Source organism: Bradyrhizobium sp. AUGA SZCCT0177, assembly GCF_018130125.1.
In the GTDB taxonomy this organism is placed as follows: domain Bacteria; phylum Pseudomonadota; class Alphaproteobacteria; order Rhizobiales; family Xanthobacteraceae; genus Bradyrhizobium.
The window spans coordinates 172,516-284,844 of the sequence record NZ_JAFCMA010000004.1; the positions used below are offsets into that span (position 1 = coordinate 172,516).

The following is a 112,329-nucleotide window of genomic DNA, read 5'->3' on the forward strand; positions in this document are numbered from 1 at the left end:
GCCTTGCTCGTTGCGCTCCACGGCGATGATCGGGTGGGCGACCAGGGTGACCTCGATGCCCCGCTCGGCGAGCTCCGCCATGGTGGAATCGAACAGGAAGGGCATGTTGTCGTTGAGAACTTCGAGCACGGAAATCTCGCGCCCGTCGGGCATCATCGGATTGACGACACGGATGTCGGCACGGCCCGTCGTGCGTTGCTGCACATGCTCCCAGGCCTGTTCCGCCAGGAAGGCCAGGGAGGCCGCATCGTAGTTGGCGAGGTCCTCAAGGTTGGTATGGCCGAACAGATGCTCGGCAAAGGATCGGGGCGCCTTGCCCGTCTGCACGTTGCCCGCGGCTTCGCGGATCAGGGTCGCCCGGGCCTTGTCGTCACGCCACGACGCCATAAGGTCCTCCATTTCTCTCGCCGTCTGACCGCAGCCGCGATCGTTCGCTGGATTCTGGAGTGCATCTCTTTGGGCGCATCGCTTTGGCCGGGATTGATCGCGTACGCGCAATCCTCGGACTCGGAGCCTCAGCAGCCCTTGATGATTATGCCATCAAATCTCGAGAAATGCATCTTCAGTATGCGTTTCAGCCGACTTCGAGAGGGCTTGACTTGCTGGCAGGTAGGTTATCGGAGGTCGAGAGAGGACACCCGCCACGGCGCACTCGCGCAGCCTCGCTGGCACAGCTTACGAACGAGGAATTCATGCAGCAGGGGGTGTGGCGCTCCCCCGCTACCAAAAGCCTGCGATTTCCTGAGCCAAACTACGGTCTTCGGCGAGGCCGAATCTTGCGCGGCGGATCGCGGCTCCGCCGGTGGCAGTAAGCTCACCGGCGGTCGCGGACGATTGCAGGGTCAGGCCGCTTTTTTCGATTTCGCTACGTGGGTAGCGATCGCATCCATCAGCGGGGGAGACAGGCAATCATAGGGCTCGAGCCCGAGCTCTGTGAGGCGCGATCTGATCCCCGCCATATCGGACGGAGCGACACCGGCTTCGATCACGGACGAAACGAATGCGGCAAACCCTGGCGCCGCCGAACCGGCTTCCTGGAATAGTTCGGGGTGGATGAAGTCGAGGCCGTAGAACGGATGTCCCTTGTTCTCGATCCGGCCGTACATATGCGTGCCGCAGGCCTTGCAGGCGTGGCGTTGGATCGCCGCCGACGCATCGACGATTTGCAGCTTGTCGCCGTTTTCCAGCACCGACACGTTTTCGCGTGGCACGACCGCGACCACCGAGAAGGTTGCCCCGGCCGGTTTCCAGCATTTGGTGCAGCCGCAGGCGTGGTTGTGGGCGACATCACCCTTGATGCCGACCTTGACCGCCTTGTCCGCGCATTTGCAGGCAAGGGTGCCGCCGGCAAAGCTGCCCGATCCTTTCTTGACGCCGCTGTCGACCGATGGGTGGATGTGAACAGTCATGGGCCTATCCTCCTTATGTTTGACGTTCTTTGGCTTTAGAAAACGACGACCGAACGGATCGACTTGCCCTCGTGCATCAGATCGAAGCCCTTGTTGATCTCCTCCAGCGTGAGGACGTGGGTGATCATCGGGTCGATCTCGATCTTTCCGTTCATGTACCAGTCAACGATCTTAGGGACATCGGTACGGCCGCGCGCGCCGCCGAACGCAGTTCCTTTCCACACCCGGCCGGTCACCAGCTGGAATGGCCGGGTCGCGATTTCCTTGCCGGATTCCGCCACCCCGATCACGACAGAGACACCCCAGCCGCGATGGCACGCCTCGAGCGCCTGGCGCATCACGGTGGTGTTGCCGGTGCAGTCGAAGGTGTAGTCGGCGCCGCCGTCGGTGAGCGTGACCAAATGCGCAACGATGTCGCCGCCGACCTTGGTCGGGTTGACGAAATGAGTCATGCCGAAGCGGCGGCCCCATGCTTCCTTGCTGTCGTTGATGTCGACCCCGATGATCTTGTCGGCGCCGACCATTTTGGCGCCCTGAATCACGTTGAGTCCGATTCCGCCAAGTCCGAACACCACCACATTGGCGCCCGGCGTGACCTTGGCGGTGTTGACCACCGCGCCGACCCCGGTCGTCACGCCGCAGCCGATGTAGCAACTCTTGTCGAACGGGGCGTCTTCGCGGATCTTCGCCAGCGCAATTTCCGGCAGCACGGTAAAGTTCGAGAACGTCGAGCAGCCCATGTAGTGGAAGACGGGCTTGCCCTTGTAGCTGAACCGCGAAGTGCCGTCGGGCATCACGCCCTTGCCCTGCGTGGCGCGAATTGCAGTGCAAAGGTTCGTCTTTTGACTGAGACAGCTTTTGCACTGGCGACATTCGGGTGTGTAAAGCGGGATCACATGGTCGCCCGGCTTCAGTGACGTGACGCCCGCGCCGACCTCGCGAACGATGCCGGCGCCCTCGTGGCCGAGGATCGAAGGAAAGATTCCCTCGCTGTCGAAACCGTCAAGCGTGTAGGCGTCGGTGTGGCAAATCCCGGTCGCCTTTATCTCGACAAGAACCTCACCAGCCTTCGGCCCGTCGAGGTCGACCTCGACGATTTCCAGCGGCTTTTTTGCTTCGAAAGCCACAGCAGCGCGCGTCTTCATTCTTAACTCCACTTTTCGTCTTGAGGGCGCTGCAAGGACACCTGTCCCCCGCGCTCACTCCGGATGATCATTTCTTGCCCATGCAGGAATTCTCCGCCTCGGTGTAGGCGTCAGGCTTGTCTTCCTTCTTGGCAGGACGCACGCGTCCGACCGCGTTATTGGCGCGGGCGCGCAGATAGATGTAGAGGTCGTCCATGTAGCAGGCGACGTTCGGATTATCGCCGAGCGCCGGCATCACGTTCTCCTGCGACGAACTCACGTTCTTGCGGCCGCTCGCGACAACGCCGACGAAGTCTCCGTAGCTCATGGTCTTGACCGAATCCGTGAGGGCGGGGGCGTAGGTCGATCCCATCCCGTCGGGGCCATGGCAGACATGGCATTCAGAGTGATAGCGGCGGTATCCGGAGTAGGTGTACCAATCCACCGTACCGTCAGGGGCGACCTTGAAGGTCGGGGTGCCTTCCTTGTCGAAGTACTTTCCGTCCTCGGACTTGACGGCAGTCGGATCGACCGCGTCTGCAGCGAGAGTAATTCCGCCAGATACCACGAAGATCATCGCGGCACCCACAAACCAGATTGTACGCAAGAGCTTGTCCTCGGGATTTGTTGGGAAGTGCTCCGGCGCATGGAGCCAGTCCATGCGCCGGAAGGGTAGATCGTTCAGTTTACTGCGGCAGGGCGAATACGGTCAGTGATCCGCCAAGCGCCGTGTAGTTGCTAAGCGCAGCGTAGCCGCCGACCGCGCCGAGACCATCGGTCGGATCGGTCAGACCGGCCGCAAGGCCGATGCCTGCCCAGCCACCGACGCCGGACAGAATTGCGACATACTGCCGGCCGCCCTGCTCATAGGTCGTGACGTTGCCGATGATGCCGGACGGGGTCCTGAACTTGTAGAGTTCCTTGCCCGTCTTGGCATCGACCGCCTTGAGGTAACCTTCGAGCGTTCCGTAGAACACCACGCCGCCGGCGGTGGCGAGCGCACCGGACCACACCGAGAACTGCTCCTTGTTCGACCACACGATCTTGCCGGTCTTGTTGTCCCAGGCAATGAAGTTGCCCATGTGGGATTCGCCGGGAGGCGGGTACATCGAGAGCGTCGCCCCGACATAGGGCTGGCCTGCGGTGTAGCTCACCTTGAACGGCTCATAGTCCATGCAGACGTGGTTGGTCGGCACATAGAACAGCTGGGTGTCCGGCGAGTAGGCTGCCGGCTGCTCGTCCTTGGTACCGAGCGCGGCCGGGCAGATGCCCTTGGTATTCTTGTCCTCGCCGGTCTGTTCTGTCGAATATTGACTGACGACCTTGGGACGGCCGTAGGTCGGCGAGCTCTTGTTCATGTCGACGCCGGTGGTCCAGTTGACCTTCGGATCGTACTTTTCGGCGACAAGCAATTCACCGTTGACGCGGTCGAGCGTATAAGCGAGCCCGTTGCGGTCGAAATGGGTGAGAAGCTTGCGCTCCGCGCCATTGAACTGCTGGTCGCTCAGGATCATTTCGTTGACGCCGTCATAGTCCCATTCATCATGGGGCGTCATCTGGTAGACCCAGCGGGCCAACCCGGTATCGGCATTGCGCGCAAAAATGGTCATTGACCACTTGTTGTCGCCCGGGCGCTGCTTCGGGTTCCAGGTCGAGGGATTTCCCGAGCCGTAATAGACCATGTTGAGCGCGGGGTCATAGGACAGCCAGCCCCATGTGCAGCCGCCGCCGATCTTCCACTGATCGCCTTGCCAGGTCTTGATGCTCGAGTCCTTGCCGATCGGCTTGCCGAGATCGGTCGTCTTCTCGGGGTCGACCAAGAGCTGATCATCCGGCCCTTCGGAGAAGGCCCGCCACACCTGCTTGCCTGACTTGAGATCGTAGGCGGTGACGTGACACTGCACGCCGAACTCGCCGCCGGAGATGCCAACCAGGACCTTGTCCTTGATGACGAGCGGTGCGGAAGTGCCGGTTGCGCCCTTGCCGGGATCGCCGTTCTTCACCGACCACTCAAGTTTACCGGTCTTGGCGTCGAGAGCGACCAGCGTGGTGTCGGCCTGGTGCAGGAAGATCTTGCCGTCGCCGTAGGCCACGCCACGGTTTACGGTGTCGCAGCACATCACCGGAATGACGTTCGGATCCTGCTTCGGCTCGTACTTCCAGACGATCTGTTGGTCCTTGGATAGGTCAAGGGCATAGACCTTGTTTGGGAACGGCGTGTGGACATACATCATGTTGCCGATGATGAGCGGTCCGCCTTCGTGGCCACGCAGCACGCCGGTCGAGAAGGTCCAGGCGACCTGGAGCTTGCCGACATTGGCTGCCGTGATCTGGTTGAGTTTCGAGTAGCGTGTATTGGCGTAGTCGCCTGCCGGCATCACCCAATCCTTCGGGTTCTGCGACATTTTGATCAATTCCTCGTTGGCTACGGCGCTGCCCACGGCGAACGCCGCCATGGAACCAAGACAAGTTGCAAATAGCAGTCTGCGCATTGCGTCCTCCCACTGATGAAGCCCAGGTACCGCCGAGGTGGCGGTCCACTTTTTCGATTTTGTCCCGTATCTTTATCCCGTTCGGGAATGGGAAACTTGCCCAAGAGGGAAGGGCATTTGCTCCAAAGCGAACCTCGGCGAGATTTCTGTTTTCCTGCCGATCGCCTGGGGCGTTGCCACACATAAGGCAGTGGTTTTGACCGCCGCTGTGCGGCGCACTACGACGGATGTCGCACGATCGAACTGAACCTTCCCCTTGACGGCGCAGAAACTAAGTCGGAGGATTGTCAAGTGGATGCCGGGACATACGTTGCTTAGGCAACAACGACCGTTCTAAATTGAGGTAAATCAAACTTCACCGTGACCGAGTCTCCCGCGGCAACAGTTACGTTTCTCGAATCGGTGGCTGGAAATGGTTGATACGCTCCACTCGCTTACCACTTCGGGATTGTCGCCGAAGAAGCAGATCCAGTGCTGGTCGGATGCATTGACGGATCTTTGCGGCCAATTTGACATAGATCCGTTGAAAGCTTCGTCGCTCGAAGCGCGTGTCAACTACACGACGGTCTCAAAGCTGAAGCTCTGTCAGATCGAGGTCAGCCAGCATCGCATCGCGCACACCGTGTCCCGTTCAAAAGCCAGCGAGCATCCCTACGTCAAGATATTGTTTCAGACGCATGGCGTTTCCTATTTCGAGCAGGAGGGCCGGCGCATCGATCTGATGCCCGGCGATTGTCTTGCCTACGATGTATCCTGTCCGCATACGATCATCAGCCCGGCGCTGACGCGGCACGAAGTCGTCATTGTGCCGAAGGCGCTGCTGCAGGAGCGCGGCTTCCATACGGCGCGGATGTCGGCGTGCAAGCTCTCGGCGCGCACAGGCACCGGCCGGATTGCCTTTGACTTCGTGCATGCGGCATTTGACCAGGCTGCGAGACTGTCGCCGAACAACGCGGTCGTCGTTGCCGATTCGCTGATCGATCTGTTGCTGTTGCCGCTGCGCGAGGCGGACGCGAGTTTCGATCGCGGTGGCCCCGAGGCGATGTATATTCGCGCTCAGGCCTTCATCCGCGAACATCTGCGCGATCCTGATCTGTGCATCGATCAGATTTCCGCGGCACTGGGCTGCACCAAGCGTTATCTGCACATGCTGTTCAGCGACCGGGGCATGACCGTCAGCGACTATATCTGGCAGGCGCGGTTGCAGAACTGCCGCCATGAACTGGAGACGCACGGTGGCAAGACCGTCACGGATGTCGCATTCTCATGGGGCTTTTCGAGTTCGTCCCATTTCAGCCGGGTCTTCCGCAGGTATTTCGGCATTGTTCCGTCTTCGATCCAGAAGGCGCAGCACAACAGCCCGGCTCCAGACGCTTCCTGAGTTCCTCAACTCGCAACAGCGTCCCTGATCTGAACCCGATCCGTAGATCGAAGCTCCGATGGCGCAGCGGCTCGTCGCCCAACGGGATCCTTGCCTAGCCTGGTTCCTTACGGGCTGTTGGCGGCACGAACATTGCTTTGATCATCCCGCCGGAGAACACAGGAGCGGGACGGATGAAGCAAATCATCCTTTTTCTCGGAATTTTCGGTTGTTCCGTTACAGGGCTCGGCGCGCGCGACCTTGGTCAATGGGAAAACGCGGATCCTGCGATCCGGCAGTGGTACCAATCGCTGATGCAGCCCGACGCTCCCAGCGCATCGTGCTGCGGCGAAGCTGACGCCTACTGGGCCGATGAAATCCACGTCCGGGATGGCAAGACCTACGTGCGCATCACCGATGACCGGCCGGATGAACCGCTCGGCCGGCCCCACGTCAAGAACGGAACGGAAATCGAAATCCCGCACTACAAGCTCAAATGGGACCAGTCGAATCCCACGGGTCACGGCATCGTTTTCATGAACCGCAACGGTCACGTGTTCTGTTACGTCCAGCCCGGCGGCGTATGAGAGCTTCATCAGCCCATAGGAACATGCGGACAGATGCTTGACCGCTTCTGGGACCCACGCTTGTCGATAGGCACATTGCAATCGTCGATCCGCTGCTCGTCCATCCATTTCCTGCCGAGCCGTTCCTTGCCGGTCAGCGTTGCAGGCGGGTTTGCCGAGCCCGGTGCCGGCTGCTTGAGTTGCGAGTTGTCCTGGGCGTCGACCGCTGGCACGAGGCAAATCGCGAGGAGGGCTCCGAGCGTTCCGCAGATCAATGGTCGCATGTGATTAGCCTCGCAAATTGTAGACACTGATATCGGAAACATGAGGTGTGCCCGATTAAACAACAGCGAGATTCGACCCGCCACCCGGAACCCGTGGCCTCCGAGCCGGTTGCTCCTCCGTCCTGACGTGCTGGGGCGCGCGGCAGGTCCAAGGAGGATTAGATGAACACGAAACGACTCATTCTCGCGGCTTGCTCGATCGCTGTTTTGAGCATCGGCACCGCATTGGCAGCCCCCTGCGACACCACCGGTCGCGCCGCAAATCTGAAGGACGCGGGTTCCGGACCCGCATCGGTTGGCACCGGCCAGACCACCGGCATGGCTTCCGATGCCAAGGAACACGCGCCAACCAGCACGATGAATCGTGCAGCCAGCGATGTCGCAGCGTCTTCGCAGGATACGCAAAAGCAGATGCAAGGTCAGCCGACGGCGGCGCAGCAGGCCCAAGGCGCCAAGTCTGATCAGCACAAGTCTGATCAGCAAATGGCTGAAAAGGCCTGCGATTAGGCCAGCTGGGATTAGGCCGGGACCGCCGATCGTGATCGGTTGCGGCTAGCCGCGGCAGAACAGAGGTATTCGGCGTGCTCATTGACTTGCACGTCGCCGCTTCGAACAGCGTCAGGGCCCGTCTTTGGGCGGAAGAATCGGAGCGGGTAGTGGCGCGAATTCGATGTTCCCGGCTTCACCGGTCAGGAACGATAGATCGAGCGGACCGCCGCTCATCGGATCGCCGCCCGGTGCAGCCGTCGGGCGAAGTGTCGAGACATCGGAGGGTCCCTCAGGCGCGGGTTGTCCATTGCCGGATCCGTAATCGGCCGCGCGTCCGCCCTGCGGATGGCCTTTCATGATCTCGTCGCGCGCCGCGGTCACTTTATGCGCGAGTGCCGCGGAATACGGCAAGCGATGGGCCCGCGGCTGACCGCTCGGAAGATTGGCGGCATCGAGTTCCTCGACCCAGATATGCACCGCGCCGGGATCGCGATCGAGCGGGTTCGGCTCGACGACCCGCGCCCACAACAACTGGAACTGCGACGGCAGCGGTGCGGGCGCCGACCAGCCGGCCAGGCCTTCGATGCGGAAGAACGCCACGCAGTAGTAGACGCTGGTGACAAGCACGGCCGCTGCCTTGAGCTGCCAGGATACGCGGGCGCGCAGCACAAATATCAGCAACAACGCCGCCAGCAGCGCGTAGGCGATCGACAGACCCAGGATTTCCTTCTGCAATTCCATGGTCAGCCACTCTTGCTGAGCCGGTTGCGCAGCGTCTGCAGCAGCGACTTTTCGTGATGGTTGACGTCGACGATGCCGCCGCTGGCGTCGATCGAAAAGCGGACGGCGGTGCGTTCAGTGCCCGCGCTTTGCATCACCATCTTGTCGTAGTGGACGACCTGAACCGTCGGATTGAGCTTCTCGACCTTCACCGAGACCGGCACGGGTTCGCGGCCCATCGCGATAAAATGGTAGATATTCACGGTGTATTCGCCGGCGACGATGCCGCGGATGCTGACCGTCTCCTGGCGGATCGGCGACAGGACCTTGCGGCCATTGACCAGAATGAAATCGTTGGCGCCACCACGATCGTCGCGGTCGAGCAGCATGAATCCAGCCTCGCGCCGCCGATACCAGACCATATTGCCAAGCGGGTCCTGGACGAACATGTCGAAGTCATCAGGATGCTGGTCGGGCCAGGCCATCGTGACGAGGAATTCCGCCTTGCTGTCGATCTTGCCATCCTTTGCCTCGGGCGCGATGGCCAGCAATGCGACGAAGAACAGGAATGCGAGGACCTGTAACGCCTTGAACAGCATGACCGCGAACGGATCGAACGGCTCCTCCTGCGGCATGAGGTCATATTCGTCGATCATTCCGCCGCCTCGGGTCGATTCTCCAGGATCGAAACCACGCGGACTTCCGTCAGCCCGACGGCGAAGGCAAACAGCTTCGCGGTCGCATCGTCGAGCATGTAGTACTGGATCCTGACGAGGATGGAACCGACGAGACCGGCGAGCGTCGTGTACATGGCAACCGCCATGCCGTCGCTCATCAGATTCATCGAAGACCTGACCGTGCTGCGGTCGCTGGGATCTAACCCTGCAATTGGCGCCAGCATCATGATGAAGCCGATGATCGTACCGAGCAGGCCCAGCTTCATCAGCGTGTCGCTGGCGAAGGCGCCAAACTGGTTGGAGCCGCGGAGCCGGCTGGCCAGCCCGCGCAGCAGCAGCGTCTGATCGAGCTTCCGGGATCCCTGCAGGCGTGCCTTGACGGCAAGGTCGCGAATGTGAGCCGCGACCAGACCGGTTGGAAGCTGGCCGGCGCCTTCGACGACGACGACGGCGTCGCCGTCAAGATCAAGGCGACCCGATCCAGACGCGATCAATGCGCCGGTGCGGCGCGCCGCATCGCCCTCGCGTGCGATCACGATCGTGCGCCACAGGCAGTGTAGCGACGTCGCAAAATAGAGCAGAGCGATGATCGGCGAAAGATAGGTACGATCGCCAGCGACCATCTGCCGAACGAGGCCGAAGCGCCACAAAAGAAAGAACGCAAAAATCCACAGCCCGGTGAAGACCAGCCATCGCAACAGAGGCCCGCGGTCACCAAAAGAATCAAGATCGCCACTCGCCGTTGGCATCCGGACACCTCGACCCAAGAACCTGGACCCAAGAACCTCGACCCAAGAGAACGCCAACCTTCCACATGTCGCATGGGCAGGCAAACCGAATTCGTCAAATGTCGATTCAAGCTTCCGTTGGGCACAAGGTCTTTCACGGCCCGTGCGCTATTGCGCTCATGCCGCGAGACGATCCGGTGTTCCGCATTTGCCCAAGAGGGAAGTAACTTTGTCCGAGAGAGAAATTTCGAGCGCAAGTGCGGCAATCCAGCGTTGTGCGGTCGATGTTCCGTACTTGCGCTGCGTCCGGGGCCGCCCTAGGTTCTGCCCCGGCGTGAACGTCGCGCCAAACTAGTTGGGAGGACCCCGAATGACTTGGAAGACTCCGAAAATCGTCGAAGTGTCGGTGGGCATGGAAATCAACATGTACGCCTGCGCATCGCGCAAATAGACTGCATCGAAACGTTCTGCCCGGCTCTGGCTGCACTCTGCTGCTACGAGCCGCGGCAGGCGTCCGGTTCAAGATCCAGTCCGACTCGAGATTTAGTCCGGCTCAATATTTCAGAACATCGCCTCGCGAAATCACGCAGCGTCCAACTCCCTTTGCATTGATCGGCGCCGTCAGGCTTCTTGCAGAAGAAGCTTGTCATTCCATTTTCCCTTATTGGCGTCCTCGCGCCGGCACCTTCTGCCATGGCCGGAATTCAGGGATTACGCCTTCCGATTCCTTGGCCGCCGCCATCTGCGCCATGCTAGGGTGCCGGCAGTGACGCCTCGTTCATTCCCGTCGTTTTCATTCCTGTGGCTCGTGGATGCCAATTCGTTCCAACACCTGCCGGGCGGCATTCGTCTGTCTCTCCGTGCTGCTTCCGGGTGCTGTTTGCGCGGAGGGGATTGATACCGAGCATCTGTTCGGCTTCATGATCGGCACGGATATCGGCAGTGTCGGCGAGCGCGAGCTGCAGAGCGAGACCACCGGGCGTTTTTCCAAAAATGGTGGAAAGTACCGCGCGATCGGGCAGGAATTCGAATTGGAGTTCGTGCCTGCCAGAAATGTTCGGGTGGAGTTGGGAACCAGCTTTGCGTCCCATTACATCCGCGGCGTTCCAGGTTTGGAGGATCGGCGCCAGTTGTCGTGGGAAGGCGTGTCCTTGGACCTGCGCTACCGGTTTCTCGATCGGGACGCGGCCCCATTTGGCTTTACCGTCGCGGTAGAGAGCCACGGCAACCGCATTGACGAGACTACGGCGGCGGCGGTGCGAAGCTACGGGGGCGGACTGACGCTGGCGTTCGACCGCGAGATAGTTCCGAACGTCGCCGTCGCTGCACTCAATCTGATCTACCAGCCGGAATGGACGCGCGTTGTCGGCACCGGAGCCGCAGACCAGGAATCAACCATCGGCGCTGCGCTCGCCTTGATGGTGCAAACGCGTCCGGGTTTCTTTCTCGGCGGTGAAGCACGCTACCTGCGGCAATATGAAGGGATCGGGTTGCAGGAACTCGCAGGCCAGGCACTGTTTGTCGGGCCCACGGCCTATTTTCAATTGTCGCCGCGCTCACGATTGACCGCGGCCTGGAGCGTTCAGGCATGGGGACGTCCGGCCGGATCGAATGCGGCGCTCGATCTCGTCAACTTCGAACGCCATCACGCGCGGCTGATTTTCGGCGTTAACTTTTGAGCCTGTGCGGCTAACACGAGGTCGCCGGGTACCGGGTTTTCGCGGTGTGGTGAAACTTTTCGCTGCCTGTTACGTAGCTGTTTGTGTTATCTATTCAACGCACTAGCTCTGGGATCTCGGGCATGAATGCGATCGATTTGGTACTGACAGTGTGTGCCGTGCTGTCGCCGGCCACCTGCGAGGAGAGGCACCTTGTGTTTTCCTCGGATGTTTCCCCGCGGCAATGCGTCATGGCTGCGCAGCCCTATATCGCGCAATGGGTCGGCGAGCATCCGAAATGGACCGCGGTGAAGTGGCGCTGCGAATATCCGCGCCCCAACGACCGGGCGGATAAGGGCGAAGCTGCGCCCGCAGGCTGAAGCCATCTTGTCAGGGCGTCGCAAGGTCTACTTGTTGCAGTCCTTTAAATCCTTGTCGGCAATCGAAAATACGGCATCCGCCTTGATTTCGATATCTCTCACCAGACATTGCCTTGCGTCGGGATAGCTCACCTTGGCATCGTAGCGTCCGGGCTCCACGCCCGTGATGCGCAGGCGTTCGTCGTGGTCGACCTCCTTGTCCTTGTCGGTCAGGGTCAGGTTAGGTCCCCAGGCGTCTTTGCCGGCCGGCGATAGCTGGAAGCCCGATATTGTCGAGGTGGTCAGGTTCCAGAGCCGGATGCCCTTGCCCTTGCTCTGCGCGGCGAGTTCGCCTGCGCCCGCCAACAACAGCACGACCAAGGCCAATATCCATCGCATTATCAGATCCTCCCGCGGCAAACCTCAAGCTCTTCCTACCTTATCAGACGTTTCCGGTTTTTCGCCGTCTCGAAATTTTCTGGTGCTTTCAAACTCGCTGAATCACATCAAGCAGTTATCAGGCATCCCGCTCGGTGAGACCGCCGTTGATCCGCCGCATGATGTCTGACTTGATCGCAGCGATCTCGGCGTCGCCCCGCGCACGACGCGGCGTGCGGATGGGCAGGTCGGCAACAACCCGAGCCGGTCGCGGCGACAGCAGGAACAGGCGGTCGCCGAGACGAGCCGCATCGTCCACGTCATGGGTCACCAGCAGCGTCATCACGGAACGGCCGTCGACCAGCATGGCAATCTGATCGCGCAGACGGACGGCGAGCGCGTCATCGAGCGAGGCCAGCGGTTCGTCGAGAATCAGGAAATCCGGCTCGATGGCGAATGCGCGGGCGAGCGCGACGCGCCGGGCAAGGCCGAGTGATAATTCGCCGGGAAAATGCTTGCGATGTGCGCCCAATTCCAGAATTTCGAACAGCGCTGAAAGCTTCGCCTCGTCGGCCAGAGGTGCGACAAGCCGCACGTTTTCTTCGACCGATCGCCATGGCAGCAGCCGGGGTTCCTGGAACACGACGCCGATTCGTGCGCCGGCGGGACGCACGACGCGCCCTTGAAAGTCGTGGTCAAGGCCGGCGAGAATCCTCAACATGGTGCTCTTGCCGCAGCCGGATGGACCGACGAACACGCCAACCTCTCCTGCATCGAGCGTAAAGGCCACGCCGGCGATCACGTCGTGCTGTTCGCCCGCCGCGTTCCTGAACTTCTTGCTGGCGATATCAACCTCAAGCCGCACGGGGGCGCCACCGGGATAGCCGGGCCTCAAATGGCTGCACCAACACGGTTTCGATGACGAGCACGACAGCCGCGAAGCTCAGTGAATAGGCCAGCAAAAGCGGGATGTCGAACAATTGGAACGCCACGCCAATCTCGAAGCCAACGCCGTTCGGCCGTCCAAGCAACTCCGCAACAAGGACGATCTTCCAGACCAGGGAAAGTCCCGATCGCGCAGCGGCTGCGATATAGGGCGCCAGTTGCGGCAAGATGACGTGCCGGAACGTCCTTCCGCGCGGCAACGCAAATACTGTCGCCATTTCGTCGAGCGCCGCGTCGAGCGCCCGCGCGCCCTCACGCAGCGTAACGACGGCGGTCGGCAGCTTGTTGATGGCAATTGCCGCAATTGCGGCGACTTCGGTCAATCCGGCCCAGATGTAGGCGAGCACGATGACCACGAGCGCCGGCAGATTGAGCAGCAGGATCAGCCAGGGGTCACCCAGCCGATCGGCAAGCCGCACCCGGCCCATCAGGTAGCCGATGGCGGCACCCAGCGTCATCGCCAGGGTGAAGGCGAGCGCCACGCGCGCCAATGTCACGCCGAGATTGAGGAACAAGGCGCCCGACTTCGCTTCCGCAAGCATAGCCGCGAGCACGGTGGGCGGAGGCGGCAGCTTCGCATCGCCGGCGAGCAGCGAGGCGATCCACCAGGTTGCGAAAAACACGGCGAATGAAAACAGACGCGGCACCTCAGTCTCCCGGGATCGCGTGATAGAATGTGCCGGAAGCGAGTTCCGGCGCCGCCCCGACAAGTTCGCGGCCACCGATCCCAGCCAGCACGCGGTAGAGGATGCGCGCGTCGGCTTCCTCGTCGGCGATCGGGCGACGTGGAATTCCCTCCCGGTAGCGATCGCGATAGACGCGGAGCGTTGCGGTGTCGGGGGCGCCGGTCAGCGGCGCAATTTTCTCCCACTCGGCATCCGAGGTCGACAGGATCTCTTTCGCCATGCGGGTCATGGCGATAAAGCGGGCCACCGTGTCCTGGTTGGCGTTCGCCCATGCTTCGTCGAAGACGTAGCCGATCATCGCGGTGCGGCCGGTGGCGCCAAGTTTCGGCAGCAGATCCTCAACGCCGGCGACGCGGCGGAAGCCTTTCGCTTCCAGCACGGCGCAGAAATTCCAGTAGTTCATGGTGGCATCCATTTCTCCGCTGAGCGTCTTTGCCGTCAGCAGCGGCGGCGCGCCGTAAGCGATGGTCGCCTCCGACTTCAGGTCGATGCCGCCCTGTTTCAGCCACGCTTGCAGCAGCAGCCAGTTCTTGTCGATCGGGCCGCCGGCAACGGCGAGCTTGCGGCCCTTGAGGTCGGCCAAGGTCTGGATCGGCGACGCGGCCGGTACCATGACGGCGCCGAGCGCGCTCGAATAGGGATAGAATGTCAGCTTGGCGCCAAGTGTGCGTTCGCGCGATACCCACAGCCAGTCGGAGACGATGATGTCGGCGTTGCCGGCGCGAAGCGCGATCTTGCCCGCCTCCGGGCTCGCGAGTTCGACAACCCCCACCGAGAGATTGGCCTGTTTGTCGAGACCATGGGCGCGGATCACAGCAAGTTCCCACGCGAAGGTTCCGGTTTTTTGCACCGCAACCCGCACGGTCTCGGCGCTGTGGCATGTACCGACCTGCGCAACGGCCAAAATAACCGCAGCCAGCAGCATCCGAATGCAAATTGTCATGGTGAGCCGTTTCCGCGCGCATCTTTTCTTGAGGACTGTCATAGCATAGCTTCCACGCTTCGTAGCGGGAGGAAGATCATGTCAGCTGTCGGATCGGTACGACGTATTGTCGCCGCGTTGTCAGCGTTGACGGCGATGGCAACGATGGCGCGGGCCGAAGTGATCAACGACTATCCGACGTCGGCGCGCGCCGAATACGTCTTTGGTTGTCTCAAGGCGAATGGCGAGACGCGGCAGGCGATCGAACAATGCTCCTGCTCGATCGATATCATCGCGTCGATCGTACCCTATGAGCGCTATGTCTCGGCTGAAACCGTCCTGAGCATGGCGCAGGTCAGGGGCAATCTGGGCGGGCAGTTCCGCACGTCAGAGCAGGCGGCGAACGCGCTCAATGATCTCAGGCGCGCACAGGCCGAAGCGGAAGTGCGATGTTTCTAGAAGTACGATGTTTCTAGACGTCGTCGCGATGTGCTGGCGGTATTGCCCCGCCGCGTTGCGTCAGATCCCGGAATCGTCGACCTTCCATTCCTTCTGGAATACGTGGCCTTTGGTATCCCTGGCTTCGGCACGGAAGCGCGTCGCGCCGTTCGAAACATAGGTAAAGCGGATGTTAGGATCTTCCGAGATCGAGATTCCGCCTTCCATCGCCAGCACCAGACTATCGTCCTGCCACAGCCGCAACTGGTCGACGAAGAAGGCCGGGATGTAGAGCTGGGTCACCTGATCCATCTGAAGGCCGGAATGGCTGGGATGACCGATCATGATCTGCGCCTCGCGGGTGCCGCTGGTGGGTCCCTGGCCAGATCCTTGACCAGCACGCGCGAATTGCCGGTATCGCATCTGCCCCAGGCGGCTCTTGGCTTCGTCGGCGACCTTGGTTGCCGGTGCGGAGCAGCCGCCGGAAGCCTTCACATAAGTCTTCGTCATATAGAGCTTGCCGTCGCTCAGTTCGGCCACGGCATGAACATCGGTGTAGTTGTTGACGCGCACGCGCGTCGAGATTTCCGTCACATTGGCGTCCGGACCCAGTTCGAACTTCGCCGCCATCGGCGCCGGATTCTGGTCGATCACCAGCGTGATTCTCAACACGCGGCGGCTGTCGCTAGGCGGGAGCTTGGTGCGCAGGGTGACGGGAACGATCGCCGCATCCTCGGCGCGGTACGGCATCTCGATGGCGATCACGTCTGCGCCGTCGTTCATCGGGCGGTTGTTGAAGATGTCCTGTACCAGTCCGGGCCACGGATCGTTGGCCTCGGGCGTTGCCGCAGGCGCAATGCGCGCGCCGACGAGCATGACGCTCAGGAGGCTGGCGATGCAGAGCAGGTGGAAACGACGTCCGGGCATGGCGGCACCCCTTCGCTGGGATGGAACGTAGCGTCGCCAGTATACGTCATCGGGCGGGCTATTCCCATTCAATTTCCGAAAATGCGGTTGTTGCATTGCGTGCATTGTAGTCGTCGAACAGTTGCCATCGCGGTCGCTCGCTGGCCGCGGCGGTGTCGGCGGCGACCGTGATCGGAGCGCCACGGGCGACCAGCTTGCGGACATCGGCCGCCAGCGTTTCGAGGTAACGGCGTTGGTCGGCGAGGGCGCCCGGCCATTCGCTCACAGGTCCGTGACCGGGAATCACGCGTTGCGCGGGAAGCGTGCCGAGTTCGTCGGTCACGGCGAGCCATCCGCGAATACTGCCGTCCAGCACCGGAATGTGGCCAAGGAACACCAGATCGCCCGCGAACAGGGTTTTGGTTTGCTCGTCGAACACGGTGAGGTCGTTGTCGCTGTGCGCGGCCGGCCACGACTTCAAGGTCATGATTCGCGAGCCGAGATCGAGCTTGACCGTGCCGTCGACAAGGAGAGTGGGCGGTAACATGCGCACCCCATCCAGGGACTTCTCACCCATGATCCGGCGAAATGCATCGAGATAGAATGGTCCGCGCGCCGCCAGCGCCCGCGGCAGGTTCCGATGACCGACGAACTCGGTTCCATCGCCAGCGAATGCGGCGCCGCCAAAGACATGGTCCGGATGGCCGTGGGTGTAGATGACGTAGCGGATCGGTCTGTCGGTTCGCGCACGGATCGCCGCAAGCAGCCGCTGGCCCTCGCGAACGCTTCCCCCGGTGTCGATCACTGCCACCGCGCTCTCGCCGATGATGAATCCTATGTTCGCGGTCGCGCCGTCGTTCTCGCCCGTCATCAGCGCGGTCAGGCCCTGGTGCGCGAATATTCCGGGGGCGACTTCGCTCACAGGCAATTCTTGCTGCTGGGCCTGCGCTAGGGTCGACGTCGCGAAAACCACGAGTAGGGCAAGAACCGAAGCGCCATGAGCCATGTTTCTGCCTCAGTCTCGTCCGGAAGCGATCTCGGGTTTCGTCGAGCTGGTTTGCGTCGCAGCATGCAACACAAATCCAGCACGGGGATATTCCTGTTGCACGCTCTGGCACGCTGAGCAATTGATGGATGGCGGGCGTTCGATCAAGAAGGGAATGCATGATGACAGATTGGGGACAACGCCGCCGCTTGCTGGTCTCGCTTCTCGCGATCACAGCAATATTCGCCGGTCGCGACATCGCCGGAGCCCAGACCAACGACAGCACCGACCTGTCCATCGAGCTCATCGATCCCAAGGTGCTGAGGGTTTGCGCTGACCCGCGCAATTTGCCGTTCTCGAACGACAAGGGCGAGGGAATCGAAAACAAGCTCGGTGAGCTGTTCGCCGAAAAGCTGCAGAAAAAGCTGGACTATGCGTACTATCCGCAAGCGGCCGGCTTTGTCCGGATGACGCTCGCCGCACATCGTTGCGACGTCATCATGGGCTACCCGCAAGGCGACGACCTGGTGCAAGGCACCAATCCCTACTACCGGACCGCTTACGCGCTGGTGGTCAGGCAGGGCAGCGGCCTTGACGAGGTCGCGACACTGGGTGACGCGCGCCTCAAGGGCAAGCATATCGGCATTGTTGCCGGCACGCCGCCCGCCACCAACATGACAGCAAATGGTTTGATGGCGGAAGCCAAGTCCTATCCACTGATGGTCGATACGCGGATCGATTCATCGGCAGAAGTCATGATCAAGGATCTGACGTCGGGAAAGATCGACGCCGCCATTCTGTGGGGACCGCTCGCCGGCTTTTACGCCGGGAAGGCAAATCCGCCGCTTCACGTCACGCCGCTCGTCAAGGAAACCACGGGGCCTCGGCTCGTCTATCGCATCGGCATGGGCGTCCGGCCGGCCGACCAGAACTGGAAGCGGATGCTCAACCGTCTGATCCAGGAGAACCAGCCGGCCATCAACAGGATACTGCTCGACTTCGGCGTTCCCTTGCTCGACGAGAATGACCGGCCGATCGGCGCAGAGACGGCGAAGAAGTCACCGTGATACGAACGCTGGCGTGCGCGGTCGTTGCGACCTTTGTCCTCGCAGCCAACGTTCTCGCGCAGCAGAATGTGCCGGAGCCGGACGGATATCGCACGGATAATTATCGCGCGGCTGTTCCTGCGACCCTCGCCGGCGTACGCGTCCTTACGACGGCAGAGGCCGAAGCGATCTGGCGCGCCGGCAGCGGTGTTTTTATCGACGTGCTGCCGCGTGCGCCGAAGCCGCCAAATCTTCCCGCCGGCACGGTCTGGCGTGACAAGCCGCGGCTCAACATCCCCGGCAGCATCTGGTTGCCCGATACGGGGCACGGCAAACTGGCAGAGCCAACCGAGGCCTATCTGCGGCGCGGGCTAGAGCGGGTGTCTCATGGCAACAAGGCCGCGTTGCTTGTGATCTACTGTCAGGAGAATTGCTGGATGTCGTGGAACGCGGCGAAGCGGGTCCTGTCCTACGGCTATCCCAATGTGGCCTGGTACCCGGACGGAACCGAAGGTTGGGAGCGCGCCAGCCTGCCGGTCGCCGAAGCGACGCCTGAGCCCAGAACCGATGAGGAAGGGGGCAGATGAAGGGCCTGACGCAAAATTGCGAAAACAACCCCATGCAAAGTAGAATGGGCGGCGCGTTCGTTACTCGATCTCCTGCTGAATCATGCGGCCGAGCGCGAACAACCGCTGGTCGATCGCGGTGGGCACCTCGCAGACGAATTTGACCACGCGCTGCCGGTCTTCAAAGATCCGGGTTTGCCAGACCATTTGATTGCTGAGTTCGTCGATCTTGGGCTGATCGGGCGGGGACGCACCCTGCAGGGCATGCAGGGCGGACACGTCGGACCGGATCTTGTCGGCGGCCTCGCGCTGCTTGCGGGTGATCCGTTCCAATCCGTTCATGACCGACGCGCGCTGCGCGTTGAGGCTGTCGAACAGTCCGGCGAACAGCAGCTTGCCTGTCGTGGCCTTGTCGGTCGCCGGGCTGCCAAGAAATTCCGTGATCAGTTTCTGGGCGTCGTCAAGGGAAGTCCGTCTTGCGGCCAGCCTCGACACCAGCGGGCTCACCTTGGCATCGTCCTTCCATTTGTCCTTGACGTCGTCGAGTGGCGGACCGGCCCACACCGCGGTGAGCGAGATTTCCGGGACCTTGGCCTGGGTGCACGGCCAGTCCGGATAGCGCGGATCGGCGGCCAAGCCGGCCTTGGTCGATGCTGCGACAAGGAAGAGCGTCCCGATTGCGATCTGCCATCTCATGTTTTGCCTCCGGCGGATCATGCTTCGCCTCCAGCGGGCCCGCGGCGAACCAGGCCGCGCGATGGGTCATAGGCGTATATCGCACCGATCATGAAAGCCGTCGTGCAGCAAACCACGACGGCCAGCGAAATCCAGTTCATCTGTCCGTACAGCGCAAAGCGTATCAGTTCGACGGCATGGGTAAATGGATTGAACAGGCAGACATAGTAGAGCAAGGGGCTTCCCTCCTGCACCCGCCACAGCGGGTAGAGCGCGGACGAAGCGAAAAACATCGGGAAGATCACGAAGTTCATCACACCGGCAAAGTTCTCGAGCTGCTTGATGCCGGAGGAGATCAGCATGCCGAGCGCGCCGAGCATCAAGCCCGAAACGATCAGCGCCGGCAGCACCGTGAGATAGCCGATCGGCGGCGGCGCGATATCCCAGAACCACGCGATCAACAGGAAGGCGTAGACCTGGAGCAATGACACTGCGGTTCCCGCAACCAATTTGCAGAACAAGAGATACCAGCGCGGCAACGGGCTCACCAGGAGAGTGCGCATATTGCCCATCTCGCGGTCGTAGACCATCGAGAGCGACGACTGCATGCCGTTGAACAGCTGGATCATCGCCATCAATCCCGGCGCGATATAGACCTCATAGAGAATGTAGGTTTCGTATGGCGGGATGATGGAGATGCCGAGGACCTGACGAAAGCCAGCGGCGAAGATGAACAGCCACACCAGCGGCCTGACCAGCGCCGAAACGAAACGTTCGCGCTGGTGCACGAAGCGCAGCGCCTCGCGCCACACGATGCCGTTCAGGCAGGTGACATATTGCGCGAGCGAGAAGCCGCTGTGGTGTCGGCTGACGGTCGTGGAGCTCATGACGCGGGGCTCCCGGAATCCACCGCAGCGCCGGTCAAGCGCATGAATGCGGAATTGATGTCACGGGCGCTGGCGTCGGCGATGATATTCTCGACCGGGCCATGCGCAAGGACCCGGCCTTGATGCAGGACCACGAGGTCGTCGCCGGGCACGATCTCGTCGAACAGATGGGTGGCCCATAGCACGCCGATATCCTGCTCGATAACGAGCTGCCGGACGTGGCCGAGAATGTCGGCGCGGGCCTTGACGTCGAGCCCGACGGTCGCCTCGTCAAGCAACAGCAAGCGCGGGCGATGCAGCAAGGCGCGTGCGATTTCCAGCCGTCGCATCTGGCCGCCCGAGAGGTCGCGAACCTTGCTGCCGGCACGGTCGGCAAGGGCGATGCGCGTCAGCACTTCGTCGCTGCGCAGCCGTGCCTCGCGCTTGGCGATGCCATGCAGGGCGGCGTGATAGAGCAGGTTTTGCGTCACCGAGAGGTTGAGGTCGAGCGTCCGTGACTGGAATACCACGCCGAGCAGCCGCAGCGCCTCGCCTGGCGCAAGGCTGATGTCATGGCCGAAAATGCCGATGCGTCCAGCCTGAGTTCCGAACAGCCGCGTGATCAGCGCGAACAACGTGCTCTTGCCGGCGCCATTGAGGCCAAGCAGCGCCGTGAAGCTTGCCGGTGCAACCGCGAAGCTGACGTCGATCAAAGCGCGCCTTGTGCCGTAGGAATGGCTGATGCCTTCGATCGACAATGCGGGAGTAGCCGCCGGATCGTCCCGGGGACGGGGGTCCGGCAAGACGGGTCCTGTGCTGTGTGCGTCGATTGCTGTCATGGCTGAGCAAACGTAATCCCCCAGGGCAGCTCGCCGACCTGGATTGTCTTGATCACTTTTTGCGCCGACACGTCGATGACAGAGACGTCGTTGGAAACGCCGTTGGTCACCAGCAGATATTTTTCGTCCGGTGTGAAGGCCATGTGCCAGACCCGTTGGCCGACCAGAAGATATTTCGTGACCTTGTGCGTGGTGGCGTCGACGACGGCAACGCGGTTGGCGGGGCCGAGCGCAATGAAGCCGGTCTTGCCGTCCTTGGTGATGGCGATGCCGACGGGCTGGATCGCTTCGCGCCGCAGGCCGGGAATGCTGAACTCGATCTTGCCGGTGATCGTACGCTTGGCGGGGTCGAGGATGGAAACGGTGCCGCCGATCTCCGACGACACCCACAGTTCGGAGCTGTCGCGCTTGAACTCGGCATAGCGCGGCCGCGCATCGACCAGCACGTTGGCGACGATCTCGCGCGTCGCGGTGTCGATGAAATGCGCCATGTTGGTGGTTTCTGAAGTATTGATCAGGATCTTGCCGTCCGGGCTGAGGGCCATGCCTTCCGGCTCGACGCCGACCTGGATGTCACCCAGGCGGACGCGCTTTTCGAGATCGATGATGGTCACCGTGTTGTCGTTCTCGTTGGCGACGTAGAGGAGTTTGCCGGCGGCATCCTGGGTGAACAGTTCCGGATCGGGACCGGAGGGCAGGCTGTCCACCACCTGATGGGTCGCGGTATCGATCACCTCGATCTTGTCGTCATCGCCGACCGCGACCATCACGAATTTGCCGTTCTTCGTGAATTCGATACCGCGCGGGCGCTGACCGACCTTGATGGTATGGGTGACGGCCCATTTGTCGGTATCGATCACCGATACGGTGTTGCTTTTCTCATTCGATACATAGGCGACGAAGGCCAAAGCGGGGCTGGTGGCCGCGAGCCACACTGCCATTCCGGAAAGCAGACACCGACGCCACATCCGCCATTCCTCCGTTTTCAGTTCAGTTTGCATTTGGTTTCGGGCCGGTCGACGCCGAGTGTGTCGAGTTCGGAGTACTGATGCAAGAAACCCTCCTGCGGCGAAACCGAGACGACCATGCGGCCGTCGACCAGCAGGATCGGCTGGCGTAGTTGCAGGTTCCAGTCCCGCAGCGTCAGCCGTTGTCCCTTGAACGCCGCAACCGAAAAATCCGGTCGCTTGAGAAAATCAAACACCGATTTCGGGTCGCCGGAGTTGGTGCGCGATGTCGCTTCGCCGATCATGCGCGCGGCGGTCCAGGCCTGCATGTCCCGCGCCGTCATGCGCCGCGAATTCAGTTTGATGAACCGGTTCTGGATCTGGATCGCGCCCCACTGGTCGTGCGCCGCGTCCCAGCTCGTCGGCACAAGGCCGGCCGAGCCGGCGATCGGACGCGGGTCCCAGGTCCGGTAGGGCAGATAGGATGCGAACACTTCGCTTTCGTCCGCCGCGACGAGGACGTCATAGGCCGGCGCAGCTTGCGTAAACACCGGCATTTGACGCTGGATCAGGGTTACACCGCTGTCGGTGCGGCGCGCGCCGCCGGTATCCTCGAAGACCCGCTCCTGAACGATCTTGGCGCCGAAGCGGGTCGCCGCGCGCCGCAGCGCATCGGCGTAAAGCTTGTCGGGCTCGTGTGAGCCCACCACCAGCAGCCAGCGCTTCCACTGCTTCCACACCAGATACTGCGCCAGTGCGTCAGCGAGCATCGAGCGGGTCGGGGCAACATGGATCACATTGGCACGGCAATCCTGCTCGCGCAGCCGGTCGTCGATCGCTCCGGCGTTCAATAGCACGGTTTTGCGATCGCGCAGTGCATCGGCCGCCTTTAACAGCGCGTCGGCGGGCAGATCGGCGATGATGATGCCATTGCGGTCGGCGAGGGCCATCGCCGCCTTGGCGACATCCTCGCCATCTTTCAGGCGAATTTCCTCGAGGAAGAAACGCTGATTGAGGAATTTGCCGGTGGTGTTGTTGTCCTCGATCGCCAGCCGCGCACCGGCGATGCCGTCATTTTCCGACGGTTGCTCGACAAGGGACAGTTTCGATTTGATGCCGGCCTGACCGAGATAGCCGACGCGGATGTCGATCGGGTCGGCCGCGAACGCGGAACTGGCCACGATGCTTAGTCCGATTGCGCCGATCAGCCATCGGATCATGGACGCTCCCTGAATTCTCCTCCTCGACTTGACGACGATGGAGGGATACTTGTCTCGCAAGCACACTCGACTTGAAACTTGACTGAATTGTTCTAGCTTGCAAGTCCGCATTTCGTCGTTGTTCGACCGTCGATGTGAGGGATCACGATCATGAGAGCGCACGTCGTCTTTGCCGCGCTGATGCTGCTGGTGTCGGTGCCGGCGCGTGCCGATCCGCCGAAGCTCGCGATTTTCGATTTCGAGCTGCTGGACACCAGCCTCGAAGGCGAAATGAGGGGGCCTCAGGCCGACGAGCATGATCGGCTGATCCGCATCAGCGATCTGGTGCGCCGGCAGTTGACGGAATCCAGCAAGTTCGAGCTTCTGGACATCTCGCCGGTGAAAGCTGCCGCTGAGGGCAGCAATCTGCAGGCATGCGGTGGTTGCGACGTCCAGTATGCGCAGCGCATCGGCGCGGATCTCGTCATCACAGGTGTCATGAAGAAGATCTCGACCCTTATTCTAAACCTGACCATCTTCGTGCGCGACGCCCACACCGGACAGCTCATCACCGCAATGAATGCCGATTTTCGCGGCAACACCGATGAATCCTGGACACGGGCGACGAGCTATCTCGTGCGCAACCGGCTGCTGGCGCCCAATTATGGCAGGCCCCAGCCATAATGGACTGCGCAAAATTTCAGGCTCTCAGGCGCGCGGCGTGCCAGCGCAGATGGTCGCCCATGAAGCTGGAGATGAAGAAATAGCTGTGGTCGTAACCACCCTGGCGGCGCAGCGTGAGCGGAATGTTAGCCTTCTCGCAGGCGCTTTTCAGCAACTCGGGACGAAGCTGTTCGGCAAGAAACGAATCGGCGTCGCCATAATCCACCAGTAGATCGGAGAATCTGGCGCCGTCCTCGATCAACGCAACCGCATCATGTTTGCGCCAGGCCTGTCTGTCGCCGCCGAGATAGCCTCCTAGCGCCTTGATGCCCCACGGTACCTGTGAGGGCGCGACGATCGGCGCAAAGGCGCTGGCGGCGCGGTACCGGTCGGGATGGCGCAGTGCGACGGTCAGTGCACCATGGCCGCCCATCGAATGACCGAGGATGGATTGCCGCCCGGCATCGACGGGGAAACTCGCGGCGACCAGTTTCGGCAGTTCTTCCGTGACATAACTCCACATCCGGTAGTTACGCGCGAACGGCGCCTGTGTTGCGTCGACATAAAAGCCGGCGCCGAGCCCGAAATCGTAGGCACCGGCGGGATCACCGGGCACCTTGTCGCCGCGCGGGCTGGTGTCCGGCGCGACGAAGACCAGTCCGAGTTCAGCGCAGGCGCTGCGGAACTCGCCTTTTTCCGTGACGTTGGCGTGGGTGCAGGTCAGTCCCGACAGATACCAGACCACCGGCAGCCTTGCGCCATCCTGATGGGGAGGAACATAGACCGAAAACGTCATATCGGTCCCGGTCTCGGCGCTGGCGTGCTTGTAAACGCCTTGCGTGCCGCCATGCGACTTGTTGAGCGAAACCGTTTGAATTGTCATGAACTCTCCATTGCCGTGCCGCGTCGCGCCGTCTTTAGGCCACGCCGTTGTCGATGGCCAACCGCACCAGTTCGGCAGATGTGCGCACGCCGAGTTTGTGGCGCATGATCGAGGATGTGTTGGCGACGGTCTTGTAGGAGGAATGGATCAGCCACGCGATTTCGGACAGGCATTTGCCTGCGCTGAGCAGGCGAAGTATCTCCATCTCGCGCGCCGTCAGTTTTGAAAGCGGGCTCCTTGCGTACGAGGGTCCGGCGAATGCAATGCTTTGCGCGATCGCCGGCGGCAAATAGACCCCGCCCTTTGCTACCTCGCGGATGGCGTCAACAAGATCCTGGGGATCTCCGGTCTTGGAGACAAAACCCTTGGCGCCGACGTCGATGGCGCGCACGGCGAATACCGGGTCATCGTTCATGCTGAACATGATGATACGCGCCGACGCATCGCGCCCGAGCAGGCGTCGCGCCAGTTCGAAGCCGGACACCGTCGGCAGGTTGATGTCGAGCACGCAGATATCGGGATGCAGTTCGCCGAACACGCGCTCGCCGCTCTCCGCGTCGGAGGCTTCCACGACATCGATCTCCGGCTCGTCCGCGAACAAGGCACGACAGCCCGAAGCGACGATGCGATGATCATCTACGATCAGAACGCGCATTGGCATTGGTCCCGAATAGCCGCGTCAATCCCGTTGTGCACCGCATCAGGTGAAACACCGGCGCAGACTTCGGGGCGATACCTGCCGTCGATGGTCATGCAACCCGGGCGATGTTGCTATACGCTTCGATTAGATAGACGCCGGTTTTATCTGTCAACGCTCTGCTCGATGATGAATTGAAGACGAGTTCGCTCTCAGGCAAAGGCGATTTCACTCCTGGACAAATGATATGTGGCAAAAGCTTTCGTTACGTGCCCGGATCAACCTGCTGCTCGCGCTCGTCCTCACGCTTGGTCTGGCCATCAATGTTGCGCGGTTGGTGCTCGAGGCCGGGCCCCGGGTTCAGGCTGAAGATCAAAGCGTCATACGATTGGCGCGCGAGTTCATCGATACGATCGTTGCAGGATTAAAGGAGGCGCCGGATCCCGAAGCGCGACTGAATCAGATTGTTCACGACCTCAACAAGCTGCGTCACGTCAGCATCACGCGACAGAGCGAATCCATCGCAAGATCCGGGATCGCGGACAAGCCGGACGACAATGCCGACGCACGCTCGCCGCCGGCATGGTTTGTCAGGCTTGTTCACCCCGAACAGACCACGGTGAACGTGCCGATTTCGATCAAGGGAAGACCGGACGCGCTGCTGATTACGTCGCATCCGAACGACGAGGTGGCCGAAATCTGGGACGGGATATTCACCCAGCTCCTGATCGGCGCCGCGATTGCGATCGTTCTTTTCCTCATTACCAGCAGGGTCGTTGGCCGGGCGCTCGCGCCGATCCAGACCCTTTCGGGTGCGATGGCGAAGATCGAGGCCGGCGGTTACGACACGCGCGTGAAACCGGACGGGCCGCCGGAACTTGTTGCCATTTGCGACAAGTTGAATCACCTTGCGGCCACTCTGGGCGATGCGGTTGAAGACAAGCGGCGCCTGGCCGAGCGCGTCGTCTCGCTGCAGGATGTCGAACGCAAGGAAATTGCCCGCGAACTGCATGATGAATTTGGACCCTATCTCTTCGCTTTGCGGGTGCACGCCAGCGCCCTGACGCGGATTGCGGATGCGGGAGATCCGAGCGCGGAGGCCACGCGAAGGCACGGCAGTGCCATATTGGAACAGCTGAATGCCTTGCAGCAGTCCAATCGCCGGGTTCTTGAAAAATTGCGTCCGGTGGGACTGACGGAACTCGGCCTTCGCGAGGCGCTCGGCGCGCTGCTGCGCCTGTGGGGCGAGTCTCACCCCGAAGTCGCTATCGAAACGGCGATCTCGCCCTCGTTGGGCGACACCGGCGAGACGGCTGATCTGACGATCTACCGCACCATCCAGGAAGCGCTGACCAATGTATTTCGCCACGCCGGCGCCACCAGCATCAAGGTAAGCGTTGAACCGGCCGAACTGCCTGTGGGCCTTGCGCGTACCGGCCGCGGCGGCGCGCTGGTGCGGGTTCGTGACAATGGCAACGGATTGGGGCCCGATCACAAGCTGGGCTTCGGGTTAACCGGCATGCGCGAGCGCATTTTGGCGCTGGGCGGCTCACTTACGATTGCATCGGGAGATAGTGGGGTAACGGTCGAGGCCTTGGTTCCCCGGGACGTGGGGCGCTAATTCGGGAATTTTTCCCGAACTCGTTCGGGACGTTTTGTATGGTGCGCAACTTTTTTTGACGCCCTAAGATCGCCGGCGGCGTACCGGCAGACATCAATGCAGCCGGATTGGGACGGGACGAAGTAAAATGGGCGCGCGATTCCTGTTTATCGGGACAATATCACTGTGTCTGGTTCCCGGGAGTGACTGTGCTCAAGCCCAGGACGCGCCCGGTGCGACCGAGGTCCTACCCGCGATCGAGGTGGTTTCGCCGGGGACAGCTGCCAGGCCCGCCCGCAGCAGAAATGCGCCCCGGGCGACCAGGAACGTCCGCAGAGTTTTCGTCTATCCGACCGCGCCCACGCCGACGGCGGGTTCCGGAATGGATGTCGACAAGGTGGCGGCAAGCGTCAATGCGGTGGGAGCCGGACAGATTACGCGCACCGGCTCGCTCAACATCGCGGACGCATTACAGCAACAGGTGCCGGGTATCATCATCAGTGATACGACCGGAAATCCGTTCATGCCCGACATTCAGTTTCGGGGTTTCGTCGCATCTCCGGTCGCCGGTACGCCTCAGGGACTGGCGGTTTACCAGAACGGCGTGCGCGTCAACGAAGCGTTCGGCGACACCGTCAATTGGGACTTGATCCCGACTGCCGCGATCAGGTCGGTCACCGTCGTCACCAACAATCCCGCCTTCGGTCTCAATGCGCTGGGCGGTGCCGTCAACGTCCAGATGAAGGATGGCTTCAACTATCGCGGCGCCGAAATCAACACGATGGGCGGTTCGTTCGGGCGCATCCAGAGTTCGGCGCAGTATGGCAAGCAGATCGACAATTTTTCCGTCTATGGCGCGCTCGAAGGCGTGCGTGACAACGGCTTTCGCAATTTTTCGGAGTCGGCCATTCGCCGGTTCTACGGCGATGTCGGCTACCGGACCGATAGCAGTGAATTTCACCTCAACGTGGGCTTAGCCAAAAACAATTTCGGCGCGGCTGCGACGGTGCCGGCTGAACTGCTGCAGAATTACTGGGGCGCCACCTACACCACGCCGCAGACGACATCCAACCAGGTTGCATATGCCAATCTGACCGGAAAGGTCGAGGCCACGCCGACCTGGACGATCGAAGGCTCGGCGCGCGTCCGCGCTTTCCGGCAAAAAACGGTGGATGGCAATCCGACCGAGACGGAGCGATGTGGCGCCGATCCGAGCCTGCTTTGCTTTAACGACGACGACGTCCCGGCGAATGGCCTGAACGGTGTCCAGCTTGCCAATCCCTTCCCTGACAACGCCGTGCTGGGACAGATCGACCGGACCACAACCCGTTCGGTCACGACGGGCGCAACCCTGCAGGCAACCAATACCGACCAGCTGTTCGGGCACAACAACCAGTTCATGGTCGGCGCCAGTATCGACTCCGGCGTCACCCGCTTCGGGGCCAGCGCGGAACTCGGCACCATCGGTTCAAACTACGTCGTCAACGGCAGCGGCATCTATCTCGGACCATCCGGCGAGCCGATCTCGATCGGTCCGGTTTCGCTTCGCGCCACCAACCGCTACACCGGGCTCTACGCGTCAGACACGTTCGACGTTACCGATAGATTTTCGATCACGGGCGGCGGCCGGTTCAACCATGCGCATATTAAGCTGGAGGATCAGATCGGCACGGCGCTCAATGGCGAGCATACGTTTACCCGCTTCAATCCGATGATCGGCGGCACCTACAAGATCACATCAGGCTTGACGGCCTATGCCGGGTATTCCGAGGCTAATCGTGCACCGACCCCGCTGGAGCTTGCGTGCGCCGACCCCTTGCGCCCCTGTCTCATCGCCGCATTCCTCATCGCCGACCCGCCGCTGAAGCAAGTCGTGTCCCGCACCATCGAGGCAGGTTTCCGCGGAACGTCGGAGCTCAATATCGGAACGTTGAGTTGGAAAGTTGGTGCGTTCCGCGCCACCAATGCCGATGATATCCTCGCGATTCCGAGCCCGGAGCTGCAGGGATTTGGTTACTTCCAGAACGTGGGTTCGACACGGCGCCAGGGCATCGAGGCCCAGGTCAATCTGACGTCGAAGACACTGCAACTTTATGCCAGCTATGCCCTCGTGGATGCGCGCTTCCTCGATGTGCTGCAGGTCGGTTCCAACAGCCCGTTCGCCGACGACAACGGCAATGTCCAGATCCTGCCGGGCAATCGAATTCCGGCGATCCCCCGCAACCGGATCAAGTTCGGCATCGACTATTCGGTCACAGACGCCTTCAAGGTCGGAGGCGATGCGCTGTTCGTCGGCAACCAGTACTTTGCGGGCGACGAATCCAATCAGGCGCAGCGACTGCCGTCCTATGCGGTTTTCAACCTGCACACCTCGTATCAGATCAACAAGACGTTCCAGATCTACGCCCGCGCGGACAACATCTTCGACAACCGCTATGCGACCTTCGGCACCTTCTTCGATACGGGCGACGTGCCCAACTTCGCCAATGGCGGTGCGCCCTTCACCGATGCGCGTTCGCTCAGCCCGGCGCGGCCGCGCGCCTTCTACGCAGGCCTGAAGGCGACGTTCTAAACGAACGGCGCGTCACGGGATGCCGATCAAAGCCGGCCTTCACGGCCGGTTCCACCAGGCATGGCCGATCCATCCCAACACCAATGCGCCTGCAATCCACAACAGGATGATAACAGCCATTCCGGCCCGGCTGGTCGGACGCTGCGCGGCTGCGTTCGCCTTGGCGCGATATTCGACCATGATCTCATCGGGAATCAGCGTCACCACGAGCCAGATGCCCAAAGGGAGCAGGATCAACTCGTCGAGGTAGCCGATGATGGGGATGAAGTCCGGAATGAGGTCAATCGGCGACAGCGCATATCCGGCAACGGCGATGGCGAGCGCCTTCGCGTACCACGGCACGCGCGGATCGCGGGACGCGAGATAGATCGCATGAGCGTCGCGTTTCAGGCCCTTGGCCCACGATTTGATACGAGAGAGCATTGCGCCTTCCAGAGTACCGGATTCCTTGGCCAAGGTAGCAGCGTGAGCAGAACTTGCGGCGCATTTCAGCCGCGCTTTTTGCGGGTTGATGGCCGGGTGAGACGCAGGCGGCCATAGGTGCGCGGCAGAAACTGCTTGCCCCTGGTGCTGAGGAAATCGAGCATCGCCTGCGCCGGCGGCAGCAAGACCTTGTCCTTGCGGGCGAGTACGAACCATTGCCGGACCACGGGAAGGCCGTCAACGTCGAGGACAGTCAATCGCCGTTCGTCGAGTTCGGTAGCGACCGTGTGCGCGGAAATGAATGCAATGCCCAAACCTGCGATCACGGCCTGCTTGATGGTCTCGTTGCTGGTCATGGCAAGGCCGATCTTGGGACGAATGCCGGCGGATTCGAACAGCTGCTCCATCAGGCCGCGCGTTCCGGATCCGGGTTCGCGCGTCAGGAAAGTCTCGCTCGCAAGCTCGCCCGGCGCGATGCGGGATTTTCGCGCCAGCCGATGTCCCGTCGGCGCGATGATGACGTGGGGGTGATCGCCGATCAGGTGAACGTTCATGTCGATGTCGGCCGGCGGGCGGCCCATGATCGCAAAGTCGAGATCGTAGCCGCGTAGCGCCGTGCCGATCTCCTGCCGGTTTCCGATCGAGAGCGTGACTTCGACGTCCGGATGCCGTTTCGAAAATCCTGAAATCATGAACGGCACGAAATATTTCGCGGTGCTGACGGCGCCGATCGAGATGCGGCCGGCCGTCTTCCCCGCCATCATCGCCATCGTGGTTTCGCAATCTGATATCGCCGCCTCGATCCGCTCAGTCAGCGCCAGCACTTCGCGCCCGGCATCCGTCAGCAGCATGCCGTCGCCGGTGCGCTGGATCAGCGGCAGCCCGGCGAGTGCCTGCAAATTGCGAAGCTGCAGCGTGACCGCGGGCTGGGTGAGATGGAGCTGTTTGGCCGCTGATGTGACCGATCGGCTTTTTTGAACAGCGGCCAGTGCACGCAACTGGCGGATCGTCACTTCTCGCAATAACCGGCCTGCCATCGCCGCACCCTTTATAACAAAAACTTTGCTCAGACCAAAGATAACAAAATTTTACTAATTCGGCAAACTGCGTTTCCTTTGACATCGCGGATTGCCAAACCGGCGAGACGCTTGAGAGCCCCCGAAAGAGGGCACAGGGGAGACGGCCATGGACGAGCGCGTGACGCTGCGTTCACATCTCGATCGGTCCGCGTTGCAGAAGCCGCTGCATGGCGCTGCGCTTGCCGACGTGATCAAGGCGATTGCCGCCGCTTCCATCGAACTTGCCGGGTTGATCGCGGATGGACCGTTCGCAGGCATCACCGGGCAGAACGGCGGCATCAATCCTGACGGCGATCAGCAAAAGGATATCGATGTCGCCGCCGATGAAATGATACGGCGCGCCTTGCGCGGCACCCCGGTGGCGGCGGTTCTTTCCGAGGAAGCGGCGCTGCCGGAAACCTTGCGTCCCTCGGCGCCGTTCTGTGTTGCGATCGATCCGCTCGATGGATCGGCCAACCTCGACAACAATATCTCGGTGGGCACCATCTTTTCGATCCGCCCCAGGGGCAACGACCTGCTTTCGACCTTCTTCGAGCCCGGCACGGCGCAGTGCGCCGCGGGTTTCATCGTCTACGGTCCGCAGACCACGCTCGTCCTCGCGCTCAATGCGCGCGTCGATGTCTTTATGCTCGACCGCCACGCGCAGGAGTTCGTGCGGACCCGGCAGGCCGTGCAGATCGCTCGCAATATGCCGGAGTTCGCCATCAACGCGTCCAATCACCGCCACTGGCACGGGCCGGTCCGCACCTATATCGACGAGTGCCTCTCCGGCACCAGCGGCGGAGGCGAGGCGGATTTCAACATGCGCTGGATCGGTTCGCTGGTGGCCGAAGCGCTTCGCATCCTGGTGCGTGGCGGCGTGTTCCTTTATCCGGCCGATGCCCGCCCGAGCTATCGGGAAGGGCGGCTTCGCCTGCTGTACGAAGCCCATCCAATGGCGCTGATCATGGAATGGGCGGGAGGCGCGGCGTCGACCGGGCGCCGGCGAATTCTGGAACTGGCTGCGAAAACCCCGCATCAGCGGGTGCCGCTGATCATGGGATCCGTGCACCACGTGCGCGACGTTACGGCCATTCACGACAGGATCGAACCGATGTTCGACAATAGCGACGCACCGCTGTTTGCGCGGCGCGGTCTGTTTCTCTGACGAGGCGATCGACATGTCGCGGGCTCATCCCATCATATCAATCACGGGTTCGTCGGGCGCCGGCACGACGTCGGTGAAGAAGACGTTCGAGCAGATCTTCCGCCGCGAAAAGGTGGTTGCGGCCTATATCGAAGGCGATGCCTTCCACCGCTACAATCGCTTCGAGATGCGCACGAAAATGCTGGAGGAAGCAGAGCGCGGCAACAAGCATTTCAGCCATTTCAGCCCGGAAACCAACCTGTTCGTCGAGCTGGAACGGGTGTTCCGGGACTACGGCGAGTCCGGCACCGGAACGACGCGTCACTACATCCACGACGACGAAGAGGCGAAACTGTACGGCGCCGAACCGGGCACGTTCACCGACTGGCGCCGATTGCCTGAGAATTCCGACCTGCTGTTCTACGAAGGACTGCACGGCGCTGTGGTCACCGACAAGGTCAACGTCGCACAGCATGCCGATCTCAAAATCGGCGTCGTGCCGGTCATCAACCTGGAATGGATCCAGAAGCTGCACCGCGACCGCAGCGCCCGCGGCTATACCGCGGAGGCGGTGACCGACACCATCCTGCGGCGCATGCCCGACTACGTGAACTACATCTGTCCGCAATTCGCCGAGACCGACATCAACTTCCAGCGCGTGCCGACCGTCGATACGTCGAACCCGTTCATCGCGCGTTGGATTCCAACGCCGGATGAATCGATGGTGGTGATCCGCCTGAGGAATCCGCGCGGCATCGATTTTCCGTACCTGCTGTCGATGATTCCGCACAGCTTCATGTCGCGCGCCAATTCGATCGTGATCCACGGCGCGAAACTCGATCTGGCGATGCAGCTCATTCTCACCCCGCTGATCCTGCAACTGATGGAACGCAAGAGGCGCACGACATGAACGCTCCCCTGTCCCGTATTGCCGGCTATCCGGATGTTTCGCACGCGGAGATGGCCAATGCGATCCGCTTTCTGGCGATCGATGCGGTCGAGCAGGCGAAATCCGGTCATCCGGGCATGCCGATGGGCATGGCTGACGTCGCCACCGTTCTGTTTTCGCGATTCCTCAAATTCGATCCGGCCGACCCGGCATGGCCTGACCGCGATCGCTTCGTGCTATCAGCCGGTCACGGCTCGATGCTGCTGTATGCGCTGCTGCACCTGACGGGCTATGAGGGCGTGACCTCGGACGAGCTCAGAGCCTTTCGGCAATGGGGATCGAAAACGCCGGGACATCCCGAGTATGGCCATACCCCCGGCGTCGAGACCACCACCGGGCCGCTCGGGCAGGGCATCGCCACGGCCGTGGGGATGGCGCTCGCCGAACGGCTGATGAACGCGCGCTTCGGCGACGACTACGTCGATCACTTCACCTATGTGATATCAGGCGATGGCTGCCTGATGGAGGGCCTCAGCCATGAGGCGATCTCGCTGGCGGGCCATCTCAGGCTCAATCGCCTGATCGTGCTGTTCGACGACAATGAGATTTCGATCGACGGCGCGACCTCGCTGTCGTGTTCGGATGACCAGCTCGCACGGTTCAAGGCCTCCGGATGGTCGGCCTGCCGGATCGACGGCCACGACCCCGAAGCCATCGCCGCTGCCATCGAACGGGCCCGCACCAGCGACCGGCCGTCGCTGATCGCCTGCCGCACGCTGATCGGCTTCGGGGCGCCGAACCGCCAGGGCAGCGAAAAAGCCCATGGCGCGCCGCTCGGCGCCGATGAAGTCGCAAAGACCCGCGATGCGCTGAACTGGCCGCATCCGCCGTTCCAGGTTCCGGAGCATATCGCGACGCAATGGCGCAACGCCGGCGCACGCGGGCATGCCGCCCGCCGCAGCTGGATCGAGCGGACCAAGCGCTGTGCCGTGGCGCGCTCGCCGTTTCACGATGCCCTCAATCGCAATCTGCCGTGCGGCTACGTCGACGCGATGGCGGGCCTGCGCGATCGCTTCGCCGCCGAGCGGCCTGATATCGCGACCCGGCAGGCCTCGCAGCTGGTGATCGACGGAATCGCCGAGGCGTTGCCGAACCTGCTCGGCGGCTCCGCCGATCTGACTCATTCCAACCTGACGCGCGCCAAGACACATCGGCCGGTGCAGGCCGATTGTCTCAACGGCAGCTACATTCACTACGGCGTCCGCGAGCACGCGATGGCGGCGGCGATGAACGGTATCGCGTTGCATGGCGGCTTCATTCCCTATGGCGGTACGTTTCTCAGCTTCGCCGACTACAGCCGCCCCGCGATCAGGCTGGCGGCGTTGATGGGTATCCGCGTCATCCATGTGATGACGCACGACTCGATCGGACTGGGCGAAGATGGCCCCACTCACCAGCCGGTCGAGCATCTGGCATCGCTGCGGGCGATCCCCAACCTGCTGGTGTTTCGCCCCGGCGATGCCGTTGAAACCGCGGAGGCCTGGGACTGCGCGTTGCGTGCCCAAAATAGCCCGTCGCTGCTGTGCCTGTCGCGGCAGGCGATGCCGACGTTCCGCGAAGCCGGCGAGCAGAATCTGGTCGCGTTCGGCGCTTACGTCGTGGTCGATCCGGAGGAAGGCCGTGACGTCACCCTGATCGCCACCGGCTCGGAAGTATCGATCGCCATGCACGCGGCCGAACTGCTGGCGAGCGTCAGCGTCCGCGCGGCCGTGGTCTCGGCGCCGTGCTTCGAATTGTTTCGCCAGCAATCGCGCGAATATCGGACCGCGGTGCTCGGACGCGTGCCGCGGGTCGGTGTCGAAGCCGCGGTCGAAGGCGACTGGGCGCGCTGGCTCGGCGATGACGGCGAATTCGTCGGCATGACCGGCTTTGGCGCCTCCGCACCGGCCGAAACCCTCTACCGCGAGTTCGGCATCACCGCTGACGGAGTAGCGAAGGCCGCCCTGCGCTGCATCGCGCGCGCGAGAATGGCGGTGAACGACACATGATCGCCTGCAAACAGACAACGACACGGAGGGGCCGATGGCCAGGATCACATTGAGGCAATTGCTGGATCATGCCGCCGAGCGCGGCTACGGCGTGCCGGCGTTCAACATCAACAATATGGAGCAGGGCCTTGCGATCATGGAGGCGGCGGCTGCCGTCGATGCGCCCGTCATCATCCAGGCCTCGCGCGGTGCGCGCTCCTACGCCAACGACATCATGCTCTCGAAGATGATTGACGCGCTGGAGGAGATGCATCCGCAGATTCCGCTCTGTCTGCATCAGGACCACGGCAACGAGGAAGCAACCTGTGCCACCGCGATCAAGCATGGCTTCACGTCCGTCATGATGGACGGCTCGCTCAAGGCCGACGCCAAGACTGCGGCGGATTACGACTACAACGTTAACATCACCCGCCGCGTGGTCGACATGGCGCACTGGATCGGCGCCTCGGTCGAGGGCGAACTGGGGGTGCTCGGTTCACTGGAGCATGGCGGCGGCGAACAGGAGGACGGTCACGGCGTCGAGGGTGAGGTCAGCCGCGATCAGCTGCTGACCGACCCCGACCAGGCGGTCGATTTCGTCCGCGCCACCAAAGTCGATGCGCTGGCGATCGCGATGGGCACTTCGCACGGGGCGTACAAGTTCTCGCGCAAGCCGGACGGGGATATCCTCGCGATGCGGGTGGTCGAGGAGATCCATCGCCGGCTGCCAAATACGCATCTGGTGATGCACGGTTCCTCCTCGGTGCCGCAGCCGCTGCAGGACATGTTCAACCAGTTCGGCGGCGAGATGCCGCAGACCTGGGGCGTGCCGGTCGAGGAGATCGTCCGCGGCATCAAGCATGGCGTCCGCAAGGTCAATATCGACACCGACTGCCGGCTGGCGATGGCCGCGGCGTTCCGCAAGGTCGCGACGCAAAGCCGAAGCGAATTCGACCCGCGCAAATTCCTCAAGCCCGCGATGGACGCGCTGCGCGACCTTTGCCGCGAGCGGTTCGAACAGTTTGGTACCGCCGGCCACGCCTCGAAGATCAAGGTCGTTCCCTTGGCCGAAATGGCGAGGCGCTATCGCTCCGGCGTACTCGACCCACGCATCGGGGAGATGACCAATGCCGCATGACCTTTTGATCCCCACGGTCCCGACCAGCCGCCGCACGCAACATGAGGAAACCAGTATGAACCAGCACTCGATGACCATTCGCGGCAAGGAACGCTACAAGTCAGGCGTCATGGAATACAAGAAGATGGGCTATTGGGAGCCCGACTATGTGCCAAAGGACACGGATATCATCGCGCTGTTCCGGGTCACGCCACAGGATGGTGTCGACCCGATCGAAGCCGCGGCGGCCGTGGCCGGCGAATCCTCGACCGCGACCTGGACCGTGGTGTGGACCGACCGGCTGACGGCGGCGGAGAAATACCGCGCAAAGTGCTACCGCGTCGATCCGGTGCCGAATTCACCGGGGCAATATTTTGCCTACATCGCCTACGATCTCGACCTGTTCGAGAACGGATCGATCGCCAACCTGTCGGCGTCGATCATCGGCAACGTGTTCGGCTTCAAGCCGCTGAAGGCCTTGCGGCTGGAGGACATGCGGCTGCCGGTGGCCTATGTCAAAACATTCCAGGGGCCCGCGACCGGCATCGTTGTCGAGCGCGAGCGCATGGACAAGTTCGGCCGCCCGCTGCTCGGGGCCACCGTGAAGCCGAAGCTCGGGCTCTCCGGCCGCAACTACGGACGCGTGGTCTATGAGGCGCTAAAGGGCGGGCTCGATTTCACCAAGGACGACGAGAACATCAACTCGCAGCCGTTCATGCATTGGCGCGAGCGCTTCCTCTATTGCATGGAGGCGGTCAACAAGGCGCAGGCGGCGTCCGGCGAGATCAAGGGCACCTATCTCAACGTCACCGCCGGAACCATGGAGGACATGTACGAACGCGCCGAATTCGCCAAGGAACTCGGCTCGGTCATCATCATGATCGATCTCGTCATCGGCTACACCGCGATCCAGTCGATGGCGAAATGGGCGCGCCGCAACGACATGATCCTGCATCTGCATCGGGCAGGGCATTCGACCTACACGCGGCAGCGCAGTCATGGCGTCTCGTTCCGCGTCATCGCGAAATGGATGCGGCTCGCGGGTGTCGATCATATCCATGCCGGCACCGTGGTCGGCAAGCTCGAAGGCGATCCGGCGACCACGCGCGGTTATTACGATATCTGCCGCGAGGACTACAATCCGGTGCGGCTCGAGCACGGCGTGTTCTTCGACCAGAACTGGGCCAGCCTCAACCGGATGATGCCGGTCGCATCCGGCGGCATTCACGCCGGGCAGATGCACCAGCTGCTCGATCATCTCGGCGAAGACGTGATCCTGCAGTTCGGCGGCGGCACCATCGGTCACCCGATGGGCATTCAGGCTGGCGCTACCGCCAACCGCGTGGCGCTGGAAGCGATGATCCTCGCGCGCAACGAGGGCCGCGACTATCTGCGCGAAGGGCCGGAAATTCTCGCCAAGGCGGCAGAGACCTGCACGCCGCTGAAATCGGCGCTCGAGGTCTGGAAGAACGTTACCTTCAATTATGAATCGACCGACATGCCGGACTACGTCCCCACACCCAGCGTCGCAATGTAAGGAGCTGATATTATGCGTGTCACCCAGGGCTGCTTCTCGTTCCTGCCTGACCTCACCGACGAGCAGATCACCCGCCAGGTCCAGTATTGCCTGGAGAAGGGCTGGGCGGTGAACATCGAATTCACCGACGACCCCCATCCCCGCAACAGTTTTTGGGAGATGTGGGGATTGCCGATGTTCGATCTCCGCGACGCTGCCGGCGTGATGATGGAGCTCGCTCAATGCCGCAAGGTATATGGCAACAGCTACATCCGAATGTCGGCGTTCGATAACAGCCACGGCTGGGAATCGGTGCGGCTGTCCTTCATCGTCAACCGGCCAAAGGACGAACCGGGCTTCCGCCTCGAACGGCACGAGATGGCCGGGCGCAACATCCGCTACACCACGAAATCCTATGCGGTCGATCGCCCCGAAGGCGGTCGTTACGGCTAGCTCACCTTTTACCCTGCCGGCCGGCGGTGCTCCCTCATCGACCCCAGCCGGAAGTACTGCTCCGTCGCCATAAGGGTGGCGACGGAGTTTTTTTCTCGAAAGGCGGTTCGCAGATGGATTTGGATGCCTCACCAATGACAGACCGGGTCAATCTCCGCGAAGAGCTCGAAGCCGTCGGCATCGAGGAGATCCTGACCCAGCTCGACCGCGAGCTGATTGGGCTGAAGCCGGTCAAGACCCGCATTCGCGAGATCGCGTCGCTGCTATTGATCGAACGTATACGCAAGCGCATGAATCTGACGACGGACACGCCGACGCTGCATATGTCGTTCACCGGCAATCCCGGCACCGGCAAGACCACGGTGGCGCTGCGGATCGCGGGCATTCTCCACCGGCTGGGTTTCGTCCGCCGCGGCCATGTCGTCTCGGTCACCCGCGACGAACTGGTGGGGCAATATATCGGCCACACCGCGCCCAAGACCAAGGAGGTGCTGAAGAAGGCGATGGGCGGCGTGCTGTTCATCGATGAGGCCTATTATCTCAATCGGCCGGACAATGAACGGGACTACGGCCAGGAATCGATCGAGATATTGCTGCAGGTGATGGAATCGCAGCGGGAAGATCTGGTGGTCATCCTCGCCGGCTATGGCGACCGCATGGAAAAATTCTTCGCCAGCAATCCGGGCTTCCGCTCCCGCATCGCTCATCACATCGATTTTCCGGATTATTCCAATGATGAGCTGCTCGCCATCGCCGAGCTGATGCTGCACGACATGAACTACAAGTTCAGCGACGAGGCGCGGGAGGCGTTCACCCGCTACATCGCGGCACGCGTGACCCAGCCGCTGTTCTCCAACGCGCGCTCGATCCGGAACGCGCTCGACCGCATGCGGTTGCGGCAGGCCAATCGTCTCGTCGCCGATCTCGACCGCATGCTGGACGCCGACGACGTGATGTCGCTGCAGGCGTCGGACGTGCTGGCCAGCCGGGTGTTTTTGAAAGACAAGTCCTAGACTGGGTTCCGGTGTTACGCTGTGTTTCGTTCGGAAGCCCGGCCGTTAGCCGCCTGACGCATTCGGTATCGTTCGCTCGATCTCTCGTGCAGCGGCGATGAGGACATCAGACACTTCGACGGCACGGCGCGGACTCAGCCTGTTTCTTACCGCGGAAAGGGTAATCGCCGCCGCGGGCTGACCATCGGGGCTCCTGATCCAGGCGGAGAGCGATTTCGTTCCTTGCACGAGTCCGACGTCGCGCAAATTGTAGCCCCGGCGCCGTGCAAGCCGGATCTGCCCCAGTACCGTCGACAGGTCGGTGCGATAGGCCATGAATCTCGCCTCGTTGGCGAGGACGATCCCACGCACCTCCGGTGCCGGCATCGCGGCCAGAATTGCCACGCCCGCGCTGGAGACCCCGAGTGGCCGCCGCGCGCCGACCTCGATCGACAGCACCTGGATCGGATATGAGCCGATGCGGCGCGCCACGCACAGCGTATCGAGCCCGGTACGCACCGTCAGGAACAAGGTATCGCCGAGCTGTGCGGACGCCCGCGCCAGATGAGGCTCGGCCGCGACCAGCAGCGGCGAGCGCGATTGCCGCGCCAGCGCCAATTCCGCCACCTGGCGGCCGATTGCGTAGCGTCCGGTCTGAGCGCTGCGCTCGACAATGCCTTCCTCGATCAGCACCTGCGCGATCCGGTGCACGGTAGGACGGGTGAGGGACGTTGCCCGAACGACCTCCGACAACGGCACGCCGGTTTCCCGGCCCGCCGCGACAATCCGCAACACGGTCAAGGCGCGGCGGATCGCCTGCCCGCCCTGCTGCGGCTCCGGTCTGTCACGCCGCCGTCCATCCGTCATCCAGGTTCGTCCGATGTCCATAATGTGGACAAAAACACCACAATTCTATCGACAAGGGAAGCCCGCGGGGCAAGATCGGATCAACGTATAGGCGGACGGGCTGAAGCTCGCCCACAACAACGAGGCAGCGGATTGCTCCAGCTGCTTAGGCCTTTCGGGAGGATGCAATGAGATTTTTCGCCATCGCCGGCATCGCGGTCACGGCATTGATGACGGCGCTGTCGAGCGCTCCGGTCGCGGCCCAGCAATGGCCGGCACGGTCGGTGAAGCTCATCGTGCCTTATCCGGCCGGCGGCAATGTCGATGGAGCCGCGCGCATCATCGCCGACAAGCTGCAAACGATGCTGGGGCAGCCCTTCATCGTGGAAAACAAGGCCGGTGCCGGCGGTCTGATTGCCGGCGAGGCATTCGCGAAGTCCACGCCCGACGGCTACACCCTGTTTGTCGGCGCCAACGGACCGGTGCTGTTCGCCCCCGAGATCGCCAAGCGCGACGCCTACAACTGGAAACGCGATTTCCTGCCCATCACCTCGATTTCGATGACGCCATTGGTGCTCGAGGTGCATCCGTCGGTCGCGGCAAAGGATCTGAAGGAATTCTTCGATCTCGCTCGCCGCGAGCCCGGCAAGATGACGATGGCCTCGCCCGGCGCCGGCACCACCAATCATTTGCTCAGCGAACTCGTACAGTCGACGCTCGGCATCCAATGGGTGACGGCGCATTACCGCGGCAACGCGCCCGCCATCAACGATCTGATCGGGGGCCAGGTGCAGTTTGCCTTTGACCAGATTTCGGTCGGACTGCCCTTCATCAAGAATGGAAATGTGCGCGCGCTTGCCGTCACCGGCAGCCACCGCGCCTCGTGGATACCTGATGTCCCGACTTTCGCCGAGCTCGGTTACAAGGAATTCGATGGCCAGACCTTTACCGGCCTGTTCGCGCCGGCGGGTACGCCCGCCGAGATCGTGACGAAGCTGCACGATACGATGGCGACGATCCTCAAGGATCCTGCGATCGTCGAAAAGTTCAATACGCTCGGCGCCGAGGCCGTCACGATGACGCCGGCGGCGTTCGAGAGCTATCTCGAAGCCGAGGACGCCAAATGGATTCCCGTCGTCCGCAAAGCGAATATCAAGACCGATTGAGGGACCCGCGATGCGGATCGATCCATCAGATCTCGATGCCGAGAAGGCCTACCGGCTGATCACCGGCATCGTTGTGCCGCGTCCGATCGCGTGGGTCACCAGCCTGTCGGGCGGCGGCACCGTCAACCTTGCGCCGTTCAGCGCCTTTACCTTTGTCTCGCCGAAGCCGCCGATGCTGGCGATCAGCGTCGGCCGCAAGGCTGGAATCTACAAGGACACGGCACATAATATTCTCAACAACGAGGAATACGTCGTCCACATCGCCGATTCGAGCCTGATGATTGCGGTGCATGAGAGTTCCACCGAGCATCCGCCCGAAGTCAGTGAGGTCGAGGAGTTGCAACTCGAGACGCTGCCGAGCGAGCGCATTAGGGTGCCCCGTCTGGCCGCAGCACCGATCGCGATGGAGTGCCGCTTTCGGCAATGCCTCGAATTCGGCGAAACCCGCAGCCGGCTGATTGTCGGCGAAGTGCTGGTGTTCCACGTCCGCGACGGGCTGCTGCAGAACGGCAAGATCGAGACCGAGGCGCTGGACCCCATCGCACGCATCGGCGGTCCGCGCTACGCGCGGCTCGGCGAGATCGTCACCCTGAAGCCAGTTTTCCAGACCTCGAAATCCGAATCCTGAAGGAAGCCAAATGCGTCTCCTGAGCTATCACGCCAACGGACGACCGTGCTTCGGCGCGGCCGTTGCCGGCGGTGTCGTCGATCTGAGCAGCCGAATTGGCACCAAGTTTCCCGACTTGCGGACCTTGATTGCCGGCGACGGCCTCGAGGCCGCGCGTGCCGCCATCGCCGGACAAGCGCCGGACCATGCGCTCGGCGATCTCACCTTGCGGTCGCCGATCCCGGCCCCGGAAAAGCTGTGGTGCATCGGCGTCAACTACCGGGATCGCAACGCTGAATACAAAGACAATTCGGACCTGCCGAAATATCCCAGCCTGTTCGTCCGTAATCCGTCCTCGGTGGTCGGCTCCGGTCAGCCGATCGAGAAGCCGAAAATTTCCGAGCAACTGGATTACGAGGGCGAACTCGTCATCGTGATCGGCAAGGCGGGGCGCCATATCCCGCGCGAGCGGGCCTTCGACCACATCTTCGGCATGACGCTGTGCAACGAAGGCAGCGTGCGCGACTGGCTGCATCACGGCAAATTCAACGTCACGCAGGGCAAGAATTTCGATCGCTCCGGCAGCGTCGGGCCGTGGATTGTCAGTTCCGACGAATGCGATCCGCGCGGGCCGCACGATATCGTCACCCGCGTCAACGGCGAGGTGCGGCAGAGCGATTCCACCGAGCGGCTGATGTTTCCGTTCGACTTCCTGATCGCCTATCTCTCCACCTTCGCGACCCTGAAGCCGGGCGACATGATCGCAACCGGCACCCCGACCGGCGCGGGTGCGCGGTTCGATCCGCCCCGCTGGCTGAAGCCCGGCGACGTGGTCGAGGTGGAATCCTCCCGCATCGGTATCCTGCGCAACGTCGTTGCCGCGGAGGCCTAGATCATGCTCGACCAGCAAACCATCGACCGCCTCGCGCAGCGTCTCGACGAGGCCGAACGCAGCAAATCGCTGATCCCTGCGTTCACGTCGGAATATCCGGAACTGACGATCGAGGATGCCTATGCGATCCAGCGGGCGTGGACCAGGCTGCAGCTCATCCGCGGCCGCATCATCAAGGGCCACAAGATCGGCCTGACGTCGAAGGCGATGCAGAACGCGGTGGGTATCTCCGAGCCGGACTTCGGCGTGCTGTTCGCGGACATGTTCTATTCGGACGCCGGCACCATCCCGTTCGACCGCTTTCACGCCCCGCGCATCGAGGTCGAACTGGCGTTCGTCCTGAAGGCGCCGCTGAAGGGGCCGGACTGCACGCTGTTCGACGTGCTCAACGCCACCGACTACGTCACACCTGCGCTGGAAATTCTCGAAACGCGCATGCACCGGGTCGACCCCGAGACAAAGGCGCCGCGCAAGGTCACCGATACGATCTCCGACAACGCGGCGAACGCGGCGCTGGTGGTCGGCGGCCGGCCGTTCCGGCCGCTGGAGGCCGATCTGCGCTGGATCGGAGCATTGCTGTTTCGCAACGGGCAAATCGAAGAGACCGGGATCGCGGCCGGCGTCCTCAACCACCCGGCCAATGGCGTGGCGTGGCTCGCCAACCGGCTGGCTCTCCATGACGAGCACCTGGCTGCGGGCGAAGTGGTGTTGGCGGGATCCTTTACGCGCCCGGTCGAAATCAGCAAGGGCGATACGTTTCATGCCGATTACGGTCCGTTCGGATCGGTTTCCTGCCAATTCGTCTGAGCGAACATTTTTCAAAACGAGGTGTGTAAATGGCGCGACGCAAGAGCATCCATATCGGCGAGTTCAAGCATGCCAACCCGATTCCGAATGCATGCCGGATCGGCAATCTCTTGATGTCCGGCGTCATCCTCGGTCGCGATCCCGCAACCGGCGTCATGCCTGATCGTATCGAGGACCAGTGCGCCAACATGTTCGCCCACATGAAGGCCATCGTGGACGCCGGCGGCGGCAGCACCGACGACATCATCAAGATGACGGTGTGGCTGCAGGATCGCACCCAGCGCGCGCCGGTCAATGTGGAGTGGCTGAAGATGTTTCCCGACGAGCATTCGCGCCCCGCCCGTCATGCGCTGCAGATGAACATGGATGGCGGCGCGCTGGTGCAGTGCGACTTCACCGCCGTGATCGATTGAAGGCATCGAGAAGAGGACAAACCATGCCGAGCTACCTTCCGTTCGATCCGAACCCGCGCCGTCCTTTGAGGCTGCCGCCGCCGAAGAGCATCGACAGCCAGTTTCACGTGCTGGGGCCGGTGGAAAAATATCCGATCCGGGCAGGGGCGGCCTACCAGATGCCATCCGCGACCTGGGAGGCGGCGCTGCGCGTCCACAAGGCGCTCGGCATCGAGCGCGGCATCATTGTGCAAACCACGACCTATGGCGCTGATCATTCCGTGGTGCTGGATGGCTTGGCCGCGATGGGGTCGAACTATCGCGCCTGCGCCAACGCACTCGTCTTTGCAGAAGCCGATGATTCCTATCTTGCCAGGCTTGATGCCGCAGGTGTCGGCGGGGCACGCTTTAGTTTCCGAAAAGAGCTTGGCGCGGTGCTGTCCGACAAGGATTTCGAGCGCGCCATCGCGCGCATCCGCGAGCTCGGCTGGTACGCGAAGTTCCAGCCCGAGAAGGATGGCATCGTCGGGAATCTCGACAAGATCCGCGGGCTGAACGTGCCTGTCCTGATCGATCACATGGGGCGACCCGATCCGCTGCGCGGCAAGGACGACCCGAATTTGCGCGCGGTGCTCGACCTGCTCTCAAAGGGCAATTTCTGGGTGATGCTGTCGCTCGGCGAGAAGACCTCGAAGGCCGGCCCTCCGTGGGACGACGTCATTCCGATCGCCCGCGCCTATATCGAGGCGGCGCCCGACCGCTGTGTATGGGCCAGCGACTGGCCGCACCCGGTTTCGGTGGTCCAGCCGCCCAACGATGCGGATCTGCTGGAGCTGCTCTATCGCTATGCGCCCGATGAAGCGGAGCTTGAGAAAATTCTGGTGACCAATCCAGCCAGGCTATTTGGCTTTCCGGATTGATGGGCGCAGGGAAGCTCCAATGAACCCCCACAGGCGTCAGCTGTAAACCGAATCGATGCAACTCGCGCGCGGCGGCGTTCGCCCGGGGCGCGGGTCAAGCAGGCCTCTCTCCCTAATTTCGCAATACTCTCAGCGCCCGATGGGTCTACACTGTCGGCGGCAGATTTGTGCTGGCATGCACCAAATGGCGATGAGAGATTTCGAATGACCGATGTGACCGAGAAAACCCCTCCCGCTTCCCCGGCCGACGCATCTTTCCGGCCGCATTCGTCGCATTGGGGCGTGTTTTCGGCGCGCTGGCGGGGTGATGAACTCGAGGTTCGGCCGCATCCTGACGATCCCGATCCGAACAAGATCATCGACAATTTTCCCGGCGCCTTGCGTCATCGCGCGCGGGTCGCGCAGCCGATGGTGCGCCGCGGCTGGCTCGAAGGAAAGCGCGGGCCGGACGCGCGCCGCGGGCGTGATGAATTTGTCCCGATGTCGTGGAAGGACGCGCTGGACCTGCTCGGCGCGGAACTCGCCCGCGTGCGGGATAATTATGGCCCGGGCGCGGTGTTCGGTGGATCCTACGGCTGGTCGAGCGCGGGCCGCTTTCACCATGCGCAAAGCCAGGTCCATCGCTTCCTGAACGTCGCGATGGGCGGCTACGTCAAGTCGGTCAATTCATACAGTTCCGGCGCCGCCACTGTCGTGGTGCCTCACATCATCGGCGACTACGAGGATTTGACCAAGCGCAACGTCTCCTGGGAACAGATTGCCGAGCATAGCGATGTCGTGCTCGCCTTCGGCGGCATGGCGCTGAAGAACAGCATGGTGGCCGGCGGCGGCACCAGCAAGCATGTCGAGCGTGGCGCCATGGCGCGCGCCGCCGCGCGCGGCTGCCAGTTCGTCCATGTGAGCCCGCTGCGCGGCGATTTGCCGGACGAGGCCCGCTCGCAGTGGATCAGCAACATCCCGGGCACCGATGTCGCCTTGATGCTGGCGCTGGTGCATACGCTGGTCGTCGAGGGACTGCACGATCGCGCTTTCCTCGATCGCTTCACGGTTGGCTGGCCGGTGTTCGAGCGTTACGTCCTGGGCGAGACGGACGGCCAGCCCAAGGACGCGGCATGGGCCGCCGCGATATCAGGCGTTGCGGCCGACACCATCGTGGCGCTCGCCCGACAGCTCCACGGCCGCCGCGCGCTGATCGTGGTCTCGCACTCGCTGCAACGGGCCGAACATGGCGAGCAACCGGTCTGGATGGGCGCGGTGCTTGCCGCAGCGCTGGGGCAGATCGGCCTGCCGGGCGGCGGTTACGCCTACGCGCTCGGGGCCATCGCCTATTACGGACGGCGCTACAACGCCGTGCCGACGCCGACGCTGTCGCAGGGCCGCAACGGCGTCACCGAATTCATTCCGGTCGCCCGCATCGCCGACATGCTGCTCAATCCCGGCGGCGCCTATCGCTACAACGGCAAGACCAGGACCTATCCCGACATCCGCCTGGTTTATTGGGCCGGTGGCAACCCCTTCCACCATCATCAGGACATCAATCGCCTGAGGAAGGCTTTCGCGCAGGTCGATACGTTGGTGGTGCATGAATTGGGCTGGACCGCGACGGCGAGGCATGCCGATTTCGTGCTTCCCGCGACCATGACGCTGGAGCGCGAGGATATCGGCGCCAACGCCAACGATCCCTTGCTGGTGCCGATGCAGCAGATTGCGCCGCCTTTTGGCGAAGCGCGGGACGATTACGCCATCTTCTCCGATCTCGCCGAACGCCTCGGCAAGCGCGAAGCCTTCACCGAAGGCCGTAACGTCCGCCAATGGCTGGAGCATCTGTACGAGCCGACACGGCAGGGGCTGGCGGAGCGCAATTTGCCGGCGCCCAGCTTCGACGAGTTCTGGAAGAGCGATGGCCTGATCATGCCGCAACATCCCGACGATGGCGGGCAGCTGCGCCGTTTCCGCGAAGATCCTGATGGAGCGAAGCTGCCGACACCCAGCGGCAAGCTCGAGATTTTCTCGGAGACCATCGCCGGCTTTGGCGAGACGGACTGTCCGGGTCATCCGGCCTGGCTCGAGCGGGTGCAAGTGCCGGCGCCGTCGGCGCCGCTGATCCTGGTCGCCAACCAGCCGGCCACGCGGCTCCACAGCCAGCTCGACTTCGGTGGCCACAGTGCAGCCTCCAAGCATCGCGGACGCGAGGTCGCATGCATGAATCCGATCGACGCCGCGGCGCGCGGAATCAGCGACGGCGACATCATTCGATTGTTCAACGAGCGTGGTGCATGCCTTGCGGGCGTGCGCGTCACCGACGGCATCCGGCAGGGCGTCATCCAGCTTGCCACCGGCGCCTGGTATGATCCCGCCGATCCCCAGGAAGAGGCCTCGCTTTGCGTGCACGGCAACCCGAACGTGCTGACGCGGGACGTCGGCACGTCCTCTCTGGCGCAGGGCTGCACCGGGCAACTGACGACCGCCGAGGTGGAACGCTTCACCGGCAATCTGCCGCCGATCCAGGCCTACGATCCGCCCGTGACCGCGAAACGCGGAAGCTGAGCGATGGACAAGGTCGATCTCTGCTTCACGCCGGCAACGGAGCTGGCAGGCGCGATCCGCACCAAAGAACTATCCTCCGTCGAAGTCACATCGACGGTGCTGGAGCGCATCACAGCCCTTGAGCCCAAACTGAACGGCTTTGCCCATCTGGCGGCGGAAGAGGCGATGGCCGCCGCGAAAACTGCCGACACCGCCCTTGCCAAGGGAGCCTCTATGGGTCCTCTGCACGGCGTTCCCGTGACCATCAAGGATCTCGAACCGGTGCGCGGCATGCCGTTCGAACGCGGGACCTATTTGTTTCGCGGCGAGGTCGCGCCCGCAGATAACGTCGCGGTCGCGCGGCTTCGCAACGCGGGCGCCATCATTCTCGGCAAGACCACCACGCCCGAGTTCGGCTGGAAGGGCGTCAGCCACAGTCCGCTGACCGGCGTCACGCATAATCCCTGGAAGCTCGGCTTGAACGCCGGCGCGTCTTCTTCGGGCGCGGGCGTAGGCGCCGCCGCTGGTTATGGCCCGCTCCATCAAGGCAGTGACGGCGCGGGCTCGATCCGCATGCCCGCGCATTTCTGCGGCGTCTACGGAATCAAGCCGACCTACGGCCGCGTGCCGCAATCGCCGATGACACCGAGCGACAACACCGTGCATCTCGGTCCTTTGACGCGCACGGTCGCGGACGCCGCGCTGATGCTGAAAGTGATGGCCGGCCGCCATCCCGACGATCAGTCGAGCCTTGAAGGGCCGCCGGCCGACTATCCCGCACAGCTCGCGGGCAGGCCACGCGCGCCGCGCATCGCATTCAGTCCGGATCTCGGCCATGCCCGCGTCGATCCTGATGTGGCGGCATTGGTGCGCAAGGCCGTAGAGGCGTTCGAAACCGAGCTCGGCTGGCGCGTCGAACAGGTCAAGACGCCATGGGGACCGAAGGGCCCGGAACTGGCGCGCTTCTTCTGGCCGGCGCATTACAGCCGTTACGCGGATCGCGTCGCCGAATTCCGCGACCGGCTGGATCCGGGCTTCGTCGCATGCTTTGAGGCCGGACTGCACATCACACTGTCAGACTATCTGAAAATGAAGGTCGCAAAACTCGCCTATTGCGCGGAGATCCACCATTTCTTCGAGGATTGGGATTTCCTCCTGACACCGGCGGTGTCGGTTGCGGCATTCCCCGCCACGCAGCTCCAGCCCGACCATTGGCCGCAGCATCCGTGGGACTGGATGTCGTGGGCGGAGTTTTCCTATCCGTTCAACCTGGCGCAGAATCCGGCTGCGTCGCTTCCCTGCGGGTTCACCAGTGCGGGCCTGCCGGTCGGGCTGCAGATCGTCGGCCGGCGCTGCGACGATCTCGGCGTGCTGCAAATGTCCGCCGCGTTCGAGGCCGTACGTCCATGGGCCTCCGCGCGTCCGCCGATTGCTTGAGCAATGCAGCGGCTGGACGCCTACGCAACTTCCAGCGCCCGCGCGTAGGTCAGCCCTGAATTGGCGATGTGCGACGTCATCAGCGTCTCGAAAGCCGCGAGTTCGCCGCGCTCGAACAAATGGAGCAGCTTGCGGTGCTCGTCGAACGAGGCCGGTGTCTGGACGTCGACCGGTGCGCTCAAATTGGTGCGCAGCGCGGCCACGCGTCCCGATACCAATTGATAGGACTCGACAAGATAGCGATTGCCGCAATGCGCGAACAAAGCCTCATGCATTGCTGTATCCGCTCGCCCATAGGCGACGTTGTCCTTGGCCGCCAGCGCCTGCTCCATGTCAGAGATCGCGGACCGCATCGCCGCGACCGCGCCGGCGCGGTCATGACGATAGGCGAGCTCGGCGGCTTTGGGCTCGATGATGATCCTGAACGCGCAAAGTGCCGAGATGTCGGCAGCGCTCGGGGTAAAGACAAAGCTGCCGACCTGCGGCCGGATCACCACGAGCCCCTGCGATTGCAACAGACCCATCGCTTCGCGCACCGGCGTTCGGCTGACGCCGAACGATTGCGCGATCATCTCTTCGGAAATGACAGCACCCAGTCCGAACTCGCCATCGATGATGGCCTGACGCAGCCGCAGCATGACCCGCTGCGACAGCGACTTCGGTGCATCGAGCTTGAGCGATTTCATGGGCCCTCTTGCCTCCGCCTCGATCAGATCACCTTTCCGGGATTGAGCAAATGATCGGGATCGAGCGCCGCTTTCAGCGTGCGCATCAGCGCGATCTCCGCTTCGCTGCGCGCATGGCCGAGCCATTTTTTCTTCATCGTTCCGATGCCGTGTTCGGCGGAGACGCTGCCGCCCAGGTCGCGCACCAGGCCGTAGATGATCGCGTCCATTTCTTCCTTTGGCTGGCGCTCGACCGGCAGGCCCGCGACCCAGGACACCAGATGCAAATTGCCGTCGCCGATATGGCCGTAATAGACGCTCTCGCATCCGGCGATGCCGGTGGCCAGCGCTGACTTGCAGCGGCTGACGAACTCATCCATGCGCGCCACCGCAAGCCCGATATCGTAGGAAATGTGCGGGCCGAGCACCTGGCCGAATTCCGAACAGATGTCGCGCACCGCCCAGAACGCCTTGGTCTGCGCCACCGATTGCGAGACGGCGGCGTCTAGCAGCAGTCCGCGCGCCATCAGGCCTTCGAGCCAGGCTTCGAACTGCGGCGCATCAACGCTCTCATTGGTGCCTTGCGCCTCCACCAGCACATAGAGACCATGACCGGTGCCGACCGGCGCGCGCACGCCGGCCCGCGCCGTAATCACCTCCCAATAGTCCGGCCACATCACTTCGAACGCCGACAGCAGCGGACCGAGCCCGCCACGCGCCGCGTCGAGCAGATCAAGCACCGCAGGATAGTCCGCCACTGCGCAGAGTGCCGCCATAGTCGAGCGCGGTTTCGGAAACAGCCGCAATACGACGCGCGTGATGATGCCGAGCGTGCCTTCCGAGCCGATGAACAGATGCTTCAGATCGTAGCCGGCATTGTTCTTCAGGAGCTTGTTGAGATTGGTGACGATGGTGCCGTCCGGCAGCACTACTTCGAGGCCAAGCACCAGCTCGCGCGTCATGCCGTAACGAATGACGCGATTGCCGCCGGCATTGGTGGAAAGATTGCCGCCGATCGCGCAGGAGCCGCGCGATCCCAGATCGAGCGGAAAGAAGAAGCCGGCTTCATCCGCTGCCTTCTGGATCGTCTCCAGCGGCGTGCCGGCCTTGACCGTCATGGTCGAGCTGGCGCGATCGATCTCTTCAATGCCGACCATTCGCTCCAGCGAAATGGCGACCCAGCCCGGTTCCGGAGAAGCACCGCCGCACAGGCCGGTCAATCCGCCTTGCGGCACGAACGGCAGCTGCGCCTTGCGGCATGTCGCGATCGCCTCCGATACGCCGGCTGCGTCCAGCGGCCGAACCACCGCGATCGGTGTTTGGGGCAGGCTCGCGCTCCAGTCGTTGCAATTGCGGGCGGGAATATCGTCGCCGGTCAGCACCGCCTTTGCGCCGAGTTTGAGCTGCAAGGCGCTGAGCAGCTCCAGCGGTCGTTCGGGTCGCGTCATCGCATCCATGGCGGAGCCTTTGTTGGTCCGTCGCGCGTCCATGCGTTTTTGGCAGCGCGGCCTGCTCAATACCGAGTTGAGGTGTTCTTGTATGTAAGGTACAACAGAAGTCAAGAAGGCCACGCGGATGCCGCTTGGGGCGTCCAGATGCAATGGGAGAGGTCATGACAGCAGCAATTCGCGGGTTTTGGGCGGCTGCGCCCACACCGCTGACGACCAGTGGGACCGTGGATCACGCGAAGCTCGCGGGGCACGCCCTCAACCTCTTCAAAACGGGCGTCGACGGCGTCGTGCTGTTCGGCACCACCGGCGAGGGCACCTCATTCGGTATGGCCGAGCGGATCGCGACCGTCGAGGCGTTGCTCAAGGCCGGCGTGGCGTCGTCGCGCATCGGGCTTGGCGGCGGCTTTCCCGCCATCACCGACAGCATTGCACTGGCGCGTTCGGCACTGAGCCTGGGATTGAACCATGTGCTGATCCTGCCGCCCTATTTCGACCGTGACGTCACGCCTGAGGGAATCGAGGATGCGTTCGCCGCGATTTTCGATGCCGTGGCTGACGACCGCCTTCGCGCCACGCTCTATCATATCCCGCAGGTGTCCGGCGTCGCCGTGCCGGTCGCGGTGGCGGCCAGTTTGCGCAAGCGCTACGGCGTTGTCGTCGCAGGTCTCAAGGACTCAAGCGGCGACTTCAGGCAATTCCAGGCGTTTCGTGCCGCCGCGCCCGAGCTTGCGATTACGGTCGGCAACGAAACCGATATCGCCCGCGCCATCGCCGCCGGCGGCGCCGGCACGATCTGCGGAATGGGCAATGTCGTGCCTGGCCTGGTTCAGGCCATGATCAACGGGACCGGCGCGGAAGCGCGCATGCAGGCCGCCATCGACGTCGTCGCCAGCGGGCCGTCGTTCCCCTCGACGTTGAAAGCAATTATCGCCGCGCAGAGCGGCGACGCCGGCTGGCTACGGGTGCGTCCACCGCTGCGCCAGTGTGCCGACGGCGCGGCCTTGAAGGCGAAGCTGGAGACGTTGATGAGCCCGGAAGTCGCCTGAAGGTCTCAAATCAAGCCGAAGTTCGCGTGGCCGTACGCGACGCTTGAAGCTGCATCGGGCAAGGCCGCACCCTGAAACCTGCGCGCGGCGCGGCGCGGCTCTTGCTCGTTGCCGCGGCGCGGCTCTTGCTCGTTGCCGCGGCGCGGCTCTTGCTCGTTGCCGCGGCGCGGCTCTTGCATGTGGCAAGTCGTGCTCTTGCATGGAGGGTCTGTTTGATGACACCGTGCGGTCGCTTCGGGTAGGGGACACCGACCTGAACACTCTCGTTGCGTTTCGGTATTGGACTTCTCGATGCTGCTTCTGATTGCCCGGCGTCTCGGTCTCGGCCTCCTGGTCGCGCTCACGGTGATGACGCTTGCATTCATGCTGACGCGGCTGTCGGGCGACCTTGCCATTTCAATCGCCGGGCCTTCCGCGACGCAGGCCGACGTCGAAATCATTCGCAAGGCCTACGGCCTCGATCGTCCGCTCTACGTCCAGTTCTTCAGCTGGGTCGGCCGCGCCATGGTCGGCGATTTCGGCCAGAGCTATTTCTTCAAGGACAGCGTTTCCAACCTGATCGCACGACGCCTGCCCATCACGCTTACGCTCGGCCTCGTGGGCCTGAGCCTGGCCCTGATCATCTCGATCCCGCTCGGCATCCTTGCGGCGGTCCGCGAGAACACCTGGCTCGACCGCGGTGTCACCATGTTCACGATGGTGGGGCAGGCGATCCCGAGCTTCTGGCTCGCCCTGATCCTGATGATCGTGCTCGGTCTCAATCTCGGCATCCTGCCGATTTCAGGCACCGGAACCTGGCAGCACTTCGTGATGCCGGGCATCGTGCTCGCTTTTACGGCAATCCCGGCGCTGACGCGGCTGACCCGCTCCGGCATGATCGAGGCGATGGCGTCCGACTACATCCGCACCGCGCGCGCCAAGGGCCTGTCGCGCGCGCGCATCATCTTCAAGCACGCGCTTCGCAATGCCGCGATCCCTGTCGTGTCGATCGCCGCCGTCCAGCTCGGCTTCATGCTCGGCGGCTCCATCGTTATCGAGACGGTGTTTGCGCTGCATGGCGTCGGCTATCTTGGCTGGGAGAGCATCGCGAAGAATGATTTTCCGGTCGTACAGGCGGTGGTGCTGGTGCTGGCCGCGATCTATATCGGGCTCACGCTGCTTTCCGACATCCTCAATGCGCTGCTTGATCCGAGGCTCCGGACCGGATGAGCGAACCGATTGCAATCCATGCGCCGCTGACGTCGCGGGTCGGCGTGGCCGGCTTCACGGTCGGGATCGTCATCGTCGGCATCATCGCGGTGGCCGCGATAACAGGCAATCAGCTGGTGCCGCATGATGCCTTCACCCAGGACCTCGGTAACCGCCTCAAGCCGCCGTTCTGGATGGAGGGCACTCAGGCCGGGCATCTGCTCGGCACCGATCAGCTCGGCCGCGACTATCTGGCGCGGCTGGTGTACGGCGCGCGCATTTCGCTGTTGATCGGCATCATGACCGTGATCACGTCGGGACTGATCGGCATCACGCTCGGCGTGCTCGGCGGCTTCTTCGGCGGCCGCGTCGACGACGCCGTGCTGTTCGCCATCACCACGCGGCTGTCGATCCCGGTGGTGCTGGTCGCGCTGGCGGTGGTCGGGCTGATGGGGTCGGGGCTAGGCCTCGTCGTCGCAACGCTCGGGCTTCTGTTGTGGGACCGTTTTGCGGTCGTGGCGCGCGCGACCACGATGCAGATTCGCGGCCTCGATTACGTCAACGCCGCCCGCTGCGCCGGCGCCTCGACGTTGCATCTGCTGGTCAAGGAGATATTGCCGAACATCGCGAGCCATCTTGCCGTGGTGGCAACATTGGAGATGGCGCTCGCGATCCTGCTCGAGGCGGCGCTGTCGTTCCTCGGCCTCGGCGTGCCGCCGCCGCTGCCGTCCTGGGGTCTGATGATCGCCGAGGGCAAGGATTACATGTTCTTCTCACCCTGGGTGATCATGGTGCCCGGCGTCGCGCTGTTCATCCTGGTGCTCGGCATCAACCTGGTCGGCGACGGATTGCGCAATCTGCTCGGCTCGGAGCGGTCGCGATGAGCGCATTGCTTGACATCGAGGATCTCGAAGTGACGTTCGGCGGCCGCAGCGCGGCGGTACGCGGCGCCTCGTTGCAGGTCGAGAAGGGCGAGACCCATTGCCTGGTCGGTGAATCCGGCTGCGGCAAATCGGTGACCGCGCTGTCCATCATGAACCTGCTCGCGCGCGGCGGCCGGCGCTCTGCCAAACGCATGAGCTTTGCCGGCACGGACCTCCTTTCGCTGTCCGACCGCGAGATGGCACGCCTGCGCGGCAATCGGATCTCGATGATCTTCCAGGAGCCGATGACCAGCCTCAACCCGGCCTTCACGATCGGCTCGCAAATGGCTGAGGTGCTGACCCGCCACAAGGGCGGCTCGCGCACCGCCGCGCTCGAGCGCGCGGTCGAACTGATGGGCCGCGTCGGTATCACCGCGCCGGAGATGCGGCTCGGCCAGTTCCCGCACCAGCTTTCCGGCGGCTTGCGTCAGCGCGTCATGATCGCGATGGCGTTGATGTGCGATCCCGAGCTGCTGGTCGCCGACGAGCCGACCACCGCGCTCGACGTTACCGTGCAGGCGCAGATCCTGCGGCTGCTGGCGACCTTGAAGCGCGAACTCGGCCTTGCGATCCTGCTGATCACCCATGACCTCGGCATCGTCGCCCGCGTCGCCGACCGGGTGTCGGTGATGTATGCGGGCGAGGTGGTCGAGCGCGCGCCGACCGCGGAATTGTTCCGCAGCCCCCAACACCCCTATACGCGCGGACTGCTGTCCTGCGTGCCGGTGCCGGGCCGGGTGCAGCGCGACCGGCCGCTCGGCTCGATCCCGGGCGTGGTGCCGGCGATTGGACCCGGCTTTGCGGGCTGCGCGTTCCGCTCGCGCTGTTCCCACGCCGACGCCAGCTGCGAACGCGAAATCCCGCGCCGCCAGGCAGGTAGCGCGCACGACTATCTTTGCCGGCTCGCACCGGAATTCTCGGAGCCGCAGCCCGCATGAGCGTCGCGATCGAAGTCCAGAATTTGCGGTGCGAGTTCCGGGTCAACGCCGGCTGGTTCGCGGCGGAAAAACGCGTGATCGCGGTCGACGACGTTACCTTCAGCGTGCCGGCGGGCAGCGTGCTCGGCATTGTCGGCGAATCCGGCTGCGGGAAATCCACCCTCGCGCGGCTGATCCTCGGGCTGCTGAAGCCGACCGCGGGGACCGTGCTGGTCGACGGCAAGCGCCTGTTCGATCTCGACCGCAAGGCGCGGGCGCGATTGATCCAGCCGGTGTTCCAGGATCCGTTCGCCTCGCTCAATCCGCGGCACCGCATCAAGGACATCGTCGCGCTGCCATTGACCGCCCAGGGTACCTTCTCACGCGCGGAAATCGAGCGCCGGGTCGCTCAAATTCTCGAACGCGTCGGGCTTTCGGCGGCGATGGGCGAGCGCATGCCCTCGCAACTCTCCGGCGGGCAACGCCAGCGGGCGGCGATTGCCCGTGCGCTGGTGCTCGAGCCGCGGATCGTGATCTGCGACGAGCCGACCAGCGCACTCGACGTTTCCGTGCAGGCGCAAATCCTCAACCTGCTCGCCGATCTGCGCCGCGATCTCGGACTGACCTATCTATTCATCAGCCACAATCTGGCTGTCGTGGAGCATGTCGCGAGCGAGGTCGCGGTGATGTATCTCGGTCGTTTCGTCGAGCGCAACGAAACCGACGCGTTGTTTCGTGCGCCCGGTCATCCCTACACGCAGGCGTTGCTGCAAAGCGTGCTGACGCCGGAGCCGGGCCGCGGCGTGCCCGATATCGGCCTCGGCGACGCCATGCCGGATCCGGCCAATATTCCGCCGGGCTGCCGGTTCAACCCGCGTTGCGGCATCGCCGTCGAACGCTGCCGCCGTGTGGCACCAACGCCCATGGTCCGCGCCCCCCAGGGAATGGTAGAGTGCCATCTGGCATAGTGTGTGCTTGAAATCGGTCTTGCGATCGGAACCAAAGGAGGACGGCATGGGCGTGCAATTGAGATTTGGTGCGGCGATCCTCGCGGCGGCACTGGTCGGTGCCGGCGCTTCCCCGGCGCTGGCGCAGAAGTCCGCCGACACGTTGCGGATCACGATGCGCGCCGCGTTGTCGAACATCGACCCCTACTATAACAACGAGCGCACTGGCGTGGTGATGCACCACCAGGGTTGGGACGGGTTGGTCTACCGCAACCCCGAAACCTTCAAGGTCGAGCCGCTGCTCGCCACCGAGTGGAAGCTGCCGGATACGACCACGATCGAGTTTACGCTCAGGCCCGGCGTCAAATTCCACGACGGCAGCGCGTTCACCGCCGATGACGTCGTCTACACGCTCAATCTCATATCCGATCCCGCGAGCAAGGTGTCGACCCCGGCGAACTACAACTGGATCGACAAGGCAGAGAAGACCGGCGACATGTCGGTTCGCGTCAAACTCAAGCGGCCGACGCCGGCGGCGCTGGATTATTTCGCGATGGTTGTCCCGATCTACCCCAAGGCCTATCGCGAGAAGGTCGGTGCGGAAGCCTATGCCAAGGCGCCGGTCGGCGCCGGCCCCTACAAGATGACCAAGGTCGAGTCGGGCGTCTCCATCGACTTCGAACGCTTCGAGGATTATTGGGCCGGCAGCCCCAAGGGTAAAGCCGCGATCAAGAAGATGAGCGTGCGCTTCGTGCCGGATGCCGCCACCGAAATGACCGAACTGCTCTCCGGTCGTGCGGACTGGATCTGGAATCTGAACCCCGACCAGTTCGATAGCGTCAACAAGTTCCCGAATCTGGCGGCCGTGCGCAAGGAGTCAATGCGGGTAGGCTATCTCTCGCTTGACGCCGCCGGCCGCACCGGCGCCGACAATCCTTTGACCAAGCTCAAGGTGCGCCAGGCGATCTGGCACGCGATCGACCGGCAGACGATTGCCGACAAGCTCGTCACCGGCGGAAGCCGCGTTCCGGGGGCTCCCTGCTTCCCGACTCAATTCGGCTGCAACGGCGAGGCCGCGACGCTTTACGACTACAATCCCGCCAAGGCGAAGCAGCTTCTCGCGGAAGCCGGCTATCCGGATGGCTTCGAAGTCGATCTGGCCAGCTATATATTGCCGCAATGGGGCTCGGCGATTCAGAACTATCTGATGGCGGTCGGCATCCGCGCCAAGCTCAACCAGCTCCAGGTCGGCGCGCTGATACAGCGCGCGAAGGCAGGGGAACTGCGCGCCTATCTCGGCACCTGGGGCAGTTATTCGATCAATGACGTCTCGGCCTTCCTGCCGAACTTCTTTGACGGCGGCGCCGACGATTATGCGCGCGATCCGGACGTGCAGAAATGGCTGATCGAGGGCGGATCGACCAATGACGCTGAAGTGCGCAACAAGGCCTACTCGGCCGTGATCCAGCGCATCACCCAGCAGGCCTATTTCGCGCCGCTGCACACCTATGTGACGACCTACGGCTATTCCAAGCAGCTCGACTTCACCCCCTATTCGGACGAGCTGCCGCGCTTCTATCTGGCGAAATGGAAATAGTAAGAGGTGGCCGGCGCCGGCGCGGCATCGCCGCGCCGGTTTAGCCCACTGGCGTCATCGGTTTCGAAGCGTCTAGAATGCCCGAATCTCGGCGCGGGATTCGGGACTACGAATGGCGGGCCTGCTCAGTCGGCGTGATGCGTTGTTGCGGAGCGCAGGGCTTGCGGCAGCAAGCCTGGTTCCTGGTGCCGGCTTTGCCGCACCTGTCCGCAAGCCGGTTTCCGGCGAGGCGATCGACGCCGCGTTGCAGGCGAAGGTCGCGGCGAGGGAAATCCCCGGCGTGGTCGCGATGGCCGCGAACGAAAGCTCGGTCGTCTATCAGGGCGCGTTCGGCGCGCGCAATGTCGCGGCCGCAATGCCAATGTCACCAGATACGGTTTTTCGTATTGCCTCGATGGTCAAGCTGCTGACGTCGGTGGCCGCGTTGCAGCTGGTCGAGCGCGGCAAACTGAAACTGGATGAGCCATCAGCCAATATCGATCCGACGCTTGCCGCGCCCCAGGTCCTTGAGGGATTCGATGCCAAAGGCGTTCCGCAGCTGCGACCGGCGCACAAGCCGATCACGCTGCGCAACCTGCTGACGCACACATCCGGCTTCAGCTACCCGCTGTGGGATTCGAATGTGGTTCGCTACCAGAAAGCGGCGCGGGCCGATCCGGCCCTGCCGCGCCGGCCGCTGATGTTCGAGCCGGGCGCACGATGGGCCTATGGCGGCAGTATCGACAATGTCAGCCAGCTGGTTGAGATCGCCAGCGGGCAAAGCATCGATCGCTATTTCAGTGAACACATCACCGGCCCGCTCGGCATGAACGACACCGGCTTTGTCATCACCGAGCAGCAGCGTGCCCGTCAGGCCAGCCTGCATGTGCGCGACGCAGGCGGAAAGCTCGTCCCGAAACCGTTCGAGAAGCTGGCCCCGACATCAGCCTTTTCCGGCGGCGGCGGCATCTATTCGACCGCGCCGGACTATCTTGTTTTGCTGCAGGCGTTGCTGAACGGCGGACGTTTTCGCGGCACAAGCCTGTTGCGGCCGGATACGGTCGCAATGATGTCGACCAACCAGATCGGCAATATCGAAGCAGGAATTCTCAAGACCGCCAATCCGGCACTTTCAAACGACGTGGATTTCTTCCCGGGCGTCCATCTGCGCTGGGGGCTCGGCCATATGATCAATGTCGATCCGGTCCGCGAGGGCCGCGCGGCCGGCAGTCTCACCTGGGCCGGCCTGTTCAATACCTATTACTGGATCGATCCGAAGAAACGCATTGCGGGCGTGATCATGATGCAGATCCTGCCCTTCGTCGACAAACAGGCGCTGGTGGCCTACCGGCAGTTCGAGCGCGGGATTTATCGCGCGCTGGGGGCAGCCTAGTCACCTCCGGGTGACTGCCATTCCGCCGACGTAGATGTGATCGAAACACGCCTATGGCGGGCAGTTCGTGGATCGAAAATATGATAGACCGCCGTCATTCCCATCCGAAAACAGGTAACACGCTCACCATGAACCTCGATATGACCCGTCGCACCTTGCTGCATCTCGCCGGCGCCTCCTCACTCGCGGCGGCCGCCGCGGCCGCGGCGCGCGCCGAGCAGGGCGGCAGCGGCGGGGGGCCGACTTTCGCCAACCGCACGCCGATGCGGATCGGCATGGTGACGATCCGGGTCCGCAAGCTCGATGTGGTGGCGGACTACTACCGCGACGTGCTCGGGCTTGCCGTGATGGAACGCTCGGCCACCGGCGCGGTGCTCGGCGCCGGCGGGGTGAAATTGCTGGCGCTCGAGGCTCGCCCGGATGCCGCGAACGAAGCCCGCAACGCAGCCGGGCTCTATCACACCGCCTTCCTGATGCCGACGCGCAAGGATCTTGCGCGCTGGCTGGTCAATGCCGCGATCCACCGCGTGCCGCTGTCGGGCTTTGCCGATCACCGCGTCAGCGAATCCGTCTATCTCGACGACCCCGAGGGCAATGGCATCGAGGTCTACGCCGATCGCGATCCCTCGCTCTGGCAATGGAGCGAGGGCACCGTGACGATGGGGACCGACCAGCTCGATATCGACAACCTCGTCTCGCTCACCAATACCAACGTCAGCGATTATGCAAAGGCGCCGGACGGCTTGCGCATCGGCCACATGCATCTGCGCGTCGGCGATCTCGCCAAGGCCGACGGCTTCTACCGTGGCACGCTCGGCTTCGATCCGACGCGGGCGCGCAGCGGCGCCGCGTTCCTGTCCTCGGGGCGCTACCATCACCATCTCGGTCTCAACGTCTGGCAAAGTGCCGGCGCCGGCCGCCGTGACGACGCGGCCACCGGCCTCGCCTGGTTTTCGCTGGAGATCGAGAAGGCGGATTTGTTCACGGCAAAGGAAGAACGCCTGCGTCAGGCCGGCGTCCAGGTCGCATCTGTTGCCGGTGGCCTCGAGGCCGCCGACCCCTGGGGCACGCGCGTGCGCCTCGTCAAGGTCTGAGCCATCAGGCGGGAGCAGATGCGATGGATGCCGTGCTTCCTTTTCGTACCATGGCCTACAACAATGGCTGGGCCAATCATCGCCTGCTGACCGCCTGTGCAGCGCTCTCGCAGGCGGATTTCACCGCGCCGCGCACCGGCTTCTTTCCGAGCCTGCGCGCCACCCTCAATCACATTCTGATCATCGACCGCTTTTACATCGATGCTCTGGAAGGTGGCACCCTTGGGCCCGCGGCCTGGGCCAACGAGGAGCCTTGCGAAACCGTCAGCATTCTCCGCGACGCGCAAGGCGAGATGGACCGCCGGTTGATCACCTTCGTCGAGCGCCTCGGCGCTGAAGATCTCGATCGCATCGTCAACGTCCACCGCGGCAGTCGCATTCAGCATGAGCGAATGGACCGGCTGCTGCTGCATCTGTTCCAGCATCAGATCCATCACCGCGGCCAGGCGCATGCGATGTTGAGCGCAACCGGTGTCCGTCCGCCGCAGCTCGACGAGTTCTTTGCCGCGGAAGAGGCGCCGCTGCGCGCAGGCGAGTTCGCGGAACTCGGCTGGAGGGAGGATCAGGTCTGGCGCCGCTGAGTTACGGCCGCGCCGTCTAGAGCGTTTTCCAGCGAAGTGGACACCGGTTCGCGTCAAGAAAACGCGTCAAATAAAGAATCTAGAGCCCCGTTCCGATCCAATCGGAACGGAACAGGCTCTAGTCGCGACATCCATCCAGAAACAATTGGACCGCGGCCGTGACGCGCTCACGCAAGTCCTTTTCTGACCTGACGGTCTTGCCGCTGAGGATCGCGGTGCGGGCGGGGCCATCGACCACCGCGTAGAGGAATTGCTCGGCAGCGAAGCGCGCATCCGTCGTTGATCGGATCTGGCCGTCGCGCATGGCGTTGGAGAAAATGTCGGCAATCAGCTCCCGCGCGTGATTGGCGTTCTCGTGGCAGGCGAGGGCCAACTCCGGAAACTGATGCGCTTCTGAGGTGATGAGCCGGTCCAGCGCGATCGCCGCCGGCGCCAGCGCACGCTTTGAAAGCTCGATGCCGATCCGGACCAGGGTTGCTTCGATCGGCGCGTCGCGGCTGGATTCAGTGACTTCGGGCGCCAGGAGATCGTTCACCCCTTTGTGGATGACAGCCGCAAACAGCTCTTCCTTGGAAGCGAAGCGGGCGTAGAAGGTCTGCTTCGAGACCCGCGCCGTCGCCGCGATGAGATCGATGCTGACCGCCTCAAAACTCGATTCCAAAAACAGCCGTGTCGCCACGTCGACAAGGTGCCCGGTGATCTGTCCGGCCTGCTCCTTGGTCGGCCGTCCGCTGTGTCGTCGCACGGTCTTGGCCGGCTTGGCCTTGGTGACATTCATCTAGCTGGTTCTCTCCGGGGCATTTGCCCGCGCGGCCTGTCCGGCTGCGCGGTCGCATCGTCAGATACTTCTCATACCGGCTTGCGCCCGGCTACGGAAGTGTATAATAGTACGGTATCGTTTGATTAATCGCGCAGGACGTTTCGGGCGGCGGCAGCCGTTTCGGGGCGAACGGAAACCTGCGCCTGCGTCCCCCGAAAGGAACTGGAAATGAAGCTGATGACGTTGATTTCCCGGACGATACTGCGCACCGCGCTCGCACTCTTTCAGATACTGATCGCGGGGCCCGGCAACGCCGCCGGTGCGGCCGATCCAAGCGGCACCTGGCTTACGCAAGACGGCCGCGCGCGCGTTCGCATCGAGCGCTGCGGTGCCAGGCTGGAACAGGTTTGCGGCTATATCGTCTGGATGAAGGAGCCGGTGGACGCGAACGGGCAGCCGCTGAAGGATCAGAACAATCCGGACCCCGCGAAGCGGTCGCGGCCACTTCTCGGTCACCAGCTGATCCTGGGTCTCAAGCCCGTCGCTGAAGGACGTTTCAACGGTCAGATCTACAATGCCGAGAACGGCAAGAGCTACGAAATCTCGCTATCGCGTGGCGCCAGGGACCTCAACGTCACCGGCTGCATGCTGTCGATTCTGTGCGCCACCCAGACCTGGACCCAGACCACGAATGCCTTGCCCGGCCAGTTGGTCGGTATGACCGGCGATCCAACCGGTCCCAGGGCGGACAGGGAGTGGGCGCAGGCGAATCCACCGACAATGGCAAGAGCCGCAAAATAGAACCGGCGATTCAATTCGCGCCGTTTCGATCTGCTTCGCTGACGCTTACCCAACATATCCAAACTGGAGTTTGAAATGTCTGCCCTCTCGCGAGCGGACCGCCGTCTGGCGGCCCTGGCCCTTGCTGCTGCCTTGAGCGGATGCGCCAGCGTGACACCGATCCCTTATTCGGAAATGGCTTCATCGTCCTATCTCGCGCCAAATCCATCCGATCCGTCCGGGCGAATTCCGTATCGCTACTCGACCGACGTGGACTGGCGCCCCTACAACAAGGTGATTCTCGATCCGGTCGTGATCTACCGGGGTCCGGACCAGCAATTCGGCGAGCTGTCCGGAACCGACAAGACCACGCTCGCGAACTATATGCGGACGCGGTTCGCGAAAGAGCTGGGCGGCCGCTTCACGCTTACAAGTCAGCGTGCGCCAAACACGTTGCGCGTGCGGTTGACGCTGACGGGGGCCGTCGCCAACACGCCGGTGCTCGGCACGCTGTCGCGGTTCGATGTCGCCGGCCTGGTCTATAACGGCGTGCAGACCGCGCGTGACGGGGAGGGATCGCTGACAGGCTCGGTCGTCTATGCCGTCGAAATCTTCGACGCGGGAACGTCACGCCTGCTCAGCGCGTTCGTCACCAAGCAATATCCGAGCCCGTATGACGTCAAGGCCAGCGTGGGACGGCTGACGGCGGCGGAGGCCGGGATCGACAAGGGCGCCGAAGCGCTGATGGCGCAATTGCAATGATGACACATCGTATCGGCCGGCTTCCTTCATTCGCCACGCAGTCCCGACGGTTCGCAGATCCTCAGATGATCGTTGGAAGTCATAGCCGCAAGAAGCCGTGCACCCGGCAGATCGTTCGCTGGATCACCGAACAAGCGACGGTACTTGATGACGGCGTCGCTTTGCTCGATGGTTTCTGCAAGGCCTTGCGCAATCAGGCGCTGCCACTCTGGCGCATGAGCGTGGTGACCAACGCGCTCGATCCGTCCGTGCGCGGGTTCAGCTTCGACTGGCACAGCGACCGCGGCGCATCGCTGGCCTCCGCAAGCTATGGCGACGAGGATTTCGACGCGTTCGAACGTAGTCCGCTCCACGCGTTGCTGGCCGACGGCCGGACCTTCGCCCGATGGCGTCTTGGGGACGATCTGAATGCCGCAAGCGCTGTTCCCGAACTTCTCGACCTGCGCGCGGAAGGCGGCACCGATTATGTCCTGCATCTGATCTGGTTCGCGCCGGGAACGGCGCTGAAAGGCGTAGCCATTTCGTTCGCGACCGATGCGCCGTCCGGTTTCAGCGACGACGACATGGCTGTGCTGGACGAAGTACTTCCCGCGCTCGGGCTTGCCATCTGCAAACTCAGCCTCTCGCGGACATTGCAGGAAGCGCTCGCGACCTATCTCGGCTCGGAGACGAGCACGCGGGTGCTCGAAGGCAATATTCGCCGCGGTGAAGGCAAGACGGTTGCCGCCGCGATCCTGCTGGCCGATTTCCGTGGCTTCACGACCCTCACGGACCAGGACGATCCTGTGAAGGTCGTCGGTTGGCTGGACGAGCACTTCGATGCCATTGGCGAGCCCGTCACGCGCTGCGGCGGCGAAATCCTGAAATTCATGGGAGACGGCTTCCTGGCGATCTTTCCGGTGTCGGATCCGAAGAATCAGCCGTGCGCGACCTGTGGCGTTGCGCTGGATGCCGCGGACTGGGCGCTGGCATCCAACCGTGCCTTGAATGAGCGACGTCGCCAGGCGGGACTGCCGCAATTGGAGGTCCATCTGGCCTTGCATTTCGGTCAGGTCGTCTACGGCAATGTCGGGACCAGCCGGCGGCTCGACTTCACGGTGATCGGCCGCGCGGTGAACGAAGCCAGCCGGATCGAGGAACTGTGCGACGACGCAGGCCGCCCTGTGCTGGTCTCCGATACGTTCGCAGAACGTTGTGCGCGTCCGCTGCAGCTGGTCGGCACGTTTGCCCTGCGCGGACTTGAGCGCAGGCAGCAGATCTGGGCGCCTGCAGATGATTCCGTAAACTGTCGCTAAAACTGCGGCGGCAGCTGTGCGGCGACCTCGCGCGCGGCGATGCCCATGTCGTTCGCCAGCGCCAGCGAGCGTGCACGATCGAGCTGGCTGCCGAGGCCGACGGCGGCGATCGTGTGCGAGATCGTGCCCTGGCTGTTCAGAACCGGCACCGCCACGATGGTGACGCCGTCGATGTAATTGCCGCGATCGATGCTGAAACCCTGGCGGCGCACCTGTTCGACTTCCTTGCGCCAGGAATCGTAGCTCGGCGCATTGTGCCAGCGCAGCAGGCGAAATCGCTTCTCGATCTCCTTCTGCGGTTGCCCGCAAAACGCGGCGACGCATCGCCCCGTGGCGCTGATCAGCGCGGGAAACCGGCTTCCGACATCGACATGCAGGCGCACCGGCGCCTGGCTGCGGGCAAGGGCGATCACGATCATGTTGTCGAGGTCGGGCACTTCGACGCCGATCGCCATGACGCCGTAGCGGTGTGAGAGATCATCCAGCTTCGGCCGCACCAGGTTCGGAAAGTCGCTGTTCTCGAGCACGGCGCGCGCCAGCGGCAGCATGCCGACACCGAGCCTGTAGCGCTTGGTCAAGGGATCGACCTGCAGCAGGTCTTCGGCAACGAGCGCGCGCGCGATGTGCAGCGCGGTGCTGGGCACCAGTTCGAGACTCTCCGCAATCGCCTTGAGGCTTTGCGGCGAACGGCTGCGGCTTAGCAGCCGCAGAATGGCGATGGCGCGGGTGACGGCAGGTACCGCGCGGACCCGCGGCGATTTGGGATTCGGCATGATTGTCTCTGTACAACAATGATTGCGGCGCAACAACGAGGCGAGATTGATTGTATATATACAATCATAAACGCTATTTGACAATTAGTTCGACTTCGGTATTTTGCCGCCATGACCAAGCTGATCTACTTCACGAGCTACGCGGATGCGCAGGCGGAATTTTCCTCCGCCAGACTCTGGGAACTATTCGCGGGCAATCGCGAACGCCTGAACATCGCCCATGAATGCATCGACCGGCATGCCGGGCGCTCCAATCCGGCTGTCATTGTCGTTCACGCCGACGGGCCGGATGAACTGTTGAGCTTTCGCGAGATCTCGGAAGCCTCGTCTCGCTTCGCCCATTATCTGGAAGACGAGGGCGTCAAGCCCGGCGATCGCGTGGCGATCATGCTGGAGCCGTCGCGGGCGTTCTATGTGGCGGTGTTCGGCACGATGAAGGCGGGCGCCGTCGCCGTGCCCTTGTTCACGCTGTTCGGACCCGATGGCGTCAAGCTGCGCGTCAACGATTGCACGCCGCAACTGATTGTGACGAACGCCGAAAAGGCGCCAAGCCTGGACGGCATGGAAGCGAAAATCGTGGTCGCCGACGATGCGTTCCTGAAAGGACTTGAGCGCTTCTCACCGCACTTTACGCCCAACACGGCGGCCGACGCGCTGGCGCTGTTCCAATATACGTCGGGGACGACGCGCGAGCTTCCCGAGGCGGTCAAGCACACCCATCGTGCGATCGTGACGCTGATGGTGGCGGCGCTGTACGGCACCGGCCTTCGTCCTGGCGATCGTTTCATCTGCCCGTCGTCGCCGGCATGGGGCCATGGTCTCTGGCACGGCACGCTGGCGCCGCTGGCGCTCGGCATCACCATTGGCGCCTATGCCGGCAAGTTCAATCCGGAGCGGCTGCTGGCGGCGCTGCAGCAGCACCAGTTCACCAACATCTCGGCGGCCGCCACGCATTATCGCATGATGCGGAATTCCGGCGCGGCGCCGAATTATCGCTACGCCATCGAGAAACTGTCCTTCACCGGCGAGCCGATCGACAGCGAGACCGCTTCGTTCGTCGAGGACATTTTTGGCCGGCCGGCCTGCAGCATGTACGGCACCACCGAGATCGGCGTGATCCTGGTGAGCTATCCCGGCGCCGGCGATTTCGTCGTCAAGCCCGGTTCATTGGGTAAACCGATTCCCGGCGGGCGCGTCGAGGTCCACGATGCCGAGGGCCGGCAATGCCCGCCCGGCGTCGCCGGCGAACTGAAGGTCTGGCGCCACGGACAGTGGATCGCGACCAAGGATCTCGGCCGCATCGACGAGGACGGTTACTTCTATCACGGCGGCCGCGCCGACGATGTGATCATCTCCGCCGGCTGGACCATGAGCGCCGTCGAAATCGAGGATGCGATCCTCAAGCATCCGCAAGTGCGTGAGGCGGCCGCGATCGGCGTCGCCGATCCGCTGCGCGGGCAAGTCGTGAAAGCCTTCGTCGTCACCGACCGGGCTGGCGATGAGGCGTTCCAGCACGAGATCCAGGACGTCGTGCGCCAGCGCCTCAGCCATCACGAATATCCGCGCGTCGTCAGTTTCGTCACCGAACTGCCCAAGACACCGGCCGGCAAGGTCAACCGCAAGGTGCTGCGCGACCGCGAGCAGGCCATCACGAAATCAGAAGCCAGATAGAGGCAAGAGCCTGAAGGAAGGAACGTCACATGCTCGATACCGTTGAAACCAGATTTCCGAAGATCACCGAGGACGGCCTCGACGATCTGCGCAAGCGCATCGGCGTCTCGATCGGCGTCACCGCCGAGCCATGGTGCTACGAGGCGACGCGCGACAACATCCGTCACTACGCGCATGGCATCGGCGATGACAATCCGCTGTGGTGCGACCCTGATTACGCCGCCAAGACCAACCATGGCGGCATCATCGCGCTGCCGAGCTTCCTGTTCTCGACCAGCCGCATCGTGTCAGGTTATGTCGGCGGTTTGCCCGGTGTCCACGCGATGTGGTCGGGCGCCGACTGGACCTGGCACAAGCCTGTCCGTCGCAACGACATGATTTCGACCGAGGCCAAGCTGAAGGACCTCGTCGAGCACCAGACGCGCTTTGCCGGCCGCGCAATCCAGCAGACCTATCATGTCGATTTCTTCAACCAGCAGGGCGACCTCGTCGCCGAGGCGGATAGCTGGTGCTTCCGCACCGAGCGCGACCACGCGCGCGAGCAGGGCACCAAGTACAAGGAGGTCAAGGCCCGCGCGCCGCGCCGTTACAGCGAGCAGGAACTGGCCGAGGCCTACAAGCTCTATGCCGAGGAGCGGATTCAGGGTTCGCGCAAGCGCTACTGGCAGGACGTCACCGAGGGTGAGGCGCTGCCCGTGATGTTCAAGGGACCGATGACGGTCACCGGCTTCATCGCCTATGCGCAGGGTTGGGGCGGCCTTTACATCCGCGCCAACAAGCTCGCCTGGAAACTGCAGGACGCCCACCGCGGTCTCGGTATTCCCAACCGCTTCAATATTCCTGACTGTCCCGAGCGCGTGCATTGGGAAGAGGAGTTCGCGCTCGAGGTCGGTGCGCCCGGCGCCTACGACTATGGTCCGGAACGCTGCTCCTGGCTGACCCATCACCTCACCAACTGGATGGGCGACGACGGCTTCCTGCGCCGTGCGACCTGCAAGATCCGACGGCACAATCCCGAAGGCGATTTGCTGTTCATCAGGGGCAAGGTGAAGCGCAAATTCGTCGAGGGCGGACGTCACCTCGTCGAGATCGAGCAGGAAGCCCACAACCAGGACAATGAAGTATCGGTCCTCGGAACCGGCATCGTGGAACTGCCAAGCCGCACCTGATCACGCGTCCTGACAACCGAACGGTCCATTGACCATGCCCGCAAACGAGCTCACGCGCGGAGCGATGACCGGCCTCAAGGTCGTCGATCTGTCGCGCGTGCTCGCCGGGCCATTGTGCACGCAGATGCTGGCCGATCATGGCGCCGACGTCGTCAAGATCGAGCCGCCGGCGGGTGACGAGACCCGTGGTCTCGGGCCGCCGTTCGATGCGGCCGGGCAGGCGGCGTATTTCAGCGCCGTCAACCGCGGCAAGCGCGGCATGGCGCTCGACCTTTCGCGCGAGGAAGGGCGCGCCGTGCTCGAAGCCCTGCTCAGAGATGCGGACGTGCTGGTGGAGAATTTCCTGCCCGGCACCATGGAGCGCTGGGGTATCGGCTTTGATGTTTTGTCCACGCGCTTTCCGCGGCTGGTGTACTGCGCCATCTCCGGCTTCGGGGCCGATGGGCCGCTCGGCGGGCTGCCCGGTTACGACGCCGTACTGCAGGCGATGTGCGGGCTGATGAGCATCAACGGCACACAGCAATCCGGCGCCACCCGCGTCGGCGTTCCCATTGTCGATTACGTCACCGGATACAATGCGCTCACCGGCGTGCTGTTGGCGCTGGCGGCGCGCGAGCGCACCGGAATGGGCCAGCGCGTCGAGGTAACGCTGTTCGACACCGCGCTCAATCTGCTGGTTCCGCACGCAGCCAACTGGCTCTGCTCGGACGTCGTCCCCGGCCGGCTCGGCAGCGCCCATCCCAATATCGCGCCTTACGACAAATTCGCCGCCAGCGACGGCGAGATTTTCCTTGGGATCCTCAACGACGGCCAGTTCCGCCGTTTCTGCCAGAAGGTGGCGCGCGAAGACCTTCTCGACGATCCGCGTTTCCGGACCAACGCCGACCGGCTCAAGCACGTCGGATCCCTTCGCGCCGAACTCGAGCGCACGCTGGCCGGCTTCAAGTCCGACGATCTCTGCCGCGATTTGATGCGCGCGGGCGTGCCGGCAGGGCCCGTGAACAATGTGGCGCAGGCGTTCGCGCAGCCGCATGTGGCGCACCGCGACATGCTGATCGAAAGCGAAGGCCACCGCGCGCCCGGCATTCCCATAAAACTTGCGCAGACGCCCGGCGGCGCGGGACGGCGGCCACCGCGCTTCGGTGAACATGTCCGCGAAATCCTGGGCGAGGCCGGCTTCGATCAAACGGCCATCGCCGGTTTGATCGAGACCGGCATCGTCTCACCCAACGATAAGAAGACCGACAACAAAAAATAAAATCATCAGGAGAGGAAACCGTCATGCCGAGATTTGCAAAATGGGCCGCAGGATTGCTGGCTTTGCTATGGAGTTGCGCGGCGGTTGCGCAGACCTATCCGTCGAGGCCGGTGCGGATCATCGTGCCGTACCAGGCAGGCCAGGGCACCGACGTGGTGGCGCGATACTTCGCCGAGCAATTGTCGCGGACGATGGGCCAGCGGTTCTATGTCGAGAACAAGCCCGGCGCCGGCGGCAACATCGGCGCCGAGCAGGCCGCGCGTTCGGACGCTGACGGATACACGCTGATGATGGGCACCAATGCCACCCAGAGCATGAACGAGTTCATGTACGCATCGCCGGGATTCGATCCGGCCAAGGATTTTGCGCCGATCATCCTGGTGGGCAAGCTGCCCATGGTGCTCGCGGCCAATCCGTCGTTTTCAGGAAATTCGCTGGCCGACCTGGTTGCCGCGGCCAAGGCGACGCCCGACAAGGTCGACATCGCGCTGCCGAGCACGACGGCCCGCATCGTCTTCGAGTTCCTCAAAGGGCGGAGCGGTGCGTCGTTGTTTTCCGTGCCCTACAAGGGATCGGCGACGGCTACAACCGACGTCCTCGGCGGCCAGGTGCCGCTGATCATCGACACGGTGACGGCACTGCGCGGCCATGTCGCCGGCGGCAAGCTGAAGGCGCTCGGGATCACCTCGCTGAAATCGACCGAGCTGATGCCGGGTGTAAAATCCATCGCCGAGCAGGGCGTGGCCGATTTCGAGGTGACCGCCTGGAACGCGTTCTACGCGCCGCGCGACACGCCGCAGCCGATCGTCGATCTCCTGAACAAGGAGCTGGCGAAGGCACTTGCCGAGCCGGAAACGAAGAAGCGCCTGCTGGAACTCGGATTTGATCCCGGCGGCGGAACGCCCGCCGAGCTGACCCAGTTCGAAAAGCGGGAGCGGCTCAAATGGGGTCCGCTGATCAAGGAAACAGGTCTGCAGGGCGGCTGAGCGAACAGCCGGACAGCATGTGAAGTCAGCGCTGGCCGTCGTGGACTGAAATCGCATCGGCCGACAATCCGCCGATGCGGGCGTGCGGCCGGCCGCCGGTTGCCATGACGAGACCGAACGCGATTTCGTCGCGGCGTGGCGCGTCCCACATCGTCATCTCGGCGGTGCCGAAATGGCTGCGCACATAGGCGGCGTGGACGTGGCCGAGCGGCACCATCAGGCGTGTGCCCGGGCCGCCGATCGTCTTTGCCGCGGGAACGATGGCCTTGGGCTGGCCAAGCACCTCGCGCATGCCCTGGCCGCCGGCCTCGTGCCACACGGCGCCATGCTCGAGTTCGCCGTCTTCGCCGACGACGATGCCTTTGCCGTAGGCTTCGATGCCGGCGGCGCCACCGAGCTGTGCGATCAGCCCCGTTGCAAGCTCGCGGCCGAGGTCGCGCAAACCGGCCTGAAACGGCATCAGGTCCGGTTCATAGCGCCCGGCAAAGGGATTGCGGATCACCGCGATCGCTGTGCCGACGAGCAGCGGCTGTTCGCGGCGGGGACCACGCTCGTGCCAGATCGTCTCGACGCTGAACGAAGTCTTGCGGACGTCATGGGCTGCGGGCATTTGCGCTACTTTTGCTCGTCCACGACGGGATTGCGCAGCACACCGATCTGTTCGATCTCGACCTCGACGACGTCGCCGGGCTTGAGGAAGATCGGCGGCTTGCGCGTGAAACCGACGCCGGCCGGCGTGCCGGTGGCGATGACGTCGCCCGGCACGAGGTCGAAAATGGTCGAGGAATATTCGATCAGCCGCGGGATCGAGAAAATCAGCATCGACGTATTGCTCGACTGCACCGTCTCGCCATTGACGCGGGTCTCAAGCTTCAGATTGGTGGGATCGGCGATCTCGTCAGGCGTCACCAGCCATGGACCGAACGGGCCGGTGCCGACGAAATTCTTGCCGGATGCGATCTGCTGCGCATGCCGCTGCCAGTCGCGGACGCTGACGTCGTTGTAGATCGAATAGCCGGCGACATGATTCAAGGCGTCGGCCTGGCTGATGTGGCGGCCGCCCTTGCCGATCACGACGGCGAGTTCGCCCTCCCAGTCCAGATTGTCGGACACTTTTGGCCGAACCACCGGCGCGTTGTGCGCGACCTGCGAACGCCAGACCCGCAGGAAGATCGGCGGAAATTCGGTGATCTCGCGCTTCATGCCGAATGCGACCGCCTCGTTGTGGTGATCGAGGTAGTTGCGCACGGCGCAGACGATCTTTTCGGGCCGCGGGATCACAGGCAGAAAACTGATCTCGCTCAGTTTCAGGTCCGCCTTGTGGGCGGCGGCGATCTGCTCCCGCTCGGCGAATTTCGCGCTGCCGACGAAATCCGCCAGCGTCCCGCCGAGCACCTTGCCGAGGTCGATGACCTCGTCGCCGCGCACGGCGCCCCAGGTTTCGGTCTGCTGCCGCAGGAAGGAGATGAGCTTCATGAACGCGATCCTCGGACCCTGATTTAAGATTTCCGTAAAAGACACTATTTTCGAAAATTAAACAAGCGGAATTCATTTTCGGCTCGGGAGCGCGCATTTCCGCACGGTCGCCAAGGCCCGATCGGGTTCAATTCCGGCTGAACAATTCCGAAGCGTATTTGATGACGTTGTCGGTGGTGCTCTGGATGTGTTTTGCGATCAGCTCGCAGGCGCGGTCGGCATCGCGGCCGACGGCGGCCTTCATCAGCGCACGGTGCTCGCCCGCCTTGTCGCGCGGACGTGGCCGGAACCTTGCCGAGATATTGCGATAGCGCTCGGCGCGTTCGAACAGTGATTGCCGAATGCCAAGCAGGGTCGGCGAGCCGCATGCTGCCACCAGGGATTCGTGAAACTCCCGGTGCGCCAGCTTCCATTCCGGATTGTCGGCGTAGTCCTCGACCTCGCGCCCCTCGATGATTCCAAGCCGGTGGATCGACGAAATAACCGCGATTTCCCAGTCATCATTGCCATTTTCGATCGAGCGGCGGATCAAATCGACCTCGATCAGGATGCGGGCGCGCGTCAGGTCGATCAAATCCGAAAGGCTGATCGGCGCCACCTTGAAGCCGCGCTGCTCCTCTGCCACCACCAGCCCCTCGGCGGCCAGACACGTCAGCGCCTCGCGCAGCGTCGTGAAGCTCGCGCCATAGGCCAGCCGCAGCGTATCGAATTTGAGCACCTCGCCGGGCTTGAGCCGGCAGGTCACGATCTCGTTGCGCATCCGGTGCGCGATATCGGACGCCAGCGTCTTGCCGAATTCCTTTCGGCGCTTGAAGGCCGTGACGTTCATGGAATCGCATCCCCGATCGCCCGCAAGTCTAGCGGGGCGAGAATGCTGTTGCAATAATTTTCGCAAGCGCTAGTATTTTCGAAAATATCGATTTGAAATAGGTGGAGCGCGCATGAAGGCTGTCTTGGTACATCGCCCGGGAGGGCCGGACGCCCTGCAATATCAGGACGTCCCGCAGCCGGAGCCCGGCGAAACCGACGTGCTGATCCGGGCCGAGACCTTCGGGGTCGGGCAACCCGACAAGCTGATCCGCAGCGGCGTCTACAAATGGATGCCGCCGCTGCCGGCCAACCCCGGCAATGATTTGGCGGGCCGGATCGAGGCCGTCGGCAGCGGAGTGCGTGACATCAAGGTCGGACAAAAGGTGCTGCTGAGCGCCCGCGATCTGGCGCAGCGTGGTGGCTGCTACGCCGAGATGGTCGCAGCTCCCGCGGATGCGATCCATCTCTTGCCCGAGCAGGTCGATCTCGAGGCCGCGGTCTGCCTTGCCAACTATCAGGTGGCGTGGGCGCTCTTGAATGAATGCGGATCGGCGCGTCCGCCGAAATGGGTGCTTATCATCGGCGCGGCGGGCGGTGTCGGCTCATCGCTGGTGCAACTGGCAAAACTTGCGGGCATGACCGTGATCGGCACTGTCAGTTCGGAGGAGAAGGCGGTCTTCGCCAGCGCGATGGGCGCCGACGGTATCATCTACTATCGCGGCGAAGACGTCGTCGCGCGCGTGCGTGAACTGACGAATGGGCGCGGCGTCGATCTGGTGCTCGACCACGTCGGCGGTCCTGATTTCTTCAGCCATCTGCGCGCGCTGGCCAAGTGGGGAACGGTGGTTTCCTACAACGCGTTCGACGGCCTGCCGACGCAGAACATGATGGAGGAGATGCGCAAGCATCTCGATGTCTGTCCCGCCATCCGTTGTTTCTCGTTTCACATCTACGACCATGATCGCGAAGGCCGCCGCGCCATCATGAAGCGCATGATCGGCCATCTGGCGGACGGAACCATCAAGCCGGCGATCTTCGCCCGCTTCAAATTGTCCGAGGTGCGCCGGGCCCATGAGCTGCTGGATTCCGGCCAGGCGCTCGGCAAGATCATCATGACGCGGGACTGACGGGGAAGAGTGCGATGATAAAAGTCAAGCGCATCAGGCACGCGACGTTCGCGACTGCCGATATCGAACAGCAGATCGAATATTATCAAGCGATCATCGGTCTCGGCATTGTCGAAAGGCAGGCCGGTCGCGCGCTGTTCGCCTCGGAGTCCGGCGAACTCACGCTGGTTCTGGAGCAGGATACGGCTTCCTCCTGCAAGGCGATGGCCTTCGAGATCGGCCCCGATGTCGAGCTGGCGGACGTCGGCAAAGAGCTCAATGATCTCGGCATCAAATCCGAGATCCGCTCCGATTCCGCGCCGGGAATACCGCGGACGCTGGTTTTCTCAGATGTCGACGGCCGGCAGATCGAGCTGTTCACGCAGTGGCAATTCACCCCGCCGAGCGAACAGGTGCGGGGCATCGTCGTCAGCAGGCTCGGCCACATGGCGATGTACGCGCCCGATCCGGACCGGACCGCAAGATTTTATTCCGACGTTTTGAGTTTCCGCGATTCGGACCGGATCGAGGAAAACTTCGTCTTCATGCGCTGCGGGTTCGAGCATCACGCCATCAACTTCGCGCGCGGCACTGACGCGCGGCTGCATCACATGGCGTTCGAACTGCGCGATGCCTCGCACATGCAGCAGGCCTGCGATCTGCTCGGGCGACGAAAGATCCCGCTGCTATGGGGACCGGTGCGCCACGGCCCCGGGCACAACATCGCGACCTATCATCGCGATCCTGACGGCTATCTCATCGAGCTGTTCTACGACATGGACCGCATGGCCGACGAGGAGCTCGGCTATTTCGAACCGCGTCCCTGGCATCGCGACCGGCCGCAGCGTCCGAAGACCTGGATCGGATTGCCGCGCGACATCTGGGGCGTGGGTCCTTCGCCTGATGCGGCGGAGTTCTCGCCGAAGATGCGCGGCGGGAAGTAAGCGCGCGGAACTTCCACGGACAACGAAAACGAAAATCGATACGGGAGAGACGAAAATGGCGGGATCCGCGCGCAGTTCAGTTCGTCGCCGCTTTGTCGGGCGACTGTTCGCGATGGTGTTCATCGCCACGATCGCGGGATCGATTAGCGCTGCCAGCGCCCAGGATTATCCGACCCGGCCGATCCGGCTGCTCCACGGTTTTGCCGCCGGCGGCGCCGCCGACACGCTGTCGCGCATCCTGGCGAACGGGCTCTCAAAGCGGCTGGGCCAGCCGATCGTGATCGAAGCCAAGCCGGGTTCGGGCGGCAATCTCGCCGCGGCCCAGATCGCCAAGGCGGAGCCCGACGGCTACACGATCGGGCTCGTCACCGGCGCCCACGCCATATCCCCGGCACTCTACAAGTCGCTGCCTTACGATTCCGTCGACAGCTTTGAGATGATCTCGACCGCTGTCTACTACGCGCTCGTGATCGCGGTTCGCGCCGATTACGAGGCCAAATCACTTGGGGAATTGATCGCGCTCGCGAGAGCAAAACCCGGCGAGCTCAATTACGCTTCCGTTGGATTCGGCAGCACCCACCATCTGGCCGGCGCGCTTCTGGAAACGACGGCCGGCATCAAGATGGTGCACGTTCCCTATCGCGGCGATTCGCTCACCGTCACCGCGCTGCTCGGCGGCGAGATTCCAATGATCGTGGGAACGCCGGTGCTGCTGGCGCCGCAGATCGAGAGCGGGGCCATTCGCGGGCTTGCCGTGACGTCACCTGCGCGCAGCAAGCTCTTGCCAAACATTCCCACCGCCGATGAATCCGGCGTCAAGGGATTCGATGTGCGCACCTGGGCGGGCCTGCTGGCGCCGAAGGGCACGCCGCCGGCGATCGTCAAGCGTCTCAACAAGGCTGTTCTGGAAACCCTCGCCGATCCCGAAACCAAGGCGGCGCTGGAGACCGCGATCGGCGGCGACGTGCAGGGCAGCACGCCGGAGGAGATGCGCACGCTGATTCAGTCGCAAATCGTAAAATGGGTCGACGTGATCAAGACAGCGAATATTCCGCGGCTGTGACGATCAAGGCATCGTCATGGCGGTTCCTGCTTGCATTTCCGGCATGGTGAGTGGCCGAAAGCGCCTTTGTCGCTGCCGTCCTTTCGCGTATGTTCTCAGGAAACCACTCCTTCCTGAGAGGCCATGTGACTGCAACCAATCCTGCCGCGGGTAAACCGGTCGGTTCCGCTGATCTCGTCAATGTTCCGCGCCTGATGACGGCCTATTTCGCCGGAAAGCCCGATCCGGCCGATCCGGCGCAGCGCGTCGCTTTCGGCACCTCGGGTCATCGCGGCACGTCGCTGAAAAACTCCTTCAACGAAAACCACATTCTGGCGACGACGCAGGCGATCTGCGACTACCGCCGCAAAACCGGGCTGACCGGCCCGCTGTTCATCGGCATCGACACCCACGCGTTGGCGGAATCGGCGCTGGTGAGCGCGGTGGAAGTGTTTGCCGCCAACGGCGTCGAGATCATGATCGACGATCGCGGCGGCTACACGCCGACGCCGGTGATCTCGCACGCGATCCTGAGCTACAACAAGGGCAGGACGAGCGGCCTTGCCGATGGCGTCGTCATCACGCCGTCGCATAATCCACCCGAGGACGGCGGCTACAAATACAACCCGCCCCATGGCGGGCCGGCCGATACCGATGTCACGGCCAGGGTGGAAAAAGCCGCGAACGCCTTTATGGCGGCGGACATGAAGGGTGTGGCGCGGATGCCGTATGAGCGCGCCCGCAAGGCGCCGACGACGCATCTGTATGATTATATCCGCCCCTATGTCGCCGACCTCGGCAATGCCGTTGATATGGCGCTGATCAAATCATCCGGCGTGAAAATCGGCATCGATCCGCTCGGCGGCGCCGCCGTGCACTATTGGCAGCCGCTCATCGAGCATTACGGCATCAACGCCACTGTTGTGAACGATGTCGTCGATCCCACCTTCCGCTTCATGACCGCGGACTGGGACGGCAAGATCCGGATGGATTGCTCCTCGCCTTACGCGATGGCGAGCCTGATCCAGATGCGCGACAGGTTCGACGTTGCCTTCGCCAACGATACCGATGCCGACCGCCACGGCATCGTCACGCGCACCGGCGGCCTCATGAACCCGAACCATTTCCTCGCCGCTGCGATCGCCTATCTGTTCGAGCACCGGCCGCAATGGGGCAGGGATGCCGCGATCGGCAAGACCATCGTTTCCAGTTCGATCATCGATCGCGTTGCGAAAAAGCTGAACCGCAAGCTGGTCGAGACTCCGGTTGGATTCAAATGGTTCGTCGAGGGCCTCGGCAGCGGCGCATTCGGCTTTGCCGGCGAGGAAAGCGCCGGCGCCTCATTCCTCAAGCGGGACGGATCGGTGTGGACCACCGACAAGGACGGCGTCGTGATGGGGCTGCTGGCGGCCGAAATCCTCGCCAAGACCGGCCGCAATCCCAGCGAGCTGTTTGCGGGACTGACCGCCGAACTCGGCACGCCCGTCTACGCGCGGATCGACGTGCCGGCGACGCCGAAGCAGAAGAACGCGCTGAAAGCGCTCGGGCCGGAACAACTCGGCCTGAAGGAAATGGCTGGCGATCCGGTGACGGCGATCCGGACCAAGGCGCCCGGCAACGATCAGCCGTTCGGCGGCATCAAGGTCGAGACCGATCAGGGCTGGTTCGCGGCACGGCCGTCCGGCACCGAAGACGTCTACAAGATCTACGCCGAGAGTTTTCGCGACAAGGATCATTTGGGAAAAATCCAGAGCGATGCCAAGGCCGCGATCGCGAAGGCGTTTTGATATTCCGTCATGGCCCGGCTTGTCCCGGCGCGAAGGCCTGTCCGTTGAAGGGCCGAAGTCGGAGGATCGAATACAGCGCCTGTTAAGGGTGAATCGATCTAGGCGGCGATCATGTCGGCGCTCTAAACTCGACTTTGCAGCATGAAGCGATTTTTGATCTTTGGTTTGCTCGGCCCTGCAGGCACCTTCCTGAGTGGTCTATTTGGCAACGAAAACTGCCGGGCGATGGTGGTGGCCCCATCCCTCCATCAATTTAGCTGAACTGCTGTTGCTCCTTCTCTGCGCCTCTATTGATCAAGCGTTGAGGAATGCGGGAGGTTGGGGGCGGCTCTTATGCGTCGGAGCTGCTTCCCTCCTTGCATCTGGTGTGACGTGTGCTCTTTTCACTGGCGCTTGGCTATTTGGCTTTTTTGCGGTGATCTTCGCTATGGCGTGCTCGTTGCTGGCATGGGCAACTAACGTTGGGGAGATCATTTCGACCGAGCAATGAGCCTTGTGGATTGTCTGCTAAGGGGCAAACCCAGCAACTTGCCTTGTCTCGCAGAGGCCCATGCCGATCCATCTGTTGCCAAAAGAATTCTTAGCTGCTTCGCTCCTTGCAGCGACCGGATGTCAACTCACGGCGCCAGGGAGAAGAACGTGACGCACAAGGGCATGGTGGTAACTCCGCAACCCGAGGCCACAGAGGCGGGCAGGGACATCCTCGTCGCCGGCGGCAATGCGATCGATGCCGCCATCGCGGCAGCGCTGGTTCAGACGGTCGTAGACCCCATGATGTGCGGAATTGCCGGTTTCGGAAGCCTGGCCGCCTATTTCCCGTCGAAGAAGGTGCATACCTACTACGATTTCCATGCCCCTGCGCCATCAGCCGTACGACCTGACATGTGGCAGGATCTGATCGAGGGCGAAGCGCGTGACGGATACGGCTTCATTCTCAAAGGGAACGTGAACGACATCGGTTATCAATCGATCTGCGTGCCCTCCTCGCTGAGAGCCTTTGCCGACGCGCACCGTGATCTCGGCAAATTGCCCTGGTCGGAGCTGTTTGGCCCGGCCATTGATTACGCGGAAAGCGGCTGGAACGTCCGGCCGCATGTCTACACTTGGTGGTCGGAAGAAGGAACGATGGGCCGGGTGGGCAACGCCAATCGAATTTCATTCGTCCCATCGGCCAAGGCGCTTTATTGCAGACCGGACGGATCGCCAAAGCGTCTGGGAGACCGCGTCGTCAATCGGGACTATGGAAACGTGCTGCGGGCCATCGCGAAGGATGGGCCTGACGCATTCTTTCGCGGCGAGATCGCCGATGCCATCGACGCAGACATGCGGGCTCACGGCGGTCTGTTGCGCCGCGCTGATCTCGAAAAGCTGCAGACCGTAAGGAATATGCCGCTCTCCGCCACCTATCGAAACTCCCGGGTTACGACAAATCAGGCGCCCGGCGGCGGCATCATGCTGCTGGAGATGCTTCGCACGCTCGAAAATTTCGATTTGAAGTCCATCGGTCACAACAGCGTCGAATACATTCGCGTCGTTGCAGAAGCCATGAAGGCCGCAACCCGCGACAAGGATCTGTTTGTCGGTGATCCCTCCTTTGTTGACGTTCCGACCGACCGTTTGATCTCGAAGGAGCACTGCGCCGAAATCGCTGAAGGCATCAAGCGTGGCGACAAGGTCAACGTCGTCAGGCTCAATGCCGGCCTCCCGAGCAAGGATACGACGCAGGTTTCGATTTGCGATGCCGACGGCAACTGCATCTCGATGACCCATTCGCTTGGGTTGCCATCTGGCGTGATCACTGAGGGACTGGGCTTCATGTACAATGGATGCATGGGGGTTTTTGATCCGCGGCCCGGGCGAGCCGGCTCGCTGGCGCCCGGAAAGGCGAGATTCTCCTCCATTTGCCCGTCGATCGTCTTCAGGGATGACAAGCCCATCCTGGTGATCGGAGCGCCTGGTGCGACCCAGATTGCCATGGGTGTGCTCCAGGTATCGTTGAACGTCCTCGACTTCGAAATGTCGATGCTGGAGGCGGTCTCAGCGCCCCGCTTTTCGGCTACCAGCGATGTCATCGATCTCTCGAACCGGATCCCGCGCTCCGCTGAGCGCGCGCTGAATGGGCTCGGATATCAGACGGTACGATCCGCGCTTAGCCACACATTCGGTTGGGTACACGGTATCAAGATTTCTTCTGAAGGGCTGCAAGGTGGCGCTGATCCAGCAACCGACGGTATGGCGCTTACGGCTTCCTGAACTTGAACGACCATGCCCGTTTGATATACGGGCGATCGCTTCCATTCGTTCCCGGGTTTCAAAAGGCGTTGCTCTCAATGGCTGATCTGCACGGCGTCTTCCCTTACCTCGTTTCACCGATTGGCCCCGAAGGCGACATCCGCACCGAGGTCCTCAGCCGGCTATGCGATGACCTCATCATCTCAGGCGTGCACGGTCTGACACCGCTCGGCTCCACCGGCGAGTTCGCCTATCTCAATCAGGCGCAGCGCACCGCCGTGGTGCAGACCACGATCGAGGCAGCCAAAGGCCGCGTGCCTGTCATTGCCGGCGTCGCCTCAACCTCGACGGCGGATGCGGTGGCACAGGCGAAGGCGTACCAGAAGCTCGGCGCCGACGGCATCCTTGCAATCCTCGAAGCATATTTTCCGATCTCGGACGCGCAGGTCGAATCGTATTTCCGCGCCATTGCGGACGCGGTCGAGATTCCCGTCGTGATCTACACCAACCCGCAATTCCAGCGCTCCGATCTGACGCTCGACGTGATCGAGCGGCTCGCCGCCCATCCGCGCATCGGTTACATCAAGGACGCCTCGACCAACACCGGGCGGCTGCTGTCGATCATGAACCGCTGCGGCGACAGCATCAAAGTGTTCTCGGCCTCGGCCCACATTCCGGCGGCGGTGATGCTGATCGGTGGCCTCGGCTGGATGGCGGGCCCGGCCTGCATCATCCCGCGCCAGAGCGTCGAGCTTTACAACCTCTGCCACGCCAAGCGCTGGGATGAGGCGCTGACACTGCAGCGCAAGCTGTGGCGCATCAACGAAGCCTTCGCCCGCTTCAACCTCGCGGCCTGCATCAAGGCCGGCCTTGAGATTCAAGGCTACGCCGTCGGCGACCCCGTCCCGCCGCAGGCGGCGCTGACGGCGGAGCAGCGCAAGGTGGTCGAGGCAGCGTTAAGGGATGTCAGCTAGCTGGCTTGCCAGGTCGTGCAATCATAAATCGGGCTGGATCGATGGCGCCCATGTCCGCCGTTCCGCCAAAAGCCAAAGAAGAGCGGACAATGACTTGGGTCCGCTTCGTGCCCAACAACGGACATTCGTCCAGTCACGCAGCCCTTTCAACACGACTGTCAATCTTGCCACGGAGTGCCCCAAAGTCGATCGGCTTTGTCAGAAGCGCCTCGGCGCCACCATCCAGCGCCCGGCGTTTGGTTTCTGCATCGCCATAGGCCGTGATCATGATGATCGGGACATCCGGCCGTATCGCCTTCGCTTTGGGAAGCATTTCCAGGCCGCTCATTCCCGGCATGTTGATGTCCGACAGGATCAGAATGAGCGATTGCTCACGCGCTTCGCTTATGCGCGAGAGCGCGACGTCACCAGACTGCGCAAATTCCATCGTGAACCGGCCTGCGCGGATATCGCGCCGAAACTGTTGGCGAAAAAGCGCCTCCACATCCGGTTCGTCGTCGACAACAAGAATAAGAAGGTTCACGAGCGCTCTCCCAATTGGGCGAGCTTCGCAGCGCGCCGCGGCAAGACAATCCGGAATTCGGTAAATTGGCCGGGCTGCGTATCGACCTCAATCGATCCCGCATGCTGTTTTACGATGATGTCGTAACTGAGCGAAAGACCGAGGCCTGTCCCCTCGCCCGGGGGTTTTGTGGTGAAAAACGGATCGAACATCTTTTCCTTCACCTCGGCTGGAATTCCCGTACCGTTATCGTGAATTTTGATTTCGACGCTCTCACCCAGAGTTCTGGTTAGAACGGCAAGCGTGGGTTCATAGCCGCGTCCGTTGGCTTCCAAATTCCGTTTCGTCGCCGCATAAAAACCGTTCGAGATGAGGTTAAGCAGCACGCGCGTAATCTCCTGTGGAAACATATCGACCTCGCCGGCCGCAGGATCGAAGGACTTCTCCAGCGTGACGTTGAAATCCTGCTTCTCTGCCCGTGCACCGTGGTATGCGAGATTGAGACTCTCCTCGACGACGGCATTGATATCGGTGGGCTGATGCTCCCCGGATCCCTGGCGCGAGTGCAGCAACATATTCTTGACGATCGAGTCGGCCCGTTTGCCGTGCTGCACAACCCTGTCAAGATTGTCCTGCAGCATATCCGAAATCTCGCTGATCTCGCCTCGCAACTGGGGAGCAAGGCTGGCCCTTGCAAGTGCCTCCCGCAGTTCATCGACAAGCTCGACGGAAACGGCCGAAAAATTGTTTACGAAATTGAGCGGATTCTTGATCTCGTGCGCGATGCCGGCCGTCAACTGGCCGAGCGAGGCAAGCTTCTCAGTCTGGACGAGACGGTCTTGCGTGGCCCGCAGGCCCTCCAGCGACTTCGCCAATTCGCGTGTGCGCGACTGTACCTCGTCAAAGAGGCGAGCGTTCTGGATGGCTAGTACCGATTGTGCCCCGAAGGTCTGCAATAGGTTAACCGTGCCTTGGGGGAAGTCGCCCGGCTGCTTGCGACGGACCACCAGCGCGCCGACGATCCGGTCTGCGCCTAACAGCGGGACAGCCAGCAGCGCACGGAATCCAGCGCGCCTGATGATGTCGAGGACCAACGTAGGATCCTTGCTAATGTCGGCAACCTGAACGGGCCTGCGCTGTATCGCCGCCTCACTGATCAGGGTCTCGCCCAGGCGGACGTTGCGGTCCTTTATGGCTGCGACCAACGCCTCGTCCATGCCGTAGCTGGCGCGCAATCGGAATTCCTGACGGGCATCGTCGAACGCATAGATTGTGCCGGCGTCGGTGCCCGATAGTTGGACCGCTTTCGAGATGATCGTGGACAGCACCGTTTGCAAATCAATGGTCGAGTTGACCGCCTGGCTGACCTCGCCGAGGGCGCGAAGCTCCTCAACCGACCGGGCCAGCTCGATGGTGCGCGCCTCGACTTGCTTCTCGAGCCGCACGGCCGTTTGCTCTCTCTCTATCAGCAATTCGTTCCGTTCGAGCGTGTTCTTACGCAAAACCTCGACTACTCTGCCCATCTCCGAGATCTCGTCGCTACCCCCGGTCGGTACGCTGGTCGCAAGATTGCCCTCGGCAATCGCCAGCATGCTGCGGCTAAGTGCGGTCAACCGCGAGACGATGTTGCGCCCCACATACAACCAAACTATCCCGATAGAGCTGAGTAGGCTGAGCGCTACCGCTGCGATCAGGACGGTCGAACTGAATCGCTGAACCGCGAACGCCTCATCATTAGCCTGCACGATATCGCGGTTTGCAATTGAGACGAGGCGATTCGCCGCCTGAGTGAGGTCTCGCGAGAGCGCAGCATTCTCCGTCAGGTTGCGGGTAGCCTGAGCAACGATGCCAAGCTCTTGCAACCGCAACTCGGGAATGCTGTTGATCCCCTCGACAAGTGCACGGAATTCCTCGAGCCTGCCAATCAGAAGCGGTTGCAATCTCGGATCCAGGTTGGGTGTTATCTGCCTCGTCTCACGCAGGGATTGCTGGATTCGAAACATTTGCACACGCACGCTGTCTGAATCGCTTGCTGCCGAGATCTGCTGCAACCTGTCACTTACCGACGTAATGAGAAACTGCACGCGCTGGAGTGCATGATAGGACGCCGTGGAGCGGACCAGCCCGCTGCCGGCCGCAATCCGTTCCTGGGCGCTTGTCTTGGCGTCGTCGAACGCGCGGCGCGATTGCGCGACCTCCCCCTCGACAATCTGGAGCCAGGGTGCCAGCAGGCTTTGGCTTTCATTGTGAGTACTGAGCGCGTTGCTCGAATGGCCGCGCTTCAGCGCGCTTACGATCATGCGATCCGCGACCAGCTTGTCCAGCGATTCAAGATTGGTCCGCAGACGACCAACGGCCGATCGCATTGAGCCGAGGGCATCGCTGTCGGCGCCACGGTGCTCGAGGCTTTCCAGCAGTGCGGCGAGCTCCTGCATCTCGACGCCTATCCTCTGCGAACTCTCGTTGTGATCGGCTGGCGTGGCAGCAGAGAGCAGGGCCGGCGCGGCGGAAACAATCCGTTCGACCCGTCGCGATACTTCCACTGAAGCCAGTGCGGCGGGCACGCGTCGTGCCGTGATGCGATCGAGAGCCTGGCCGATATCGCGGAAGGAGAAGATTGCAACGGTCGCACCGACGACACCCAGGCCGCTGATTCCGAGGAAGGCCAATAGCAGTCGGTTTGCTACGCCGAGCCGAGATGGCACCCATGTCCGCAGGTTCGGACTCATGAGCGCTGTTGACCGGCTAGACCTCGCCAGACCCATGTTCTCGCCTTGGCCTGAGGGTGCGAAATGCCTCCGTCACCCTCCAAATGGATACGGCAGCGCCCGCGCATTCAGGAACGCGCGTTCCGAAACGTCGCTCCAGCGAACGGCCGCGGTACGGAACTTCATGAAGCTGTCGTAGACCCGCCGCGCCAGGTCGTCCTTGCGGCTTAACTCGAATAGAACTTCGCCGGAGATCTTGCCGAACTCCAGCAAGATCGCGTCATCGACCTTGCGGATCTGGATCGCGGGATCTTTGACAAGCTCCTCGAGTGCAGTGGCGTTAGCGGCGGTGGCCTCAGCAAGGGAACGTGTGTTCTCGAGCGCGGCGGCACCCTCGATTATGCTTTTGTCGGTGCTGCCGAGGCTTTCCCAAAGTTTCTTGTTTACGGCAAGCGAGACCGCCGCCCCCGGCTCATGGAAGCCCGGATAGTAGTAGTACTTGGCCGCCTTGTGCAGGCCTAACGCCATGTCAACCCAGGGACCCACGAATTCGCTCGCGTCGATCGCGCCTGATCGAAGTGACGAAATGATCTCGCCGCCCGGCAAGGTAACCACCACGGCGCCCAGCCGGCGCAACACGTCGCCACCCAGGCCGGGCATGCGATAGCGCAGGCCCTTGAAGGCATCGATGCTTGTGAGCTCCTTGGTGAACCAGCCGCCCATCTGAGGACCGGTATTGCCGCACAGGAACGCCTTGAGGCCGAACCCGGCGCTCAGCTCGTCCCACAGCGCCTGACCACCGCCGTAGTAAACCCATGCGTTGATCTCGTCCGGGGTAAATCCAAACGGGACGTTGCAGAAATAGGCGAAGGTGGCGGACTTGCCCGCCCATGTGACTTCTGATGCGTGGTAGAGATCAGCCAGTCCGGAGGAGACGGCATCGAACGATTCCATTGCGCCGACCAGCTGACCGGCGGGGAAGACGTTGACTTGCATTCGGCCGCCCGACAGCGTCGTAATCGACTGTGCGACACGTTCGGCGCCTGACTGCAGGCCCGGCAAGCCCTTCGGCCATATGGTGACCATCTTGAGTTCGCGTGCGCCTTGGGCGATGGCAGGCGCTGGAAAGGCAGAAGCGGCTGCGACCGCAATGCTCGCGCCCGCAACGAATTGGCGGCGATCCATAGTCTCTCCTCCCGTTTTACAGGCAGCCCTATTTCCATGTAACTGGTGTAGGCGACCCAAGGACAACCGAAGCGTCCACTGGTCGGCACGTAAGATCGCGAGAAACTGAAATGGTTAATAGCATACCCAACCGCGCGGGTCTGCAATGTACTTCACACCGATAGGGTCAGGGCTCCTGCACAGGTGCGGCTGACTGCACCGGTAACGTCCTAATCGCTGAACCATCGGACAAGCTTCCGCACCCTATCGCAAATCATGACCGCGACCAGAGCTTTCTTCGCTTTCGACGTTTAAACAGCCATCTGCAGACGCTTGATTTTCAACGCGAGCCAACGATCAAGAGAATGGCTGTCCATCTCGCAACCGCGAGAGGGCTGACGAACCCACAAGGTAGCGTCGACGACACGTCCGCTTCGGGGCAAAAACGAAAGTCGGTCCTCGCATCAGTGATGTGCGCTCTGACGCCGTGAACTGACATCAAGCGTGGAGCGCATCTCGTCCGCTCAGTGCACAATAGGTGTCGGTGATCCACAGGTCACATTTAAGGCAAACTGCGGTGTGCGGATAGGACGGCCATCGGACAAACCGACTGCTGATGGTGAACGTCACCAGCTATCATCGCCAAGGATGACGAAGATGAAGACGGTGCTGATCCTCATCCACATGCTGTATTCGCACGAATGTTGCGAAGATCATCATTGCCGCCCGGTGCCGTGCAACGAGGTGATCGATCTCGGCGATGACGGCTGGCGCTGGCGAGACAGGACGTTTCCGAGATGGACGCTGCGCGCCTCGCCCGATGGTAATTGTCATGTCTGCGTCGCCAACCTCCCGGTGTGCATCTATCTGCCACCACGGGTGTAGAGGATTCCATGATCGCATCGCTGTTCTGGTGATGTGATCGGCGTCGTGATCTGGTTACTGACATTACCTCCGGGAACAGACATGCGGTTCCGGGGGTGGATAACGTCCGGCAGAATCGGGTGTGATTCTGCGCGACGCCGTGTCGCCAGCCCGCTCAAATCTGCTTTGGCCTTCAGGTTGATGTTGCAGACCGCAAACTGCTTCGCCCCGCCGGCAAGCACAGTTCGGGACCCGCGGTGCGACAAAACAACCCGACGGGCAAATCAATTCCGGTTTACGGAAATCGTGTCAAGTCAAGAATTTCCGAAAATCAAAAATATTTCCCTTTCCTTCGACCCCAAATCACCTGCACATCTATGCCCATCCCGTCCCACTCAGAGGGGCGTCGGCCATCGTCACAACGAGGGGCGGGTCGCGGTGGACGCTGACGTTGCGATTGACGGTCGCGGCTGAAGCGTACGGCGAAAGCGTGTGGTCCTGGCGCCCGTAACGGCGTCAAGTCTTTCGGGAGCCAACGCTTCCGAAGGGCGACGGTGGCAATAGAGGCCGTCTCACCGGGGAGAGCGCGTCATAAGCCGTAGAGCCACTGCGCAGGGAATGTCGGATGTTCTCCGCTGCCCTGTATGCTCGTGTGCAGCTTTCTTAGCACAATCGCACACGGGACCGCGGGTGCAGCGCGCATCCGGCATTCCCTGCGCCCTCTGTCTTCGAGGGCGGGAAGTTCAATAGCAAAACTCGGGCGCATTGTGCCGCGAGATCGCGAAATTGCGTTTGGATGGTGTAACAACATACACCGCCGTCGTCCCGGGCTTGACCCGGGACCCATACGCCGCGGCCCATCAACGAGAGCGCCACTGTTAGAGACCTTCCGCAACAACGAGCGCCGCGGCGTATGGGTCCCCCGATGCGCAATTGCGCATCTGAGCTCAAGGCCGGGACGACGATAGTGAGGCCGGGACGAAGCTGAGCAAGACAAATGCCCATTTCTCAGGCGCTTCCATAGGGTTGGCTCGCACCCTATCTATCGGCTAGAACCAGCCCAACTCTTGCGAAGAAAATCGAAGGACCAACTGATGAACATTCTTCCCGGCAATATGCGTTTTGGTGCGGGCCAGCCGGTCAAGCGTTTGGAAGACCAGAGGCTGCTTACCGGGAAGGGGCAGTTCATCGACGACAGGCCGGAGGAGGGCGCGCTGTGGCTGCACGTGCTGCGCTCGCCCCATGCCCACGCCAAAATCGTCTCGATCGACACCAAGGCCGCGGCGGAGCTGCCGGGCGTGGAAGCGATCTATACCGGCGCCGACCTGGTCAGGGACGATATCGGCACCATCCCGACGCTGGCGATCTTCAAGCGGCCGGACGGCTCGCCGATGACGGTGCCGCCGCGGCGGCTGCTGGCGCATGAAATCGTGCGCTTCGCCGGCGAGCCGGTCGCAGCTGTGGTTGCGACCTCACGGGTGCTGGCGCAGAACGCGGCGGAAGCGATCGCGGTCGATTACGAGGTGCTGCCATCGGTGGTCGATCCCGTCGAAGCGGTCAAGCCCGGCGCGCCTGTCGTGTGGCCCGAAGCGCCCGACAACATCGTCGGCGCCATGAGCTATGGCGATGCCGCCAAGGTCGAAGCGGCCTTCGCCAGCGCTGCGCATACCGTGTCGCTCGACCTGGTCAGCCAGCGGCTGATTCCATCGGCGATGGAGCCGCGCTCGACCATTGCCGAGATCGAGAAGAAATCCGGCCGGCTGATCCTGCACGTGCAATCGCAAACGCCGGGCTCGACCCGCGATCTGCTCGCCGAATCGATTTTGAAGCGGCCGAAGGAAAGCGTGCGCGTGCTGGTCGGCGATATCGGCGGCGGTTTTGGGCAGAAGACCAGCCTTTATCCGGAAGACGGCGTGGTGGCCTATGCCGCGACCAAGCTCGGCAAGAAGATCCGCTGGCGCGGCGATCGCACCGATGAATTCGTCGGCGGAACCCATGGCCGCGACCTCACCTCGACCGGCGAGTTCGCGCTCGACGCCAAGGGCCGCGTGCTGGCCTATCGCGTGCGCTCGATCGGCGGCACCGGCGCCTACAGCAGCGGCGCCGGCAACATCATCCCGCTGGTGCTCGGGCCGTTCGTGCAGACCGGCGTCTATGATCTTCCGCTGGTGCATTTCGAAGTCAAATCCGTGATGACCAACACCGCGCCGGTTGGCGCCTATCGCGGCGCGGGCCGGCCGGAAGCCGTGTTCATCGTCGAGCGGCTGATGGACGCCGCCGCGCGCCAGATCGGCATGGACCCGCGCGCCATCCGCAAGGTCAATTACATCAAGCCCGCGCAATTGCCCTACACCAACGCCGCCGGCCAGGTGTACGATTCCGGCGCGTTCGCGCACATGATGCAGCGCGCCTCCGATCTCGCCGATTGGGACGGTTTCAATGCGCGCAAGAAGGCGGCCAAGAAAAAAGGCCTGCTCTACGGCCGCGGCCTCACCAGCTACATCGAATGGACCGGCGGGCGCGCGCACACCGAAAAGGTCTCACTGCACGCGACGGCAGAAGGCCGCATCATCCTGCATTCCGGCACCATGGCGATGGGGCAGGGCCTGCAGACCACCTACACCCAGATGGTGTCGGATACGCTCGGTATTCCCATGGACAAGATCGACGTCGTGCAGGGCGACACCGATCTCGCCACCGGTTTCGGCAGCGTCGGATCGCGCTCGCTGTTCGTCGGCGGCACGGCAACGACATGATCAACAAGGCGCGCGAGAAGGCGTCGAATGTCCTGGAGACCTCGATCGACGATATCGAGTATCAGGGCGGCTTTCTCACGGTGGTCGGCACCGACAGGCGGATCAGCCTGTTCGAGATCGCCAAGAAGGAAGACGGCGCGCGGCTCAGCGTCGACAGCGAGGGCGAGGTTGACGGCCCGAGCTGGCCGAACGGCACACACATCTGCGAGGTCGAGATCGATCCCGAAACCGGCGTCAGCAAGGTGGTGCGCTACACCACGGTCGACGACGTCGGCATCGCCGTCAATCCGATGCTGGTCACCGGCCAGGTGCATGGCGGCGTCGCGCAGGGCATCGGGCAGGCGCTGTATGAAGGCGTGTCCTACAACGAGGAAGGACAATTGCTGACCGCGAGCTATCAGGATTACTGCGTGCCGCGCGCCGACGACATTCCGCCCATCGAGGTGACGCTGGATGATTCCGCGCCGTGCCGCACCAATCCCCTGGGCGCCAAAGGCTGCGGCGAATCCGGCGCCATCGGCGGCCCGCCCTGCATCACCAACGGCGTGATGGATGCCTTGAGTGAGCTCGGCATCAAGCAGCTCAACACCCCGCTGACGCCGGCCAAGGTCTGGCAGGCGATCAGGGATGCGAGGGCGGGGGCGTAACCACACCCGTCGTCATCCCCCGATGCGCGATCGCGCATCTGTGGGCATCGCGAAGCGATGAGCCCGGAATCCATCGCGCCGCACGCTCCGTCGTGAAATGGATTCCGGGTTCGCGCATCGCGCGCCCCGGAATGACGGCTACTGAGCGCGGTGCGACTCAAAGCAGCACGCCTCAAAAATCAGCACCCCTCACGGTTGCGGGATTCCGCCGAATCAAGCCCAATGATCGCAGAGCAAGAAGCAAGAACGTAATCAGACTCTCGGGGGCGATCCGATGTCGGTTGAAGGTGCGATGCGGGCACTGTCTGCTCGTGTGATCGTCGTCGGCAATGAGAAGGGCGGGTCGGGAAAATCGACCGTCGCCATGCATATCGCGATCGCCCTGATCAAGTCGGGCCAGGCGGTTGCCACCATCGATCTCGATACCAGGCAGAAAAGCCTCACCCATCACATCGAGAACCGGCGCGCCTGGGCGCGTCATGTCGGCCGCGACCTCGGCATGCCCCAGCATTTTTGCTTCCAGCAGCTCGATTATCCCTCGGCTGATGAACAGGCCGCTGGTTGCCGGGCTCTGGAGAAGACCGTCGAGACGCTCGCCGGCCGCTATGGCGTCGTCATCATCGACACCCCCGGTCACGACGATTATCTGACGCACGTCGCGCATGCGATGGCGGACACGCTGATCACGCCGCTCAACGACAGCTTCGTCGATCTCGACGTGCTCGGCACCGTCGACCCCGAAACCTTCCGCGTCACCGGCACCAGCCATTATGCCGAGATGGTGGAAGAAGCGCGCGGCAGGCGCCGCGTACGCTATCTCGGCGTCACCGACTGGATCGTGCTGCGCAACCGGCTCTCGACGCTCGGCTCGCGCAACAAGCGCCTCGTCGGCGAGAGCATCCAGCAGCTGTCACAGCGGCTGAACTTCCGCTGCATCGAGGGCCTGGCCGAACGGGTGATTTTTCGCGAATTCTATCCGCGCGGCCTTACCGCGGTCGACGACCTCGACGAGATCACGCTCGGAAGCCGCCCCACCATGTCGCACGTCACCGCGAGGCTGGAGATGCTGAAGCTGCTCACGGCAATCGGCCTCGGCAACGCCTCAACGGCCCACGAAATCGTCGGCCGGCGGCAGGAAGTGGCCTGATCGTCCTACAATCCCAACACCATCTTCGCGATAATATCGCGCTGGATCTCCGATGAGCCGCCGAAGATCGTATACGCCCGGCTGTTGAGATATTCCGGCACCACCGGCAGCATCTCCTCGGGAATTCCCGGCGCCTCGTTGAGCTTGTAGAACGGCCGCATCGGCTCGACATAGAGCCCGTCATGGCCGATCACATCGACACCCAGTCGCGTGACCGCCTGGCGGATTTCGCTGTTGCGCAGCTTGAGCAGCGAGGATACCGCGCCGGGATTTTGCCCGGTCTGCAGCGCCGACAGCACCCGCAGCTCGGTCATCTCGAGCGTGTCGATATCGACTTCGATCTCCGACATCCGCATCGAAATATCGGGATCGTCGATAGCGCGGCCGGTGGCCTCGGATTCGGCGAGGTCGGATACCGTCTTGAGCGCCTCGCGCAATTTGGCCGAGGCGATGCCGGAGCCGCGTTCGAACTCGAGCAGGTACTTGCCGTAGGTCCAGCCCTTGCCCTCCTCGCCGACTCGGTTGGCGACGGGCACACGGACGTCGTCGAAGAACACCTGGTTGACCTCGTGATCGCCGCCGATCGTGAGGATCGGCCGTGTCGTGATGCCCGGGCTCTTCATGTCGATCAGGATGAAGGAGATGCCGTCCTGCTGCCGCTCCGTCTCGTTGGTGCGCACCAGCGCAAACATGCGGTTGGCGTGATGGGCGTGCGTGGTCCAGATCTTGGTGCCGTTGATGATGTAATCGTCGCCGTCGCGCACCGCGCGCGTCTTCAGCGAGGCGAGATCGGAGCCGGAGCCGGGCTCGGAATAGCCCTGGCACCAATAATCCTCGCCGGAGCGAATCCGCGGCAGGTAAAAATTCTGCTGCTCCGGCGAGCCGAAGCCGATGATGACGGGGCCGACCATCTTGACGCCCATCACATTGACATTCGGCGCACCGGCACGGGCGCATTCGGCTTCAAAAATCCAGCGCTGCGCCGGGGTCCAGTCCGGCCCGCCATGCTCGACCGGCCATCCCGGCGCGCCCCAGCCCTTGGCGTGCAGCGCCTTCTGCCAGGCGATCCCGATATCGGGATCGGAAAAAACCGATGGGGTCAGCGACTGCGCGTGCTTCATTTCCGCCGGCAGATTCTGCGCGATGAAGTCGCGGACTTCCTGTTCGAAGGCGCGCTCCTCGGCGCTGAAGGTGAGATCCATGTGGCGCTCCCGCTAGGCTTGAATGGTTCGGCCGCCGAGGGCGGCATGACGGCGATAATGATGGGCGCTGCCGCCGAACAACGTGTCGAAGGCGAGCAGCCGCTTGAAGTAGGAGCCGATGTCGAGCTCTTCGGTGACGCCCATCGCGCCATGAAGTTGCACGGATTGTTCGGCGACGAAGCGGGCGCATTTGCCGATCTTGGCCTTGGCGCCCGAGGCGGCGCGGCCGCGCGCGATAGGTTCGGCATCGATCATCAGCGCGGCGCGCAGCGCCATCGAGCGGGCCTCGTCGCAGTTCATCGCCATGTCGGCCAGCCGATGGCGGATCACCTGATTGGCCGACAGGGGCCGGCCGAACTGTTTCCGAATCTTCGTGTATTCGAGCGTCTGATCCAGCAGCGTCTGCATGATGCCGACGGCTTCCGCGCCGAGTGCGGCCATTGCGCGGTCGACCACGGCCTCGATAACAGGCAGCGCATCGCTGCCGTCGCCGAGCACGGCGTCGGCGCTCACGTGGACGCCGCGAAGTTCGAGGTTGCATGCGCGGCCGCCGCCGAGTCGCGGGAAATCGCGCTTGGTGAGACCAGCCGCCTCCGCCGGCACCAGGAACAGGCCGAGCTCTCCCACCCCATTGTCGTCGGCGACCTGCGCCGAAACAATAATCTGCCCGGCGGCATTACCGCCGAGCACCGCGGTCTTGCGGCCGTCGAGGCGCCAGCCGTTGGGCGTCTTCCAGGCCGTCGTCGATACTTCGGCAAGGTTAAACCGCGCCGCGCGTTCCGAATGCGCGAACGCCAGATACAGCGAACCGTCGGCGACCTTGGGCAACAGCGCCTGCTTCTGCGCCTCGCTGCCGCATGCACCGATCAGCCCTGCGCCAATCACCACCGTCGAGAGATAGGGTTCAGACACCAGTCCCCGACCAAAGGCTTCCATCAGGATGCCGACCTCGACCGCGCCACCGCCGAGCCCGCCATGCTCCTCGGCGATCGGCAGTGCCAGCCAGCCGAGCTCGGCGAACTGCTTCCAGATTTCGGCGCTGAAGCCGAGCGGTTCGCTCGCCATCCGGCGGCGATGCTCGGCGTTATAAGTTCCGGCCACAAAACGTTCGGCACTCTCTCGCAGCAACCGCTGCTCATCGCTCAATGTAAGGTCCATAGCTCTACTTCACCGATGCCTGCTTCCTGACGGAAGGATGAAGCCCCGCGGGGTCCACCACCATTCCGAATTCCTGAAGATTATGCGCATGGCAGAGCTGATGCAGCGCGAACGCCTGGTCGATCGCCGCGGGCTGTCCCATTACGTCGACCGAGCGGTTGACGGCCTCCTTGGTCAGCTTCAGCGCGAACGATGGCTTCGCCGCGATCTTCTGCGCCAGCGCCATCACGAACGAGGAAAGCTCCGCGCGCGGCACGACGTGGTTGACCATGCCGAGCCGGTGCGCCTCGTCCGCGCTCCAGGTATCCGCCGTGAACAGCAATTCCTTGGCCTTGCGTGGGCCGAGTTCCCAGGGATGCACGAACCATTCGACGCCGCACACGCCCATGGTGACCACGGGATCGCAGAACTCGGCATCACTGCTTGCGACGATCATGTCGCAGGCCCAGGCCAGCATCAGCCCGCCGGCGATGCATTTGCCGTGCACTTCCGCAATGGTCGGCTTCGCCAGGTTGCGCCAGCGCCGCGTGATCTGCAGATAGATCTCCTGTTCGCGGGCGAAGCGGCCATGGGCATTGGGTTCGGCAAAACCGCCCCAATTTCCGACCGGCGGAAAATCCACGCCGGCTTCATTTTTGCTGCCCGGCCGCAGATCGTGGCCGGCGGAAAAATGAGGGCCGCTTCCTGCGAGAATGATGACCTTGACCGCGTCGTCCTGCACGGCCGCATCGAAGGCGGCGTTGAGATCGTAGGTCATTTGCAGGTTCTGCGCGTTGCGCGCCTCGGGCCGGTTCATCACGATCCGCGCGATGCGCGGCTCCGGCCGCTCCACGACGATGGTTTCGAATGCGGTCATGGGCCCTCCAGGTTATTATTATGCGGCCATGTGACTATTTCAGCTGACGATAGGCAAGAGCCATCGGAACGAAAGCGGCCCGAAGTTCATTCAATCACCGCCGTCATTCCGGGATGGGCCATTAGGTCCAGCCCCGGAATAATTGTGTGAAAGCACGACATTCTGATACCGTGACACGAAATAATACCGGGAGTGTTTTATGCGCAGATTATGGACCGTGCTGGCGGCGCTGGCGACGCTGAGCCTGACCAATTGCGGCTACAACGCCATCCAGACCACCGACGAGCAGGTCAAGGCGGGTTGGTCGGAGGTGGTGAACCAGTACCAGCGGCGCGCTGATCTCGTGCCCAACCTCGTCAATTCGGTGAAGGGTTTTGCGCAGCAGGAAAAGGACGTGCTGCTCGGGGTCACCAACGCCCGCGCCAAGGTCGGCAGCATTCAGGCGACACCCGAAGTGCTGAATGATCCCGCCGCGTTCCAGAAATTCACGGCCGCCCAGGGTGAACTCTCCAGCGCGCTGTCGCGCCTGCTGGTCGTGACCGAAAACTATCCGCAGCTGAAATCCGACGCGCTGTTCAAGGATCTGATGGCGCAGCTCGAAGGCACCGAGAACCGCATTACCGTGGCGCGCAACCGCTACATCAAGGCGGTGCAGGACTACAACGTCGGTATCCGCACCTTCCCGAACAACATGACGGCGATGATGTTCGGCTACAAGGAAAAGCCGAACTTCGCGGTCGAGAACGAGAAGGAAATATCCACAGCGCCGAAGGTGGATTTCAATCCGACACCGGCCGCGCCCGCGAAGTAGCGGATCAAAGATCAATCGCAATGAATGCTGCAAGAGTTTCCATTCTTGCGCTGCTCGTGTTCTGGGCTGCTTCAGCCCTGGCCGTCGTCGCGGTGCCGCCGCTCGTCGGGCGTGTGGTCGATCAGACCGGGACGCTCACCAGCGGCGATATCGCTTCGCTTAACCAGACCATCCGAAGTTTCGAGGCGCGAAAGGGCAGCCAGATCGCAGTGCTGGTTGTGCCGACGACGGACGGCGAGGCGATCGAGCAATTCTCACTCCGGGTGGCGGAAGCCTGGAAGATCGGCCGCAAGAAGATCGACGACGGCGCAGTGCTCGTCATCGCCAAGAACGATCGTCATCTTCGCATCGAGGTCGGCTATGGCCTCGAAGGCGCGCTGACCGACGTCACCACCAAGCGCATCATCGACGAGGAGATCACGCCGAAATTCAAGTCCGGCGATTTCGCCGGCGGCGTCTCGGCCGGCCTCAACAAGATGATCCGGATCATCGATGGCGAGAAACTGCCGGAGCCGGAGCCGCCGCATTGGCAACATCAGTCAGGGCTGTTCGACGTCGACGCCATGTTCAATCCGTTTCTCCTGATCCCGGTGTTCCTGTTCGGTGGGTTGATGCGGACCATGCTCGGCCGGCTGGTCGGCGCGGGCGTCGGCGGCGGCGTGGTGACGCTGATTGCCTGGTTCCTGTTCGGCTCGCTGGCCGCAGCCATATTCGCAGGGCTGATCGCAGTGTTTTTCGTGCTGTTCAGCGACACCATTGTGTCGTCGTCGCCGGGGAGCAGTGGAAGCGGCGGTTGGTCAGGGGGCAGCAGCGGCGGCTCATGGTCCGGAGGCAGTTCGAGCAGCAGCTCGAGCGATAGCGGCGGCGGGGGTGGCAGTTTCGGCGGCGGCGGCGCGTCGGGGAGCTGGTAGATATGGGCATCAAACGCATTGGCAGGCATCTGCTCCAACACCGCTGGCGAGAGCGGCGCGACTTTCCGCCGAAGGTGCTGGCCGCGATCGAGGCGGCGATCAAGGCGGGTGAGGCCATGCATTCAGGCCAGGTCCGATTCGTGGTGGAAGGCGCGCTCGACGGCGCGCCGCTGTTCCGGAACCAGCCGGCGCGGGAACGCGCGCTGGATGTTTTCTCGCAACTGCGGATCTGGGACACCGCGCACAACAATGGCGTGCTGATCTATCTCCTGCTGGCCGACCGCGATGTCGAAATCGTCGCTGACCGCGGCATCCACGCACATGTCGGCACCGCCGGCTGGGAGAAAATCTGCGTCGAGATGGAAACGGAGTTTCGGGCGGGAAATTTCGAACGCGGCGTGATCAAGGGGATCGAGGCCGTGTCGCGGCAACTGGCGATGCATTTTCCGCCGCAGGGCGGCGATGTGAACGAGCTGCCGGACAAGCCGGTGGTGATTTAGCTCTTACCCTCCCCTGGAGGGGTCCGAGCAAGCTTCGCTTGTCTCGGACCCCTCCAGGGGAGGGTAAGACACGGGCCTTACCTACGCCTTCACCGACGGCCGTTCCGCAACCCGCGCCATCCACGCCACGATATTGGCGTTGGTCTGATCCAGCGGCTGGCCGACCGTGCCGGCGAAATCGAGCCAGCAATAGAGCAGGATGTCGGCCATCGTGAAGCGCTTGCCGCAGAGATAGTCCTTGCCGGCCATTTGTCCGTCGAGCCATTGCAGGCGGTTGGCCGCGATCATCTTCAGGCCGGGCGAGGCTTCGGGCGCGCAGAGGATGCGTTTCTCGAAAAACTTCAGACCCTCGCCGAAGCGAAAGCCATTGGCGAGATGCTCGCAGATGTTGAGATCGACGCGGCGCGTCCACATCCGGCATTCGGCGCGCTCTTCCGGCGTCGTCCCGATCATCGCAGGCGTCGGGTTCTTCTCCTCGAGATATTCGCAGATCGGGATGACTTCCGAGAGATAGCTGCCATTGTCGAGTTCAAGCGCCGGCATCTGGCCGTGCGGATTGCGCTTCAGGTGCTCGGCCTCGCGGTTTTCGCCCTTGCGCAGGTCGACCGTCTGCTTCGGCATCTCGATGCCCTTCTCCGCCATGAACAGGCGGACAATGCGCGGATTCGGTCCGACCGAGTCGTAAAGTTTCATGGTGCTCTCTCCCCATGCCTCTTGGAGGCGTCGTTGTTGCTGTTGTTGAACAGGCCGCCATAAATTTTGTCAAATGGATGGATCGCAGCCGAAGGCCGGCGAGCGTGATTTGGAATCACGTCAAGATCTGCCAGGCGGGGAGTAATTCCGGATGGCGCAATTATTCGGCAGCGTTGGCTGCCTAGCCGTCATCCAGCTTGTTGAGGTCGCGCACCGACTGCATGATCGGTTCGAAATTCGAGCGCGCATCCAAAGCGTCGAACAATTGCGCGGTGTCGGACAGCAGGTTGTGGGAACGTTGAATGGCGACCCGTACATCGTCCTGCGGCGTGTCGGAGAGGCGGCCGTGGCCGGACAGCAGGATCTTCGAGTTCAACCCCTTCAGCCGCTCCAGCGACTGGATATAGTCGGCGATGCTGCCGGAACCGAATACGCCGCCCATCACGCCGCCGGGCATCAGCGTATCGCTGGCGAACAACAGGCCCTTGTCCTGATCGAACAGCGTGATGCAGGCCGAGGTATGGCCGGGCGTGTACATCACGTTGAGGCGGAAATTGCCGAGGTCGAGCAGATTGCCTTCCTCGAGCCAGATGTCGACATTGATCGGGATATTCGGTTCGTTGAACATCTTGCGCAGCATCGAGAAATCGTCGCGCAGCATGATCTTGTTGGCGGCCAGCCGATGCGCGGCGATGAAGGCGCGGCCATTGAAATGATAGGCGGCGCCGATATGGTCGAGGTGCTCATGGCTCAGCACCACCATATCGATTTTCTCGGGCGGACAATCGACGTGTTGCAGACATTTCAGCAGATGCGGATAGTTCGATGACAGGCCGACATCGATCATGATGGTCCGCGAGCTGCCGCGCACCAGATAGGCGTTCGCCGCGCGGTTCTTGAAACGAATCTGGTACACGTCCTCGGCTGCCTCGATCAGCGTGCAGACGTCGCTTTCGAGCAGGGTCTTGAACGGGCTCGGCCTGCGCTCGCTCATGGATTGGCCGCGGCTTTGAACGTGATCGCGTTCGCGGCACGCAGCCGCTTGCTGAGCGCATCCATGATCATCAGCGCAAACGCCGGCTGCTGGCTGACCAGATAGACGAAGCGGGCGTGATTGATCCGCATCACGCGGGTGTGCGCCGCTGCGGCAATCGCGGTCGCCGAGCGGGACGAGCCGTCGATCACGGCCATCTCGCCGAAGAATTCTCCCTTGCCGAGCGTGGCGATCACGGTCTTGCTGGCGCCGTTAACCTTGGCGATCTCGACCTTGCCGTCGAGCACGACGAACAGTTCGCGCCCGGTCGAGCCTTCCTCAAAAATGACGTCATCTACATCAAACTCGTTGATGCATTTTTCGATGGTCATGGCGGCCTCCTGCCTTCTGGCTGGATGGTCAGGCCATGTTAGTCGGTAAATGAACGGGCGCAAACGGAGCTGTCGGGGATTGCCGCAGGGCAGCATGGGCGAGCGGGCGGAGTCGCCGGCCCCGCAGCCGTCGCTTTGCGGCCGCAAACAGGCCCGGATGACCTTCTAAAATTTCGGTAAGGCGGAACCCGGTAACGATTTCGCAAGCAATAAAAGTTACCAAAAGGTCAACCCATTCTGGAGAATTGAACGTGAGCGAACAGCAGTCCGAGGCCACCAGCGGTGAAACCGGTTCCGTCGGCGCCGGGCCGGCCGCTCCCGATATGTCCGCAGCCAAAGTGCCGGTGACGGCGGCGATCGAGTCCCCGATGCTGGCGCCCGACCAGCAAGAAACGTCCCCAAAGCCGGATGCGCCCAAAGTGGAAGCGCCCAGGGTCGAGGCTTCCAAGCTTGAAGCAACCAAAGTTGAACCGGCGAAGGTCGAAGCGGCCACATCTGAAGCTCCGAAAGTTGAAACGCCGCGGATTCCTGGCAAGCTGTTGATCATGTCGCCCGGCGAGCGCGCGTGGAACGGCGACGAAGCCGATGTGAAGCCTGAGGCCGTTGCAGCTGACGGCGTGTCCGGCAAGCGCCGGATGTCGGCGATGGCGGCTGTGGTGGCGCTGGCGACGGTCGCCGGTGCGCTCGGTGGCGCGCTGGCAACCGCGGGTCTTGGACAGATGATGGCCGGAAATTCCGCCGTGGCGAACAACAACAGCGCACTCGAAGCCTCGGTGGCGCGGATCGACGCCGATATCCTGGCGCTGAAGGCCAGCGTCGAGCACACCTCCAAAACCGGGGTGAGCCAGTTCAACAAGACCAGCGACCGCCTCGACAAGGTCGAGAAGGCGCAGGCCGAACCGACCGCCAAGCTCGCCAAGCTCAGCGATGCCGTCGAAAAACTCCGTGCGCAGGCTGCTGCACCCGCACCCGTCGCCGCCGCAACGCCGGCTGCCGCAAGGGACGTCACGGGAACGGTGTCGCCGCCCGCAACGGCCGCGGCGGTGCCGCTCCCCGCGCCCAAGCCCGAGATTGCACGGCTGCCGACCGTGGACGGCTGGGTGTTGCGTGACGCCGCCAATGGCAGCGCGCTGATCGAAGGCCGCCAGGGCATCTTTGAAGTCTACGCCGGCGATCCTGTCCCGGGTCTCGGCCGCATCGATGCCATCCGCAAGCAGGACGGCAAATGGGTGGTCGTGACCAGCAAGGGTCTGATCGTCGCCCGCTGATTACGCGAAATCTGAAAGACGAAGGCGCTTCACCGGGATGTGAAGCGCCTTTTTGCTTGAATAGGCCACTTCGCGCGGTGTTAGTGGGGGCATGAGCCGCGCGCTACGATTTCTTGTCATCATGCTCGCCCTGGTGTGCGGCGCATTGCCGGCGTCCGCCGCGCCACTGGAGCGTGGGACCGCGATAACGGATCCCTTGATGCTGCGCGAACTCGACGGCGGCAGGTTCGGCATCGGCCGTCTGTTGTGGCCGGAGCGGTCGGCCAATATTCCGCTCACGAGCGGCCAGCTATTCACCCTGCCGTCGATGCTCCCGGTCCGCCAGGCGATCGACGCCGAGTTCGACCGTTATATTGCGCGACACAAAAGGAGCCTGCCGAGCGAAGCCATCGGCGTCGGCGATGGCTTTGCCTTTCAACTGTTCGACCGCACCCAGCTTGATTCCGGCGACACCCGTTTCGCGCTGGCGGGCATCGTCAATCGCATGGACCGCGCTTATGTCGACGAGGCCAGCTGCGGCGACATCCGGCTGATCTATCGGCTGACGCGAATGAAAACGCCGGGGATCGACGACAGGGCAATTTTGCCCCGTCTGCCGATGACGCTGAATCTCGTGCTGAAAGCCAAGGCCGGTCATGGGATCGACCGTAACGGCAAACCCGTCACCTGTTCCGAAATCGCAAAGCGATGGCTCGCCGCAGGCGAATTTTCGCTGACCGGCGCGCCGCTCGCGGAAAAGCTGCTGGATGAAAACGGTCCGCTCGATCTGCTCGGTTATGAAAACATCGATCGCATCGAGACCAACCTTCAGATCGCGCATGCGCCGAAATCGCCCGTGCGCGATTTCCGTACCGATTACCTGTTGAAGGTGTTTCGCTATGACGCCGCGGCGCGGGAATTTCGGGAAGCGCCGATGGAGAACCAGATCGACCGCGACCGCATTCTGGCCGACGACAAGCTCGGGCGCGAATTCAAGTCATGGCTGCTGGAGCCGAAACATTTGGCAGAGTTCGATTCTGGCGCGGTCCTGATCCCGGAAAAATTCCTTGCCAATGGCGCGATTGCCGCAACGCCGGCCGGATTTGACGCTTCCGACCTGCAGCCTGAATTCGGCCTGATGCAGGGCGAGGGGGCCAAGGCGGTGTTCAGCGAAGCTGACGTCGTCACGGCGCTGAAGAAGGCCGCGGCTGGCGGTATGAAGCTGCAAAACATCCGCTCGGCTGGCGGCTTTGAGCGGCGGCTGAACGATGTCACCTGTTCCGGATGCCACCAGACGCGTGGCATCGGCGGATTTCATTTTCCCGGCGTCGACTGGATGGCGGTCAATCCTTCCAACTCGACGGTGGTGCCGGCGTCGCCGCACTTCTTCGGCGATCAGGTTCGCCGCCGCGACATCCTCACCGCAGTGCGGGATGGCAAGGCGCCGGATTATTCCCGGGGCTTTGCCAGCCGTCCGCAATTGCGCGGCAGCACGGAACTGGCGGGGACTGAATATAGCGATGGTTGGGGCGCGCATTGCTATGCTCCCAGCAATACCACGGCCAGCAACGACGCGAGCTTCCGTGCCTGGACCTGCACTGAGGGACTGGCCTGTCAGGTCAGCGGCAAGACCGCACGCATGGGCATGTGTTTTGTGAAAAGCCGGTAGCCGGCCGGCATGAGCACCGATGCGCCGTCATCGTTTAATGCTAGGATGCCGGCAATGACCTACCGAGCGAGGACCGGCGATGAGCTCTTCCGACCAGGAGAACAGGCAGCGGAATCGCGAGATCGCGGAGAACGAAGCCAAACGCGAGATCGTTAGCAACGTCCGCGTCAGCACCTGGGCGATCGCGGTCGCCGTCATTGCCGGTGTAATCGTCTTTGGCATCGTCTGGGCCTGGTTGAGCCGCTGAAACGTCAAACCGAAAGCGTTCACTTCGCGTAATGCGTCAGCCGCTTGCCGGGCAGCAGATCGTAGGCCGACTTCCAACCGGGCAGATCAGCCATACGGCCGAGCCAGGCGCTGATCGCCGGGTGGCTCACCGCGAAATCATATCCGGTCTCGTCGCTCGGATAATGCAGATAGGCCATCATGGAGATATCGGCGATGCTCGGCCGCGCGCCGATCGCGAACGCATTCTGCTGCAGATGTGTTTCCAGGATGCCGAGGAAATCGTCGAGCCGCTTGCGAAAATAGGTCAGCACCGCGGGATCGCCTGACGGGATGAACGTCCGCATGAATCGGTATGAGGCCATGTAACCGGTGAGCTTGTGGTTGTCCCAGAACAGCCAGCGCAAGACTTCGAAATGCTCCGCTTCAGTCTCGCCGCCGAATTGGCCGAACTGCCGCGCGAGTTTCAGCAGGATCGGCGCGGTCTGGGTGAGGCGGACGCCATCCTCTTCCAGCACCGGGATTTCGCCCATCTCGTTGACCGTGCGCCGCCATTCCGCTGACCGCGTGATGCCGCCGCCGAAATCGGTCCAGACCGGCTCGAAGGTCTGGCCGCACAGGGTCAGCATCAGCGCAAGCTTGTAGCTGTTTCCCGATTCCGGAAAGTAATGCAGGCGGTAACTGGGCATTTGCAGGCTCCAGGGTTCCGGAGGCTTGTGTTCACCGTCCGATACTTATACTTTGCAAAACAGAACAATTGTTCTGTTCTTAGATCAACGATGGCGAATGTCAATATGCCCCGCAAAGCCGGAGAAGTGATCACCGACCGCGAGCGCCCTTTGATGGAGGCGACACTGCGTATCATCGGCCGCAACGGACTGGATGGGGTCACGCATCGCGCGGTCGCCGCCGAGGCCGCAATGTCGGTCGGCGCGATCACCCATCACTTTGCCACGCGCGAGATTCTGGTGGACGCAGCACTTCGCTTCGCCCTGACACGCGAGGTCGGGCGGCTGCGTGCGCTGGCCCTCAGTCTGCAAAGCAAGGCATTCGACGCTGGCGCCTGGATTGACTCGTTGGTGGGCTGGTATTCCCAGGAACTCAAGACCGACGCGGAGACGCACATCGCCTGCTTTGAGGCGTTTCTGGCCGCGGCTCGGAGCGAGCGACACCGGCTTGTCGTGGCCGAGTGGTTCGATACCTGGCGGCAGAGCGCCGAGCTTGCCTTGCGCGCCGCCGGTTCGTCCGATCCCCGCGGCCACGCCGATCTGTTCGTCTCCAGCCTGATCGGCATCCTGCTGCAGCAACTGGCAACCCCGCGCCGCGGCTTCCGTCAGGAAACCAGGACTGCGCTCTCTGAGCTGGTCGGCGCTCTGGTCGCGAGGAAATAGATGCGGCGGCTGTTACGCCACCGCGCCGGACGCGCGCAGCTTCTTGATCGCGGCCTCGTCATAGCCGGCGTTGCGCAAAATCTCGTCGCTGTGTTCGCCGAGGCCGGGCGGCTTGCGCGGCTGGACCTTCTTGCTGCCGTCGACCCAGATCGGGCTGCTGATGGTCATCATGGTGTCGTTCTCGAACGGCACCAGCACTTCGTTCTCGATCATCTGTTTGTCGCCCGGAATGTCGTCGAGGATGCCGACGACGCCGAACACCAGCCCGTTGCCGTCGAGGATCTTGCGCCATTCGGCGAGGTCTTTGCCGGCAAAGATTTCGTCGAAGATCTTGATCAGTTCCAGCGAGCGCGCGTGGCGCTCCTTCCTGGTTTCAAAGCGCGGGTCGGTCACCAGATCCTCGCGCTCGAGGCAGCGCGCCAGCGTCGGCCATTGCCGGTCCTCGTTCAGCAGCGACAGGATCAGCCAGCGGCCGTCCTTGCACTGGTAGTGATTGGTCACCGCGTTCAGCGCGCGCTCGCGCGGCCGCCGCTCGCCGAACTTGGCGCCGACCAGTTTGGCCTGTGCCAGCACCGAGGCCGCCCAGACGCCGTTGGCCATCAGGTTCGAGCTGACGTGCGAGCCCTTGCCGGTCTTTTCACGCTTGAACAGCGCGGTCACGATCGCGCCGTAGAACGCCATCGCGCAGGGGTGGTCGCCCATGCCGGCGATCGATCGCGCCGGCGTGGTGTGTTCGTCGGCACGGACCAGGTCCATCAGCCCCGAGCGCGCCCAATAGGCGTTAGAGTCGAAGCCGGGCTTGTTGGCTTCCTCGCCCTTTTCGCCATAGCCGGTGAACGACGCATAGATCAGCCGGTCGTTGAGATGCGCCAGATGGTCCCAGGTGATGCCGAGCTTGGTGCGGACCTGCGGCGGCATGTTGGTGATGAAGACGTCGGCCTCGGCGACCAGTCTGTACAGCACCGCCTGCGCTTCCGGCTTCGTCAGGTCGAGCGCCAGGCTCTTCTTGTTGCGGGCTTCCAGCATCCACGCGAAATTGTGTTCGCTGTGCGGGTAGCCCGGCAAATTCGGCAAATTGCGATAGGGATCGCCGGTAACCGGCGGTTCGATCTTGATCACGTCGGCGCCGAAATCGGACAGCACGGTGGCGGCCGCGGGGGCTGCGATGAAACTCGCGCAGTCCAGAACCTTGAGGCCGTCAAAAATGCCTTTTTCCATTGTCGTGCCGCTCCCGTGACGTTTGTTGGTCTTATTCCGGTGACTGGAATTATCAATGCCGATGATCGGCCATTTGACCCATGTTGCGGGGACGATGCAACGGCACTTTCGCTTAGCTGCCTTGCCCCCGCCAGCGTGGCGAAGGCTGGCCAATTCGCCAACCGGCGCCTTCGGTCCCGGACAGCAACGCTGCGTTGCCGCCGGCGGCGGTCCCGGACAGCAACGCCGCGTTGCCGCCGGCGGCGGCGGTATTGACGGTCACCGTCTGTTCGGTGGCAAACCGCGCCAGATAATGCGGTCCGCCGGCCTTGGGGCCGGTGCCGGAAAGGCCATGGCCGCCGAACGGCTGCACGCCGACGACCGCGCCGATCATGTTGCGGTTGACGTAGATGTTGCCGACCTGGACGGCGTCGATGATGTCATCGACCGTATCGTCGATCCGGGAGTGGATGCCGAGCGTAAGTCCGTAGCCGGAACGCTCGATCGATTGCAGCACGTGGCGAAGCCGGTCGGCGCGGTAGCGCACCACGTGCAGCACCGGGCCGAACACCTCTTCCTTGAGTTGTCCGGCATCGGACAATTCGAAGATGTGCGGCGCGACGAAATTACCCTCGGGCGCGGTGCCCGCAAAGTGCACCCGCGCTTCCTGCTTCATGCGCGCGATATGAGCGTCCTGGCGCGCTTTGGCCTCGGCATCGATCACCGGGCCGATATGGGTGGCGGGATCGTTGGGATCGCCAATCCTCAGTTCACGCGCGGCGCCTGCGATCATCTCGATCATGCGGTCGGCAACGTCGTCCTGGACGAACAACAGCCGCAGCGCCGAGCAGCGCTGGCCGGCCGAGCGGAACGCCGAGGTGACGACGTCATCGGCGACCTGTTCGGGCAACGCGGTGGCATCGACGATCATCGCATTGATGCCACCGGTCTCCGCGATCAGCGGCACGATCGGGCCGTCCTTGGCCGCGAGCGTGCGGTTGATTGATCGTGCCACCTCGGTCGAGCCGGTAAAAACGACGCCTGATATGTCGGGATGCGCCACCAGCGCCGCACCGATCCGCCCGTCGCCTTGCACCAGATACAGCGCGGCAGGTGGCACGCTGGCTTCATGCAACAGCCGCACGGCTTCGGCCGCAATCAGCGGCGTCTGCTCGGCAGGTTTTGCGACGACGGCGTTGCCGGCCATCAGCGCCGCCGTGACCTGACCCATGAAGATCGCGAGCGGAAAATTCCACGGCGAGATCGCGACGAAGACGCCGCGGCCGCGCAAGGCGAGCACATTGCTCTCGCCGGTCGGACCCGGCATGGCCTTGCCGTCGATGAACTGCGCGCGTCCCTGCGCGGCATAATAGCGGCAGAAATCGACGGCTTCGCGCAACTCCGACAGTGCATCGTCCAGCGTCTTGCCCCCCTCGCGTTGCAGCAGCGCGATGAAATGTGCCGCGCGTTGTTCCAGCAGGTAGGCGGCCTTTTCCAAAATGCTTGCGCGCGTCCAGGCCGGCGTTCGGCTCCAGCCCTTGAAACCGTCGCGCGCGGCCGAGACCGCCGCGTTGGCCTCGACCGGCGTCGCATCAGCGACGCTGCCAGTTGCAGGTAAAACTTCCGCAGCGACATCCGCGACGAGTTTGTTCAGCGCCGCCCGTTCACCGAATTCCAGCCCACGCGAGTTTGTCCGTTGTGGCGAAAAGAGGTCGGCCGGCAGGCGGATGTCCGGATGCGCGGCTTTGGCGGCGACGCCAATGATTTCCATCGGACGCCACAGCAATGTGGCCATCGGCACTGTCTCGTCAGCGGCGAGCGCGACAAACGACGAATTGGCGCCATTCTCGAGCAACCGCCGTACCAGATAGGCGAGGAGATCACGGTGGCTGCCGACCGGCGCATAGGTGCGGCAGGCGATGTCGGGATGGTCTTCACTGAGCTGGGCATACAGCGCCTCGCCCATGCCATGCAGGCGCTGGAACTCGAAGCCGCTTTTATCCTTCGCCAGTTCGAGAAGGGTCGCGACGGTCAGCGCGTTGTGGGTCGCAAATTGCGGAAAGATCCGCGGCCGCAAGCCCAGCAATTGCTGCGCGCAGGCGACGTAGTTCAGGTCCGTCATCGCCTTGCGGGTGAACACGGGATAACCGTCGAGGCCGCGCTCCTGCGCGCGCTTGATCTCGGTGTCCCAATAGGCGCCTTTCACCAGCCGCACCATCGTGCGGCGGTTCAGGCTTTTCGCTAGACCATCGACATGGTCGATTACTTCGCGGGCGCGCTTCTGATAGGCTTGGATCGCCAGCCCAAAACCGTCCCAGCCAGCCAGGGATGGATCGGCGAATGCCGCCGCGATCACGTCGAGCGACAATTCCAACCGGTCGGCTTCCTCGGCGTCGACGGTGAAATTCAGATCAAAGGTCTTGGCCTGCCGCGCCAGATCGATCAGACGCGGCACCAGTTCGCTCATCACGCGTGATTGGCTGACCGCTTCGAAGCGCGGATGCAACGCCGAGAGCTTGACGGAAATACCGGGCCGGTCGGGCAGGGGACGATTGTTGGCGGCGCGGCCGATCGCATCGATCGCGCGTGCATAGGAATCAAAATAGCGCGCGGAGTCGGCGGCGGTGCGCGCGCCTTCGCCGAGCATGTCGAAGGAATAGCGCCGGTGGCGCGATGCATGCGCTTCGGCCCGCGCCAGCGCGGCCTCGATAGTCTCGCCGAGCACGAAATGGCTGCCCATCAGCCGCATCGCCTGGCGTGTCGCGGCGCGTACGGCGGGTGCGCCGAGCCGCTTGGTCAGCCGGCCGATGGTGCCCTGCGGCGTCTCGCCGGGCTGGATCACCCGCGCCGACATGCCGAGCGCCCACGCCGAGGCGTTGACCAGGAAGGCGCTGGATTTGGTCTCGTGATGCACGAAGTCGCCCTGGCCGAGCTTGTCCTCGATGAACTGGTCGGCGGTGCGCGCATCCGGCACCCGCAACAGCGCTTCCGCGAGCACCATCAGCGCGAGGCCTTCCTTGGTCGACAATGCGAACTCGCGCAGCATGTCCTCGACGCCGCCGAGCGGATCGTCATTGGCTCTGACGGCTTCGATCAGGCGCGTCGCCGTGAGGTCGATCCGCGCCTCCTGCTCGGCGCCCAGCTTGGCGGTGGCGAGCAGCCGGGCGGCGATTTTCCAATCATCGGGTGCGTAGGCCGCGTTGAAGGGCGGGAGAGGCGGTGGATGGTCCGGCATGGTGATTCCCTCGGGGGCTCATCCAATTTACCGCCGCTCCAACCGTAGTTCGATAGACAAATTCGTCATTATGCCTTAGGAAATGTGGAGAATAGCCAAAATAGCCGGATAAACGATGGACATCGACAAGATCGACCGCAAAATCCTCTCTATTCTTCAAGGAGATGGCCGTATTGCGAATGTCGAACTGGCCGAGCGGATCGGGCTGTCACCGACCTCGATCGGCGAGCGCCTGAAGCGGCTGCAGCGCGATGGCTTCGTCGAGGGTTACGGAGCCCGGCTCAATCCGCATCTCCTGGGATTGGGCTTGCTGGTGTTCGTCGAAGTGATGCTCGACAAGACCACGCCCGACGTGTTCGAGCGCTTCGCTGAAGCAGTGCAATCGGCCCCCGAAGTGCTGGAATGCCACATGGTGGCGGGCGGCTTCGATTACCTGGTGAAGGCCCGTCTCGCTGACATGACGGCCTATCGGCGCTTTCTCGGCGAGACCCTGCTGGCGCTGCCGGGGGTGCGCGAAACGCAGACCTACGCCGTCATGGAAGAGGTCAAGCGCGACGCGCCGTTGCCGGTCGGGTAGCGCAAACAAAACGACCGTGACCAAAACGCACCACGCCAAAAATAGCCGTGGCCTGTTCCACAGGTGGCGGTCTTGCAACTTGGCAGCGTGAAAGGCACGCGCTAATTCTCGGGCACCGCCGTGGTTTGGATAGCAGGGATCATGAGAGACGCCGATCGAGCGTTACGCCAGACGTTTGCCCGGCTTGCGGGCGTGCTCGGCGTTGTCGGGACGGCGTTGTCAGGCGCGCCTTCCGAAGCCGCCGAAATGAGTTCGGCGGTCGCCGACCTCTATACGTCGGTGTCGATCTATCCGCCGTCGGCGAATTCGATGACGGTCTGTTACGGCTTCGTCTGCCGGCGCCGCCAGATACTGGAGTTCACGCCGGGGGACCGCACCGCGCTGACGCAGATCATGGCCGCGGGCCGTGCGTCGGCCGTGGCCGAACGCGCGGCGGTGCAGAAGGCCGTGGTGTGGTTCGACCGCCGTATGGGACCGATCCTCGGCACCAACAAGCGCGTGGCGAAAGCGGATTTCCGCTACTTCGACGACAAGCACAATTACGATTGCTGGGACACCACCCGCAATACCACCAGCCTGTTACTGGTGCTGCGGGATTGGGGGCTGCTGAAGCATCATGCGATCGGTGATCCCCGCTATCGCGGCAATACGCTGGTGCTGCAGACACCGCACAACACCGCCGTGCTGGTCGATCGCGCAACCAAGGCCGAATGGGTCGTCGACCTCTGGCCGCGAGGCTATCTGCAGCCTCCGGACGTCATGCCGGTCGAGAAATGGGTGAAGGAAGATTGAGCGGCCGGTCGGCCCAAAGAGAGTACGAGCAACTACGGTGCTCGCTCCGCCGAACGCTCACAGTTTTTTGAGAGTTTTTTCAAGCCCGGCTCCCGGATTACTTCCGAGAGCACGCCGTTGCCGATCGCGCGGTAGCGCTAAACCTTGAGGTTTTCGGCCGAAGTCTTGCCGCGATTGGCAATCTCTTCGTATTCAACGGTCTGCCCTTCGTTAAGCGTCGAAAGCCCAGCTTTCTCAACTGCCGAAATGTGAACGAAAACGTCCTTGCCGCCGTTGCTGGGCTGGATAAATCCATAACCCTTGGTCGGGTTGAACCACTTCACCGTACCTTTAGCCATTCACGTCGTCTCCGCGGAATCAAAAAAATATCCGAGCCGCCGGTCCCCGCACATACCGGGCATGCCCGAGACTTCAGGATACGCGGGTTGTGGCGGACTGGGTAGCGCAAAACGGCACCACGGATTCCGCAAAAATCCGCCATATCGCACCGTATTTCCGCCGTTTTGCCCGTTTCGCGCTCATTTGACGCGGCGAAATCGTGGCCGGCGCCAGCCTCGTCGATGGGAGGATTGACCAGATATCCTCCCTCGCCTGGCGTGCGGGGGAGGGGTTGTTCACAAAATAGACGCGCCGAGCGGGGGCATCCGCGCCTTCATCCGCCGCTCGTTTTTGTAGTTCGCGATGAGACATCCGCATCGTCAATCGGCGCGCCATAGACCTTGATCATCCTGGTCACTTCGGCCGCCCAAATATCCTTCTTGAATTTCTCGCCGTGCGGCGGCGTCTTGATGTAGTCGGCGGAATGACAGCGGTGCAATTGTTCTGCACAAATTCGCGTTCGACGCCGGGCTTGAACGCGGCGGTCTCAACGACGTTGCGCGAATAGCCAGCCGGATTTCGGATCGGCGTCATCGGTTGCACCTCCTTCTCACATTTACATTGCGACAACAGAAAACCCCGGTCGCGCTGGGCGACCGGGGTTTCTGAACCGAACTTGTGGTTCGATTAGTAGCAGACGTTGACGGTGCGGAACACAACGCCATACGGGGTGTACACGCGGCGGCTCACGTAGCAGCCGTCGTAACCGCCACCGACGTATCCGACGTTGAAGCCGAAGCCATGGTGGTGGTGGCCGTGGTGGTGATGGCCATGGTGGTGATGGAAGTTCGGCCAGTGCACCGGCTTCGCCGAAGCGGCGGTCGGAGCCAGCGCGATGGTGCCGAGGGTGGCGGCGGCAGCGATAGCGAGAGTAACTTTACGAAGCATGGTCTTTCTCCTTGAGTGAAGCGCGGTCGACATCTTGTCTTGGCGCGGGTTGATCGTTCAGGTTTCAGTCTTACCCATCGCCCATCAGTCGTGCGTGCGAGAAAGCCGGTTCGAGAAAACCGCATTACATTGCGGACAACTACCTGAATGGCTGTTCAGATGTGAAATGGATCACAAAACGGAAAGCCGCGATGGGCTAGGCGGCTCGGTTTGCGCCGGATTTCACGTCGTTAACGGAGCGATATGTGGAACGGCGAAAAGGCATTTTCGTCATTGCGAGGAGCGAAGCGACGAAGCAATCCATTCTTTTATTGCGCAGCAAGATGGATTGCTTCGCGAAGCCTGTCATCGGGCGCGCATTCGCGCGACCCGTTGGCTCGCAATGACGTCTGAACAGCACCCACAACAGAAAACCCCGGCCGCGCTGGGCGACCGGGGTTTCTGAACCGAACGAGTGGTTCGATTAGTAGCAGACGTTGACGGTGCGGAGGACAACGCCGTACGGGGTGAACACCCGGCGGGTCACGTAGCAGCCATCATAACCGCCACCGATGAAGCCGACGCGGAAGCCGTGGCCGTGGCCCCAGTGACCGTGGTGGTGGTGATGGTGGTGATGCGGCCAAAACCCTCCCGCCGAAGCGGTGGTGGGAGCCAGCGCCATAACACCGAGGGAAGTGGCGGCGGCGAGAGCGAGAGCAACTTTACGCATGGTCTTTCTCCTTCAATGATGCGCGTTCGACATCTTGTCCTGGCGCGGGTTGATCGTTTCAGTTTCAGTCTGGGTTTCAGTTTCAGTCTGACCCATCGCCTATCAGTCGTACGCGCCAAAAAGCGGGTTCGAGAAAACTGCGTCTCGATCGGGCAGAATTTTCTGAATGCCTGTTCAGGGAGAGGTTGCGCGAATGGAATGGTAGGGTGGGCAAAGCCGGCGGGTCGCGCGAATGCGCGCCCGATGACAGGCTCCGCGTGCCCACCATCCTTGTGGCATTCGTGCAAGAGAATGGTGGGCACGGGGCAAGTGCGCCTTTGCCCACGCTACGACTTCGGCTGACGCCGCCATTATGCCGCGGCGGCGTTCTCGTCGACCAGCGCCGTCAACTCCCTCGCATCCGACACGCTGCGCACGATCATCGGCTCGTTGCGGCCGCGGATCTCGACTTCATGTTGCGGCAGCGCGTCGGCGGATAGGCCTGCGGCGGCGCGGACCTCGTCCGAGATCACCACCTCGCAGGAAAGGCTCTTGGTCATGTCCTGCAGGCGTGCGGCGACATTGACGGGATCGCCGAGCGCGGTGAACACCATATGGTCGCGGTAGCCGATGTCGCCGACGATCACCTCGCCGCCGTTGATGCCGATACCGAAACGGATCGGTTCGCGCAGATCATGTTCCAGAAACCTGTTCACCTCGTCGACATTGGCGGCGATCATGGCGGCGGCCCGCAGCGCCTGCCGGCAAGCCTCCTGCCTGTTCGTGGCAAGCCCGAACAGCGCCAGCATGCCGTCGCCGACGAACTGGTTCGGCCGGCCGCCGCTTTCGATCACCGCCTGCGACACCGCGCCGAGGAATCGATTGACGATGAAGACGGTGTCGAACGGCAGGCGTTTTTCCGCAAGCTTGGTCGAGCCGCGCATGTCCACGAACATGCTGACGAGATAACGCTCCTGGCCGATCCGCGTCGGACTGGACGACGGTGCGTCGGCCGACATGGTGTGCGGCAGGAAGAGCTGGAAGAAGGAGAGGTCGTTTGCCGGCCGCAACTGACAGGCGAGGCGGATCGACGGATCCGACGTGCCGACGCGGCCGAGCACGAAGGCCTCGCGCTGCGAGGGTTCGGGCAGGTCGTGGTGGTCGCCGATGATGCGGATACGGCAGGTGGAGCAGCGCGCGCGGCCGCCGCACACGCTGGCATGGGGCACGTTGTGGCGCAGGCTGGCCTCGAGCACGCTGAGACCCTTCGGCACCCGGATCGTTCGGCCGTTGCCATAGGACAGGTTGATCATGCCGCCACGGCGCTCGTGGATGGCACGCGCGCCTTTTGCCAGCAGGGCAATAATGAGCAGGCCCCAATAGCCGATCAGAAGATAGTTTGTGATATCGTTCAACACGGCCTTTTCAGCCGATGTCCCCATCTGGGATGGTTTGAGGTTCTCCGCCCGCCATTCGACGCTGTCGCTGTCGACGACGATGCGTCCGCCCTGATAGAGGCCGAGCATGGCAAGCGTCGGAATCAGCACCGCTGACGCCAGCAGATAGGGCGCGGCGGTCTTGTAGAACGCCTTCATGCGCAGCCACAGATACAGACCGATGCAGCCGTGCGTCCAGGAGATCACCAGAACCGCAAACAGCAGCCACATTTTGAGCGGCGGCCATGAGATCCAGTAGGCAAAGAACACCTGCGGGTAGAGTATTTCGAGACCGTACAGCGAATAGCCGAGCCGCACGCCGATCACGTGGGTGATGATCATCGCGGGAATGCTGAGGCCGAGGACAAGCTGCAGCGGCTCGATTGCTTTCCAGCGGAATTGCCGGCGCTCGTACAGCGCCCAGATGCCGAGCCCGGTGTGAATGAGGCAGGCCGCATAGAACACCAGCGTGACCGGCAGAGAATGCCAGAACAGCGTGTGCCAGTAGACGCCGCTGGCCAAGGCCTCCATCGAGATATTGCCGAGCGCGTGGTTGACGAAATGGCTGACTAGATAGGCAAACAGCACCACGCCGCTGGCCAGACGGATTTGCCGCACGCTGGTGCCGCGCAGGGCGGCTGTGATTTGTTTATGGGACAGGGAGGCCATGCGGTCCATCAGTGAAGCTGTCGGCGACAATATTGCCTTATTCGCTTGGTGAACACCCTGCAACGTGGCCCCGGCAATCACCTTTTCCGCCGCGAAACGTTGACACCCCCTCGGGAGTCGAAGAAAAAGCGCCGTGACGAACGCCCCCGACAACAGCAACAAACCGGATAGCGCCGGCCGGGCATGGCTTGCCGTGGTGGCGTTGATCGCCGC

At 62.7% G+C, this 112,329-nt stretch carries 108 protein-coding genes and 2 pseudogenes (1 of these 110 only partly in view); 61 read left to right on the top strand and 49 right to left on the bottom strand.

What is annotated here, in order from left to right; genetic code table 11:
• The 5 genes from JQ597_RS06370 to xoxF5 all read right to left on the bottom strand — a co-directional run.
• Positions 1-399, bottom strand: partial view of an NAD-glutamate dehydrogenase gene (locus tag JQ597_RS06370; RefSeq protein WP_212263377.1) — the 5' portion only. The gene continues 4,437 nt to the left of window position 1, outside the view; the window shows 399 of its 4,836 coding nt (coding positions 1-399); the start codon lies at positions 397-399; the stop codon falls past the left edge of the window.
• A gap of 443 nt (positions 400-842) precedes the next feature.
• Positions 843-1,409, bottom strand: a complete 567-nt coding sequence (gene gfa, locus JQ597_RS06375) for an S-(hydroxymethyl)glutathione synthase (RefSeq protein ID WP_212263378.1) — start codon at positions 1,407-1,409, stop codon at positions 843-845.
• Positions 1,410-1,444: 35 nt separating this feature from the next.
• Entirely contained in the window at positions 1,445-2,554 is a 1,110-nt protein-coding gene (locus JQ597_RS06380) for an S-(hydroxymethyl)glutathione dehydrogenase/class III alcohol dehydrogenase (RefSeq protein ID WP_212263379.1), read from the bottom strand.
• Positions 2,555-2,621: 67 nt separating this feature from the next.
• Positions 2,622-3,110, bottom strand: coding sequence for a c-type cytochrome, methanol metabolism-related (locus JQ597_RS06385; RefSeq protein ID WP_211998883.1), 489 nt, complete (start codon positions 3,108-3,110; stop codon positions 2,622-2,624).
• A gap of 109 nt (positions 3,111-3,219) precedes the next feature.
• The gene (gene xoxF5, locus JQ597_RS06390) at positions 3,220-5,025 is read right to left on the bottom strand and encodes a lanthanide-dependent methanol dehydrogenase XoxF5 (protein WP_212263380.1); all 1,806 of its coding nucleotides are present in this window, start codon (positions 5,023-5,025) and stop codon (positions 3,220-3,222) included.
• A gap of 412 nt (positions 5,026-5,437) precedes the next feature.
• On the opposite strand from xoxF5, the gene JQ597_RS06395 reads away from it, so the two are divergent.
• Together JQ597_RS06395 and JQ597_RS06400 are read left to right on the top strand one after the other, a co-directional pair.
• Positions 5,438-6,406, top strand: a complete 969-nt coding sequence (locus JQ597_RS06395) for a helix-turn-helix domain-containing protein (protein ID WP_212263381.1) — start codon at positions 5,438-5,440, stop codon at positions 6,404-6,406.
• 173 nt (positions 6,407-6,579) lie between these two features.
• Positions 6,580-6,972 carry a hypothetical protein gene (locus JQ597_RS06400; protein ID WP_212263382.1) on the top strand — a complete coding sequence of 131 codons (393 nt, stop codon included), beginning with the start codon at positions 6,580-6,582 and terminating at the stop codon, positions 6,970-6,972.
• 8 nt (positions 6,973-6,980) lie between these two features.
• Here JQ597_RS06400 and JQ597_RS06405 read toward each other — a convergent pair whose 3' ends face one another.
• Positions 6,981-7,184, bottom strand: coding sequence for a hypothetical protein (locus tag JQ597_RS06405; RefSeq protein WP_249146823.1), 204 nt, complete (start codon positions 7,182-7,184; stop codon positions 6,981-6,983).
• 213 nt (positions 7,185-7,397) lie between these two features.
• On the opposite strand from JQ597_RS06405, the gene JQ597_RS06410 reads away from it, so the two are divergent.
• Positions 7,398-7,742, top strand: coding sequence for a hypothetical protein (locus JQ597_RS06410; protein WP_212263383.1), 345 nt, complete (start codon positions 7,398-7,400; stop codon positions 7,740-7,742).
• A gap of 111 nt (positions 7,743-7,853) precedes the next feature.
• Here JQ597_RS06410 and JQ597_RS06415 read toward each other — a convergent pair whose 3' ends face one another.
• The 3 genes from JQ597_RS06415 to JQ597_RS06425 are packed head-to-tail and all read right to left on the bottom strand — an operon-like array spanning position 7,854 to position 9,870.
• Positions 7,854-8,465: a hypothetical protein gene (locus JQ597_RS06415; protein WP_212263384.1), complete on the bottom strand. Its 612-nt coding sequence runs from the start codon at positions 8,463-8,465 to the stop codon at positions 7,854-7,856.
• Positions 8,466-8,467: 2 nt separating this feature from the next.
• Positions 8,468-9,100 (bottom strand): hypothetical protein, encoded by a 633-nt coding sequence (locus tag JQ597_RS06420; RefSeq protein ID WP_211998808.1) that lies wholly within the window; start codon positions 9,098-9,100, stop codon positions 8,468-8,470.
• Positions 9,097-9,870 carry a MotA/TolQ/ExbB proton channel family protein gene (locus JQ597_RS06425; RefSeq protein WP_212263385.1) on the bottom strand — a complete coding sequence of 258 codons (774 nt, stop codon included), beginning with the start codon at positions 9,868-9,870 and terminating at the stop codon, positions 9,097-9,099. Before JQ597_RS06425 ends, JQ597_RS06420 begins: the two co-directional genes overlap by 4 nt.
• Before the next feature lie 349 nt (positions 9,871-10,219).
• On the opposite strand from JQ597_RS06425, the gene pqqA reads away from it, so the two are divergent.
• The 3 genes from pqqA (at position 10,220) to JQ597_RS06440 (ending at position 11,887) form a co-directional block, all read left to right on the top strand.
• Entirely contained in the window at positions 10,220-10,300 is an 81-nt protein-coding gene (gene pqqA / locus JQ597_RS06430; RefSeq protein WP_192736930.1) for a pyrroloquinoline quinone precursor peptide PqqA, read from the top strand.
• Between the two features lie 361 nt (positions 10,301-10,661).
• The gene (locus JQ597_RS06435; protein ID WP_212263386.1) at positions 10,662-11,528 is read left to right on the top strand and encodes a DUF6662 family protein; all 867 of its coding nucleotides are present in this window, start codon (positions 10,662-10,664) and stop codon (positions 11,526-11,528) included.
• A gap of 122 nt (positions 11,529-11,650) precedes the next feature.
• Positions 11,651-11,887: a hypothetical protein gene (locus JQ597_RS06440; protein ID WP_212032699.1), complete on the top strand. Its 237-nt coding sequence runs from the start codon at positions 11,651-11,653 to the stop codon at positions 11,885-11,887.
• Positions 11,888-11,914: 27 nt separating this feature from the next.
• Here the strand turns inward: JQ597_RS06440 and JQ597_RS06445 are convergent, their stop codons facing one another.
• The 4 genes from JQ597_RS06445 to JQ597_RS06460 form a co-directional block, all read right to left on the bottom strand.
• Positions 11,915-12,265: a hypothetical protein gene (locus JQ597_RS06445; protein ID WP_212263387.1), complete on the bottom strand. Its 351-nt coding sequence runs from the start codon at positions 12,263-12,265 to the stop codon at positions 11,915-11,917.
• A 118-nt stretch (positions 12,266-12,383) separates the two neighbouring features.
• A complete protein-coding gene (locus JQ597_RS06450) occupies positions 12,384-13,109 on the bottom strand; it encodes an ABC transporter ATP-binding protein (protein ID WP_212263388.1) in 726 nt (241 codons plus the stop codon).
• Positions 13,099-13,836 (bottom strand): ABC transporter permease, encoded by a 738-nt coding sequence (locus JQ597_RS06455; protein ID WP_212263389.1) that lies wholly within the window; start codon positions 13,834-13,836, stop codon positions 13,099-13,101. Before JQ597_RS06455 ends, JQ597_RS06450 begins: the two co-directional genes overlap by 11 nt.
• A 1-nt stretch (position 13,837) precedes the next feature.
• The gene (locus JQ597_RS06460; RefSeq protein WP_409411271.1) at positions 13,838-14,800 is read right to left on the bottom strand and encodes an ABC transporter substrate-binding protein; all 963 of its coding nucleotides are present in this window, start codon (positions 14,798-14,800) and stop codon (positions 13,838-13,840) included.
• A gap of 96 nt (positions 14,801-14,896) precedes the next feature.
• Here JQ597_RS06460 and JQ597_RS06465 point away from each other — a divergent pair, with 96 nt between their 5' ends.
• On the top strand, positions 14,897-15,256 hold the full coding sequence (locus tag JQ597_RS06465; protein ID WP_212263391.1) for a hypothetical protein: 360 nt from the start codon (positions 14,897-14,899) through the stop codon (positions 15,254-15,256).
• A 60-nt stretch (positions 15,257-15,316) separates the two neighbouring features.
• Here the strand turns inward: JQ597_RS06465 and JQ597_RS06470 are convergent, their stop codons facing one another.
• Positions 15,317-16,162, bottom strand: a complete 846-nt coding sequence (locus JQ597_RS06470) for a quinoprotein dehydrogenase-associated SoxYZ-like carrier (RefSeq protein WP_212263392.1) — start codon at positions 16,160-16,162, stop codon at positions 15,317-15,319.
• Positions 16,163-16,220: 58 nt separating this feature from the next.
• Positions 16,221-17,147, bottom strand: a complete 927-nt coding sequence (locus JQ597_RS06475) for a quinoprotein relay system zinc metallohydrolase 2 (protein ID WP_212263393.1) — start codon at positions 17,145-17,147, stop codon at positions 16,221-16,223.
• Between the two features lie 161 nt (positions 17,148-17,308).
• Here JQ597_RS06475 and JQ597_RS06480 point away from each other — a divergent pair, with 161 nt between their 5' ends.
• Positions 17,309-18,193 carry a substrate-binding domain-containing protein gene (locus JQ597_RS06480; protein WP_212263394.1) on the top strand — a complete coding sequence of 295 codons (885 nt, stop codon included), beginning with the start codon at positions 17,309-17,311 and terminating at the stop codon, positions 18,191-18,193.
• Positions 18,190-18,759, top strand: coding sequence for a PQQ-dependent catabolism-associated CXXCW motif protein (locus JQ597_RS06485; protein ID WP_212263395.1), 570 nt, complete (start codon positions 18,190-18,192; stop codon positions 18,757-18,759). The genes JQ597_RS06480 and JQ597_RS06485 overlap by 4 nt, the downstream gene beginning before the upstream one ends.
• Before the next feature lie 60 nt (positions 18,760-18,819).
• Here JQ597_RS06485 and JQ597_RS06490 read toward each other — a convergent pair whose 3' ends face one another.
• The 5 genes from JQ597_RS06490 to JQ597_RS06510 are packed head-to-tail and all read right to left on the bottom strand — an operon-like array spanning position 18,820 to position 23,285.
• Positions 18,820-19,434, bottom strand: coding sequence for a hypothetical protein (locus tag JQ597_RS06490; protein ID WP_212263396.1), 615 nt, complete (start codon positions 19,432-19,434; stop codon positions 18,820-18,822).
• A gap of 17 nt (positions 19,435-19,451) precedes the next feature.
• Positions 19,452-20,300: a lanthanide ABC transporter permease protein PedC gene (locus JQ597_RS06495; protein ID WP_212263397.1), complete on the bottom strand. Its 849-nt coding sequence runs from the start codon at positions 20,298-20,300 to the stop codon at positions 19,452-19,454.
• On the bottom strand, positions 20,297-21,118 hold the full coding sequence (locus JQ597_RS06500) for a lanthanide ABC transporter ATP-binding protein PedB/LutE (protein ID WP_212263398.1): 822 nt from the start codon (positions 21,116-21,118) through the stop codon (positions 20,297-20,299). The genes JQ597_RS06495 and JQ597_RS06500 overlap by 4 nt, the downstream gene beginning before the upstream one ends.
• Positions 21,115-22,086, bottom strand: a complete 972-nt coding sequence (locus tag JQ597_RS06505) for a YVTN family beta-propeller repeat protein (RefSeq protein WP_249147542.1) — start codon at positions 22,084-22,086, stop codon at positions 21,115-21,117. The genes JQ597_RS06500 and JQ597_RS06505 overlap by 4 nt, the downstream gene beginning before the upstream one ends.
• Before the next feature lie 17 nt (positions 22,087-22,103).
• Entirely contained in the window at positions 22,104-23,285 is a 1,182-nt protein-coding gene (locus JQ597_RS06510) for a lanthanide ABC transporter ABC transporter substrate-binding protein PedA1 (protein WP_212263400.1), read from the bottom strand.
• Between the two features lie 150 nt (positions 23,286-23,435).
• On the opposite strand from JQ597_RS06510, the gene JQ597_RS06515 reads away from it, so the two are divergent.
• On the top strand, positions 23,436-23,948 hold the full coding sequence (locus JQ597_RS06515; RefSeq protein ID WP_212263401.1) for a DUF3280 domain-containing protein: 513 nt from the start codon (positions 23,436-23,438) through the stop codon (positions 23,946-23,948).
• A gap of 16 nt (positions 23,949-23,964) precedes the next feature.
• Here the strand turns inward: JQ597_RS06515 and fghA are convergent, their stop codons facing one another.
• Positions 23,965-24,810: an S-formylglutathione hydrolase gene (gene fghA, locus JQ597_RS06520; protein WP_212263402.1), complete on the bottom strand. Its 846-nt coding sequence runs from the start codon at positions 24,808-24,810 to the stop codon at positions 23,965-23,967.
• 34 nt (positions 24,811-24,844) lie between these two features.
• Positions 24,845-25,465: a response regulator transcription factor gene (locus JQ597_RS06525; RefSeq protein WP_212263403.1), complete on the bottom strand. Its 621-nt coding sequence runs from the start codon at positions 25,463-25,465 to the stop codon at positions 24,845-24,847.
• A gap of 229 nt (positions 25,466-25,694) precedes the next feature.
• Between JQ597_RS06525 and JQ597_RS06530 the strand changes: the two genes are divergently transcribed.
• A complete protein-coding gene (locus JQ597_RS06530; RefSeq protein WP_212263404.1) occupies positions 25,695-27,068 on the top strand; it encodes a histidine kinase in 1,374 nt (457 codons plus the stop codon).
• A 127-nt stretch (positions 27,069-27,195) separates the two neighbouring features.
• The gene (locus JQ597_RS06535; protein ID WP_212263405.1) at positions 27,196-29,619 is read left to right on the top strand and encodes a TonB-dependent receptor domain-containing protein; all 2,424 of its coding nucleotides are present in this window, start codon (positions 27,196-27,198) and stop codon (positions 29,617-29,619) included.
• 39 nt (positions 29,620-29,658) lie between these two features.
• Here JQ597_RS06535 and JQ597_RS06540 read toward each other — a convergent pair whose 3' ends face one another.
• Together JQ597_RS06540 and JQ597_RS06545 are read right to left on the bottom strand one after the other, a co-directional pair.
• Complete coding sequence (locus JQ597_RS06540) at positions 29,659-30,042, bottom strand: YkvA family protein (RefSeq protein WP_212263406.1); 384 nt, start codon at positions 30,040-30,042, stop codon at positions 29,659-29,661.
• A 65-nt stretch (positions 30,043-30,107) separates the two neighbouring features.
• Positions 30,108-31,079 carry a LysR substrate-binding domain-containing protein gene (locus JQ597_RS06545; RefSeq protein ID WP_212263407.1) on the bottom strand — a complete coding sequence of 324 codons (972 nt, stop codon included), beginning with the start codon at positions 31,077-31,079 and terminating at the stop codon, positions 30,108-30,110.
• A 148-nt stretch (positions 31,080-31,227) separates the two neighbouring features.
• Between JQ597_RS06545 and JQ597_RS06550 the strand changes: the two genes are divergently transcribed.
• The 7 genes from JQ597_RS06550 to cbbX all read left to right on the top strand — a co-directional run bounded on the left by JQ597_RS06550 (position 31,228) and on the right by cbbX (position 39,262).
• Entirely contained in the window at positions 31,228-32,268 is a 1,041-nt protein-coding gene (locus JQ597_RS06550; RefSeq protein ID WP_212263408.1) for a class 1 fructose-bisphosphatase, read from the top strand.
• A 13-nt stretch (positions 32,269-32,281) separates the two neighbouring features.
• Positions 32,282-33,157, top strand: coding sequence for a phosphoribulokinase (locus tag JQ597_RS06555; protein ID WP_212263409.1), 876 nt, complete (start codon positions 32,282-32,284; stop codon positions 33,155-33,157).
• On the top strand, positions 33,154-35,184 hold the full coding sequence (gene tkt, locus JQ597_RS06560; RefSeq protein WP_212263410.1) for a transketolase: 2,031 nt from the start codon (positions 33,154-33,156) through the stop codon (positions 35,182-35,184). The genes JQ597_RS06555 and tkt overlap by 4 nt, the downstream gene beginning before the upstream one ends.
• Before the next feature lie 34 nt (positions 35,185-35,218).
• On the top strand, positions 35,219-36,301 hold the full coding sequence (gene fba / locus JQ597_RS06565) for a class II fructose-bisphosphate aldolase (protein ID WP_212263411.1): 1,083 nt from the start codon (positions 35,219-35,221) through the stop codon (positions 36,299-36,301).
• Between the two features lie 55 nt (positions 36,302-36,356).
• Positions 36,357-37,817: a form I ribulose bisphosphate carboxylase large subunit gene (locus tag JQ597_RS06570; protein ID WP_192736926.1), complete on the top strand. Its 1,461-nt coding sequence runs from the start codon at positions 36,357-36,359 to the stop codon at positions 37,815-37,817.
• Positions 37,818-37,829: 12 nt separating this feature from the next.
• Positions 37,830-38,249, top strand: coding sequence for a ribulose bisphosphate carboxylase small subunit (locus JQ597_RS06575; protein ID WP_192736655.1), 420 nt, complete (start codon positions 37,830-37,832; stop codon positions 38,247-38,249).
• Between the two features lie 134 nt (positions 38,250-38,383).
• Positions 38,384-39,262: a CbbX protein gene (cbbX, locus tag JQ597_RS06580; protein ID WP_212263412.1), complete on the top strand. Its 879-nt coding sequence runs from the start codon at positions 38,384-38,386 to the stop codon at positions 39,260-39,262.
• Between the two features lie 45 nt (positions 39,263-39,307).
• Here the strand turns inward: cbbX and JQ597_RS06585 are convergent, their stop codons facing one another.
• Complete coding sequence (locus tag JQ597_RS06585) at positions 39,308-40,108, bottom strand: IclR family transcriptional regulator (protein ID WP_212263413.1); 801 nt, start codon at positions 40,106-40,108, stop codon at positions 39,308-39,310.
• Between the two features lie 167 nt (positions 40,109-40,275).
• Between JQ597_RS06585 and JQ597_RS06590 the strand changes: the two genes are divergently transcribed.
• From JQ597_RS06590 to JQ597_RS06625, 8 genes are all read left to right on the top strand, one after another.
• Entirely contained in the window at positions 40,276-41,253 is a 978-nt protein-coding gene (locus JQ597_RS06590) for a Bug family tripartite tricarboxylate transporter substrate binding protein (protein ID WP_212263414.1), read from the top strand.
• Positions 41,254-41,263: 10 nt separating this feature from the next.
• On the top strand, positions 41,264-41,881 hold the full coding sequence (locus tag JQ597_RS06595; RefSeq protein ID WP_212263415.1) for a flavin reductase family protein: 618 nt from the start codon (positions 41,264-41,266) through the stop codon (positions 41,879-41,881).
• Positions 41,882-41,891: 10 nt separating this feature from the next.
• On the top strand, positions 41,892-42,752 hold the full coding sequence (locus JQ597_RS06600) for a fumarylacetoacetate hydrolase family protein (protein WP_212263416.1): 861 nt from the start codon (positions 41,892-41,894) through the stop codon (positions 42,750-42,752).
• Between the two features lie 3 nt (positions 42,753-42,755).
• Positions 42,756-43,559 carry a 2-oxo-hept-4-ene-1,7-dioate hydratase gene (gene hpaH, locus JQ597_RS06605; protein ID WP_212263417.1) on the top strand — a complete coding sequence of 268 codons (804 nt, stop codon included), beginning with the start codon at positions 42,756-42,758 and terminating at the stop codon, positions 43,557-43,559.
• A gap of 29 nt (positions 43,560-43,588) precedes the next feature.
• Positions 43,589-43,972, top strand: a complete 384-nt coding sequence (locus JQ597_RS06610) for a RidA family protein (protein ID WP_212263418.1) — start codon at positions 43,589-43,591, stop codon at positions 43,970-43,972.
• A gap of 23 nt (positions 43,973-43,995) precedes the next feature.
• The gene (locus JQ597_RS06615) at positions 43,996-44,871 is read left to right on the top strand and encodes an amidohydrolase family protein (protein ID WP_212263419.1); all 876 of its coding nucleotides are present in this window, start codon (positions 43,996-43,998) and stop codon (positions 44,869-44,871) included.
• Between the two features lie 204 nt (positions 44,872-45,075).
• Positions 45,076-47,418 carry a molybdopterin guanine dinucleotide-containing S/N-oxide reductase gene (locus JQ597_RS06620; protein ID WP_212263420.1) on the top strand — a complete coding sequence of 781 codons (2,343 nt, stop codon included), beginning with the start codon at positions 45,076-45,078 and terminating at the stop codon, positions 47,416-47,418.
• Between the two features lie 3 nt (positions 47,419-47,421).
• A complete protein-coding gene (locus JQ597_RS06625) occupies positions 47,422-48,834 on the top strand; it encodes an amidase (protein ID WP_212263421.1) in 1,413 nt (470 codons plus the stop codon).
• A gap of 20 nt (positions 48,835-48,854) precedes the next feature.
• Here JQ597_RS06625 and JQ597_RS06630 read toward each other — a convergent pair whose 3' ends face one another.
• Positions 48,855-49,520: a GntR family transcriptional regulator gene (locus tag JQ597_RS06630; RefSeq protein WP_212263422.1), complete on the bottom strand. Its 666-nt coding sequence runs from the start codon at positions 49,518-49,520 to the stop codon at positions 48,855-48,857.
• A gap of 23 nt (positions 49,521-49,543) precedes the next feature.
• Complete coding sequence (locus JQ597_RS06635; protein WP_212263518.1) at positions 49,544-50,956, bottom strand: FAD-binding oxidoreductase; 1,413 nt, start codon at positions 50,954-50,956, stop codon at positions 49,544-49,546.
• 155 nt (positions 50,957-51,111) lie between these two features.
• On the opposite strand from JQ597_RS06635, the gene JQ597_RS06640 reads away from it, so the two are divergent.
• From JQ597_RS06640 to JQ597_RS06680, 9 genes are all read left to right on the top strand, one after another.
• Positions 51,112-51,996, top strand: coding sequence for a dihydrodipicolinate synthase family protein (locus JQ597_RS06640; protein ID WP_212263423.1), 885 nt, complete (start codon positions 51,112-51,114; stop codon positions 51,994-51,996).
• A gap of 291 nt (positions 51,997-52,287) precedes the next feature.
• Positions 52,288-53,205 carry an ABC transporter permease gene (locus JQ597_RS06645; protein WP_212263424.1) on the top strand — a complete coding sequence of 306 codons (918 nt, stop codon included), beginning with the start codon at positions 52,288-52,290 and terminating at the stop codon, positions 53,203-53,205.
• Positions 53,202-54,068, top strand: a complete 867-nt coding sequence (locus tag JQ597_RS06650) for an ABC transporter permease (RefSeq protein ID WP_212263425.1) — start codon at positions 53,202-53,204, stop codon at positions 54,066-54,068. The genes JQ597_RS06645 and JQ597_RS06650 overlap by 4 nt, the downstream gene beginning before the upstream one ends.
• Positions 54,065-55,045 carry an ABC transporter ATP-binding protein gene (locus JQ597_RS06655; protein WP_212263426.1) on the top strand — a complete coding sequence of 327 codons (981 nt, stop codon included), beginning with the start codon at positions 54,065-54,067 and terminating at the stop codon, positions 55,043-55,045. The genes JQ597_RS06650 and JQ597_RS06655 overlap by 4 nt, the downstream gene beginning before the upstream one ends.
• The gene (locus JQ597_RS06660; protein ID WP_212032730.1) at positions 55,042-55,992 is read left to right on the top strand and encodes an ABC transporter ATP-binding protein; all 951 of its coding nucleotides are present in this window, start codon (positions 55,042-55,044) and stop codon (positions 55,990-55,992) included. Before JQ597_RS06655 ends, JQ597_RS06660 begins: the two co-directional genes overlap by 4 nt.
• 46 nt (positions 55,993-56,038) lie before the next feature.
• A complete protein-coding gene (locus JQ597_RS06665; RefSeq protein ID WP_212263427.1) occupies positions 56,039-57,568 on the top strand; it encodes an ABC transporter substrate-binding protein in 1,530 nt (509 codons plus the stop codon).
• A gap of 112 nt (positions 57,569-57,680) precedes the next feature.
• On the top strand, positions 57,681-58,940 hold the full coding sequence (locus tag JQ597_RS06670; protein ID WP_212263428.1) for a serine hydrolase domain-containing protein: 1,260 nt from the start codon (positions 57,681-57,683) through the stop codon (positions 58,938-58,940).
• Between the two features lie 128 nt (positions 58,941-59,068).
• Positions 59,069-60,034 (top strand): VOC family protein, encoded by a 966-nt coding sequence (locus JQ597_RS06675; protein ID WP_212263519.1) that lies wholly within the window; start codon positions 59,069-59,071, stop codon positions 60,032-60,034.
• A 23-nt stretch (positions 60,035-60,057) separates the two neighbouring features.
• The gene (locus JQ597_RS06680) at positions 60,058-60,615 is read left to right on the top strand and encodes a DinB family protein (protein ID WP_212263429.1); all 558 of its coding nucleotides are present in this window, start codon (positions 60,058-60,060) and stop codon (positions 60,613-60,615) included.
• Positions 60,616-60,733: 118 nt separating this feature from the next.
• Here the strand turns inward: JQ597_RS06680 and JQ597_RS06685 are convergent, their stop codons facing one another.
• Complete coding sequence (locus JQ597_RS06685; RefSeq protein ID WP_212263430.1) at positions 60,734-61,393, bottom strand: TetR/AcrR family transcriptional regulator; 660 nt, start codon at positions 61,391-61,393, stop codon at positions 60,734-60,736.
• A 210-nt stretch (positions 61,394-61,603) separates the two neighbouring features.
• Here JQ597_RS06685 and JQ597_RS06690 point away from each other — a divergent pair, with 210 nt between their 5' ends.
• From JQ597_RS06690 to JQ597_RS06700, 3 genes are all read left to right on the top strand, one after another.
• Complete coding sequence (locus JQ597_RS06690; protein ID WP_349628793.1) at positions 61,604-62,176, top strand: DUF2147 domain-containing protein; 573 nt, start codon at positions 61,604-61,606, stop codon at positions 62,174-62,176.
• A gap of 75 nt (positions 62,177-62,251) precedes the next feature.
• A complete protein-coding gene (locus JQ597_RS06695; RefSeq protein WP_212263431.1) occupies positions 62,252-62,917 on the top strand; it encodes a DUF3313 domain-containing protein in 666 nt (221 codons plus the stop codon).
• A gap of 215 nt (positions 62,918-63,132) precedes the next feature.
• The gene (locus JQ597_RS06700; protein ID WP_249147570.1) at positions 63,133-64,212 is read left to right on the top strand and encodes an adenylate/guanylate cyclase domain-containing protein; all 1,080 of its coding nucleotides are present in this window, start codon (positions 63,133-63,135) and stop codon (positions 64,210-64,212) included.
• On the opposite strand, the gene JQ597_RS06705 is transcribed toward JQ597_RS06700, so the two are convergent.
• Positions 64,209-64,985 carry an IclR family transcriptional regulator gene (locus JQ597_RS06705; protein WP_212263433.1) on the bottom strand — a complete coding sequence of 259 codons (777 nt, stop codon included), beginning with the start codon at positions 64,983-64,985 and terminating at the stop codon, positions 64,209-64,211. The genes JQ597_RS06700 and JQ597_RS06705 overlap by 4 nt on opposite strands.
• A 111-nt stretch (positions 64,986-65,096) precedes the next feature.
• Between JQ597_RS06705 and JQ597_RS06710 the strand changes: the two genes are divergently transcribed.
• Genes JQ597_RS06710 through JQ597_RS06725 form a run of 4 tightly spaced genes read left to right on the top strand, consistent with a single transcriptional unit; the run spans position 65,097 to position 70,069 of the window.
• Positions 65,097-66,656, top strand: coding sequence for an acetate--CoA ligase (locus JQ597_RS06710; protein ID WP_212263434.1), 1,560 nt, complete (start codon positions 65,097-65,099; stop codon positions 66,654-66,656).
• A 29-nt stretch (positions 66,657-66,685) separates the two neighbouring features.
• On the top strand, positions 66,686-67,825 hold the full coding sequence (locus tag JQ597_RS06715; protein WP_212263435.1) for an FAS1-like dehydratase domain-containing protein: 1,140 nt from the start codon (positions 66,686-66,688) through the stop codon (positions 67,823-67,825).
• 34 nt (positions 67,826-67,859) lie between these two features.
• Positions 67,860-69,083, top strand: a complete 1,224-nt coding sequence (locus JQ597_RS06720) for a CaiB/BaiF CoA transferase family protein (RefSeq protein WP_212263521.1) — start codon at positions 67,860-67,862, stop codon at positions 69,081-69,083.
• Positions 69,084-69,106: 23 nt separating this feature from the next.
• Positions 69,107-70,069 (top strand): Bug family tripartite tricarboxylate transporter substrate binding protein, encoded by a 963-nt coding sequence (locus JQ597_RS06725; protein WP_212263436.1) that lies wholly within the window; start codon positions 69,107-69,109, stop codon positions 70,067-70,069.
• A 25-nt stretch (positions 70,070-70,094) separates the two neighbouring features.
• Here JQ597_RS06725 and JQ597_RS06730 read toward each other — a convergent pair whose 3' ends face one another.
• The 3 genes from JQ597_RS06730 to JQ597_RS06740 form a co-directional block, all read right to left on the bottom strand.
• A complete protein-coding gene (locus tag JQ597_RS06730; RefSeq protein WP_212263437.1) occupies positions 70,095-70,679 on the bottom strand; it encodes an amino acid synthesis family protein in 585 nt (194 codons plus the stop codon).
• Positions 70,680-70,684: 5 nt separating this feature from the next.
• The gene (locus tag JQ597_RS06735) at positions 70,685-71,545 is read right to left on the bottom strand and encodes a fumarylacetoacetate hydrolase family protein (protein ID WP_212263438.1); all 861 of its coding nucleotides are present in this window, start codon (positions 71,543-71,545) and stop codon (positions 70,685-70,687) included.
• 127 nt (positions 71,546-71,672) lie between these two features.
• Entirely contained in the window at positions 71,673-72,374 is a 702-nt protein-coding gene (locus JQ597_RS06740; protein WP_212263439.1) for a GntR family transcriptional regulator, read from the bottom strand.
• Between the two features lie 112 nt (positions 72,375-72,486).
• On the opposite strand from JQ597_RS06740, the gene JQ597_RS06745 reads away from it, so the two are divergent.
• The 6 genes from JQ597_RS06745 to JQ597_RS06770 all read left to right on the top strand — a co-directional run bounded on the left by JQ597_RS06745 (position 72,487) and on the right by JQ597_RS06770 (position 80,440).
• A complete protein-coding gene (locus JQ597_RS06745) occupies positions 72,487-73,482 on the top strand; it encodes a zinc-dependent alcohol dehydrogenase family protein (RefSeq protein WP_212263440.1) in 996 nt (331 codons plus the stop codon).
• Positions 73,483-73,496: 14 nt separating this feature from the next.
• Positions 73,497-74,405 carry a VOC family protein gene (locus tag JQ597_RS06750; RefSeq protein WP_212263441.1) on the top strand — a complete coding sequence of 303 codons (909 nt, stop codon included), beginning with the start codon at positions 73,497-73,499 and terminating at the stop codon, positions 74,403-74,405.
• Between the two features lie 55 nt (positions 74,406-74,460).
• The gene (locus JQ597_RS06755) at positions 74,461-75,468 is read left to right on the top strand and encodes a Bug family tripartite tricarboxylate transporter substrate binding protein (protein WP_249147553.1); all 1,008 of its coding nucleotides are present in this window, start codon (positions 74,461-74,463) and stop codon (positions 75,466-75,468) included.
• An 89-nt stretch (positions 75,469-75,557) separates the two neighbouring features.
• On the top strand, positions 75,558-77,234 hold the full coding sequence (gene pgm, locus JQ597_RS06760; protein WP_249147572.1) for a phosphoglucomutase (alpha-D-glucose-1,6-bisphosphate-dependent): 1,677 nt from the start codon (positions 75,558-75,560) through the stop codon (positions 77,232-77,234).
• 639 nt (positions 77,235-77,873) lie between these two features.
• The gene (locus tag JQ597_RS06765; RefSeq protein ID WP_349628794.1) at positions 77,874-79,487 is read left to right on the top strand and encodes a gamma-glutamyltransferase family protein; all 1,614 of its coding nucleotides are present in this window, start codon (positions 77,874-77,876) and stop codon (positions 79,485-79,487) included.
• Between the two features lie 77 nt (positions 79,488-79,564).
• A complete protein-coding gene (locus tag JQ597_RS06770; protein ID WP_212263443.1) occupies positions 79,565-80,440 on the top strand; it encodes a dihydrodipicolinate synthase family protein in 876 nt (291 codons plus the stop codon).
• A gap of 133 nt (positions 80,441-80,573) precedes the next feature.
• Here the strand turns inward: JQ597_RS06770 and JQ597_RS06775 are convergent, their stop codons facing one another.
• From JQ597_RS06775 to JQ597_RS06785, 3 genes are all read right to left on the bottom strand, one after another.
• Positions 80,574-80,963, bottom strand: a complete 390-nt coding sequence (locus JQ597_RS06775; protein WP_212032754.1) for a response regulator — start codon at positions 80,961-80,963, stop codon at positions 80,574-80,576.
• Entirely contained in the window at positions 80,960-83,671 is a 2,712-nt protein-coding gene (locus JQ597_RS37555; RefSeq protein ID WP_212263444.1) for an ATP-binding protein, read from the bottom strand. Before JQ597_RS37555 ends, JQ597_RS06775 begins: the two co-directional genes overlap by 4 nt.
• 72 nt (positions 83,672-83,743) lie before the next feature.
• A complete protein-coding gene (locus tag JQ597_RS06785; protein WP_212263445.1) occupies positions 83,744-84,835 on the bottom strand; it encodes a TRAP transporter substrate-binding protein in 1,092 nt (363 codons plus the stop codon).
• A gap of 636 nt (positions 84,836-85,471) precedes the next feature.
• Between JQ597_RS06785 and JQ597_RS06790 the strand changes: the two genes are divergently transcribed.
• From JQ597_RS06790 to JQ597_RS06800, 3 genes and pseudogenes are all read left to right on the top strand, one after another.
• On the top strand, positions 85,472-85,699 hold the full coding sequence (locus JQ597_RS06790; protein ID WP_212032756.1) for a hypothetical protein: 228 nt from the start codon (positions 85,472-85,474) through the stop codon (positions 85,697-85,699).
• 1,073 nt (positions 85,700-86,772) lie between these two features.
• A pseudogene (locus tag JQ597_RS06795) lies at positions 86,773-89,081 on the top strand (xanthine dehydrogenase family protein molybdopterin-binding subunit).
• A 274-nt stretch (positions 89,082-89,355) separates the two neighbouring features.
• Positions 89,356-90,228 (top strand): division plane positioning ATPase MipZ, encoded by an 873-nt coding sequence (locus tag JQ597_RS06800; protein ID WP_212263446.1) that lies wholly within the window; start codon positions 89,356-89,358, stop codon positions 90,226-90,228.
• A 5-nt stretch (positions 90,229-90,233) separates the two neighbouring features.
• On the opposite strand, the gene JQ597_RS06805 is transcribed toward JQ597_RS06800, so the two are convergent.
• From JQ597_RS06805 to JQ597_RS06815, 3 genes are read right to left on the bottom strand one after another with little or no spacing between them, the layout of a single operon-like run.
• Positions 90,234-91,430: an acyl-CoA dehydrogenase family protein gene (locus JQ597_RS06805; RefSeq protein ID WP_212263447.1), complete on the bottom strand. Its 1,197-nt coding sequence runs from the start codon at positions 91,428-91,430 to the stop codon at positions 90,234-90,236.
• A gap of 12 nt (positions 91,431-91,442) precedes the next feature.
• Entirely contained in the window at positions 91,443-92,588 is a 1,146-nt protein-coding gene (locus tag JQ597_RS06810) for an acyl-CoA dehydrogenase family protein (RefSeq protein ID WP_212263448.1), read from the bottom strand.
• A gap of 4 nt (positions 92,589-92,592) precedes the next feature.
• Positions 92,593-93,444: an enoyl-CoA hydratase gene (locus JQ597_RS06815; protein ID WP_212263449.1), complete on the bottom strand. Its 852-nt coding sequence runs from the start codon at positions 93,442-93,444 to the stop codon at positions 92,593-92,595.
• 199 nt (positions 93,445-93,643) lie between these two features.
• On the opposite strand from JQ597_RS06815, the gene JQ597_RS06820 reads away from it, so the two are divergent.
• The 3 genes from JQ597_RS06820 to JQ597_RS06830 are packed head-to-tail and all read left to right on the top strand — an operon-like array spanning position 93,644 to position 95,666.
• Entirely contained in the window at positions 93,644-94,255 is a 612-nt protein-coding gene (locus JQ597_RS06820) for a LemA family protein (protein WP_212211973.1), read from the top strand.
• A 20-nt stretch (positions 94,256-94,275) separates the two neighbouring features.
• Positions 94,276-95,166 (top strand): TPM domain-containing protein, encoded by an 891-nt coding sequence (locus JQ597_RS06825; protein ID WP_212263450.1) that lies wholly within the window; start codon positions 94,276-94,278, stop codon positions 95,164-95,166.
• Positions 95,167-95,168: 2 nt separating this feature from the next.
• Entirely contained in the window at positions 95,169-95,666 is a 498-nt protein-coding gene (locus tag JQ597_RS06830; RefSeq protein ID WP_212263451.1) for a TPM domain-containing protein, read from the top strand.
• An 81-nt stretch (positions 95,667-95,747) separates the two neighbouring features.
• Here the strand turns inward: JQ597_RS06830 and JQ597_RS06835 are convergent, their stop codons facing one another.
• From JQ597_RS06835 to JQ597_RS06845, 3 genes are all read right to left on the bottom strand, one after another.
• Positions 95,748-96,359, bottom strand: coding sequence for a glutathione S-transferase family protein (locus JQ597_RS06835; RefSeq protein WP_212263452.1), 612 nt, complete (start codon positions 96,357-96,359; stop codon positions 95,748-95,750).
• Positions 96,360-96,540: 181 nt separating this feature from the next.
• Positions 96,541-97,353, bottom strand: coding sequence for an MBL fold metallo-hydrolase (locus tag JQ597_RS06840; protein WP_212032766.1), 813 nt, complete (start codon positions 97,351-97,353; stop codon positions 96,541-96,543).
• Entirely contained in the window at positions 97,350-97,724 is a 375-nt protein-coding gene (locus JQ597_RS06845) for a Crp/Fnr family transcriptional regulator (protein WP_212263453.1), read from the bottom strand. The genes JQ597_RS06840 and JQ597_RS06845 overlap by 4 nt, the downstream gene beginning before the upstream one ends.
• Before the next feature lie 251 nt (positions 97,725-97,975).
• Here JQ597_RS06845 and JQ597_RS06850 point away from each other — a divergent pair, with 251 nt between their 5' ends.
• The 3 genes from JQ597_RS06850 to JQ597_RS06860 all read left to right on the top strand — a co-directional run bounded on the left by JQ597_RS06850 (position 97,976) and on the right by JQ597_RS06860 (position 100,887).
• The gene (locus tag JQ597_RS06850) at positions 97,976-98,992 is read left to right on the top strand and encodes a hypothetical protein (protein WP_502754298.1); all 1,017 of its coding nucleotides are present in this window, start codon (positions 97,976-97,978) and stop codon (positions 98,990-98,992) included.
• 91 nt (positions 98,993-99,083) lie between these two features.
• Positions 99,084-100,640 carry a hypothetical protein gene (locus JQ597_RS06855; RefSeq protein ID WP_212263455.1) on the top strand — a complete coding sequence of 519 codons (1,557 nt, stop codon included), beginning with the start codon at positions 99,084-99,086 and terminating at the stop codon, positions 100,638-100,640.
• Between the two features lie 79 nt (positions 100,641-100,719).
• The gene (locus JQ597_RS06860; RefSeq protein ID WP_212263456.1) at positions 100,720-100,887 is read left to right on the top strand and encodes a hypothetical protein; all 168 of its coding nucleotides are present in this window, start codon (positions 100,720-100,722) and stop codon (positions 100,885-100,887) included.
• Between the two features lie 19 nt (positions 100,888-100,906).
• Here JQ597_RS06860 and JQ597_RS06865 read toward each other — a convergent pair whose 3' ends face one another.
• On the bottom strand, positions 100,907-101,554 hold the full coding sequence (locus tag JQ597_RS06865; protein ID WP_212263457.1) for a glutathione S-transferase family protein: 648 nt from the start codon (positions 101,552-101,554) through the stop codon (positions 100,907-100,909).
• A gap of 90 nt (positions 101,555-101,644) precedes the next feature.
• Here JQ597_RS06865 and JQ597_RS06870 point away from each other — a divergent pair, with 90 nt between their 5' ends.
• Positions 101,645-102,256, top strand: coding sequence for a TetR/AcrR family transcriptional regulator (locus tag JQ597_RS06870; RefSeq protein WP_249147554.1), 612 nt, complete (start codon positions 101,645-101,647; stop codon positions 102,254-102,256).
• A gap of 12 nt (positions 102,257-102,268) precedes the next feature.
• Here JQ597_RS06870 and JQ597_RS06875 read toward each other — a convergent pair whose 3' ends face one another.
• Complete coding sequence (locus JQ597_RS06875; RefSeq protein WP_212263458.1) at positions 102,269-103,474, bottom strand: CaiB/BaiF CoA transferase family protein; 1,206 nt, start codon at positions 103,472-103,474, stop codon at positions 102,269-102,271.
• Between the two features lie 112 nt (positions 103,475-103,586).
• Positions 103,587-106,688 carry a bifunctional proline dehydrogenase/L-glutamate gamma-semialdehyde dehydrogenase PutA gene (gene putA / locus JQ597_RS06880; protein ID WP_212263459.1) on the bottom strand — a complete coding sequence of 1,034 codons (3,102 nt, stop codon included), beginning with the start codon at positions 106,686-106,688 and terminating at the stop codon, positions 103,587-103,589.
• 115 nt (positions 106,689-106,803) lie between these two features.
• On the opposite strand from putA, the gene JQ597_RS06885 reads away from it, so the two are divergent.
• A complete protein-coding gene (locus tag JQ597_RS06885; RefSeq protein WP_212263460.1) occupies positions 106,804-107,265 on the top strand; it encodes an Lrp/AsnC ligand binding domain-containing protein in 462 nt (153 codons plus the stop codon).
• Positions 107,266-107,406: 141 nt separating this feature from the next.
• Positions 107,407-108,057 (top strand): hypothetical protein, encoded by a 651-nt coding sequence (locus tag JQ597_RS06890; protein ID WP_502754300.1) that lies wholly within the window; start codon positions 107,407-107,409, stop codon positions 108,055-108,057.
• A gap of 137 nt (positions 108,058-108,194) precedes the next feature.
• Here JQ597_RS06890 and JQ597_RS06895 read toward each other — a convergent pair whose 3' ends face one another.
• The 5 genes and pseudogenes from JQ597_RS06895 to JQ597_RS06910 all read right to left on the bottom strand — a co-directional run bounded on the left by JQ597_RS06895 (position 108,195) and on the right by JQ597_RS06910 (position 112,116).
• Positions 108,195-108,395 carry a cold-shock protein gene (locus JQ597_RS06895; protein ID WP_027539571.1) on the bottom strand — a complete coding sequence of 67 codons (201 nt, stop codon included), beginning with the start codon at positions 108,393-108,395 and terminating at the stop codon, positions 108,195-108,197.
• A 314-nt stretch (positions 108,396-108,709) separates the two neighbouring features.
• Positions 108,710-108,924, bottom strand: a pseudogene (locus tag JQ597_RS37560) (hypothetical protein); the annotation flags it as partial.
• A 138-nt stretch (positions 108,925-109,062) separates the two neighbouring features.
• A complete protein-coding gene (locus JQ597_RS06900) occupies positions 109,063-109,323 on the bottom strand; it encodes a hypothetical protein (protein ID WP_212263461.1) in 261 nt (86 codons plus the stop codon).
• A 463-nt stretch (positions 109,324-109,786) separates the two neighbouring features.
• Complete coding sequence (locus tag JQ597_RS06905; protein ID WP_212263462.1) at positions 109,787-110,032, bottom strand: hypothetical protein; 246 nt, start codon at positions 110,030-110,032, stop codon at positions 109,787-109,789.
• A 350-nt stretch (positions 110,033-110,382) separates the two neighbouring features.
• A complete protein-coding gene (locus tag JQ597_RS06910; RefSeq protein WP_212263463.1) occupies positions 110,383-112,116 on the bottom strand; it encodes an adenylate/guanylate cyclase domain-containing protein in 1,734 nt (577 codons plus the stop codon).
• Positions 112,117-112,329 lie beyond the last annotated feature (213 nt).

Excerpts from the sequence above, each read along its gene's own strand:
- gfa (WP_212263378.1), bottom strand. The coding sequence starts at position 1,409 with ATGACTGTTCACATCCACCCATCGGTCGACAGCGGCGTCAAGAAAGGA.
- JQ597_RS06380 (WP_212263379.1), bottom strand. The coding sequence starts at position 2,554 with ATGAAGACGCGCGCTGCTGTGGCTTTCGAAGCAAAAAAGCCGCTGGAA.
- JQ597_RS06385 (WP_211998883.1), bottom strand. The coding sequence starts at position 3,110 with ATGATCTTCGTGGTATCTGGCGGAATTACTCTCGCTGCAGACGCGGTC.
- xoxF5 (WP_212263380.1), bottom strand. The coding sequence starts at position 5,025 with ATGCGCAGACTGCTATTTGCAACTTGTCTTGGTTCCATGGCGGCGTTC.
- JQ597_RS06395 (WP_212263381.1), top strand. The coding sequence starts at position 5,438 with ATGGTTGATACGCTCCACTCGCTTACCACTTCGGGATTGTCGCCGAAG.
- JQ597_RS06400 (WP_212263382.1), top strand. The coding sequence starts at position 6,580 with ATGAAGCAAATCATCCTTTTTCTCGGAATTTTCGGTTGTTCCGTTACA.
- JQ597_RS06410 (WP_212263383.1), top strand. The coding sequence starts at position 7,398 with ATGAACACGAAACGACTCATTCTCGCGGCTTGCTCGATCGCTGTTTTG.
- JQ597_RS06415 (WP_212263384.1), bottom strand. The coding sequence starts at position 8,465 with ATGGAATTGCAGAAGGAAATCCTGGGTCTGTCGATCGCCTACGCGCTG.
- JQ597_RS06420 (WP_211998808.1), bottom strand. The coding sequence starts at position 9,100 with ATGATCGACGAATATGACCTCATGCCGCAGGAGGAGCCGTTCGATCCG.
- JQ597_RS06425 (WP_212263385.1), bottom strand. The coding sequence starts at position 9,870 with ATGCCAACGGCGAGTGGCGATCTTGATTCTTTTGGTGACCGCGGGCCT.
- pqqA (WP_192736930.1), top strand. The coding sequence starts at position 10,220 with ATGACTTGGAAGACTCCGAAAATCGTCGAAGTGTCGGTGGGCATGGAA.
- JQ597_RS06435 (WP_212263386.1), top strand. The coding sequence starts at position 10,662 with ATGCCAATTCGTTCCAACACCTGCCGGGCGGCATTCGTCTGTCTCTCC.
- JQ597_RS06440 (WP_212032699.1), top strand. The coding sequence starts at position 11,651 with ATGAATGCGATCGATTTGGTACTGACAGTGTGTGCCGTGCTGTCGCCG.
- JQ597_RS06445 (WP_212263387.1), bottom strand. The coding sequence starts at position 12,265 with ATGCGATGGATATTGGCCTTGGTCGTGCTGTTGTTGGCGGGCGCAGGC.
- JQ597_RS06460 (WP_409411271.1), bottom strand. The coding sequence starts at position 14,800 with ATGCTGCTGGCTGCGGTTATTTTGGCCGTTGCGCAGGTCGGTACATGC.
- JQ597_RS06465 (WP_212263391.1), top strand. The coding sequence starts at position 14,897 with ATGTCAGCTGTCGGATCGGTACGACGTATTGTCGCCGCGTTGTCAGCG.
- JQ597_RS06470 (WP_212263392.1), bottom strand. The coding sequence starts at position 16,162 with ATGCCCGGACGTCGTTTCCACCTGCTCTGCATCGCCAGCCTCCTGAGC.
- JQ597_RS06475 (WP_212263393.1), bottom strand. The coding sequence starts at position 17,147 with ATGGCTCATGGCGCTTCGGTTCTTGCCCTACTCGTGGTTTTCGCGACG.
- JQ597_RS06480 (WP_212263394.1), top strand. The coding sequence starts at position 17,309 with ATGACAGATTGGGGACAACGCCGCCGCTTGCTGGTCTCGCTTCTCGCG.
- JQ597_RS06490 (WP_212263396.1), bottom strand. The coding sequence starts at position 19,434 with ATGAGATGGCAGATCGCAATCGGGACGCTCTTCCTTGTCGCAGCATCG.
- JQ597_RS06495 (WP_212263397.1), bottom strand. The coding sequence starts at position 20,300 with ATGAGCTCCACGACCGTCAGCCGACACCACAGCGGCTTCTCGCTCGCG.
- JQ597_RS06500 (WP_212263398.1), bottom strand. The coding sequence starts at position 21,118 with ATGACAGCAATCGACGCACACAGCACAGGACCCGTCTTGCCGGACCCC.
- JQ597_RS06505 (WP_249147542.1), bottom strand. The coding sequence starts at position 22,086 with ATGTGGCGTCGGTGTCTGCTTTCCGGAATGGCAGTGTGGCTCGCGGCC.
- JQ597_RS06510 (WP_212263400.1), bottom strand. The coding sequence starts at position 23,285 with ATGATCCGATGGCTGATCGGCGCAATCGGACTAAGCATCGTGGCCAGT.
- JQ597_RS06515 (WP_212263401.1), top strand. The coding sequence starts at position 23,436 with ATGAGAGCGCACGTCGTCTTTGCCGCGCTGATGCTGCTGGTGTCGGTG.
- fghA (WP_212263402.1), bottom strand. The coding sequence starts at position 24,810 with ATGACAATTCAAACGGTTTCGCTCAACAAGTCGCATGGCGGCACGCAA.
- JQ597_RS06525 (WP_212263403.1), bottom strand. The coding sequence starts at position 25,465 with ATGCGCGTTCTGATCGTAGATGATCATCGCATCGTCGCTTCGGGCTGT.
- JQ597_RS06530 (WP_212263404.1), top strand. The coding sequence starts at position 25,695 with ATGTGGCAAAAGCTTTCGTTACGTGCCCGGATCAACCTGCTGCTCGCG.
- JQ597_RS06535 (WP_212263405.1), top strand. The coding sequence starts at position 27,196 with ATGGGCGCGCGATTCCTGTTTATCGGGACAATATCACTGTGTCTGGTT.
- JQ597_RS06540 (WP_212263406.1), bottom strand. The coding sequence starts at position 30,042 with ATGCTCTCTCGTATCAAATCGTGGGCCAAGGGCCTGAAACGCGACGCT.
- JQ597_RS06545 (WP_212263407.1), bottom strand. The coding sequence starts at position 31,079 with ATGGCAGGCCGGTTATTGCGAGAAGTGACGATCCGCCAGTTGCGTGCA.
- JQ597_RS06550 (WP_212263408.1), top strand. The coding sequence starts at position 31,228 with ATGGACGAGCGCGTGACGCTGCGTTCACATCTCGATCGGTCCGCGTTG.
- JQ597_RS06555 (WP_212263409.1), top strand. The coding sequence starts at position 32,282 with ATGTCGCGGGCTCATCCCATCATATCAATCACGGGTTCGTCGGGCGCC.
- tkt (WP_212263410.1), top strand. The coding sequence starts at position 33,154 with ATGAACGCTCCCCTGTCCCGTATTGCCGGCTATCCGGATGTTTCGCAC.
- fba (WP_212263411.1), top strand. The coding sequence starts at position 35,219 with ATGGCCAGGATCACATTGAGGCAATTGCTGGATCATGCCGCCGAGCGC.
- JQ597_RS06570 (WP_192736926.1), top strand. The coding sequence starts at position 36,357 with ATGAACCAGCACTCGATGACCATTCGCGGCAAGGAACGCTACAAGTCA.
- JQ597_RS06575 (WP_192736655.1), top strand. The coding sequence starts at position 37,830 with ATGCGTGTCACCCAGGGCTGCTTCTCGTTCCTGCCTGACCTCACCGAC.
- cbbX (WP_212263412.1), top strand. The coding sequence starts at position 38,384 with ATGACAGACCGGGTCAATCTCCGCGAAGAGCTCGAAGCCGTCGGCATC.
- JQ597_RS06585 (WP_212263413.1), bottom strand. The coding sequence starts at position 40,108 with ATGACGGATGGACGGCGGCGTGACAGACCGGAGCCGCAGCAGGGCGGG.
- JQ597_RS06590 (WP_212263414.1), top strand. The coding sequence starts at position 40,276 with ATGAGATTTTTCGCCATCGCCGGCATCGCGGTCACGGCATTGATGACG.
- JQ597_RS06595 (WP_212263415.1), top strand. The coding sequence starts at position 41,264 with ATGCGGATCGATCCATCAGATCTCGATGCCGAGAAGGCCTACCGGCTG.
- JQ597_RS06600 (WP_212263416.1), top strand. The coding sequence starts at position 41,892 with ATGCGTCTCCTGAGCTATCACGCCAACGGACGACCGTGCTTCGGCGCG.
- hpaH (WP_212263417.1), top strand. The coding sequence starts at position 42,756 with ATGCTCGACCAGCAAACCATCGACCGCCTCGCGCAGCGTCTCGACGAG.
- JQ597_RS06610 (WP_212263418.1), top strand. The coding sequence starts at position 43,589 with ATGGCGCGACGCAAGAGCATCCATATCGGCGAGTTCAAGCATGCCAAC.
- JQ597_RS06615 (WP_212263419.1), top strand. The coding sequence starts at position 43,996 with ATGCCGAGCTACCTTCCGTTCGATCCGAACCCGCGCCGTCCTTTGAGG.
- JQ597_RS06620 (WP_212263420.1), top strand. The coding sequence starts at position 45,076 with ATGACCGATGTGACCGAGAAAACCCCTCCCGCTTCCCCGGCCGACGCA.
- JQ597_RS06625 (WP_212263421.1), top strand. The coding sequence starts at position 47,422 with ATGGACAAGGTCGATCTCTGCTTCACGCCGGCAACGGAGCTGGCAGGC.
- JQ597_RS06630 (WP_212263422.1), bottom strand. The coding sequence starts at position 49,520 with ATGAAATCGCTCAAGCTCGATGCACCGAAGTCGCTGTCGCAGCGGGTC.
- JQ597_RS06635 (WP_212263518.1), bottom strand. The coding sequence starts at position 50,956 with ATGGATGCGATGACGCGACCCGAACGACCGCTGGAGCTGCTCAGCGCC.
- JQ597_RS06640 (WP_212263423.1), top strand. The coding sequence starts at position 51,112 with ATGACAGCAGCAATTCGCGGGTTTTGGGCGGCTGCGCCCACACCGCTG.
- JQ597_RS06645 (WP_212263424.1), top strand. The coding sequence starts at position 52,288 with ATGCTGCTTCTGATTGCCCGGCGTCTCGGTCTCGGCCTCCTGGTCGCG.
- JQ597_RS06650 (WP_212263425.1), top strand. The coding sequence starts at position 53,202 with ATGAGCGAACCGATTGCAATCCATGCGCCGCTGACGTCGCGGGTCGGC.
- JQ597_RS06655 (WP_212263426.1), top strand. The coding sequence starts at position 54,065 with ATGAGCGCATTGCTTGACATCGAGGATCTCGAAGTGACGTTCGGCGGC.
- JQ597_RS06660 (WP_212032730.1), top strand. The coding sequence starts at position 55,042 with ATGAGCGTCGCGATCGAAGTCCAGAATTTGCGGTGCGAGTTCCGGGTC.
- JQ597_RS06665 (WP_212263427.1), top strand. The coding sequence starts at position 56,039 with ATGGGCGTGCAATTGAGATTTGGTGCGGCGATCCTCGCGGCGGCACTG.
- JQ597_RS06670 (WP_212263428.1), top strand. The coding sequence starts at position 57,681 with ATGGCGGGCCTGCTCAGTCGGCGTGATGCGTTGTTGCGGAGCGCAGGG.
- JQ597_RS06675 (WP_212263519.1), top strand. The coding sequence starts at position 59,069 with ATGAACCTCGATATGACCCGTCGCACCTTGCTGCATCTCGCCGGCGCC.
- JQ597_RS06680 (WP_212263429.1), top strand. The coding sequence starts at position 60,058 with ATGGATGCCGTGCTTCCTTTTCGTACCATGGCCTACAACAATGGCTGG.
- JQ597_RS06685 (WP_212263430.1), bottom strand. The coding sequence starts at position 61,393 with ATGAATGTCACCAAGGCCAAGCCGGCCAAGACCGTGCGACGACACAGC.
- JQ597_RS06690 (WP_349628793.1), top strand. The coding sequence starts at position 61,604 with ATGAAGCTGATGACGTTGATTTCCCGGACGATACTGCGCACCGCGCTC.
- JQ597_RS06695 (WP_212263431.1), top strand. The coding sequence starts at position 62,252 with ATGTCTGCCCTCTCGCGAGCGGACCGCCGTCTGGCGGCCCTGGCCCTT.
- JQ597_RS06700 (WP_249147570.1), top strand. The coding sequence starts at position 63,133 with ATGAGCGTGGTGACCAACGCGCTCGATCCGTCCGTGCGCGGGTTCAGC.
- JQ597_RS06705 (WP_212263433.1), bottom strand. The coding sequence starts at position 64,985 with ATGCCGAATCCCAAATCGCCGCGGGTCCGCGCGGTACCTGCCGTCACC.
- JQ597_RS06710 (WP_212263434.1), top strand. The coding sequence starts at position 65,097 with ATGACCAAGCTGATCTACTTCACGAGCTACGCGGATGCGCAGGCGGAA.
- JQ597_RS06715 (WP_212263435.1), top strand. The coding sequence starts at position 66,686 with ATGCTCGATACCGTTGAAACCAGATTTCCGAAGATCACCGAGGACGGC.
- JQ597_RS06720 (WP_212263521.1), top strand. The coding sequence starts at position 67,860 with ATGCCCGCAAACGAGCTCACGCGCGGAGCGATGACCGGCCTCAAGGTC.
- JQ597_RS06725 (WP_212263436.1), top strand. The coding sequence starts at position 69,107 with ATGCCGAGATTTGCAAAATGGGCCGCAGGATTGCTGGCTTTGCTATGG.
- JQ597_RS06730 (WP_212263437.1), bottom strand. The coding sequence starts at position 70,679 with ATGCCCGCAGCCCATGACGTCCGCAAGACTTCGTTCAGCGTCGAGACG.
- JQ597_RS06735 (WP_212263438.1), bottom strand. The coding sequence starts at position 71,545 with ATGAAGCTCATCTCCTTCCTGCGGCAGCAGACCGAAACCTGGGGCGCC.
- JQ597_RS06740 (WP_212263439.1), bottom strand. The coding sequence starts at position 72,374 with ATGAACGTCACGGCCTTCAAGCGCCGAAAGGAATTCGGCAAGACGCTG.
- JQ597_RS06745 (WP_212263440.1), top strand. The coding sequence starts at position 72,487 with ATGAAGGCTGTCTTGGTACATCGCCCGGGAGGGCCGGACGCCCTGCAA.
- JQ597_RS06750 (WP_212263441.1), top strand. The coding sequence starts at position 73,497 with ATGATAAAAGTCAAGCGCATCAGGCACGCGACGTTCGCGACTGCCGAT.
- JQ597_RS06755 (WP_249147553.1), top strand. The coding sequence starts at position 74,461 with ATGGCGGGATCCGCGCGCAGTTCAGTTCGTCGCCGCTTTGTCGGGCGA.
- pgm (WP_249147572.1), top strand. The coding sequence starts at position 75,558 with ATGTTCTCAGGAAACCACTCCTTCCTGAGAGGCCATGTGACTGCAACC.
- JQ597_RS06770 (WP_212263443.1), top strand. The coding sequence starts at position 79,565 with ATGGCTGATCTGCACGGCGTCTTCCCTTACCTCGTTTCACCGATTGGC.
- JQ597_RS37555 (WP_212263444.1), bottom strand. The coding sequence starts at position 83,671 with ATGAGTCCGAACCTGCGGACATGGGTGCCATCTCGGCTCGGCGTAGCA.
- JQ597_RS06785 (WP_212263445.1), bottom strand. The coding sequence starts at position 84,835 with ATGGATCGCCGCCAATTCGTTGCGGGCGCGAGCATTGCGGTCGCAGCC.
- JQ597_RS06790 (WP_212032756.1), top strand. The coding sequence starts at position 85,472 with ATGAAGACGGTGCTGATCCTCATCCACATGCTGTATTCGCACGAATGT.
- JQ597_RS06800 (WP_212263446.1), top strand. The coding sequence starts at position 89,356 with ATGTCGGTTGAAGGTGCGATGCGGGCACTGTCTGCTCGTGTGATCGTC.
- JQ597_RS06805 (WP_212263447.1), bottom strand. The coding sequence starts at position 91,430 with ATGGATCTCACCTTCAGCGCCGAGGAGCGCGCCTTCGAACAGGAAGTC.
- JQ597_RS06810 (WP_212263448.1), bottom strand. The coding sequence starts at position 92,588 with ATGGACCTTACATTGAGCGATGAGCAGCGGTTGCTGCGAGAGAGTGCC.
- JQ597_RS06815 (WP_212263449.1), bottom strand. The coding sequence starts at position 93,444 with ATGACCGCATTCGAAACCATCGTCGTGGAGCGGCCGGAGCCGCGCATC.
- JQ597_RS06820 (WP_212211973.1), top strand. The coding sequence starts at position 93,644 with ATGCGCAGATTATGGACCGTGCTGGCGGCGCTGGCGACGCTGAGCCTG.
- JQ597_RS06825 (WP_212263450.1), top strand. The coding sequence starts at position 94,276 with ATGAATGCTGCAAGAGTTTCCATTCTTGCGCTGCTCGTGTTCTGGGCT.
- JQ597_RS06830 (WP_212263451.1), top strand. The coding sequence starts at position 95,169 with ATGGGCATCAAACGCATTGGCAGGCATCTGCTCCAACACCGCTGGCGA.
- JQ597_RS06835 (WP_212263452.1), bottom strand. The coding sequence starts at position 96,359 with ATGAAACTTTACGACTCGGTCGGACCGAATCCGCGCATTGTCCGCCTG.
- JQ597_RS06840 (WP_212032766.1), bottom strand. The coding sequence starts at position 97,353 with ATGAGCGAGCGCAGGCCGAGCCCGTTCAAGACCCTGCTCGAAAGCGAC.
- JQ597_RS06845 (WP_212263453.1), bottom strand. The coding sequence starts at position 97,724 with ATGACCATCGAAAAATGCATCAACGAGTTTGATGTAGATGACGTCATT.
- JQ597_RS06855 (WP_212263455.1), top strand. The coding sequence starts at position 99,084 with ATGAGCCGCGCGCTACGATTTCTTGTCATCATGCTCGCCCTGGTGTGC.
- JQ597_RS06860 (WP_212263456.1), top strand. The coding sequence starts at position 100,720 with ATGAGCTCTTCCGACCAGGAGAACAGGCAGCGGAATCGCGAGATCGCG.
- JQ597_RS06865 (WP_212263457.1), bottom strand. The coding sequence starts at position 101,554 with ATGCCCAGTTACCGCCTGCATTACTTTCCGGAATCGGGAAACAGCTAC.
- JQ597_RS06870 (WP_249147554.1), top strand. The coding sequence starts at position 101,645 with ATGGCGAATGTCAATATGCCCCGCAAAGCCGGAGAAGTGATCACCGAC.
- JQ597_RS06875 (WP_212263458.1), bottom strand. The coding sequence starts at position 103,474 with ATGGAAAAAGGCATTTTTGACGGCCTCAAGGTTCTGGACTGCGCGAGT.
- putA (WP_212263459.1), bottom strand. The coding sequence starts at position 106,688 with ATGCCGGACCATCCACCGCCTCTCCCGCCCTTCAACGCGGCCTACGCA.
- JQ597_RS06885 (WP_212263460.1), top strand. The coding sequence starts at position 106,804 with ATGGACATCGACAAGATCGACCGCAAAATCCTCTCTATTCTTCAAGGA.
- JQ597_RS06890 (WP_502754300.1), top strand. The coding sequence starts at position 107,407 with ATGAGAGACGCCGATCGAGCGTTACGCCAGACGTTTGCCCGGCTTGCG.
- JQ597_RS06895 (WP_027539571.1), bottom strand. The coding sequence starts at position 108,395 with ATGGCTAAAGGTACGGTGAAGTGGTTCAACCCGACCAAGGGTTATGGA.
- JQ597_RS06900 (WP_212263461.1), bottom strand. The coding sequence starts at position 109,323 with ATGCTTCGTAAAGTTACTCTCGCTATCGCTGCCGCCGCCACCCTCGGC.
- JQ597_RS06905 (WP_212263462.1), bottom strand. The coding sequence starts at position 110,032 with ATGCGTAAAGTTGCTCTCGCTCTCGCCGCCGCCACTTCCCTCGGTGTT.
- JQ597_RS06910 (WP_212263463.1), bottom strand. The coding sequence starts at position 112,116 with ATGGCCTCCCTGTCCCATAAACAAATCACAGCCGCCCTGCGCGGCACC.